The following is a 115,343-nucleotide window of genomic DNA, read 5'->3' on the forward strand; positions in this document are numbered from 1 at the left end:
CCAGCATTGTCGATGGCACCACCTGTGTATCTAACCGCATTCCATGCAAATAAACATTCAGTTAAATTCATACTACCATTATTGTAGATTGCTCCTCCATGATATGCTAAATTATTCTTAAATATACTTCCTTCAATAGAGGCCACTCCTTCATTAATGATTGCTCCTCCAGAAGCAGGGCCAGCTTTATGATTTATATGTGTACAGTTTTCCATGTATAACGAACCTTCATAAGAATTGTATATTGCACTTCCTTCATTACTAAATGTACTTCTTGTTATGTTTAGAATACAATGATTAGCAATTGCAGATCCAAGCCATCCACTATCAGACAACTCAACTACATTGCCCATAAACTCACTATTTGATATTTCCAGGTTGCCATTATTGTAGATTGCTCCTCCTTCTTCACTAGCATAATTATTCTTAAATTTACAGTTCTCAACCACTAAATATCCATTATTATTTATTGCACCACCTTCTGTTCCATTTCCATTGATCAATGTTAAATTTATCAACCTTACATCTGTATAGGCATCAATGTAGAATATAGGGCCTTCCCTCTGAGCATCAATTACAACTCCATCCTTATCTTTACCTGCAATAGTTAAATTCTTATCTATCACAATTCCTGAATCATAATATGTCCCATTATGCAGAAATATTGTTTCTCCAGGATTAACTTTTTCTATTACATCTTTAAGAGTGCCATTCCCAGGATAAACTTCTTTAACTCCATATGCTTGAGAAATTGCCAACAGAACTAGCAATGTTGAGAAGATCAATACAGCTTTAGACTTCATTTTAACACTTCCTCTTTAATTTTTTTAAATTTTTAAATATAAATTTAAATTGTGTAAATATAAAAATATATAATATTTTACGATTTTAACCCTAAAATAGTCTGATTTAAACCAAACTACATTTCCGATTGCGATTCATGAGCCCAATTTCAACCCTAAAATAGTCTGATTTGAATTAGCAGTTTTATAACTGCCTTTTTAAGCCTCTCATCATCTGCTTATTTCAACCCTAAAATAGTCTGATTTGAATTTTTATCATAAATCCGCAATGTTACAAAGCCAGCATAATTTCAACCCTAAAATAGTCTGATTTGAATTATCTACAGTTGTGACCCCTGAAGGATCATTGTGGAGAATATTTCAACCCTAAAATAGTCTGATTTGAATTGTGAAATCTACAGCAGGGAATTCCTGCTTAAGCCTATTTCAACCCTAAAATAGTCTGATTTGAATCAAAATGAACGATATTCATGAAATTGTTAATGTGATGTTATTTCAACCCTAAAATAGTCTGATTTGAATTTTTCTGCTTTTTCGCCCTGATATATCGCCTAACCACATTTCAACCCTAAAATAGTCTGATTTGAATAGCCAGTTTAAACAAAACTCTTTTAAGTGCTTTAAAATTTCAACCCTAAAATAGTCTGATTTGAATCAGCTTTTTGCACGACCTCAAACGCTCTTGACACAATTTCAACCCTAAAATAGTCTGATTTGAATTTTTGAGACCTCCAAAAAATAAATTATAAAATAAATCATTTCAACCCTAAAATAGTCTGATTTGAATTTCTCTCTAATATATTTTTTTATTCTTTACTTATGACAATTTCAACCCTAAAATAGTCTGATTTGAATATCAATAGCTTTTATGACAATTTCAAGAGATGCGTCATTTCAACCCTAAAATAGTCTGATTTGAATCAAGGCAGGTTGCGGATTTGTGAATTCTACGCTTTCCATATTTCAACCCTAAAATAGTCTGATTTGAATGCTTCACGTTCTATCACTGTCACAGAATATGCGACCATTTCAACCCTAAAATAGTCTGATTTGAATCATTCGTCGTCTCTCCATACTGCTAATTCATAAAGATATTTCAACCCTAAAATAGTCTGATTTGAATTGGGCGCATGGATGTTCAAGAATTTGAAGCAATTGTTGATTTCAACCCTAAAATAGTCTGATTTGAATTCTAAGAACACGTTGCGTCGAGAAGACGCGTCTTCGCCATTTCAACCCTAAAATAGTCTGATTTGAATCTGCTGAGATTGTTATTGCCCAAACTCTCTTTAATAATTTCAACCCTAAAATAGTCTGATTTGAATCTTCAAAAAAGCTGCTTTACGCGATGGACCTCAGACAAATTTCAACCCTAAAATAGTCTGATTTGAATTTCAATACATTAGGCACAGGTGAAGTGACTCTCACCGAATTTCAACCCTAAAATAGTCTGATTTGAATCTGCTGAGATTGTTATTGCCCAAACTCTCTTTAATAATTTCAACCCTAAAATAGTCTGATTTGAATCTTCAAAAAAGCTGCTTTACGCGATGGACCTCAGACAAATTTCAACCCTAAAATAGTCTGATTTGAATTTCAATACATTAGGCACAGGTGAAGTGACTCTCACCGAATTTCAACCCTAAAATAGTCTGATTTGAATACTCTTATGCCATCGCGATTCACTTTAAGCGTATGCGATTTCAACCCTAAAATAGTCTGATTTGAATCCTTGTTGGCGTAAATCTCAAAGATGAGCTCGTACGAGATTTCAACCCTAAAATAGTCTGATTTGAATTTTTGTAAAGCATTTGCTAAGAGGTCTTCAATTTCGTAATTTCAACCCTAAAATAGTCTGATTTGAATATACAATGCTACGTCTTGTTTTGTTTTGTCTTTCCCCTATTTCAACCCTAAAATAGTCTGATTTGAATATTAAAACGCTTTATAGTCATTCCGGACATGAAATTCATTTCAACCCTAAAATAGTCTGATTTGAATTCTCTCGCTGCTTGGACATAAAATCTGCTGTAATTAATTTCAACCCTAAAATAGTCTGATTTGAATAAAGAAGGCGTTAGCGTTGCTACTGCGAAATCCCTAGCTGAAATTTCAACCCTAAAATAGTCTGATTTGAATTCATAAAAAGAAGCATTATGTCGTCCTACCATTCAAAAAATTTCAACCCTAAAATAGTCTGATTTGAATAGGCATTAAGGCGAGAATCATTCAGTATGCTACGCGACATTTCAACCCTAAAATAGTCTGATTTGAATTGAATCTCACCATCTCACTCACCTCCAATTTTTCCTATTTCAACCCTAAAATAGTCTGATTTGAATTCATGCTCAGTGTGTTGATGTTGTAGCGAGAGATGCTGCTTTCAACCCTAAAATAGTCTGATTTGAATATTACGTATTTTGGACCATGTTGTCGCGGTTGCGTCACTTTCAACCCTAAAATAGTCTGATTTGAATAATGGTGATAGCTGCATTCCCTGCATGTTCTGCGTACTTTCAACCCTAAAATAGTCTGATTTGAATCATGCGCACAATGCATTACTGTATAAAATCTGTGTGCTTTCAACCCTAAAATAGTCTGATTTGAATTCACCAGCTCCCCTTAAGCCTTGTACAAAATTCTTGCTTTCAACCCTAAAATAGTCTGATTTGAATGCTGCACCATTCGTAGGCATATTACTTATTATCGCTTTCAACCCTAAAATAGTCTGATTTGAATTAAAAATAATTCAGGGGTTGTTAATCGAGATTTCTTTCAACCCTAAAATAGTCTGATTTGAATAAGTACCTGAAGCTTTGGCTATGAAGGATATAGAGCCCTTTCAACCCTAAAATAGTCTGATTTGAATAATGGACTTAAAAGACAAATTAGAAGCTGCTTTACACTTTCAACCCTAAAATAGTCTGATTTGAATGATGAATATTATCAGAAATATCCTGAAAAGCTAAGAAACTTTCAACCCTAAAATAGTCTGATTTGAATATGAAATTGATGAAATGCGAAAAGAATATGGCAGAATTACTTTCAACCCTAAAATAGTCTGATTTGAATTATGTCTAATAGCATCTTCTATTGTGCGTAAATACCTTTCAACCCTAAAATAGTCTGATTTGAATCATTACGAAGCATGTCAAGATAGTCTGTAGTACTTAACTTTCAACCCTAAAATAGTCTGATTTGAATAGGCAACTTTTTCCCGTTTTTCGCCTAGATTAACTTTCTAATCACCCCTATTTAATACTTTCCATCGGCAACTAACAAAAATATATTTTATTTATAAAGATTAACGACTCAAAATAACGAGGTAAAAATTGAGTTAAGTAGATGATTTAACAAAAAAGCAATTGAAATAAAAAAATAAGTGGGAGGTTAAGTAAAATTTTAAAAAAATAATTACTAAATTTTGAGAAAAAATAAAATAATAAAAAATTACAAAAAGTTTCTCTCCATTGAAATGATTAATAAACGACAAAATAAAAATTAGTTAAAGAAAAAATAATGATTAACTAGGATTTAAAAATGATAGATACAAATAATTATCATATTATTTCAGACATTTGTGATTTTTCAATGCCTAATATTTCTCTCTTCATTGATTTTTTTGTCCTGAAAGAATATATTATTACAGAATCTTCTGATTTATTACAAATAACATTAAGATCCTTTTTTATTCTTTCCAATTGACTTTTTGTAACTTCACCTTCAAAAACAGAATTTTGTACCCAAAAAAGGTATTTCCTTAAATATGCTCTGACTTTATTAACACGTTTTATGTTTACGTCATAAACTATTATTACATACATTGTATTATACCATTCATTTTAGTTGTTACCACCACATTATGAATGGTTTATATTTCTCTTTTCCCAACAAATGTTTTATTAACTTATAACATTCTAGACGTATCAAACGTCTATATGAGACTTTCCTCCCAATTTTCCTATGTTTAATAGTCTTTTTAAGTCTCTTGTCATATTCTGTTATAAATTTTCTTTTTCCATCCAAATTAAGTAAAGAATAATTTAAATCTTTTTCAAAATCTGTTTCCTTTATTATTTTCTTTTTTATTAAATACAATAATAAACGATCAACAACAATTGGCTTAAATAATTCACTTATATCTAATGCAAGTGAATAACGTCTTTCAAATGGTTCATGTAGGTATGATATAGTAGGGTTTAACTGTGTATTGTATATTTCACTTATAATAGTTGAGTATAATAAGGAATTACCAAAACTAAGTAATGCGTTTGCCATGTTCCGTGGCGGTCTACGAGTTCTTTCTCCTATTCTGAAATTTTCTGGCAGTATTTTATCTAATAATTTATAATATTCTGCCCTAGCCCTTCCTTCAACATTCATGATCTCAGTTATTTTACTACATAATTTAAGTTTTTGTATAAGGTCATCCATATTATTGTCTAGATCATAGTAAGATAAAACTCTCTTTATGTTAAGTATAGCACCTTCAACAAAATTTAAAGCGAGTTTTAACCTTTTCTTATAATCTATAAAATGTTCTGCCTGTTTTATTATCAGATCACCAGATAATAATGTTTCCCGTGGATAGAAACTTCCAATATAAAATCCATATTTATTAAAAAAATGTATAGGTATACCTTCCTTTGACAGTAAATTTATGACCTGAGAAGAAATAGAAAGGGCACTGTACGCATATATGGAATATATAGCATGAATGGGAAGAGGGCGCTTCCCATTTTTATTTATAAAATATATTGTGTCTTCTTTTCTTCTTAAAATACCGTCTGTAAGTATATAATAATTTTTTCTACCCATGCGATCATGCCCAACAAAATTCTAAATAAGCACAATTTTTACATATTTTCTTTTTTTGGGGCTGCGGCATGTCATGTTTTTTAATTATAAAATTTATATTTTTAAGGACCTCTCTTAATTTCTTTTCACTTTTTGAAGTTAAACATACTTCTTTTTGTTTTCGAAGTTTTGGATAATTTATAAAGCCCCTGGCAGTTATTCCTTTTTCATTTTTTAAATAATAAAGGTAATATAACAATTGAAATATATGGGCTTTCTCCATTTTGTTACTTTTTTTTATTTCATGTACTTCAAGGGTTTTCCCTTTTCTTACAAAATCTACACTTATAAGGTTATCAAATATTTGACCCTTTTTTTCTTGTCTGTATGTATCCTCATGTAATAATTTTCCAAGTTCAACAACATCTGATTCTTGTTCCATCCGTACCTGATGTGAAAAAAGCCAAAGTTTGGTTTTACACACAAAATAATAATTAATTTGAGTTCCACGTATTAGAAGCTTTTTCTCGGCCTCTGAGATCATCTCAAATCACGTCTATTTATAATATAAGAGTGGAGTTTGTGCCTTTGAATACGCTATCTAGGCCAAGTTCTTTTATTGAATTAAGATCATCCTCGTTTATATTGCCCCATACATAAAATCCTTTAAATTCACCTGTAGTTTTATTTAAAAAGTCACTTTTTTCCTCATAATAAACAGGCATGTTTATTGAATACTCATATAGTAATTTTTTAAGTGTCCAAATGTCCACCTTTTCACCTGTATTTCTTTCTATCCTTTCTATAATTTCTTTCCAAGTTTTGATACCTTCTTTTATACATTCTCCAAAAATTTTTTGAATTTCATTATCTGAATATCTAATCATGACATCTGGTATTACTATTTTTATTCCTGCGATCCTACGGAACAATAGTTGGGCCTGACTTTTTTTCTCTACACTGAAATATTTAAGATTCTCAAGTATTTCCTCTATTTTATTTTCATAATGTTCTTTTAATGTTAAATCTCCAATTTTCTTTTTGAATACTTCTGATATGAGATTTCTTTCAAAAGTATAATCAAATATTTTGCCCTCATGTTCTTTGAGCACTTCTATTGTTTTTTCTACGACTTTATGATCATATATACGTTTAGTTCCGCTGTCAAGTTTTAAATTGCCATTTTCTACTTCTCCAGTGAATATTATTATATTAGGTTCATCTCCCTGATAATCCATGTCTCTATTTCTGTAAATTCTTCCCCAACGTTGGATTTGGCTGTCAATCGTAGATATTTCTGTTATCATCATATCAAAGTCAAAGTCTATTGAAGCCTCTATTATTTGTGTTGATACCACTATTACTTGTTCTCCATTTCTTATTTTATTTTTTATTTCTTTCAGTCTTTTATCTTTTTCAACCTCAAAAATCCTTGAATGAAGGAGATATACATTAGAATAATTTTTATTCAATTTTTTATATAATTCAATGGCTTTTTTAACGTTGTTAACTACTATAAGGGTGTTTTTATTGTGATTTTCTAATATTTCCTTTATTTTGTCTTCACCTTCTTCTGAAATTTTCCATTCTTTATCTTCACTGACAAAAAGAGGATTATCTATCAATTTTATTTTATGTCTTTTTAGGTTTAGATTTTTTACCTGAGCTCCATAATTTTTAACATCTACAAAGTCAAAGTCTTTAAAGAATTTTTCAAAATATGGTGGAAAAGTAGCAGTCATTATTAGTACTTTACCACCTAATTCTCTGATAATATTAACTGTTTTGATGATGATAGCAGCCATTTCTTCATTATATGTTTGAATTTCATCTATAATGAATGATGAGAATGGATAAGCGGATATTACTTTATCCGATCCATAATAATTAAGTGATGTTAAAAAGACTTGATCTGGCGTTGTTAATAATACTGGCGATGCGAGGAGTCTTGCAGAAGTCAACATTTTATCAACATCAACAATTTCCTTTTTTTTGTTCATGTATTCTATAAAGGCTGTAGAATGAAGAATATCAACGTCAACGTCAAAATATCCATTTTCTTCGTTTTTAAATCGAATGAAAAGATCGTTCAATGCGACTCGCAATGGCAATGTGTATATTAATTTTCTGTTATTTTTTGCAGCCCAAAGTATGGCAAATTCTGTTTTACCAGAACCTGTCGGGGCCACAAGAATCAAAGAATTTTTTGTATCTATTTTATCTAAGACTTCTTTTTGCCACAATTTTTTTCGTGGGATATTTTTTTCAATTTTATCCTCAATATTGAAAAATGTCTTTTGGGTATATGATTCTATAGGTACGTCAGCACTTGCTGAATAATCTGATCTTCTTAAAAGTCCTAATAGAACTAAAAAATTGTAATCTTCCTTTTTTGGATTATAAAATTGTGCAAAATCTGAAATATCATCTTCATGTTTCTTAATTTTTTCTAATAAAATTTTAGCCTTATTGAAATCCATATTTTTTCTCATATAATCAAATGCAGATGAAACTATGCTATCTGGAAGTTCTTTTTCAATATATTTTAAGAGTTTGAGTAGAGAATTTTCTAATAAAGAACGTTTTTCTGTTATGAACTCAAGGTATGACTTTATCTGATCCTCATAATTATAGATTATTTCCATTAAGTCCCGCTCAATGGTAAAATATTCGTTGTAATGATGTAATAATATAGCAGTTCTAATTTTTTTGTCTAATTCGTCGTTACCTATTAAGAATGTGCTCCATATACTTGAGAGTATTTCATGACGTGTAGATCTTTGAAGGTTGGTTATAGGTTTGAAAAATTTTTTTAATTTAATCCATTCTTCTGTTTTCTTTTCTTCGGGTTTTAAAACTTTTTTCTGAAAATTATAGTCTATTTTCCCAAGATCATGAATTATTGAAGCCAATATGAGTTTTTCAAATAAAGTTTTATTTAAATGACACGTAAAATTCTCACTATTTTCTTTAAAAAATTTATACATATCAACAATTCTTTTTACAGTTTCTTTTAGATGGTCTTTTAAAAGATAATTTTCTTGATTACTTGATTTAGCTCTTAAAACTTCTATTAGTTCCATTATAGCCACCCAAATTCTTTAGGTATCTTGAAAACTAGATTATCGTTAATAGAATAGGTTTCAACGGTTATTTTATTTTTTATATATACTATTTGATCGATACCAGCGTAAAATACAGTTTTGAATTTAGGTATTCTATCAGTAGAATTCAATAATTCACCTTTGTTTGAGATTGTATGGCCGTTATTCTTGAATAAAACCTTTACAGGAATAGAATAAACAGGGAATTTCCTATTTTTCAATGGAAATGTTCTGCCATTACTTTTCAATTTGATATATGTGGAGTGTGTGAGCCATATGTTCCTTTTAACTATCTTTTCTTTGAAATCGAAATTTCTATATATTTTTTTTATGAATATGATGTCTTCGCTTCTTCCAAGATAGAGAATCTTAGAAGGCTTTGAAAGAGATTTTTCTATCTCTAGAAGTGTATTTTTATCACCTCTGAGAAAAATATAATAATGTCCATTGAAAAGCTCCTCTTGAAATGTTGGACTTCTTTGTGATTCCCTGTTTTCAGTATAAAGAAAGTATCCTACGTTTTTCTTTTTGTCCCATCTGTTCCAAATCTTTAAGCGTCCATTATATTTCTTTAATGAAAGATCTCCTTTTATTAAACTTTGATAATTCCAAAATTTAGTTTCAAATGAGCCATGTACACTTACTTTTAAATTATATAACTTCTCATCGTAGTATCTCCCAAGAGCATTCTGTAGCATGCCGATGATTGTTGATTTAGGTGGTAATGGGTAAGTTTGGGCGTAATCAAACGTAAAAGGATTCCTGTATTGTGCAAATGGTTGGAATATCTCTAATATCATCGTATCATGCATAAAAGAGCCTCAAAAATTAAATTTTCACTTCTATACTCTCATCCTTGAAAACTTTTAAATCTTGGTATTCGCCTTCTTTGTCGAATATATGTTCTATAAATGATAAAACTTCCTCTTCATTTAATGGAGTTACCTCTGCATTAATTCCTTCGATTTTGAATAAGGGTTTCTTTGTTTTGCTAGTTTTATGTTTTACTTTTAATATACGCCCATTTTCAGTTTTTGTTTCTTTTATTTCGTCATATTCTTCTTCTGTATATTCATCGACAAGTATTATTTTGTCTTTGTAAGTTTTATATGGGCAATCGTTATATATGCCAGCTACCAGAAGTTTAGGTGATAGATCTTCCTCTCTTCCTTTAATACTACGTTTTAAATTCATTATAGCTTTTATAAGATTTATTATTCTCTTTTTTATTTCTTCCTCATCTTTTAACCTATATTTAATTAAGTAGACATCGTCAAATTCTGTGAACTCAGATAATTCTACCATATCTGATTGTTTACATATTTCTTCTTTTTTCCCTTTCTTTTTCTTTAATTTTATTGATAATTTTTCTTCATTGCCTGAATCATTTATTTTTTCTATTTTTTCCACTTTAAATTCGTCTCGGATTTCCTTTTTAGGATTTATATAAACTTCTATTTCTCCAATATTTTCAACATCTATTACAACAGAGTATTGATAATATGTTTGATGTTCTTCCATTGTAAATGGATTGGGTTTCATTTCGCCGTGCATTTTTCGCATTCTATTTGCAAGGCCAATATTGGCATTGAAATGAGCATCATACATAAAGGGTGTCATTGAAACAGCATGTGAAATCTTAACAGGAGCTGTTCTGAAATTTTGTGGAGTAGTGTTTGTTATTAAATACCCAAAGAGATCAAATTCTGGATACTCCAGTATGCCTCCAGTTAGCAGAAATTCTGTTGCGGGCTGTATAACTGTATTTTCATCATTACCAGCGTTTATGAGGTTTTCTGCTTCAGTTAATTTAAATAGCTTTGCTTTTTCTGCGGTTTCAAGTAAACTATATCTCAGAGCATATCTACTCACAAGAGTATATTGTCTACCATCCCATTTTGTTATTTTCTTCAATTCTTGATAATTCCCACTACCTTGGTCATAATTCAAGGAACCTCCATGGAATACTATATCTAAAACAATATATTTTCCCATTTTTCATTCACCACCTACTGCCATTATACCCATTATAATTGAATATGCAACTTTCTCAAAATTAGCTGGTGAAAGTGGATATAGCCATTCAAGCTTTCTGGAAAGTCTTTTAACATTTTTATCATTCTTACGAGAATTTAAAGCCCTCAATAATGATGAAAAGAAATCACTTTGGTTATTTGTTTTAACTGTGTTGAGTAGTTTATAAATTAATCTTTGCCTATAATTTTCAGATCCTATGTTTTCAAATGCTTTTTTCGTATATATTTTTATTTCATTATAATCTTTCATTGAAATGGGTTTTTTTACGTGTTCCATTTTTTAACCCCCTACAAATCCAATATAGAGTCCTAGAGCATAATAAATCCATGTTTCATCATTTTGAACGATTTTATGGAAAATATAGTCATTTAAATGTCTGATTAGCCTTTTATCCTTCTCCTGGCTTGAAATCATAAGCTTTAAAAGAGAGTTTACAAATGAATATTTATTTTGTTGTTTTATGATGGAAAATAAATGTGATGCATTTTTTTCTCTTACGCTTTTGGATAACAATTTTTGGATATTCTTTCTAGCTACATTCATCTCTTTATAAGCTTTCTTTATTCTTGGAACTAATTCATCTAATTTATATTTTAATGACGTTGGATCTTCGAATAGACGAGTAAAATTACGTCTTGGGAATAATTCTGCTTCCAATGCGAGGGCATAAAGTAAAGGTCGGACTTTTCGTTGTTCTATTTTTTGATTTATTCTTAGAATTAGATGATCAAGTATAGTAGATATCAGCGATTTGTTTTTAATGAATTCTTCAAAGAGCCATTTGTGTTCATTTTTATCTACGCGCAGTCTTTGATTTAAGTTTCTTCTGAGATCTTCATCTAATAATACTGTAGCTTGTAACCTAGAGATACCCATATATTCAACATCAATGAAGCGTTGGGTGTCACTTTTCAAGTCGGCATACTTTATGAGGTAAAGGTTTTCAAGAACCCACCATGACTCCATTTCTATTATAGTGTCAATAACTGTTTGCCATGTACTCCTAAAAATACTGTTTGGATCATCTTCACTTTCAACCTTTGATTTCATGAGTCTTAAACGTTTATTAATTTCATATGTTACAAAAATGTCATTTGAATAAAATACAAGATGGCCGATATTTCTATACCTTTCGAATGCACGGTCAAAACATAGAAGATATATAAATAAATAAGGTGTGACGTCTAGAAGATGTTCAGTTTTTAGAGGCGTATAATAAATGTTTGGTGCTTTATTATAAGATGCTAAAAACTTGTTAATTGTTTTATCCATTCTACTAAGGACATCTTTTTTTTCTATTTTAGAATCTATGGCATAATAGAATTCTTCTTTTTGTTTTTTATGAGAATATCCTGGTTGAAAAAATAAGAAATTCTTGTAATATTTATTATCAATGGGAATTCTATAAAATACATTATCAGGGACATCTGTTTTACCTACAACTTTATTACTCCATTCTTCATCCAAATATTTATCAACTTTGGAAATTTCCTGTTTAAATTTCTTAACATCTTTTGTAAACTCTTTTCCATATTTTTTAAATTTCTCTATTGGAGTCTCCTGAAACTTTTTTATGTCTTCATATTCTAATTTTTGGAATCTTCCTTTTTTTAAAAAATCCTTTATTTTATCCCTATTCTTTTTAATAAACTCCTTTTCAAAATCTTTTATTTTTTTTATTAGTTCTTTAAAGGTTTTAGGAGTTCCAGAACCAAATCTGTTTTCATCTATCGCCCTTCTAAGAGTGTAATTTTTCCAATGAGCCAGAACTGCTTTAGTTATGTAATTCTCCCATGTAAAATCGAATATTTCTCTTTTTGATTTGAAATTTCTTTTAAAGATTTCATTTACAAAATCTTCGATAATTTGCTTAGGGATTTCTGAATTCTTCTTTTTTACCTCAGAACAAATATATGCAAATGGAAATAACCCATAATGTACCACCTTTTCATTTTCATTTATTCTTTTTTGTGTTTCTAGGATGTCCCATCCATAAATATCTTCTAAGAGATTGGCGAATCCTAACATTCCTAAATCTATAATCCAGTTGCCAGTAAATTCTAAAGTAGGAATAATTTCATTTTTCATGCTTTTCTCACCATTCCAAATCCCATACTATTTTTTTCTCCAAATCCACAATCATATCCAAACTTTATTAGTCTTATATCACCTTCAATAGAAAATTTCATATGATATGCACGATGATATGTTTTAGAATTTCTACTAGGAATCATAATTCGTTTCCGTTTGATGGAATTTAAGTATGGAATGATTTTAAGGTATTCATCGCCTCTATAATCTCCATAAAAGTTTTTGTATTTCTTTAAAAGATTATTTTGCATGTTTTCATAAAATTTAAGATCGTTAGGATTTAAGTCCCATTGTTTGAGTGTTCCTTTATTCTCTCTCATTGTTCTTACGATTATAGGAGAAAGTGTTTTGAACACCATCCTCTTCTTAATAATTGGTGGTTTTAAAAGCTTTACATGCTCTACATAAACATCTTTTCCTAAAAAATTCAATTTAGGGTGTTCTATAAATCCATCAATAAGATTCTTTATGAGATCCATGTTTGGTGATGATATATAAAAATAGAACTTACCATCTTTAGAGAGAATAAAATTTTTAAATATTTCTCTTTTTGGTATTTTTAATTCAGAAAACGTGAAAAATTTAAATCCATTACTGTTATGAAGTTTGCGTGCAAGCTCGATATCATTTATTTTTTTGTAAATAATTGCAGTTATAATATGATTATAGTTAAAAGGCACTTTTAATGGTTTTATATCTGATTTAACTTCTATTTTGAGCCTCATTAATTTACTCCTTAGTTTTTGAATGATGATCTATATTCTCTTATTACTTTATATTTATTATTATAACATGAATACGTAACATTTATCTATAACATCCTGATTGAAGAAACAGGATTTAGGCATGCCTAAAACAAACGGCGAATAAAAAAATAAAGAGGAGTTTATTATTTCAAACGGAAATGCTCTAGCATCGTCAAGATCTGTGCATTTTATATATGCAAGCGTTTCAAACCCTTAAAATAGTCTGATTTGAACCAGGGTTTGAAGTACCTGACGAGATTCCAAAGGAGGGTTTCAAACCCTTAAAATAGTCTGATTTGAACAAGCAACCTTTTCTCGTTTTTCGCCTAGATTAACTTTCCAATTACTATATTTAATACTTCCCATCAGCAACTAACAAAAATATATTTATTTATAAAGATTAACGACTCAAAATAAGGAGTAAAAATTTGAGTTAAGTAGATGATTTAACAAAAAAGCAATTAAAAGAATATCTAAATAAAATAAAAAAGGATCACCAAATATCAATAAATCCTTCTTTTTTCCCTGTATATCTAGCTATATAGTTAAATTCTCCTCCTGAAGCTATGTATTTACTTATTTCCCTTATCTGTGGGTTTAATCCTTCAATTTCATATTTTATTCTTAGATCCAACGGAAGTATATATCTTAATGGATTTTTAACAACCATTGTTGTAGACACTGCATACCCTATTGGATATTTACCTAACTCTATTGTTTTTGTTTCATATGGATTTAGAGTTATTGTTAATTCTCTATAACTGACTTTAGTTCCATTAACTGGATTTGTGTAAACTGTGATGTAATATTTTATGGTTATTGTCGATATTCCTAAATTTGTGAGGGTTATATTGTAATCTGATGTATTAAGGGTGTCAAAACCATCTGGATTAAATTTATTATTATAATTTGTCCAATTTGAAGCATTGTAAATGTGGTTTCCATTCTTTCCAGCTACATTGTACTCAAATGTAGAATTTGTAACTGTTAAATTGTTTGAAGAATAGATAGCACCGCCATAGTCGGTAGCATTATTGTTACTAAACGTACAGTTGTCTATTGTTAGAGTACCATCATTATAGATAGCACCACCTTCTCCGTTTGCAGTGTTTTTATTAAATATAGAATTTGTTATTTTTAAATTACCGGCATTGTAAATGGCACCACCCCAGTAACCAGCACTATTATTCTCAAACCCACATTTATCAATTGTTAAATTACCAGCATTGTCGATGGCACCACCTGTGTATCTAACCGCATTCCATGCAAATAAACATTCAGTTAAATTCATACTACCATTATTATAGATTGCTCCCCCATGATATGCTATATTATTCCAAAATACACTTCCTTTAATAGATGCGGTCCCTTCATTAATGATTGCCCCTCCAGGATGATTGCCAGCTTTATAATTTAGGATTCTACAGTTTTCCATGTATAACGAACCTTCATGAGAATTATATATCGCGTTCCCTCTGTTGCTACCATATGTACTTCTTAATGTACTGTTTGTTATGTTTAAATTGCCATAATTAGTAATTGCAGCTCCACGCCATCCAGTTATAGTTGAATTGCCTAATAATGCATAAATGTTCCTAAACTCACTGTTTACTATGGTCAAATTGCCATAATTGCAGATTGTCCCTCCTTTTTCACTAGTATAATTATCCTCAAAAATACAGTTATCAATTGTTAGAATGCCTGTATTGTTTATTACACCACCATAACTCTCATTTGTTAGATTACCTGTATTATTCATTGTGGTATTGTTCATCGCACCACTGGAACTCTCATTTGTTAAATTACTAGTGTTGTTTATTACACCACTATAACTCTTCAATGTTAAATTTATTAAATTTACAATTGCACTATTGTTAATTGTGAATATACGGCCTTTTCCTTGGGGGTCAGCAATTATTACAACTCCATCCCTGTCTTCACCCTTAATGGTTAAAGCCTTGTCTATTGTAATCCCTGAAACATAATACGTTCCTTTATGCAAAAATATTGTCTCTCCAGGATTAGAGTATTTTATTGCATATTCAAGTGTGCCATTCTCAGGATAAACATTTTTAACTCCATATGCTTGAGAGATTGCCAACAGAACTAGCAATGTTGAGAGGATCAATACAGCTTTAGACTTCATTTTTAGACACGTCCTCTTTAATTTTTTAATATAAATTTTTTATTATGTAATAATAAATGTAAATATATTTTACACCCGATTTCAACCCTAAAAATACTGATTTAATAGGCAAGTTTTTTTCGTTTTTCGTCAAGATTAACTTTCCAATTACTATGTTTGAGCTACTCCTCATAGAGTTTCTTGCTTCATAGAGAAAACTTGCCCAGAGACTATATCCCTACAGGGGATAGTCCTGAGTAGAGTATTCTCCTAAACATGTCTTACTAGCTCTTTCAGCTTTGTAATTGTATGGGAAGTCACCTTGCATGAAGAAAAGTAGCATGAGAGAGTATATATAGTTTTCTTTTTTTTAGGAATTATTGCGTTGGAGAGAAAGAAAGAGTAAGAGAGAGTTGTGTATATTTTTTAAAACAAGTGTTAGTTTTATACTTCATCTATATAAATACTTTTCCTATTTTTTTCATCCCTGATAGGGTGGAAACCTGTTTTTTGATTGCTATTTTTTTATTTCTAGAAAAATAAAAATTCTTAGAGATGGCTCAGACAAGGCTGAATTCATCACTTATCAGAATAGTTCCTCATCATTGCCAAAACATTAGACCCATTTAACTTCAGGAGTTATGAAGACAAAATTTTGAGAGAATGCTGGATCATAATATTCATATTTATCCCCAGTTCCAAACACTTCACATATGGATTTTCTAACATTGTAGTTTATCCTGTCTCCCAGCGATCGGAGAGAATGATTATTAAACAATCTATTTACATGCGCATAAACTTGTAGTTCAATTTCAAATTTCTTATATCTTTCATTATAACCTTTAAATTTATATTCTATTTTAATTATTTTGGTTGCAGACGGAGATAATAATTCTGGTTTAAATTCAGTATAATTATCAAATGAAATTGTAGGATATACTGCATAATTGTTCATTGTTGTTGCAAGGTTTGCACCAGATCTTGCGGCGCATAAAGCAACTGATAATTCATGTTCACGCTGCACCACAGAAAAAAGTGAATATGAGAAAATCAACAAAACTACGGCTATAAATGAATATTCAATAATCACAGAACTCATTGCATCACAACCCTAACTTTGTTATTCTCATTCTCAAAGAGATATTCTTTATTTGCATACAATTCTACATTATCTACAGGCACAAAAATAGTACTTTTACATTTTAAATTCCCGCAAACACAGTATACTCCATCTTCCTTTATGTAAATATTATATTGGCAATTGCAAATGGATTTTGGTAGTGAAAGATATACTTTATGTCCATTACCTCCACTATAGGACAAAATTATGGAATTAGATATGTTATCTGTTAAAGATCTCATTGCATATACTTTATTTTCGTTATTAGCATTGTCGATTTCATTATTTATTAATTGTACTAATAAAATCACTACAAATAGAAATAAAAGTGAAGTGATGAGTATATCAAATGCTAAGTAACCTTTTTCATTCGTTTTTGAGCTACCCCCTACGGAGCTTCCTACTTCATAGAGAAAACTTGCCCAGAGACTATATCCCTACAGGAGATAGTTCTGAGTAGAGGTTTTCTCTCAGGCAGGCTATCAGGGCTACCCCATCCCCTCAACAATATTCTACACGCTGATATATAATCTCTTAGTTTATTCTTATAGGTTAATCCTTTCGATGTTCCTCTTGGATTTACCTTCTTAACAATCTTACCGGCCCTTTCAGCCTTGTAAGATAGCATTTGAAGGAATTTACCCCAGGAAGCATCTAAAATACTTTTTGCAAGCTTATGATTCCTAACCATATTTCTTATCCTTAAATCTTCAACGCAGATCACGTCATAGTTGCTTACATAGAATCTGGATAATTTGTGTAGGAAATCATCCCTCTGGTTTCTTAACTTTTCATAACATCTTGCAAGCCTCTTTTTTTGCTTTTTATAATTCTTAGAACCTTTCTTTTTCCTTGATAGTTTTCTCTGTTCAATCTTTATTCTCTTTAAGGTCTTTTCATAGAATCTTGGATTTTCTATTTGTCTTCCTTCAATGTCTGTTAGGAAATGCTTTATTCCAACATCAATTCCTATTGCTTTACCTGTTTTATTATTTTGAATTTCTTCTTTTTCAACACAAACTAAAGCAAACCACTTGCCAGAATTGTAACGCTTTATTATGATTTGTTTTATCTTCCCCTCAATTTCTCTGTTTATCCTAATTGGAATTTCTCCAATCTTTGATAGATATAGCCTATCTAGTCTTTTTCCAGTTTTTATTATCTTGAAACCAGATTGATTATAAATAAAAGATTTAAACCACTTTCCTTTATACCGTAGTCTTCCGACCTTCTTACCATTTTTCTTAAGTTTGGCTAAAGCTTTTAAGTTGGAATGAAGCTGATAAAGCACAAGCTGTAAAACTTTTGCATATACTTTCTTTAATCTAGTCAGCTGTTTACACATGTCATAATATGATATATACTCCTCAGAATTATTAATTTCACTTAGAAAATAATTATAAACATGCCTACAAATCTCTAAAGTTTCCAATAGCTTATCTTCTTGTTCTTTACTTGGATAAAGTCTAAATTTATATGCATAGATATGTGACATGAAGAAAAGTAGCATGAGAGAGTATATATAGTTTTCTTTTTTTTAGGAATTATTGCATTGGAGAGAAAGAAGGAGTAAGAGAGAGTTGTGTATATTTTTTAGAACAAGTGCTAGTTTTATACTTCATCTATATAAATACTTTTTCTGTTTTCTCTCAATCCCTGATAGAGTGGAAATCTGGTTTTTCACAAAATCAATTTCAATCTTCTTTTTATTTTTTTTAAAAATTCTGTTTGTAAAAAATTCAAAAAAATATAAATTTTAATAATTTATGATCAGGATTTTTGTATATATATAATATAAACTTAGATAGAATAATAATAAAAACATGAGGAGGTATTATATTTTCAGGGAATAATACTTCAAGGGAAAAACCATGAAAACCATAAAAATAAGTCCAATAAGATGGAAAGTCATGGAAATTTATTATAAAGTAAGTTCAGGGTTGTCTGCAATCTTATGGTTATTGATATTTTTCATCCTCTGCGGTTTACGTGGTATAACTAGGAAAAAGCATATAACACCAGAAGATAAAGCTCTTGAACATTTTTTATTTAAAATAGTTTTTATTTTAGTAATCATTGTTTTCCTAATTATATTAGTAGGCTTTGTTATAGAAATAGACCCTAAAAGAAAGATTACTTATTCTGAGAACATTTTTTACACGGGGTTCTTAATAATGATATTTTCACTGGGAATGTTACTTATTTATAATTTCGTTTTACCTGCCTTGCTCTTCTCCATCTTTCTACTATTTTTACCACTCCTACACATCAAATTAGCCTCTGAACATTTAAAGAAGAAAAGATACGTTATGTATGAAAATGCAGAAGGTGAGATAACAGATAAATATGTTGATTATCCTCTTAAAGCATTTTTTGAGGATGTTGGAAAATCATTGAGGAAAGTGAGAGAAGGAGCAGATGAAGATAAAAAGAAATTAAATAAAGATGAAAAAGGACTCCCAGAAAATACAGAACTTGGAGATATTATTCATTCAGAATGCTTTATGTTCCCTCTTATTGGTTTCGGTATGATTATTGCCAGTTTATTTCCCATATTTGGCCCTGATAAATTAGAGAAATCGTTTATTTTTATAATTATAGGTAGTGTAGTGTTTGGGGAAATACTATACCGTTTCCTGATGCCTTATTATGAAAAGAAAGCTAAGGCATATCGTCATGATCTCAGGGAAGAATATCTAGTTATAAACAGAGATAAGAGAATCATAAAGATCTATGATAGCAAGGAGGAATTCTTAGGGGATGGATATAAGGTGAGAGAGTTGGAGGACACCTCCTCATGAAAACCATAAAAATAAGTCTAATTTTACATCTCCTTTGACTTTAACAAAAAAATTTTAATTTTTAATTTATATAATTTTTATTATGTTAGAAGAGTATCATAGAATTAGTAAGAATGAAAAATTAGCTAGATTCAAGGTTATTAAGAAAATTAGTGTTGATATTGAAGGAAATGAAACATTGTCTAAGTTATGGGAGATACATGAAAATGCATTGAAAAAATTAAAAACTGGCAGAACAGATGAGGAAGTAAAATTTTCATTGTTAGATCTGAAAATATTAATTGCGGAAAAATTGTTTAGGTCTTGCTGTTTTTGTGAAAGAAGGTGTAAGGTTGATCGTACAAAAGAAACAGGTTTTTGTGGAGTAAAAGAACCTAGAGTAGCATCGGAATTTATGCATATTGGAGAGGAACAGCCATTAATTCCAAGCCACACAATATTTTTCTCAGGTTGTACATTTAGATGTGTTTTCTGTCAAAATTGGGATATATCTCAATTTCCAGAAGCAGGCGTGGTTATATCTCCAAAAAAATTAGCAAAAATAATAGATAGAAAAAGACAGCTTGGTTCTAAAAATGTAAATTTTGTTGGTGGGGATCCAACTCCAAATCTTAATTACATACTAAAAGTCATGAAATATTGTAGAGAAAATATTCCTGTGATCTGGAATAGTAATATGTATTTAACTGTTGAATCTATGAAGCTTCTTGATGGATTTGTGGATTTGTATCTCACAGATTTTAAGTTTGGCAATGATGATTGTGCAAAAAAGTTAGCAAATGTTGATAATTATTGGGAAGTGATAACACGTAATCATTTATTGGCTGAGAAGTCTGGAGATGTAATCATAAGACATTTAGTACTTCCAGGACATGTTGAATGTTGTACAGAACCAATAATCGAATGGATAGCTGAGAATATGGAGAAGGCTGTAGTAAATATTATGGGACAATATAGGCCGGTTTATAAGGCAAATAAATATCCAGAGATAGCTAGATATCCTACTTCAGAGGAAATATATAAAGCTAGAAAACTGGCTGAAAAGGAAGGGCTTGAATTGCTCCCTTGAATTTTTCCACTTATAACTTATAAGTTATAACTTATAACTACTTTCCTAATTTTAGCTGTTACACTTGAAATTTACCTCTCTTTGTTAAATATTGGAGGCATTGTCATGGCTGAGAAAAAAGAAATTGAAAAATATTTTAAAAATTTAAGTAATAGGGAAAGAGCTATTTTTGAAGGTGCAATAAGCATGGGGGCACTTTTTCATCAATTTATCGGCGTGCCTATAAGTAAAAAGAATTTAGAATTGATTAAAGATGCAATAGAAAGCTCAATAAAATTACAGCCTGCAATAAAAGATGTTAAAGTAAAGATTAATGAAAAAAAAGTGGAAGAAATGGAAAGTAAATTCAATTATACAACACTTACAGAAGAAATGTTGGATGTTAAAATTATTTCTAGGGTAAAGGATGTTGAAGCTGTAATTAGGATGAAATACATAGACAAGTTAAAATATCCATTAATTTATGTTGAAAAAGTGAGAGGTGTGAATAATAAAATTTAAATAGAGGTAATAACAAAATATTGTTATATAATTATTAAAGGTGCTATCAATGCTCTTTGAAATAATATCAGACTCAATAAGATATCCATTTTCGAGATTTACAAGGACAATATTTCTTGGGATATTGGGTATATTATCAATACTTATAATTCCACTTTTTGTTGGACTAGGGTATTGCATTAGGGCCATTAAAGTTTCGATAGAAGGTGAAGAAACACTCCCACCTTTTGATAATTGGGGAGAATTACTATTAAATGGATTAAAATTGTTCATAATGGATTTATGTTATTTTATAATACCAATAATTTTAATAGTTTATGGATGTGTTTCAACAGTTATGACATTAATAAATCAAAATCCTTATTTAGCAACAATGCCTGGAGCACAGTTGTACATCCGTTCTTTAATACTTAAAAATCCTACTGTTATATTAGGAATGATGTTAATACCTATTTTTGGCATTTTTGAAAAAATGGGGCGCGCTAATCTAGCGTACTATGGCAGTCTTGGAGCTGCTTTTAATTTTAGTGAGATATTTAATATTATATCTGAAATTGGATGGGATAGTTATTTAGCCTGGTATGTTGTTGTTCTTATTGTACAGATTTTCTTGTATTTATTTTCATTATTTTTATTACAAATACCAGTTATTGGGTCTATAATTTCTTCTATTATTGTCATGCCTATACTACTATTATTTGATGCTCGTGCTATAGCCTTAAGATATGTTTACAGACATGTTGATGAAGAGTAATGTATATATAATAGTAGTGAAAATTAAGAATAATAATAAGACAAGAAGGGGTATTATGATTCCAAAGATTTTAAGAACCATAATACCTTTAATACTTTTTCTAATTTTGATTTCTCCTAGTTTTGCAAATTTAAATGTTTCTATAAACTTAACAGCTAACAAAAATTCGACTTATTTTAAAGATAACATCAAATACACTATTTATATTAAAAACAATGGTTCTGAAGTTATAAAAAATTTAACAGCTGATTTATCTGGTCTTGGAATAGATAGTAAAAGTTTTAATGCAACTATAACAAAAGGAAACATAGATATTCTTGATCAATACACTCCTGAATGGAAGATTGGTGATTTAAATCCAGGTGAAACTGTAGTTGCAAATATAGAAGGGATTGTTGATTTTATTGGAGAATATAATGCTACAGTAGCAGTTACAAATGATTATAATAATTATATAGAAAGTGAGCCTCTCTTAATAGTTTCAAAACCTGTTAATGTAGATTTATCAATTTCACTTATTCCAAATTCAACTTGTGTGCATTGGGGAGATTATATTAAAATATTAGTTAAGGTCAGAAATAATGGTCCTGATGATGCCGATAAAGTTTTAGCAATGTTAGTTACATATCCAGATTATGTGGGTTTAGGCATAAATGCAACCGCTGGAAACGCTGGAAAATTTTATGATGATTTTACGCTGCGATGGTATGTATATGTGTGGGATGTTGGTCGCGTAAAATCAAATGAAGAAAAAGTAGCAGAAGTTACTATTAAAGCTGTTAATTTCAATGAAGATCAAATTATAAGTAATTTCACTGTTATTGGCTATGTTTACATAGATGATTGGTGGTATTATATACCTTTCCCCTGGGAAAACTTATTGAATGATGAAGATGTAACTTCTATACTTCAGGAGGATTATGAGTCAGGATATTATAATGACTGTATGGATAGGAACTTGATTAACAATTATGATAAGTTTAAAGTTACAATTTTAGAACCTGAGAAAGTAATTCCATTAACAGAGGAAGAAAAGAATATTAAGAGAAGTTATGAATGGTCTCAAGGTTTTAGTTGTCCATCTTTCATTCTTGGTGGTTTGGCAACAGCTTATAGACCAGATTTACTTTGGTATCCTGTACCCACATATGGATCTAATAATACGACAGTATTGGTAGCAACAGAATTACCTACAGATATAGAAACAAGCACAGGATCACCTAATGAATTAATAGATAAATTATTAGAGAATGCTCCAGAGATTCCATATATTCCATTAAATACAGAAATAATAATTGTGAGTAATTTTTCAGTAGTTCCAACATCTGGAAATGCTCCTCTAAAAATAAATGTGTCATGTTGTGTAAGTAATCATGGAAATAAAGAGGGAATTTATAGGGCTGAACTAAAAATAAATAATAATGTTGTTGATGTAAAAGAAGTTAAAGTCGGAGCAGGCGAATGCAAAAATATAACCTTCATATATACTTTAGATAAGCCAGGAACATATAATGTAACCATTGGAAACTTTCCAGAAACTAAAGTTAAGGTTGAGATTCCTCAAAAGGGGCAATTGTCTGTACCAATACTTCCACAAATTCCAGAGAACACAATAATATTAAATCCTATTTCTATCCAGCCTTCTATTCAGGATAAGGAATTAGGAACCTACAACGTTACAATAGGAACAAATGTAACAGATGTCTTACCACCAGTTACAGTAACTGTAACAACACCAGCAAACTTCACACTAAGCAACTTGACAGTCACTCCAACATCTGGAGTTGCACCACTAACAATAACTGCAACAGCAAAAGTTACAAACACTGGAGGAACAGCTGGAAACTACACAGCAGTACTCTACATTAATGGTTCAGCAGTTGCAAATCAAACAGTAACACTAGGTCCAGGAAACTCAACAACTGTAAGCCTATCTTACACCTTAACACAAGCTGGAACCTACAACGTTACAATAGGAAACCTAACACCAGTTACAGTGAATGTAACAACACCAGTTGTACCAACACCAACTCCTGTAGTCCAGAATAAGACATTCTCAATAATATTAAAGAATACAGGAACATCAGCAATAACATTCAAATACTACATATCAGTTTACACAAATCCAGTTAATGGAACTAAAGTATACTACAAGGAATTAACAATAACTCTAAAGCCAAATGAAACAAAAACAATAGAGTTAGGTAAATATCCTGAAATATATGCTGTAAGTACAACGATACTTATTGATAATAAGAGAATAAAAAAATTGATTTTGGAGCTTAAATATTGTATTGAAGGATTAAATCCACAAACAATAATTTTAAATAAGAATGCCAAGTCAGGATTCAAATATGTTTCTAGATTTACAGGTAGAAATGGATATGTTGATTCTTGGTTTAATGAAATTTACTTTAGAAATATAAACCGCCAGATGGGTTACTATAATTATACAGTAGAAGAAATACCTACAGATAAAGCGTTGTTAGAGTTAATACCAATCATTGGAACAAATATTTGTAATAGTGTTGTGATTGCCCCAAAAACTATTATGTTTGACATTGTTAATCCATCTAATTATATTTTAAATTTAAGAATAAAAATTAAGCCAGAATCTGTTAATAGTAAAAATACACGTGGAATAAAAAGTAAAAATACAATAACAGGATCACTAGATACTTCTAAAACACTTTTATTTGATGATCTTACCTTAAATCCAGGACAGAGAATTGTTGGTAAGTTCTATGTTAAAGAGCCTGGAATTTATAAAATAATGTTAGAAAGACTTTGTTATAAGAACACAAAAACAAAAGAAAAGGTAAGTTATAATATACCAAATGCATACCAATGGGTCGGAACAATAATAGGAATTAAAAATCCAACTGACCAATTCGTTGTTCAATCAAACGCTGAAAAATATTTAAATATTTCATTATCATCTAATATTGAAGATATAATAAGAGGAAAATTATTAAATGATACATTTAAAGTCCCACTAGATTCTGATTATAAATATGTAGGAGTTACTGTAATCGCTCCTGTATTTATTAATTTATTTCCTAAATGCTGTTGGTTATGTGTGGGAGTAGTATCTTTTGTAATTAATGATAAATTAGTCCCTATAGCTGTGTTATTTAACAATGACACATTTTCACAACTTATTAATGAAAACACTGATATCAAAATTATAAAAAATATATTGTATAAAACATATTGTGCACTAATTGATCTGCTTCCAGACTATTTAAATAATTATTACATTGATTACGATAAAATAGATTACACTATTCATACTATCAGTACAAATGATAATGAGGAAAGGTTATTGAAATCTATAATTTATTCCATGCTAGACAAGTTTCTATTTATTACAATGGAAGTTGATGAACCTCTGAAGATTTATCATTTTACTGAATATGGACTTACTAATCCATTCAGCCAGTATGAGGAGAATCGTATAACTATTATACCAGCAATATTTTGTAATGGTTGTTACCGAAATCTTAATATTTCTTTCATAGGTCCAGCAGTTAGAAATCATATTTATTCAAATGAACAACAAAATATTACAATCATAACAGTTGAAAACTATGGATCTAAATTTATATTATCTTATAGTAAAGATCAAAAGTGTTATATTTATAAAACTAAAGATGGTAAGATATGTAAATTAAAAACAAATAAGTATTTAGGTGATAAAATAGAATTAACATTAAAAGAAGTACTTGAAGATTCAGAATATTGTGCTGCCATGACTTATACTATTGTTAAAGAAAAAGTTAAAGATGACATATTGAAAAAACATATAAAATACTATGAAAAAAATTATAAGTATAAGGGTTTATACGGTCCCCTCATGGCATGTTACGGACAATTTCTAGAGGGTTTGTGCTTTTTCTATTGTCATGATTATAGAGCAGAAGAAATTGCTAAAGATGTTAATGTCACTTGGACAAGAGTAAAACCAGCTGTAGTACTTTCCTGTGATATTCCTGGACACATCTCATCCTTTACTTTGGCATCAGATCATAATCTTGGCATTGAGGCCAAAGGAGATTTTGATAATATTAGAAGATTTAATGCTGCAAGAACCGGAATTATTAATTATCTTGAAGTGTTAATACATAGTTCCTTATTTGACATAAACATAACAGAACAAGAAGCACCTATCATTAATGTTGCAAGAGCAATTTTTGATAATTCCACTACTACTTACATTTATACTGATAATAATACGTTTGCAATTATAACTGACTTCTATGACTATAAAAGTTTTGTAGTGTTTGATAATCAAACAGGTATTATCAGAGACTTGTTGTTAAAACCATTACCTATAAGAGTCTGTGGGTTATATTGTTTCTATTTCCAACAAGCAATGTTAGCCTATGATCTTGCAAAAGAGCTTACAAATACAAGTTCAAAGATAAGAAAAATAATAGATGACGTAGGTCATAGAACGAAATTAATAACAATTTGTGAACCAAAGTTTTGGGCAGAAATCGCCTGTGGTATTTTAATTCAAATAGGCGCTGGCGTAATTTTTGCAAATCTTCCTGTAGGTGTAGGGTTAATAGTTGCAGGAGCATTTGCCGATGCTTTATTAAAGGAACCTTGGAAAGATCCAGAAAGTGCCACTTATTGGTTCTTAGATTTAATATTCTCAGGAATTCCGACAGGAAACCTTGGTCAAATCGCAAAGACTTTGACTTTATCAGGGGTTGTAGAAAGAACAACGTACTATACTTCTTATGGTCTTACTGTCGATGTTCTTAAGTATAAACTAGAGAATGAGGGAATCAAAGTCTATTTGGGAATAATTGATAGAAATTTAGAAGAAAAAGAAGTACCACAATTTATAAAAGATTTAAACTCAATGTTCAAATCAGAGGGAGTTGAAGTTATATCAGTTCTACATCTAAAATTTGAAAAAAAAGTAGGATTTATTGCCACAAGTTGGAAACCTTGGGCTGAAAATATAGGAATATCTGCTGTGGAGGCATATTGTGAACAATGGATTGAACCATATCCTGAACCAATCATTGGACCACCAGTTTGTAAGGTGTGGAGAATAATTTACAAAACTTTTAAGTCTTTTTGAGATTTATTAGGAGGAATTCTTAGGAGATGGATATAAGGTGAGAGAGTTGGAGGACACCTCCTCATGAAAACCATAAAAATAAGTCCAATAAGATGGAAAGTTATGAAATTTTATTCTAATAAACTTGGTAAAATAGTTTCAAAAATTTTGTTTGTATTGTTATTATTTATTATAGGTTCTTTACGTCCTAGCCATAGATATTTTATGCCCATGAAAGAAATAATTACAATATTAATTTTATTTATATTTGTAGGAATTATCCTAGTAATTTTTTTACTACCTGGTATTTTAGAGATAGATCCTAAAGAAAGGGCAAAGGATATACTTTTTACAATTTTGATCATACAATGGATGTTGGTCATTTTAGGATTAATATTTCAAATTACTGCGTTTATATTTATACTAATAGTATCTCCAATCTTAGTTCTCATCTATATATATCAAAAATGCAAAGAGAAAGTATATGTTGTTTATGAAGATTCAGAGGGAAAAGAGATAGATAGGTATATATTTAATCTATATACCTGTTATGATCGTGTAGACATTCCACTCTTTTCAAGTTATAGTATTTCAGATTTTATGGGGCGTGTTGTTGTGATACAATTTTTAATTTATTTTATGTTAGTGACTTTCCTCTGTTTTGCTATACTTCGTGTATTGGAGGCTAAATATGGTTTGGGAGCATGTGCAGCTCTATTGATTTTAATTGCAGTAGTTGTTTTTGCTCTTCCAGTTTATTTTTATGTCTCAGGTATAGAAAAAAATAGTGAGAGGGCCACAATAAAGAAATACTTAGTTATAAACATGGATAAAAGGACAATAAAAATTTATAATGATAAAGAAGAATTTTTAAGGGATAGATATGGAATGAAACGCCCTAAAAAAAGATATGAATTTATTTTTCCATTGGACTTTTTGAGCTACCTCCTATAGAGCTTCCAGCTTCATCAAAAAAGTATAATCCTAAGTAGAGCATTTTTCTAAATAGGCAGTCAGAGCTACTCCACTCTTCAACAATACTCTACATATAGACTTATTCTTTGGAAAATAATTATAAAAAAATAATTATAAACATGCCTACAAATCTCTAAACTTTCCAATAGCTTATTTTTTTGTTTTTTACTTGGATGAAGTCTGGATTTATATAAGTATATTCATGAAAAAAGTAATGGATTAATATATAGTTTTCCTTTAGGAATTATTGCGTTGGAGAAAGAAAGAGTAGAAAAGAGAGTTTGTATATTTTTTAGAACAAGTGTTAGTTTTGTACTTCATCTATATAAATACTTTTCCTATTTTTTCATGCCTGATAGAGTGGAAATCTCTTTCCCTTTATAAAGTAGAAATTCCGAATAATTTATCTATGTGCCAATCCAACCATTTCATCCACAGACTTAAAATTATTTTCTTTCATGAATTTTTTAAGCCCATAAACAATGTCTTGAAAAATATTCACCCCTTTATAGAGAATTCCTGTTCCTATTTGTACAGCTCTAGCCCCAGCATATAAAAATTCAATAACATCTTTGTATGTTGTAATTCCACCTACACCAATTATAGGCATGTCCATATTTTCATAAATTTCATATACACAACGTATAGCTATTGGTTTTATGGCAGGACCTGACAATCCTCCAAAACGATTGGATAAAACAGGTTTGGCAGTTTTAATATCAATTTTCATCCCAGGTCCTACAGAGTTTATCAATGTTAAGGCGTCACACCCGCCTTTTTTAGCATTAATAGCTATCTCAACAATATCAGCAACATTAGCAGTTAATTTTACACTTACAGGTAAATTAACAGCCTTTTTAACAGCTTTAACAACTTCATATGTAACTTTAGGATCCTGACCTATAAATGATCCATATCCTTCTCCTGCATGTGGACATGAAACATTTATTTCTATCATATCAACCAAATCAGATACTTCCTTTGAAACTTCAGCAAATTCTTTTGGAGATGACCCTGCAATAGATGCAATTATAGGTATTTCTTTTTTCACCTTCTTTAATTCTTCTTTAAAAATTTTAACTCCTGGATTAGACAATCCAATTGCATTTAATATTCCACAATCTACCTCAACTATAACTGGGTTTTTGTAACCTTTTTTTGGATTTTTTGTAAAAGATTTTGTTACAACCGCACCAGCTCCATGGTCATAAATTCTATTTAATGACGAGGCTGTCATTCCTAAAATTCCTGCTGCAAGCATTGTAGGATTTCTTAACTTCAATCCACAAATTTCTGTTTCTACATTCATGGGTTATTCCTCACAAACTTTTTACAAATAAATTTAACAAATTTTCTTTGAAAGAAAATTAAAATTAAGTTTTTAAGAATTATCCTTATACTAATATTAGAATATAAAAAATTTTGTACTCGGCACAAATAAATTTGATAGGGGGTTTCAACAATTGAGTAAGATGAAATGTTATCTTGTCACATGTATTGCAGGTTTTATAGCTTTAGATGAGAATTTCAATATTATTGATTTTGAACCATTTAGAGGAAATAATATCAAAAAAATATTGGAATATCAGGAAGGAGAATTTTTAAAAGAAGAATCAAATATAATAGAGAGATTATCTAAAAAAGCATCTGAAATTTTTGTTGAGAGGTATCATCCAAAATATGAAGATTTTGGAAATGTTGTAGTTGAATGTCCACATAAAGGTGGAGAATATGTAAGAGAAAATCTTCCAGAAATTTTAAAGGAAATAGGTAAAAAATATAAAAAAGACGTGCACGATGTTTTACTTAAATTAACACGGGAAAAAATTAAAAAGAGCGTAAAAAAAGATGTAACATTAGTACAGGCTGTCAATGCTTTGCAAGATGTTGAAGAAACATTGAATAAATTAATAGAAAGATTGAGAGAATGGTATAGCATACATTTTCCTGAAATGGATAAAATAAGGAATCATGAAGAATATGTGAGGCTAATAACAAAATTTAAGAAAAGAGAAAAAATAATGAAAAAACTTAAAATAAAAGATACTATAGGCGCTGACTTTAAAGGTAAAGATGTAAATATCATAGTAGATTTTGCAGAAAAGGTAGAACAACTACAAAATATCAGAAAAAAATTGAGAAGATACATAGATAAGAAGATGAAGGACATTGCACCAAATTTAAGAGATGTGGCTGGATCATTACTTGGTGCAAAATTAATTGCACATGTGGGAAGTTTAGAAAGATTAGCATCATTACCTTCCTCAACAGTGCAAGTACTAGGCGCTGAAAAAGCTTTATTTAGACATTTAAGAAGAGGAGATAAACCTCCAAAACACGGACTTATATATCAACATCCATATATATGGAGAGCTAGATACCATATTAGGGGAAAAATTGCTAGAACTTTAGCTTCTGCAATTTCCCTGGCAGCTAGGAAGGATTTATTTACAGGAAAACATGATCCAAACATTAAAGCAGAGCTTGATAGAAAAGTTAAAAAAATAATGAAAAAATATTCTAAATCCAAAAGAAGGAGACGAAAAAGATGATAGAGCTGCCAAATTTTCGTTTCTATAAGAAAAAACTTTTAACTTTAAATTTAACTCCTGGATTTAGAGTGTATGGTGAAAAATTGTTAAAAATTGGTGGGAAGGAATATAGGGTGTGGGATCCTTATAGATCTAAATTGGCTGCTGCAATACTAAATGGACTCAAAAAATTAACACTTACTCAAGATTCAAGAGTTTTATATTTAGGGGCATCTTCAGGAACTACTGCATCACATATCTCTGATATTTGCAGGGATGGAATGTTATATTGTGTTGAAATTTCAACAAGAATGGTCCGGGATTTAATTAAGGTTTGTGAAAAAAGAGAAAATATGGCACCATTACTTGAGGATGCAAGGAAACCAGAAAGATATTTACCTTTTATAGAGAAAGTTGATTTAGTTTATTGTGATGTTGCACAACCTGACCAAACAAATATTTTCATTGAAAATATGCGGCTATTCTTAAAAAATTCTGGACAAGGATTTATAGCAATAAAAGCTAGGAGTATTGACACTGCTAGAGATCCAAAAGAGATTTTCAAAGAAGAAAAACAAAAATTAAAAGAAGCAGGGTATAGAATCCTAGAGAGTATTAGACTAGAACCATATGAAAGAGACCACATTGCATTTTTAGTTGAACATAGGGAATAATGGGTTTTAAGTTGCTGATTTAGCGCCTTCAAATATAAGTTCCACATAATCGTATGGTGTCTTCCCTATAAATTTGTAAAGTTCTAATTCTGGCATTTTTTTAAGTTCTTCAGTCTTTATACCTTCCTTTTTACTTAATCCTTCTAAATAATATTTAAAGTCTGGGCCTAAGTTGTCTTGTAATCTATAACCTCGCCCAATAGCTGCTAATTCGCTTTTATCATATCCTTTAAGTAATTCATCTATTTTCTTCTTCAAAGATGGATTTAAATGCTTAAATGTACCACATTCAATTGCTGAGATAACATCCTTTGGAACTCCCAATTCTTCAGCTAGTTCTTCTTGTGTTTTTCCTTTAACTTTCCGATATCCAAGTATTATATCTTTAAGATCATCAACAATCATACTTCTACCTCCACACAAATCTCTATTTTTTCATGAATAAATAATTTTATGTAAGTATTACTAACTATCATTGGAAACATTAGAGTGCAAAGAAATTTGCTTTTATTGAAAAAAATATTATTCAAAAAAGAAAAATAGGGCTGTAGTGTGTAAGCAATGAAAAAGTTTGGATGGTGGAGATATTTGTGATAATCAAAGAAGCTATTAATGAAATTATCAACAGTGTCAAAAAAATTCAATCTGAGATAGATTATTCAGCTGCTGAAAAAATGGTGGAATTAATATTAAACTCAGAAAATGTTTTTGTAATTGGAGCAGGACGATCTGGATTGGTTGCTAAGGCATTTGCAATGAGGCTTATGCATTTAGGAATAAGTGTTTATGTTGTGGGTGAAACAATTACTCCAGCAATAAGGAAAGGAGACAGTTTAATAGCTATATCAGGGTCTGGAGAAACAATCTATGTTGTAAATGCAGCTAAGATTGCTAAAAAGAGAGGATCAAAAATTATATCAATTACATCTTACCCAAATTCAACTTTAGGAAAACTATCAGATTTAACAATTATTATTAAAGGCAGGACAAAAATAGATAAGGAAAAAGATTATCTAACTAGACAAATAAAAGGGCAACATATATCAATGGCACCATTAGGGACAATATTTGAGATTTCGTGCCTGGTGTTCCTTGATGGCGTTGTTGCAGAATTAATGACCAGGATGAGTAAAACTGAAGAAGATTTAAGAAAAAAACACAATGTTTTAGAGTGAAATACGGTGAGGACAGGTATAAACATTAAACCTTCTATCTCTAACAAAACCAACAATGGTTATGTTGTAGTCTTTAGCTAAAGACAGTGCAGAATACATAGGAGCTGCATTTGAAATTACTATAGGTATTCCTAATCTCGTAAGTTTTAAAATTAAGGAATCAGATACCCGACCACTATAAACAACAAAACTTTCAGAAAAATTTAAATTTTTTAATATACCATGGCCAAGTACTTTATCTATAGCTGCATGACGACTTATATCTTCCTCAAATATTTTATTTCCATCCGATATTAACCCAGCTATGTGCGTGCCTCCAGTTATTTTCCATATTTTAGCATTTTTTTCCAAGGATTTAAAAGATTCAAAAACATCCTCTGTTGAAATTTTAAGCTTAGATTTCACTGGAGATAAAGGTAAGGAATCTTTATCAACCTTAACTATTATAGTTTTTCCATCAATCTTCAATTCATGTATATTTTTTAGGGATTTAACAATCCCATTTCCAAAAAGGTAACCAATTGTGAATGCTTTCAAAGATTTTGGTGTTATACGATATTTTTTAATTTCTTCATTTATTTTTAATAAAAATTCTACATCATATGGAACAACTTCCTTTATTCTCTTCTTGGAATTATCTTTAAACCTTAATGCAGATACTTCTCTATACAACATATTTGTATTTTCCAAAGTATGGTGACCTCCTATGTATAGCTTCTATAAATAATTTTTTTAACATATAGTTAGATTTACACTTCAAAGCTGGTTTTAAATCAACTAAATTGTCATTTCTTAAAAGACATGGCTTTATTTTTGCATCAGGTGTTATTCTCAACCTAGTGCAATTTGCACAAAAAACAGAATTATCCATTGGTCTAACAATTTCAATTTCACTACCGTCAATAAAGTATTTCTTACGTCCATGCATAAATTTCCTTTTCATGACTTTTTCTGCTTTTTTACGTATCTCCTCTTCAATGGAATCTAAGCTTTTATAATATTTCTCAAAATAATCCGAATTATCATCTATCTTAACCAATTCTATTATTTGTAAAATTGCTCCATGCTCTTTACAAAATTCAAATAAATCCCAAACTTCATTTTCATTTATGTCTTTAAGAATTAGCATGTTGATCTTTACAGGGTGTAAACCTGCTTCAATTGCTTTTGATATCCCCTCTTTAACTTTGTCCAAAAAATCTTTTCCAGTTATAGATTTGTATATATGATTTTTCAATGAATCAAGACTTACATTTATTCTGTCAAGACCTGCTTTTTTTAACTTATATGCATAATTTTTAAGATATACTCCATTAGTTGTCATTGAAATATCTTTAAAATTAAGAGAGTTTAAGGCAGAAATAATTTCAACTATATCTTTTCTTATTAAAGGTTCTCCACCAGTAATCTTTACTTTATTTATATCAAATTCCTTAGCCACCTTACATATCCTATAAATTTCTTCTTTGGACATTTCATAATTGGTGGGCAAAGTACCTTCCTTATGACAATATATACAGTTAAGGTTACACCTACGTGTTACAGATATTCTTAAAGACTTTATAGGTCTTCCAAACCTATCTTTAATCATTTTAATCTCCTAATGAGCTAGTAAAATGTGTTTAAATTCTCAGTAAAAAAGTTCATCATGGCTTTAGCTCAGCTAACCCTCTTTTCATCACTCATAACAGAGGACTACCCTGCAGAATCTACTTGAGCTACTCCCTACGGAGCTTCCTGCTTCATAGAGAAAACTTGCCCAAACTATATCCCTACAGGAGATAGTTTTGAGTAGAGTATTCTTTTAAACAGGCTATCAAGGCTACCCCATACTCTCAACAGTATTCTATATATTCTACATGCTGATATATAATCCCTTAGTTTATTCTTACATGTTAGAAAATAATTATAAACATGCCTACAAATCTCTAAACTTTCCAATAGTTTATTTTTTTGTTTTTTACTTGGATAAAGTCTGGATTTATATAAGTATATTCATGAAAAAAGTAATGGATTAATATATAGTTTTCCTTTAGGAATTATTGCGTTGGAGAAAGAAAGAGTAGAAAAGAGAGTTGTGTATATTTCTTTAGAACAAGTATTAATTTTATATTTCATCTATATAAATACTTTTTCTTATTTTTTCATCCCTGATAGAAATAAGATCTCTTTTTATGAGGTTTTTGCCTTGAAAAAAATTAAGTGATATATAAAAAAAGAATCACCAAATATCAATAAATCCATGTTCACACCCTTGGTCTGTAAAATCCAATCCATATCTAGCTATATACCTAAATTCTCCCCTCGGAGCTATGTATTTACTTATCTCCCTCATCTGTGGATTAAAGCCCTCAATTTCATATTTTATTCTTAGATTTAATGGAATTCTATATCTTGATGGATTTTTAACAATCATTGTTCCGGATACTGCATATCCTCTCAGATATTTACCAAGATTTACTGTTTTTGTTTCATTTGGCTTTAGAGTTATTGTTAATTCCTTATAGCTAACTTTTTTCCCATCATCAGGATTTGTGTAGACTGTGATGTAATATTTTATGGTTATTTTTGATTTTCCTAAGTTTGTTAGGGTTATATTATAATCTAATGATTCATAGTGTATATTATCTGGTATATTATTAAAGAAAACATTTGAATTATCTACACTGATATTAGGGTATTCACGATATGCTGAAACATAAATAGCACCGCCTAATTTAGCTTCATTGTACTTAAATATAGTATTTGTAATTAAATCACCTTCATCTGTGATAATAGCACCACCCCTAGTAGCAACATTGCTATCAAATATACAATTGTCTATTATTATTGAACCACCGACATTGTCAATGGCACCTCCGCAGTAACCAGCACTATTATTCTCAAACTTACATTTATCAATTGTTAAACCACCAGCATTACCAATGGCACCGCCTTTATATTTAGCCCTGTTCTCTACAAATAAGCATTTAGTTAAATTTGTAGGGGAATCCATTCCATTATCAATTGCTCCTCCATAATCTGCTAAATTATTCCTAAATATACTGTTGTATACTGTAAGATTAACAGAATTAGAAATAGCACCGCCACATTTACTAGCATAGTTATTTTCAAAACTACAGTTCTCAACCTCTAGATATCCTTCCCTAGTGGGTGAATTTACATCACCATAATTGTAGATTGCTCCTCCATCTTCACTAGCATAATTATTCTTAAATTTACAGTTCTTAACCACTAAATATCCATTATTATCTATTGCACCACCTTCTGTTCCATTTCCATTGGTCAATGTTAAATTTATTAATCTTACATTTGCACCTGCATCAATGTAGAATATAGGGCCTTCCCTCTGAGCATCAATTACAACTCCATCCTTATATTCACCTACAATAGTTAAATTCTTATCTATCACAATTCCTGAAGCATAATATGTCCCATTATGCATAAATATTGTTTCTCCGGAATTAAATTTTTCTATTACATCTTTAAGAGTGCTATTCCCTGGATAAACTTCTTTAACTCCATATGCTTGAGAGATTGCCAACAGAACTAGCAATGTTGAGAAGATCAATACAGTTTTAGACTTCGTTTTAACACGTCCTCTTTATTTTTAGTTTGTATTCAAAACAAATATTATTTTTTACTTCGACTATATATATCTTTTTATTTAGTTTTCTCTCTCCTAAAACCTCATTGGGAAAATATTTGAAGCCTCTTCTGTCATGGTAACTTTCAAAATTCAGAACTTCTCTTTAAAAAAATGGGTAAATAAATCCCCCGAATTATGTGTAAGATTCTCACTCTATTATCAATACACTATATGACAGAAAAAGAACATGAATGATACGAAAATTATCTAAATCACAGAATAAATACATCAAGACATTTATATATGGTGAGAAACAAATGTAAAGGTCATTTAGTATTAAGAAATAAAGAGTTTTGGAGGTCTGTATATGAAAATAAGCGCACAGAATAGGCTTAAAGGCGTAGTAAAAAGGATAGAAAAAGGACAGGTCGTTGCTTTGGTACAAATTGAGATAACAACGCCAACGGTTATGACTGCTTTAATAACAAAAGATGCGCTAGACGAACTTGAACTCAAAATCGGCGATGAAGTCAAGGCGATAACAAAAGCAACTGAGATAATGGTATCAAAAGAGTGAACTTCGGTCGAGGTTCCGTCCACAGAACATCACACACTACACTCCGAGAATTCATCTTTGAGTGCGAAATACATGACCAGTAGGCTGCTGGACAATTCATTCTTGATATGAATACCTTCAGCACCTCATTTTTGTCTAATTACTGCTTAGATATCTCATAATCCCTGAATAGTATATATGTGCTACTCTTTTTTTCTTTCTTTTTCTCCTTCATAATCTATGGTAAGAGAGAACTTAATGTAAGGCATTATTCAAGTTATTATTGATTCAATTTTTATTAACGAAATCTATTTATAAACATTACGATAAAAAATAAAGTGAAAATACTTAATTAGAATGACTATCGTATAGGTTACTATGAACATCGAAATAGACACAAAACCTTTTCTCAAATATATACGCAAAATAGAAAAATTCACTGGATTTGCAAGCCCAGGAAGTATTATAGGCACCCAGATGTATATGATAGCTAAAAAACTCCTTAATTTTAAAGAAGATGAAGACATATATGTCACCTGTGAAACAAGCAATTGTTTACCCGATGCTTTCCAAGCTATTTGCAAATCTACGATAGGAAATGGAAAGTTATCTATATATGATACTGGAAAGATGGCTGTAACTATCAACAAGAAAGGTGCACCTGGTGAAACTGTTAAAGGTGTAAGAATAATCCTTGATCCAAATAAAACACGTGATTATCCAATTATTCATAAGTGGTATTTTAATACAGAAAAGGTGCCAGCAGAAAAAGTAATTCCTGAATTAATAAAAGCAGGTGCGAAAATATATTCTTGGGAATATAAAGATGTTAAAGTTCCTAAAAATACAAAAAAAGTTGTTAAAATATGTAAAATATGTAAAGAACCATATATAGCCAGAAATGAATATTATGTTTGTCCTCAATGTCATAATAAAAAGAAAGAGGGATAAAAATGGGATTTTTATTAAAACCAAAAAGATTTTTTCATATGCCTTTAGAAGCAGATGTTATACGCCCTGATTTATTCACTGAACTTAATTTAAAAGAAATTAAAAAACTTGAAGTTTATGAAGGAAATAGAAAAAGACCGTTAGGTGACTTATTTGAAATAAGCAAAAATTCTCTAGCAGATGATATAATTCAGATCGATGGCGATGTTAGTAGAGTTAAATACATTGGCGCGAAAATGAAAGAAGGACAAATAATTATTAATGGAAATGTAGGACTTCAGCTTGGAAGTGAAATGAAAGGAGGAAAAATAAAAGTAAATGGCAATGCGTCATCATGGATAGGTATGGAGATGCAGGGAGGTATTATAGAAATAAATGGAAATGCTGGAGATTATATTGGATGTGCATATCGTGGAAATTGGCGCGGCATGAAAGGCGGAAAGATAATAATAAACGGAAACGCTGGAAACAATGTTGGTGGAGGCATGGTGGACGGAATCATCCATATAAAAGGCAATGTAGGAAATTTCTGTGGCATTCAGATGAAAGGCGGAGAAATAATTGTAGATGGCAATGCTGGAAGGGCACCTGGCGCAGAAATGGTTGGTGGAAAAATTCAGATAAAAGGAAAAATAGATAGTTTACTCCCTGGATTTAAACATATAGAGACGTTAAAAATTGATAATTTACTTTTTATGGTGTTTGAAGGAGATTTATCAGAAAAAATACATAATGGTAAACTTATGATCAATAAAAATAAAAATATGCATATTGTAACAGGCAGTGTTCCTAGAAAACAAAAATTGACAGAAAAAGGTCTTGCAGTGATATATAACAGTGGTAGTACTATTAAACAAGGAGAAATCATCAAAGGGGGTAAAAAATTAACTTCTGATTATATAGAGGAATGTGCGCGTTGTTATATTAATCCTTCAGATCTTGCACTTATTGGGAATCCTAAAAAAGTAGTTGTAGAATGTGAAAATAGGAAAGTAGTGCTAAAAGCTGTTGCAGACCCTGATATTCGTGAGGGAACAATATTTATACCTAGAAGTATATGGGCAAACGTACTAACTCCTTCGTACACAGAATCAACAGGGTCACCTATGTATAAAGGTGTTTTAGTATATGTAAGAAAAGCTTCATCATCTGACAAAATATTAAGCGCTGAAGAAGTTATAGAGTCCATGGGGGGTAAATAATTGAAAGTATATAAAAATATAACATGTCCTGTTTGTGGTGGGGCCTGTGACGATATAGTTGTAATGTATGATGGTACTTCAATAAAAACTAGAAATGCCTGTAGAGAGGGAGCTGCAAAATTTAAAGAAATTGTAAGTCCGCATAGGATTAGATCTCCCCAATTAAAAACTTCTAATGGTAAATTCAAGACTGTTAAATGGAATGAAGCTATAAAAAAAGCCGCTGAAATTTTATCTGAAGCGAAAAGACCTGTTTTATTTTTAGGAAGTGAAATGTCTATAGAAGCTATGGCTGCTGGTCTTGAGCTTGGAGAATATATTAATGCAGTTGTAGATTCAAACGCAACTATCTGTCATGGTCCAACATTAATGGGAATACAGGAAGCAGGCATAAGCGCTGCCACTGCCGGAGAAATAAAAAATAGAGCAGATGTTATTATTTACTGGGGCGCTAATCCTATGGATTCAATGCCAAGGCATATGTCTCGTTATAGTACATTTATGAGAGGATTCTTTAGAGAAAGAGGGAGACATGATCGTACTATAATTACAGTAGATCCTCGTAGGACAGCTACAGCTAAAGCTTCAGATATACATTTACAGTTGAAACCAAATTCTGATTATGAACTGTTTTCTGCAATACTGACAGTAGTAAGAGGACATGAACCTCATCCCTTTGTTGAAGAAGTTACAGGGATACCAGTGGAAACCATCAAAAAAGTTGCAAATATAATGATGAATGCACAGTTTGGAGCTATTTATGGTGGTTTAGGGCTTGCATCATCTGAAGGTAAACACAGAAATCTTGAAATGGTTCTTAAGCTTGTAGCAGCGCTTAATGAACATACTAAATTTACTATTGGTGCTATTAGAGGACATTGTAATGTCGCTGGATTTAACCAATTAGCATCATGGGAATATGGTTTTCCATTTGGAGTTGATTTTACAAGAGGTTATCCCCGTTATAATCCAGGTGAAACAACAATAGTCGACTTATTACGAAGAAAAGAAGTTGATGCACTCTTTGTAATTTGTTCAGATCTCGCAGCTCATCTTCCATATGAGTGCGTTGAATATATGAAAGAAATTCCAGTAATATGTATAGATATATCTCCTTGTCCTACAACATTGGTAGCAGATGTTATAATTCCTGGTGTAATAGATGCGATGGAATCAAGTGGCACATTTTATAGATTTGACAATGTTCCAATCTATCATAGAGCATTCACATCATCACCCTTCCCTGAAACAAAAAGCAATGAACATACAATTAGACAAATACTTGAAACAATAAAAAAGATTCGTAAAGAGTAAGATAGACTTGACAATGCTTTCTCATACTATTTAGTCTATTTTAAGCTACTCCCTACGAGCTTCTGATTCATAGAAAAAACTTGCCCAAACTATATCCCTACAGAGATAGTCCTAAGTAGAGTATTCTTTTAAACAGGCTGTCAGGGCTGTCCCAACTCCTCAACAATATTCTACATGCTGATATATAATTTCTTAATTTATTTTTAATCCTTTTGATGTTTCTCTTGAATTTACTTTCTTAACTATCCATCTAGAACCTTCTTTCCAAGCTTATGATTTTTAACCATATTCTCTATTGTTAAATCTTCAACACATAAAGTATATTCATGAAAGTATGGATTGATATATATTTTCTTAATTTATAGAGTATTTTTGGGGAGAGAAAAATGAAGATAATATCAGTAATAGGTAAGAAAGATACTGGTAAAACAACGTTGGTAAGAAAAATAATTGAAGGGCTAAGGAGTAGAGGTTATAAAGTTGCAGGATTAAAACATGCGCATGTGTATTTTGATTTTCGTGATAAAGACACTGGCAAATATAGAGAAAGTGGTGCTGAAATTGTAGCTGGGTTAGGTAAGGAAACATTTATATTGTTGGATAAAGAATTAAAGCTAGAATATTTAATATATTTGATTTCATTTATTCAAAATCCAGATTTTTTGGTTATTGAGGGTTTTAAGACAGGAAAATTTGCAAATATTTCCACATCTCCAGAAGTTAAGAATAAATTTACAATAGCTACTGTTGATGAAAATTTTGAAATTGAAGAACTGTTGGATTTAATAGAGGAAAGAAGTTATGGATTGTTGCTTAACTTAAATTGTGGTAAGTGTGGATTTGACACATGTGAGGAGTTTGCTATTGCAAAAATTAAAGGTGAGGATGTAGAATGTAAAAGTCAGCCAAAAGATGCTATGTTAATTGTAGACGATGTTCCAGTTCCTTTAAATCCATTTGTACAGAAAATTATCGCCAGTACGATTACAGGGATGATAAAAAGTCTTAAAATGGAAAAAAGCAAAATAAACAATATAAAGCTTTTTATAAAAAATTTAGAATAAAAATTTTATTTCTTCTTCTTTTATTAATCTTTCACAATAATAACATCTAAGAGTTACTGGTTCTTTGTCAACAACGTAAAATTTTGTTTTTATTGGTTCATCAGCATTTGATATACAATTTGGGTTTGGACATTTAATTAGACCTTCTATTTCATCCCTCAATTGCACTTTTTCTTTTTTAACAACTTCATAATCTCTTATAATATTTATCGTTGCTTTTGGAGCTATCAATGCTATTTGATCAACTTCTTCAGAATGTAATTCGCGATTTTCAATTTTTACAATGTCTTTTATTCCCATCCGAGATGATTCCATGTTTATTCCAATGGTTACTTTGTTTTTACCTTCTGGTATTTTAAGTATTTTAAGTACTTGCAATGCTCTACCGGCAGGTATGTGATCAATTACAGTGCCATTCTTTATTGGTTTTACTTTTAATTCCCTGATTTTTCTCATATTAGATTCCTGCCTCTATTTTTTGAGAAATGCATACTCTATATATTTTGCAAATACAGGTCTAGTTATAAATACTCCTATTAACACTCCTATGACTGTTGTGAATGCAAATCCACTCAGCACTCCCACACCAGTATATCCTCTAGTAAGTCCTACATATGCTAGTGGAAACATTGCAGCTATAAAAGTTCCAGCTGAAGCAAATATTATGAAAAATGCATTTCTAATCCTATGTCTCAATCCATACACTGATTTTGCTCCTAATTTTCCAATAACTTCATCTGTAATTATTATTTGATCATCCACCCCAGTACCTATTACAGCAAGGATACCGGCAATTGCTGGTAAATCTATATTCCATCTTATCACAGAAGCTACTCCAAGAACTAATATGACTTCTGATAATGAAGTCAAAATTATTGGAAGTGCTAATTTAATGTTCCTATACCTTATAGTTATGAAAATTGAAACCGCTATTATTGCCAATGCTCCAGCTATTACAGCGCCTTTTGAAAATTCTTTACCAAGTTCGGGTGATATATTATCTATACCTACTATTTTTACTTTTACAGGTAGTGTACCTGCCTTCAATATTGTTTCAACTTCTTTAGCTTCAGCTTCGGCATATTCTTTATTTGGAGCATATCCACTAACTTCAACCTCTGTAACAGGTTTTCCAGCAGCCACATCAGGAGATATTTCTGGAGATGTAATTAATCTATCATCTAAATACATCTTAACTGGTTGTCCTGCTTTACCTTTAGCAATATCTGCAAATCTTTTGGCAGCATCTGGTGACAACCTGAATGGTACTTGCCATTTATTACCTGTTACAATAGGTGGCTGTACACTTACAATGTCTGCACCAGTGAAAACAACTTCATTTCCTATCTTAGCTTCAAATTTTCCAGGGGTTCCAATTATCTTAGTAACTTTTTCAGGTTGAACACCTGCAATTTCTACAAGTACATATTGATTCCCACTTGGCCGAACCTTAACATCCTTAATACCAAAAACATTCAACCTTTTATCAAGTATTGAAACAACAGTGTTCATAGTGTCCTTATCTACAGGCTTCTCTAGTTGTAATTGTACAAGAGATCCACCTTTGAGATCTAATCCCTGTTGGATTCCCAGGACTGTAATAGAAATTATACTTAATATTGTGAGGATTATCAAAAGTAAAACTCTTGGTTCTTTAATAAATTTTGTAAAATTCATCTTTTAGCCTCCAAATACCATCTAATTATTCCAAGATTCATAAACCAAGTACAAAGGATGTCAGCGAAAATTCCAATAATTAAAACAGCGGCTATATTGCTAAGTGTTTTAGCCTGTGGCATTATGACCATAGTCACTATGTAGAGGCATGCCATAGAAACTATTGCAGTTATGGACATAGTAATACCAGTCTTCATTGCATTTATAGCTCTTGATGTAATACTACCTCTTTTTCTTTTTAAAACTCTTGTAGTTAAAAGAATATCTGTATCTACACTATAACCAATTAACATCAAAATTGCACCTACAGAGGCAACAGAAAGTGGGATCCTAAGTATTGACATCCCACCCAGTGCTACTATAATGTCACAAACTGCAGCTAAAATAACTGCTATGGATGGGACCACATCTCTAAACGCTATAAATACAGCTATAGACATAAATAGAAATGCAAAAGCCAATGCCCAATATATTTGAGCCAATGCTTCTTTACTAAGTACTGGTCCTACTGACCTACATCCTATAATTGTAGCTTTTCCTTTCAAATCTTCTGACAATTTTCCAACATCTATTTCTTTTCCAACTTCTACTGTAACCTTTGTTGGAGATGTAAACAATACAGTCACATCTGAAGTGTTAAGACTCTTAATAAATAGCGATTTCAATTCCAACTCATTCATAGGTTTCTCTAATTTTAATTCAACCATTGATCCTCCTTTAATGTCTATGCCTTTCTCAATCCCATTTACAGCAATAATAAAAATTGAAAGTAATGTAATTGTAACAGGGATTAATATTAGGAGTTTGTAAGATTTCATTAATTTTTTAAACATTAATTTCACCCAATTTTTTTATTGTTTCTTCCTTAATCTCTTCTTTATTTTTATCTCTAGTTTTTATACTAAATGCTCCAATAACTTTCCCATTTTTTGAATATATTTTCTCTTTCATTGTTTTGATTGCATTGTCACCGCCATGAGCTGCCATAGTGACAAAAATTACAACATTTTTGTTTGAAAAATCAGAATTATCAATAAATGTTAAAATAGCAGGCGCAGGATTTCTTGCCCACACTGGAGAACCAATATATACTACATCATACTTATCTAAATCTATAGATCTTGGGGTTATATCTGTTTTTTTCTTTAGTAGTGCATCTACTATAGCTAAAAAAATTCCAAAGAATCCTCGCCTATTTTTAAGATCCTCAATTTTAACAAGTTCAGCTTTAGTTTCTTTAGCTATTGTTTTTGCTACAATTTCAGTATTTCCAGTTCTTGAATAATATATAACTATAGGATTTATTTTCATCCTCAAACTCTCCAATTATGGATGTAAACCAAGATTGTCAAGACCTTCAGTCTCATCAAATCCTAGCATTAGATTCATATTTTGTATCGCCTGACCTGAGGCACCTTTAACAAGATTATCTATTACAGAAATTACTACTAATCTATTATTTTTATCTATACCAAAGCCACCAATATGACAATAATTTGATCCTCTTACTGCACTAGGTTCGGGTGTCTCGTCTATAACTATCACAAATGGTTCATTGGAATAATATTCCTTATAAATTTTTTCAATTTTTTCAACATCAATATTTTCTTCTAAAAAAGCATGTACGGTAGTTAATATTCCACGTATGATAGGTATAAGATGTGGTGTAAAAGATACTTGTACATCTGAAATTTTCTTCAATTCTTGTTCTATTTCAGGTGTATGTCTATGTGTTGTAATTTGATATGGAATTATATTATCACTGCACTCTGGAAAATGTGTCATATGGCTTGGATTAATACCTGCGCCGCTTACACCTGTTTTAGAATCTATAACTATCATTTTGGTTAAATTTTTATGGACTAAAGGCAAACATGCAAGTATAGCTCCAGTAGGAAAACATCCTGGATTAGCAACCAAATCTGCCTTTTTTATTTCATCTCTATATAATTCAGGTAATCCATAGACAGCGTCCAGAGGGTGTTCATGTTTTATACCATACCATTTTTCATATACTTCAACATTGTCAAACCTATAATCTCCACTTAGATCTATTACCCTTATTCCTCTCTCTAATATCTTGGGAACAATTTTCATTGATGCACCATGAGGAGTTGCAGTGAAAACTAAGTCAGCGTCAATATCTTCAGGATCAATGTTTTTAAATTTTAATCCTGTGTTTTGTAAGTGTGGATGGATTTTGTGGATAGGAACTCCATCATGCTTTCTTGATGTAGCAGCAACTATTTCGATATTAGGATGTTTTATAAGAAATCTAAGTAATTCGCCACCAGTGTATCCACTAGCACCAACAATAGCTACTTCAGCCATTCAGATCACCATACTAACATTTTTCAATATCATCGAATTTCATCTGTTTAATCTTTTTAATAATTTTACAAGTGCTATCAAGTGGTGACTTCTTATATTCTTTAATTCTAACAATTTTACAATCAATATTCCTTTTTTTTAATTCTTTTTGGAGTTCTTTTTCATCAAAATCTTGATCAGGGCCCAAAGCAATTATATCAGGTTTTATTTTTTCTACGGTTTTGAAAATATCACCTTCACATCCTAAATATGCTTCATCTACAGGTTTTAACATTTTAACAACTTCTAATCTTTGTTTTTCATTTATTACAGGTTTTCTTTTTCTTGCTTTAACTGTTGAATCTCTTGCAACTATAACCACAAGTTTTGAATTTTTACCACCTAATTCTTTTGCTTTTTTTAAATAAAAACCATGCCCAGGATGTATTATATCAAAAGTGCCTGTGGCCATTACTATTTTTCGTATTCTAGAACCTCCTTTAAGTTTATTTTACCTTTATATAGTGCAGAACCAATTACAACGCCATAAACACCAATATTTTTTAATTTTTTAATATCTTCTATTGAGCTAACTCCTCCTGAATATACTATTGGAATATTTACAGATTTAACCAATTTTTTAACGATTTTTGTTTCTATACCACTCATCAAACCTTCTACATCTACATTTGTATATAGTATACTTCCAACACCTATTTTTTGGAATAATTTGGCAAGTTCTATTGGATTTTTGGTTGTGGTTTTGGTCCAACCTTCAACAACGACTTTAGAACTTTTACTGTCTAGAGCCACCATTATTCTTTCACTACCATAAATATTTACAAGTTTTTCCACAATTTTAGGTTTTTTAATGGCTATAGTTCCTAATATTATTCTTTTTATTCCCAAATTCAATAATTTTTCGGCATATTTTTTTGTTCTAATACCACCACCAAATTGAATTGGAATGGAAACTGTGTTCAATATTTTTTTCACAATTTTTAAATTATTTCCAGTTCCAAATGCTCCATCTAAATCTACAATATGTAACAATTTTGCACCTTTCTTTTCCCACATTTTAGATACATACACTGGATCGTCTATTACCACTTGTTCACTTCCAGGTTTCCCTTGTACCAACTGTACACACTTTCCTTCTTTAATATCTACTGCAGGGATTATTATCATTGAGTTACCTCCTGTGGAACTTCCAGCTTCATCAAAAAAGTATAGTCCTAAGTAGAGCATTCTCCTAAATAGGCAGTCAGAGCTACTCCACTCTTCAACAATACTCTACATAATATAGACTTTATGTTAGAAAATAATTATAAACACCTACAAATCTCTAAAGTTTCCAATAGCTTATCTTCTTGTTCTTCACTTGGATAAAGCCTGAACTTATAGGTATATTCATGAAAAAAGTAATGGATTAATATATAGTTTTATTAATTTATAGGGTATTTTTTTGAGAGAGAAAGAGGAAGTAAAAGAAGAGTTGTGTATATTTTTTTAGAACAAGTGTTAGTTTTGTACTTCATCTATATAAATACTTTTCCTATTTTTTCATCCCTGATAGAGTGGAAATCTGTTTTCTCCTATCAAGTTTTTTGGTTTCCACAAAAGCTCCATTAAAATTCAACCAAAATGCTTTAAGATCTTGATAACTTTTCACACACTTACGTATCTTCCATATATTATGAATGTTTAACATTATCTTACAAGAAATCTTTTTTGGAGGTAAGTTATGCATACACCTAAAGTATTGAAAATAGATGAAGTGATAAGGGAATCTAAAGACGTAAAAACCTTTATTTTTAAATGGAATGGAAAAATGCCACAACCTGGGCAGTTTATGATGGTATGGAATTTTAAAGATGAAAAACCTATGTCTGTTTCTTTCATAGATCATGTGGAGAGAAAAATAGGTATTTCAATAAAAAAAGTAGGAGAATTTACATCTGAAGTACATAAATTAACTCCAGGTGACATGCTTGGCTTGAGAGGACCATATGGCCGCAGTTTCAAAATAATCGGTGAAAAAATACTTGCAATCGGCGGCGGAATTGGAATGGCACCGATTGTACCTTTAATTGAAGAAGCAAGAAAAAGAGATGTCAAGGTAGATGCTGTTGTGGCTGCAAAAACTAAAGATGAATTATTATTTTTAAAAAGAATTAAAAAATCTGGTGCAAAAATATTTCCATGTACTGAAGATGGTAGTTATGGATTTAAAGGTTTAGTAACAGAATTTATTTCTAATAAACTCAATGAAAATCAATATGATATGGCTGTTGTATGTGGTCCTGAATTAATGATGAAAAAATTATTTGAAATATTAGATATTCCCACACAATTTTCATTGGAAAGATATATGAAGTGTGGCTGTGGAATTTGTGGCCAATGTTGTGTTGATAAAACTGGTTGGAGAGTATGTGTTGAAGGCCCTGTTTTTTGGGATTATGAGTTAAAAATGATAGAAGAGTTTGGAGTCTACAAAAGAAATTCTAAAGGAATTCCAAAAAAATTTTGATAAAAATGCGGAGGATTGATTGTGAAAGCTGATTTGGGTAAAGTAATGACATCGGTTCCATTTTTAACTATAATTCTAGTTATCTTATCATTCATTGTACTTTATCCTTTATTCACGACTTTAATTTTAAGCGCTGTTTTTGCTTATGGAACAAATTTGATTTCAAAAAAATTTGAGAAAAAGGTTAAATATAAATCACTCTCCATAACGATTGGAATGATAACTATAGTTTTGCCAATATTATTTGTTTTATTATTTCTTTTTTATTCGCTTCTAAATGCTTTACCTTCTCTTATTAAAGTTGTAAATGTTCACAGCATAATGAAATACATACCATTTAAAGTACCTACAGATATAATAACAGATTTAACCCATAGGGTTGTAGAATTTGTATTTGTTTATCTATTAGAGCTGGTACGTTCCCTACCAACTTTGTCAATACATCTACTTGTGTTTATTATGTCAACATTTTATTTGGCACGAGATGGAACAAAATTGATACAATATATACGTTCAATATTACCTAAAAATAAAGTAAAACTCTTCAATAAAATGCTTAGAGAAATTGAAGTTACCATAAGAGCAATATTTTATGGACATTTTCTTGCTGCATTAATAGTAGGTATATTTGCTACTATGGCATATTATATACTTGGATATCCATTTCCTGCTATTCTAGGCGTTATAACAATGTTTACAACAGTTATACCAGTTATAGGACCTTGGCCTGTCTATCTTTCTCTTGGAATATATGATATAATTCATGGCAATGTTATTAGAGGGGTTGCAATAATAGTTTTTGGGAAAAGTTTAGGATTTTTAGATGTTTATTTGAGGACAGAATTAGGAGGTAAGTATGCAGAGATTCATCCGATGTTATTTTTAGTAGGTTTTATTGGTGGCCCAATGATTTGGGGGATAGCAGGATTTATTTTAGGTCCATTAATTCTCTGTACAACTCACACTATCATAAAGACATATAAATCTATTGAAACATGAGAGGTTCTTTTAATCTCCAAAATCTACAAAATGCACATCTTTTGCCTTGTGAAGGCATTCCACATATTTCACATTCTCTTAATTCAAAGTCTTTTTTCTTAAAGATTTTTCTATTTCTTAAAAATCCACGAATAAAATTTAACTTTATTCCTGGATTATCTTTTTCCAAAATATCTAAAAATTTTTTGTATTTGATTGATGTAGCTCCTCTTGCATATTTACATTTTTTAGTTACATGCTCAATTTTAGCAAAAGATGCATATAATGATATTTCTTTATCACGTAACTCATACAGAGGCTTAATTTTTTTAACAAACTTATCTTCTGCTTCAAGTAATGGACCTTGTTTTGATAGATAATCAATATTCCAATGTAAAATATTTGAAAAAACAAAGGCACTTTCATCATCTAAGTTATGTCCAGTAGCTACAGCAGTAAATCCATTATCATATGCAAATTTATTCATAATATATCTCTTTGTTAGACCACAATATGAACAAACAGGTCTCCTTGTTTTTACTTCACCAATACCTCTTCCAAGCAATTTTTTTATTTTTACAATATGTAATGGTAAACCAATTTCACTAAATATTTTCTTGGAGGATTTTTTACACATTTCGGAATAATCCTCTATTCCTAAATCTATATGTAGACCTTCAAATTCATATCCCAGTTTGTTTAGTATGTATGCTAACACTAAGGAATCTTTACCACCACTAACTGCAACTAACAATTTTTCATCCTTTTCTATTAATCTATGTTTATCTATTACATTTTTAACTCTATTTTCACAATATTCTTTGAAATGATTTTCACAAAGATGCATACGTGGATATCTTATAGTTACTTCAGCTTCTTTGTTACAAAATTTACACTTCATTTAATTCCTTCCCAATTTTTTCAATGATAATTTTTGCTAATTTACTTTTTTCCATCAGTGGAAATTCCTCTATATCCTTATTTATTATTGTTGCTTCAATTTTCGATGATCCAAATCCATTTTTTGAAACATCATTGGCAACAACCATGTCTGCATTGGATTCTCTTTTTAATTTTTTCGCTGAATTTATCAATTCTTCTTTTGTAACATTGTATTCGGCTTTAAAACCAACAAGATAAATATTTGGATTTATTTTTTTTACTTCATTTATTACTTTGGGATTTGGTATGAGTTTTAATTCAATAGGTTTTGAAGATGAGATTTTCTTCTCATAATATTTATAAGGTTTAAAATCAGATATTGCTCCAACAGAGATAAATACATCGTAATCTCTTACAATATCCTTTATCTTATCTAACATCTCCTCTGTTGACAATGCTTTAATTTTATTTATAGATTTGGGTATTATTTCTTCAATTCTTCCAATCAATAAGGTTACATCTGCACCTTGTATAAAAGCTTCCTTAGCAAGCTCTACACCCATCTTTCCAGAGCTTAAATTAGATATACCACGTATGGGATCTATAGGTTCATAAGTACCTCCAGCTGTTATAAGTACTCTTTTACCCTCTAGAATTCTTGGAGATATTTTTCTAAATACATTCAAAACAATATCTTCAATATCTGGGAATTTTGCTTTCCCATCCTCAATTTTTGGATCTACAAAAGTTACATTTTCATATTTTTTATCAATTTCTTCTATTTTGTCTTTTATTGCCTTATACATATGTTCATTCATCGCTGGAACAAAAATTATAGGTGTATTAGCACCACAAGCAGCTAATAATAATGTATTAATGGGATTATCAGCTATCTTACATGCAAATTTAGATATAATATTTGCAGTAGCAGGGGCAACAACTATAGCCTCTGCTTCAGCATACTTAACATGTTCTACCTTACCTGTTAGCTCAAGTACAACCTTCTTTTTGGTTGCAAATTCCATTGCATAAGGATGTATAATTTTGCATGCATCGTCGCTCATAAAGCACTTAACATCAAAACCTTGCCTTTTCAGCTCCCTAGCTAATTTAACAGATTCTATTGCAGCTATACTTCCAGTAACACACAAAACTATCATGCTCATGCTTCATCAACAACTATTGTAGTTTTTTTACCAGTTAATTTTTGTATTATTTCATTTAAATTATTTAGATCTCCCGGAATCCTAGAGCTATCTTCTTTTGCAACCCTTATTTTAAATTTTTTCTTTCCATCAACAGTGTAAACAATATTTATGCCAGAAATTGTTGCAGGAGCTAAAACATCCTCTGCTACAGATCTTAAATCTTTATTTTCACCAACAACTCTAACCTTTTTTCCAATAGCTCTTGCTATTCTTTTAACGATTTTACCACCTTTACCAATTAATTTTCCAACTTCATCTTTTTTTGTAATTATGACTACTACATCTCCCATGTCTATTGCTTTTTTAAATCCAATTTTTCCTTTGCCGATCCTATAGAGAATCTTTGATATTTCATACTCTAGTTTGCTCACCTCTCCTTTCCTAAGTTTTTCTTCACAACCTTGACACAAAATCCCACTTTTCAAACATACATCACATATTGGTAATCCCATTATATAATCACCTCCTATAATTTTTCAAATTTAAGAAATCTAAGAGATTTTAAATGTACTAATAACAATGTCAAAATTTAGTTTTTCTTCTTTAAATTTATTTGGAGGGGCTGTACACAAAACTATATAAGCTTCGTCTCCATGAGGTATCCATACAGCTCTCTGGATTTTTTCTTGTCCGTCACTGACCAGGTATATGCATTCTATTGCCTGATAGCCGTTGAAAGTTACGTTACTCTCTGATATTTTTTGATACCTCGGATCACTGAAAAGTGCTGTGTAAGTCTCCTGATAAGTATCGTATAAACTCTTATTTAATTTCTTTTTTTGTATAACAACTGATACGGTTGCAAAGCCAGAACTATTCACAGATTTTGGATCTGCAACTGCACATATGACATCAGGATTTTTTGGTGTTGCAACTACCCAATCTTTTGGATATTCAAAAGATATATTATCTTTTGAAAAGACATTTCTATCTGTGTTTAATGTATATGCATAACCAAGTATAAAGACAATGGAAAGTAGTAATATGAATAATACAATTTTTCTCAACTGTTTCCCTCCTATCCACTAATATTTTGACTTGGAGTTGGATGGCTTTCAGATGGAGTAGGCTGTTGATAACTTGCAGGCTGGTAACTAATAGTTGGATGTTGATAGCTTACATATCCCTGGGTTTCATTGGCAGTGAAATTCTGTGTGACATTTGTTGCATTACTAATACTTTGTGGAAAGGCTGTTTCATTTACAAATACAACCGGTGTATGTGGTGAAAATTTTAAAACATATAAACCAAATGCACTTCCTATTGCAAATGCAAGTAAGATTGTAACTAATATTGAACTTTTTATTTTACTTCCTTTATCTTTGTAATCCAAGTAGCTTTCCTTAAGCTCTTTTTTTCTTTTTTCAACTTTTGGTTTTTCTTTCTTAGGACTTTTCATTTGTTCTAAACGATCTAGAATCTTTAAAGCCTTCAAATCACTAGTGTACTTATTTTTGAGATTCCTATAAACATCTTCAGAAATTTTACCTTCCTTAAAATCCTTTTCTAATTTTTCTAATTTTTTTTCTAAGTCCCTTTTGCTAATACCTACCATCCCCTTCGGGATTTTGAAATAATAATAAAATTAAATTTTTTATAAAAAATTGAGCCCTAAGGCTTCATAAATTATATTCAAAAAATTTTGTAGGTAGTATTGTAATGCAATATAATATTTTGTCTCAATAATATAAAATTTTATCATAACTTCACTAATAAAACAAAAAGTTTTTTAGAGAATAATTCACATAAAAATCTCAAATATTTTTGGAGGGCATACATTTAATGATTAAGATTGAATGTTATGATAAAAAAGGTGTTGAGGCATATGATCTCATTGTTAGACAGACAATTCAAGATTTACAATTAATTCATGCCATAAGAAATTTGAGGATATTCATGGATCCCAGAGAACCTGTTTTTATTATAATAGTAGAACCTGAGAAGACACCAGGACCTGTGTATCTTGATGATATATGTAGTTGGGAATACAAGGGCCCTAATCTTTACATAAATGTTGAAAATGAAACATACTTACCAGATTTATTAAGAAAATTACGAGAATTAGGCATGGATGAGAAAGTCAGTCAGCCAAGCAGATTTGAGATAATAATTGAAGATGCAGAAATTGATCCTAAAAAATTTATAGTCCGAGACCCTGCTGAAATATTGAGAATGAAAATTTATGATGCAATTTTTAGAATAATACCTGAAGGATTTAGAGTTATTGAAAATATATCTACTGACGAGTTAATAGGAATGGTTTGTAGTGATACAACGCTTAAAGAAGAATGGATAAAGAAAGGAAAAGCCATGATTGAGGAGATGAGGAGATAAACATGACACCGCGTCAAACTAGATTTGCTCATTTTACTAAAGTACATCCTTGTTTTAATGAAAAATTGCATGATAAGGTTGGGAGGATTCATCTCCCAATAGCTCCCAAATGTAACATCCATTGCAATTTTTGTGTAAGAGAAAAAAGTAAATGTAAGATTAGACCTGGTGTAACGTCTAGGATAATGACAGTTGATGAAGCCATAAAACATGTAGAAAAAGTTACTAAAAAAATGAAAATATCTGTAATAGGCGTTGCTGGTCCTGGAGATCCACTAGCAAATCCAGAAACCTTCGAATTTTTTAAAAAGGCTAAAAAAAAGTTTCCTAATCTTATAAAATGTTTGAGTACAAATGGATTGCTACTACCTGAAAAGAGTGAGGAATTAAAAAAATTAGGAATCAATACAATCACTGTAACTATAAATGCCATTGATCCCAAAATTGGAAAAAAGATATATTCATATGTTTTTTATCATGGGAAGAAATATACTGGAGAAAAAGCTTTTAAAATATTATTAAAAAATCAACTTGAAGGAATAGAGAAAGTATCTGATAAAATATGTGTGAAGGTCAATACTGTGCTTATTCCTGGGCTAAATGATAAAGAGATTGTCAAAATTGCTAAAACTGTTAAGAAAAAAGGAGCTTCAATGATGAATATAATTCCACTCATACCCTTAGGTAAAATGTCAAATTATAGAAGACCTACTTGTGAAGAGTTAGAAAAGGCTAGAAAAGAAGCTGAAAAAATAATACCTGTTTTTAGAGCATGTAGTCAATGTCGTGCAGATGCATATGGAATTCCAGGAGGTAAAGATAAACATTTAGGAATGACACCATGGAGTCATTATTAGCATGTTTGGAATTAAAGTGCATAAAAAAGACGCTCAAAAAGTGATAAAAAAATTACGTAAAAAATCATTGATATCTAAGGATTACAAAATAAAGAGAGATGACAATTTTGTATATATACCTATAAAAAAGATACCAGGAAATTTAAATTATGAAATAGTTGATATTGAGTTTGAGAAAATAAAAAAAGAGCCAAGATCTTTCATTGATTTATTAGAGGGTAAGCTCAAAAAAGAAGAAATTAAAAAAATAAAAAAATCTTTTGACATAATAGGTGATATTGTCATTATTGAGGTTCCTGAAGAATTAGAAAAATATAAAAAATTAATTGGTAAGGCAGTGTTAGAATTTACAAAAAGAAAAGCTGTTTACATGAAAAAAAGTAAAATAAAAGGAATTAAGAGAATAAGAGATCTTGAACATCTTGCCGGAGAAAAAATATCGGAAACCATACATCAAGAATATGGCACAAGAATAATGCTGGATGTAAAGAAAGTTTATTTTAGTCCGAGATTAGCAACAGAAAGGGAAAGAGTTGCTAGTCAAGTTAAAGATGGTGAAGTTGTAGTAGATGCTTTTGCAGGTGTCGGTCCTTTTTCTCTTGCTATTGCAAGAAAAAAGAAAGCAAAAAAAATATATGCAATAGATATAAATCCTGATGCAATCCATTATCTTAAGAAAAATATAAAATTAAACAAAGCTTATGAGATAATTCCAATTCAAGGAGATACTAGGGAAGTCCTTGAGGATTTGAAGATAAAATATGATCGTATAATTATGAATTTACCTGCTAAAGCTCACGAATTTTTAGATGTGGCATTGAAATTTTTAAAAAAAGGTGGAGTAATACATTATTATGAATTTTCAAAAAATTTTGATACTCCTATTAATAGGATTAAAGAATATGCACCGAACGTCAAAATTCTCAATAAAAGAAAGGTAAAATCAAAAAGCCCAGGAGTATGGCATATAGCAATAGATGCAAAGATATTATAGAGGGTCAACCAATCCTTTCTCTGTGATTATTTTGGTTATGAGATCACTGGGGACAATGTCAAAGGCAGGATTGATAACATCTACATTTTTTGGTGCAATCCTACATTTTCCATAATATAGAACTTCTTTAGGATCCCTTTCTTCAATTTCAATTTCATTTACATTTGATTCTTCATCAAAGGTACTTGTGGGTGCTGCAACATAAAATGGAACATTATATCTGTTGGCTGAAAGGGCAATCATTAAAGAACCAATTTTGTTGATTACCCCTCCTTTGGCAACTCTGTCTGCACCAATTATAACTTTATCTATATACTTCTTTTGCATTAAATATCCAGCTGCACTATCTACAATAAGTTTTACATTAATTCCCTCTTGCTGCATTTCCCAAGTACTTAATCTAGCTCCTTGACCTAGTGGGCGTGTCTCAGTACATATAACCTCAATATTTTTTCCTTCTTCTTTTGCAGCCCTAATAACCCCTAATGCTGTACCATAATCTACACATGCAAGTGCTCCAGCATTACAATGTGTTAAAATAACATCTCCATCTTCTATTAATTTAGAACCGTGTTTCCCAATTTTTTTGTTTGTCTCCACATCTTCTTTATAAATTTTCAGGGCTTCATCTATAGGAGAATCAGAATTTACAACCCTATCTACAGCCCAAAACAAATTTATAGCTGTTGGGCGAGTATTTTTTATTTCTTTGGCGGCCTTATTTATATCTTCTCCATTTATTTGTGCTAATGCAACTCCAAATGCAGCTGCAACACCAATAGCTGGAGCACCTCTAACAACCATATTTTTTATTGCATAAACGACATCTTTATGATTTTTACATTCAAAATAGGTAACCTCGTCAGGCAACTTTCTTTGATCTAAAAGTAGGAGTTTGTTATCTTCCCAAATGATTGTTTTCATGTTATCTTTCCTCTATTAGTAGTTAAGAATGCTTTAACAAGCATTCTCTTCTTAACTTTAATAATTCTTTTTTCTTCTTTTCAAAGTCTTCAGGTTTTTTAACAATTTTTCTAATCTTTTTATGGATACATTCAACAACTTCATCTTTGTGGATCCAGAAACAATTTTCACAACTCCATACTTTCTTTTTTTTAATCCAATATCCACCAGTTGATTGGTCACCACAGGGATAAAAAGGACAGAAACAAAACATACAATTTTGGTATGGGAAATGACATGGATAATATTCACATTCTAGATTAGGACCTTTCTGAATTTTTCCTTCAAGGTATCTTTTGTAGTAATCACGTGCCAATTCATTAATTGGTTGTTTAATAACATAGCCTCTAGGAGTTATCATGTAATTATTTTCTATGTATGTTAGTTTATTTCCAATAATTACAGTTGTTGACATGTCTATTTTTTCATTTTTTAAATTTTCAAGCTTAGTAATTTTCTTTTTTTCATTTCTAACAATTCCTACTGGTGTATCTGGTTTTAAATATTTGAGAAGCAAATCACAAACTTCAAAAAACAATTTTTTTCTTTTTTTGCTTGAAGGATTGTAAAGAACTATAATCATGTGGGATTTAGCTGCATGTTTAATTTTTTCTTTTATTTCATATACGGGTGTAAGTATGTCACTAAGACTTATTACAGCAAAATCATGTAGAGGTGCACCAACCTTAGATGCAGCATAAGTTGCAGCTGTAACACCTGGAATTACTTCTATTTCAAGGTCTGAATATTTTCCTATTAATTGAAAAAGGACGTTTGCCATTCCATATACACCAGGATCACCAGAACTAATAAGTGCTACATCTTTACCTTCATAATGTTTTTGTATTGCTAATTCAGCCCTCTCTATTTCATCACCCATTCCTTTAACTATCACTTCTTTACCTTTAACTAAATCCTTTATCATTTCAATATATTTTTTATATCCTATAACTACATCAGATTTTTTTAAAGCTTTCAAAGCACGCAAAGTTATATCTTCCCTACTAGGCCCTATACCAACAATTCTTATCAACAATATCACCTATCTATGACGATAATTTTGTTATGGAAATTATTTTAAGAGTGGCAACATCTATTCGAACTTTCTTGTCTTCAATAACCTTGCCTTTTGCAGAAGCTTTAATTAGGAATTTTTCACCAGGTTTAATTATTATTTCTCCACCTACATTAGTCATGTTTTCCTTAAAACCTGTGGCGGTAATATTTAAATCTACATTTTTTCCTATTTTGGCTCCATATCCTACAACAATCATTGTATTTGTATCTATTCCATCTACCTTTGCAGCACTTCGTAGTGCATTAATGAGTTCAATTTTGTTTTCTACAACATAATTTTCAGGAGGTCCACGTAATACATTGGCTATTTTTTCTTTTATTCCATGAAGAGGCTTTAGCATGTTCAGTTGCATATTTATTAAATTATTTATATCTGGAGTTTGGGAAGTAACAAAGGTGTAAGATACGATTATCCCTAATTCGAAAAAAATTATGAATATTATCGCTAAGAACACTGTCCTTAAAACTGACAAGCTTATCACCTTTAACACTTTTCAAAGATAATCTAGGCTATAATAATTTTTAAGCTAATAATTAATTAGCAAATATATTTTTGCTTTATGTTGCAGGAAGTTTTTCAACAGAAAGTACTTTAATTTTTGAGTTGTGTAAAACTGGCACTTGACCAGGAGTTGGTCTTATATTATGTATTTTCTGGAATTCTGTCTGTTCCTGAAAAGTACCTGAATTTATTAAATGTATACCTTTATATTTTTTATAGTCATTTATATGTACATGTCCAGCATGGAAAATATCTGGAATAGTATCAATCACAAGATGATCTTCTGGTTCTGGAGCTATTGGAGTTCTAAGTCCATATATTGGTGCCAAATGTCTTTTTTCAAGTAATTCTACCATTATTTCAGCAGGTTTATCATGTGAAAAATTAGCTGATATTGCCATATCGTCAAAACTTCTACCATGATATATCATAATTTTTAACCCATCAATACATATAATAGAAGGATTGCTAACAAATTCTGCATTTGGTAGATCATATAAGGCTTTAGCATATTCTTTTTCTAGGGGTTGTTGAGGTTCTGCAATTCTTGAGGCATCGTGGTTTCCAGGAGCTATTATTATTTTTATATCCTTCCTTATCTCTCCTAATAAGCGTGCAGCTTCCTCATATTGTCCTTCGATATCTTTTATTGCCAGTTCTTTTTCTTGCCCCGGATATATACCTACACCGTCAACAATGTCTCCAGCAATTATAATATATTCAATTTCTCCAGCTATATTTCCCCCTTCATTTATCCATGATATTAGTTTTTCAAAGGAATTTTCAAGAAATTTAGAACTACCTATGTGTAAATCCGAAAGAAAGAGTATTGTACAATTTGAATTTTTTTCTTCGATTCTGGGAATTCCTGGTTGTATAATCTCTGAAGCAGTGACAAATCTTCCATTTTTTTTGCCTATGACGCCTATTACTTCATCTTGCACTATATTTTCAGTTTTTTTAAACAAATCCCCATCTTTATTTACAAATACTATACATTTACCAGTTTTATCTTCCAGTTCAATAATTTTATGATTTTTTTTGGTTGTCCTAACTTCATTTACAATTCCAGCTATTTTTACTTCATTGTCACCAATATCTTTTATGTCTACAATTTTACCAAGTCTTTTTTCTAGTAACCCTCTCAACTTTTCATATCTATTGTGAAAATAATTAAGTAAATTTTTGATATCTCCATCAGAATTTAGACTTTCAATATTCTTTATTATCTCCAGTTTGCTTCTCTTTTTCTTAATTTTTATTTTAGGAACTTGAGGTTTTTTCTCTATAAATACCTCTTCTACAATTTCATTAGTTATCAATGGAAATTCTAAATTTCTTTCAACATAATCTTTCAGTTTAGAAATTATTTCTTTATCACTATTATCTAGATCTTTGAGTTTTTCATAAGCCTCTGGAGTAATCAATATATCATTCTTACTTAATTCTTCTAATAAATTAGATCCCATGTTTTCTAGAACTCCTCATGATAATTAAAATTAATTTTCAAAAAAAGTAATAGTCCCGGGCGGAGTCGAACCGCCGTCACCGGGTCCAAAGCCCGGCAGGATTACCACTACCCCACGGGACTATATGAAATATCAGTCAGTAAAATTATGATATAAATCTTATTAATAAATTTTACGGTGAGGTAGATTGTAAATTAAAGCCTTTACTACAAAAAATTTTTAGAAGATCTCTCAAAACTTTTATAAAAATGAGTTTCACTTATAACTTATAAGTTATAACTTATAACTCTCTAAGTTTGACTTAAATCAATGACTTTAAACTGTCAGATAAATAATTTTGGTTATGAAAAATTAACTCAACTAATTTTACAAAATTGTTTTCCCTAAATGTTGTGTGTTATCCAACAGAAATTTATAACCCAAAATTAATAAATTTATAGTTTGATAAAATAAAAAATTCATGGTGATCGTTTGTTAATAAAACAACGATTTGTATTAGATACTAGTGCATTTACAGATGTTGAATTGAGAAATAAACTTGGCGATGGTGATTTAACTAAAACAATAGAAAATATGGTAGATTTAATTGCTAAAGCTAGAACAAAGCTTAATATAAGTTGTCACATGCCTCCAGTTACATATAAAGAATTAATAGATTATATATCCCTATATGATTGTCCAGAAGAAATTAAAACAAGATTAGATACATGGATTGTCAAAAAAACGCCTAATCGTTATGAAACCAAAATACCTTCTCAAATATTCTATGAATATGTGAGAGACATGAGAGAAAGAATTAATAAAGGCATGAAAATTGCTGAGGAGATGATTTGGGAAGCTGCAACAGAATCTCTAGTCATGAAATCAAGAGGACATGAAAGACAAAAAATAGAGGTTAATACAATTGGAGAAGCAATAAGAGAATTTAGAAAAAAATATAGATCAGCGTTAAGAAAGGGGACACTTGATAGTGCTCCAGATTTGGATGTACTTTTATTGGCTAAAGAGTTAGATGCAGGTGTTGTAGCAGCTGATACAGGAATTAAATCATGGGGGGAAAGATTAGGGTTAAGATTTCTTGATGCTACATCTTTTCCAAAAATGATTCAAGAATATCTAAAGTATTATAGATGATGGGGGACATGCATGGAATTAAGAAAACCTAGAGGGACTAGGGACTTTCTATTTGAAGACATGGAATTAAGAAAAAATGTAGAAATGAAATTACGCAATGTGTTTGAAAGATATGGGTATCGTGAAATTAAGACACCAATTTTTGAGCATTTAAAACTTTTCACAATTAAATCTGGAGAAGAAATAAAAGAACAAATGTACCACTTTAAAGATAAAGGTGGTAGAAATTTAGCACTAAGGCCTGAATTAACAGCGCCTATAGCACGTCTTTATGTAAATAAATTACAAAGATTTCCAAAACCAATAAAAATGTATTATTTTGGTAGTTGTTTCCGTTATGAAAGACCTCAAGCAGGAAGATTTAGGCAGTTTTGGCAGTTTGGATGCGAATTGATAGGTGGAAAATCACCTGAAGCAGAGGCTGAAACGATTGCCTTGGCATATGATTGTCTTAAGGAACTTGGACTTAAGAATTTTAAAATACATATAGGACATATGGGCATAGTAAGAGGAATGCTTGAAGAAAATGGTGTTAAAGGTGAAAAGCAGGATCATATAATGACTTTGATTGATAAAGGAGATAAAGAGGAGTTATCTAGATATTTAAATGAGATATCATTTCCTAGTGAACTTCAAGAACTTTTATTTTCATTAATTGAAATGAGAGGGGATTCTAAAATATTAGATGAAATTTTAGATATTGTGGGGTACAGGAGATCTGTCGAGGCTATACAAGAATTAAAAAATTTAGAAAGTTTATTGGAAGTTTTTGGCGTGAAAAATTACCTTATGGATCCAGGCATTGCAAGAGGTCTTGACTATTATACAGGTATAGTATTTGAAATATATATTTCAAAAACTCAGATATGTGGTGGAGGAACATACAATCTAATTGAATTATTTGGCGGTGAAAAAGTAGAATCAACAGGTTTTGCATTTGGGTTTGATAGATTAGTTGAGGCAGTTGGAAATAAAACAGAAAAATTTTCTTTCGCAGATGTTTTCGTAGCTCCAGTATCAGATGAAACAAGAGAAGCAGCTTTCAAAATTGCACAAAAAATTAGAAAATCCGGAATATCAGCAGATGTAGACTTGTCCCGACGCAAATTAGGAAAATTACTTTCATATGCAGATCATTTGGGAGTTAAATACACAATAATTGTTGGTAAAAAAGAATTAAAACAAAAAAGAGTAACTGTTAAAGACATGGAAAGTGGTGAACAAAAAGAAGTTCAAATTGATGACTTATCTGATTATTTAAGAAGGGGGCTCAAAAAATTTTGAATTTTAGACATGAAATAAATGGTGAAAAATTAGTAATTGCAATAGCTCAGGATTTTAAAACAAATAAGGTTTTAATGACCGCATACATGAACAAAGAAGCATTTGAGAAAACACTGAAAACAAAAAAAGCTCATTACTGGAGTACCTCTAGAAAAAAAGTATGGATGAAGGGAGAAACATCTGGCAATATACAAAAAGTTAGAGAGATGTATGTAGATTGTGATAGAGATGCCGTGTTACTCAAAGTAGAACAGAAGGGAGGAGCATGTCATACAGGACATTACTCTTGTTTTTATCGTAAAATAGATATGAATAATATGAAAATGAAAAGTGTGGAGAAACAATTGTTCGATCCTAAAGAAGTCTATGGAGGTACAAAGAATGAGAATAGTGCCTGATACTAGTGTTATCGTTGATGGACGAATTACAGAAATAGTGCAAAAAAAGAAATTTAAAGGATCTAAAGTAATAGTTCCCGCAGCTGTAGTATCAGAACTAGAATACCAAGCAAATAGAGGTAGAGAAAGTGGATTTAATGGTCTCGAGGAACTTAAAAATCTTCAGAAATTACATAAAAAAGGTGAAATTTCTCTAACGTTTGCTGGAAAAAGACCATCATTAGAGGAAATTACTTTGTCAAGAGGTGGAGAAATAGATGCCATGATTCGTGATATAGCAAAAAAACACAATGGAATTCTTGTAACTAGTGACAGAGTTCAGGCAAAAGTTGCTGAAGCACAAGGTCTAGAAGTTATTTACATTAAACCACAGGTTCTAGATTATAAAAAGTTGGAGATAATGAAATATTTTGATGAAAACACAATGTCAGTTCATCTTAAAGAAAACGTTGTTCCTATGGCAAAAAAAGGTAAAATAGGTAATATAAAACTTGTTAAAATTGGGTCAAAACCTCTAAATAGGTCAGAATTATCTAAAATGGCTAGAGAGATAATTGAAGCTGCAAAAAGTGATTTAAAAAGCTTTATTGAAATTGAAAGAGAGGGGGCTACAGTTGTCCAGTTTAGAGAATATAGAATTTCTATAGCACGTCCTCCATTCTCTGAGGCTTATGAAATTACGGCTGTAAGACCTGTTGCAAAAGTTTCTTTAGAGGATTATAAGTTACCAAACAAACTTATAAAACGTTTAAAGGATGTTGCAAGGGGTATATTAATTGCAGGTCCACCTGGTGCGGGTAAGAGTACGTTTGCTCAAGCAATAGCAGAATTTTATAAAGAAGAAATGAATTCTGTTGTTAAAACGATGGAATCTCCACGTGATTTACAAGTTAGCGATGAAATTACTCAATATGCTCCACTAGAAAGAGACATGCAGAAAACTGCAGATATATTACTTTTAGTGAGACCAGACTTTACAATTTATGATGAGATGCGAAAAACCAAAGATTTTAAGATATTTGCAGATATGAGACTTGCAGGAGTAGGAATGATTGGAGTTGTACATGCTACAAGGCCTATTGATGCCATTCAGAGAGTTATTGGTCGTGTAGAACTTGGAATGATACCTTCAATTATTGACACCACGATATTCATAAAAGATGGAAAAGTAGAAACCGTTTATGATATTTCATTAACAGTTAAAGTTCCAACAGGCATGACTGAAGAAGATTTGGCAAGACCTGTAATAGAGGTAAGAGATTTTGAAACAAATGAATTGGTGTATGAGATATATACATATGGTGAACAAACTGTTGTTATGGATGTATCAAAAATTTCCGCACCTAAGAAAGCACCTGTTAGAACATTAGCTGAGAAAGAAATTGAAAGAGAGTTTAAAAAGCGTTTTCCTCATGTAGATGTTAAAGTAAAAATGGAATCTGATAACAGAGCTAAAGTTTGGGTCAATGAAAAATACATACCTCAAATAATTGGTAAAAAAGGAAGAACCATCGAAAAAATAGAGGAAAAGCTGGGTATAAGTATAAGCGTTGAACCACTGGTAGAGAAAAAGAAAGAAAAAGAAATTACAGTAGATGTCAATGATAATCATATAGTATTGAACTTTGGAACTGAAGATGTTGGCAAGTCTTATGATATATTTGTTGATAATGAGTACTTGTTTACAGCTACAGTGGGTAAAAGAGGTACAATAAAGGTTAGAAGAGATATAGATTTAGCAAAGGTTATAGAGAAGGCTATAGAAACTAATTTACCTATCACAGCAAAACCAAGAGATTAGGTGTTAATTATGAAATTTGGAGTTTCTACTTTAGCTTTGTATCCTTCTCCTATAGAAAAAATTTTGGATTTTGTTGAAAATTTAGGTATGGATTATTGTGAAATAATAAATGAATATCCTTTTGATGATTTAAATTATGAAATTTTTGAATCATATTTTTTAGATGTAGTGATACATGCACCAATATCTGATATAAATATAGCCTCACATAATCATGCCATGAGAAGAGCATCTATAGAAGAAATAAAATCTTCGATAACATTAGCATCAAAAATAAATTCTGAAAAAATAGTAATACATCCAGGAATTGTTCCTGTACTTGGAAAAAAATTCATAAATAAAATAGAGAAATACAATATAGATGCATTGAGAGAAATTAGGGACCATGCTGAAAATTTAGGTGTAAAGATATGTTTAGAAAACATGCCTAATCTTGAAGAATGTTTATGTAAGGATCTAAATGAAGTATATAAGATTGTTAATGATTTAGGAATCTATACAACTTTGGATGTTGGCCACGCTAATACTATGGGTTTAGATGTAGAAAAATTGAAAATTGATGACTCTGTTATCCATATACATATTTCAGATAATGATGGTTCTTATGATACGCATGATGCTTTGGGAGAGGGAAATATAAATTTCACAAAGTTGTTTAAAAAGAAATTGAAAAATTATTCTGATACAATTACAATAGAAATAAAAACAAAGGAAGAATTATTAAAAAGTATAGAATATTTGAAAGCAAAAAAGATTTTATAAGTGATAGAGATGAAAATTGCAATTATTGGTGGAACCGGTGATCAAGGTTTTGGACTGGCACTAAGGCTGGCAAAGGCTGGAGAAAAAATAATCATTGGGTCAAGAAGTCGAGAAAGGGCTAAAAAAGCTTGTTCAAAAATCCTTAATATTGTGGAGAATGCAGATATAGAAGGAATGGAAAATAAAGAAGCAGCAAAAGAAGCTGATATAGTGATATTAACAGTTCCACTTCATGCACAGCTAACAACTATAGAAAATATAAAAGATGTTCTTGATGGTAAAATACTTGTGGATGCTACAGTGCCATTAGAATCTTCAATAGGAGGGTCCGGTGGTAAATACGTTGAATTATGGGATGGTTCAGCAGCCGAAAGAACATCTAGAGTACTTAAAGATAAAAATGTTAAAATAGTAACAGCATTCAATAATATAAGTGCCCACAGTTTACAAGACATAGAGAATGATGTTGAATGCGATTGTTTAGTAGCTGGCGATGATGAAAATGCAAAAAAAATTGTTATGGAACTTGCTGAAAAAATACCTGGAGTAAGAGCAATAGATTGTGGCCCATTAGAAAATTCAAAAATAATTGAAAAAATAACACCTCTATTAATAACTCTTAACATCAGAAATAACATTAATAATGCAGGAATAAGAATAACAGGTTTGAAAAAATGGAAATAGTAATGAAAACTGTCAAAGAAATTGTAAAAAATGCCATAAACGCAATTGAAAAGATAAATGAAAAAGAAATTAAGAAGATGATCAAAGAAATAAGAAATTCAGATAGAATATTTGTTGTAGGTACTGGCAGATCAGAATTAGTTGGAAAAGCTTTTGCAATGAGATTAATGCATCTTGGATTTAATGTTCATGTGGTTGGTGAAGTTACAACACCGGCAATCAGAGATAAAGATTGTTTAATTGCAATTTCAGGTTCTGGTGAAACAAAAACAGTTACAATAGCAGCCGAAACTTCTAAAAAAATAGGAGCCTGTGTGATAGGTATTACTTCAACGCAAAATTCAACATTGTGGAGAATAGCAGATATTAAGGTAGTTATACCTACAAAAAGTAAAAAAGCTTGGAAAGATTACACATCTGAATCTCTAAAAGGAGAATATGGTGACTTAATGCCTTTAGGAACTCTATTTGAAGATACAGCACAGCTATTTTTAGATGGTGTTATTGCAGAACTTATGACAATTCTCGGTAAAAAGGAAGAAGATCTTAGAAAAAGACACGAAACCTTCTATTAACTAATAACTAACATTGTTACATTACATAACTTCCAGGTGTTATCATGCGATGTCAATTAATTAGAGACAGTGTTGTATCAGATGTGAATCCCCGTGCCCTCAGACTTCATAACAAAAGTCATTATGGAATTCTAGATGGAAATACTTTCAAATTATCATTAATAGAAGCTACTTATTTGTTAGAAAATAAAAGGATTAATGTGTATAGAGGTAATGAGAAGATTTCTCTAGAAGAAATGAAAAATATTTTGAGGAGACATAATTTATATCAGAAATATTTAGTGTTTAGAGATTTAAGGAATAGAGGATATATAGTCAAAACTGGACTTAAATATGGTTCTGAATTTCGTTTATATGAACGTGGTAAAGCACCTGGTAAAGGACATTCCAAATATCTTGTTAGAGTAGTGACAGAAGATGACATATTTAATGTTAAAGATATTGTAAGCCAAGTAAGAGTTGCACATAGTGTGAGAAAAAAATTAATTATGGCAGTAGTAGATGAAGAAGAAGATATCAGCTATTACAAAATTGAATGGATAAGACCTTGAGGTGTCTATTTGATTGACCCATGGAGCTCAGAAAGTCTAAATCATAAAATCATTGAAAAGTTTGGTGTAAGGCCTTTTAAAGAAGTTATAGGTGAAATAAAAGATCCTCATTGGTTAATGAGAAGAGGTGTAATTTTCGGGCAAAGAGATTATAATAAGATATTAAAAGCAATGAAAAATAAAGAAGATTTTGCAATCGTAACTGGGATGATGCCAAGTGGCAAAATGCATATAGGACATAAAATGATAATAGACCAATTAATATGGTACGAAAAAAAGGGTGCGGAAATATTTATACCTATAGCTGATATGGAAGCATATTCTACTAGAAATAAAAGTTTTGAAGAATCTAAAAAAATAGCAATAGAGGAATATTTGGCAAATTATCTTGCATTAGGATTAGATATAACCAAAGATTCAATAAATGTTTATTTACAATCTGAAAATTTGGTAGTTGAAGATCTAGCATATATATTGAGTAAAAAAGTTAATTTCAGCGAATTAAGGGCTATATATGGATTTGATGAGTCAACAAGTATCGCACAGACATATATACCGATTATTCAAGCTGCAGATATCCTTCATCCACAACTAGATGAATTTGGAGGTCCAAAACCAGTTTTGGTCCCTGTTGGACCTGATCAAGACCCTCACATAAGACTCTCCAGGGATTTAGCAAGTAGATTTAAAAAAGAATATTCATTTATCTTGCCTTCATCAACTTACCATAAATTTATGAGTGGTATAACAGGAGGCAAAATGTCAAGTAGTAAACCAAACGATGCTATATTTTTAACAGATCCTCCTAAAGTTGTTGAAAATAAAATTATGCAAGCAAAAACTGGAGGAAGAGAAACACTCGAAGATCAAAGAAAATACGGAGGATCTCCAAAAGATTGTGTTGTATATGAGATCTTAATTTATCATGTTGAAGATGATAAAAAAGTAAAAGATATTTATGAAAAATGTAAAAATGGTGAAATAATTTGTGGTGAATGTAAAAAAATAGTAGCTGAACATATGAAAAAATTGATTATTGATATTGGAAAAAAGAGAGAAAAAATGGTGGAAAAAGCTGCAAGAGTTTTGGAGGAGTCTAATGGTACGTAAGGAAGGTTATGAAAGCACTTTAGAAGCACTGTATAGAAATAATGAATCATTGTTAATTATTTCAGCATTATTATTTTTTATTCCTCTTTTCATCGGATATATTTTTTCAGGAACTTTAGATCCATATTTAGGATATGTGCTTAAAGAATTTAAGAAAGAAATAGTAAAAGGAGAATTAAAACTAACGGTTTTGTCTATATTTTTACATAATTTACAAATAGCGATAGTATTATATTTAGGTGGAATAATTGCTATAGTTACAGTGGTTTCTTTAATTTTTAATGGATTATTTATTGGATATACCGCTAGTAAATATCCATTAATGGATTTCATAATTTTAGTACTTCCTCATGGGGTATTTGAAGTACCTGCAATAATTATAGCAGGGGCAGCAGGGTTTAGACTAACTTCTTTTATTTTTAACTATATCTCTGATTTACTTTTTGGAGAATGGTATGGAAGTAAGATAGAAAAGATTAGTTATTATTTTAAATTAAATTATGAAGAATTTGAAGAGTCATTATTGCTTTTTGGAATCTCAGTTGTACTTTTATTTATTGCAGCCTTAATTGAGGCCAATGCAACGCTTTTAATTTACGAATATTTGAAGGGAATAATATGATTATGAGATGTGTAGTATGCGGAAAAGAATACCCTGCAGATGAAATCATATACACTTGTAATGAATGCGGGTCAGTACTAGAAGTCTTGATGGAAACAGAGGTATCAAAGAAAATATTTGAAGGCAGAAAGTGGAATATGTGGAGATACAAAGAATTTTTACCTGTAGATGAATCTAAAAAAGTATCACTTAATGAAGGAGGTACTCCATTTATAAAATGTAATAATTTGTCAAAAGATCTTAAAGTTGATTTATATGTTAAGGTAGAGGGTTCAAACCCAACAGGTAGTTTTAAAGATAGAGGTATGAGTGTAGGAGTTACAAAAGCTCTTGAATTTAATGTTGACACAGTTGGATGTGCCTCAACTGGTAATACTTCCGCATCTTTAGCTGCATATGCAGCAAGAGCTGGTCTTAGATGTATAGTATTTTTACCAGCAGGGAAAGTTGCTTTGGGAAAATTAGCTCAAGCCATGTTTCATGGAGCCCAGGTGTTATCAATTAAGGATAATTTTGATAAGGCATTAGAGATTGTCACAAAGTTTGCTCTTGGTGGATATTTATATCTACTAAATTCTGTAAATCCTTTTAGATTAGAAGGACAAAAGACAATCGCATTTGAAATATTGGAAGAACTGAATTGGGAATCTCCAGACCACATCATCTTACCTGTTGGAAATGCAGGAAACATTTCAGCGATATGGAAAGGAATAAAGGAATTTTATGAATCTGATTTCATAGATGAGAAACCATGCATGATTGGAATACAGGCTGAAGGAGCTTCACCAATAGTTGAAGCTGTAAAGAAACAAAAACTTGATATAAAGCCTGTAAAAAATCCTGAAACAGTTGCAACAGCTATAAGGATAGGTTCTCCAGTTAATTATCCTAAAGCTTTGAGAGCAATATATGAATCCAATGGAACTGCCCTAAGCGTCAGTGATGAAGAAATACTTAAGGCTCAAAGACTATTAGCAAAAAAAGAAGGTATAGGTGTTGAGCCAGCATCAGCTGCAAGTATTGCAGGACTAATCAAATTAATAGATGATGGCTATTTAGATCATGGAGAAAGAGTTGTATGCGTATTGACAGGGCATCTTCTAAAAGATCCAAAAATTGCTATAAATGCTTGTAAAAAGCCTTTAGAAGTAGAACCAGATTTTAATTTACTAAAAAAGATTATTGGATAAATAGAAAATTTTATTCTATAAAAAAACGCCTTTGATACAATATCTATATTATCCATTTATATGGCTATCAAAGCACAATATAAACTTTTTATGGTTAATAAGAATTTCACAACCACCATCAAAATAAAACATCGACGATGCAAACAATAAATTTATATAGGATAAATTTGATAATATTCTTTCGTAAGAATAAAGAGGTGGTAAGTATGGAATTACCAATAGCACCAATTGGTAGAATTATAAAAGATGCAGGTGCCGAAAGAGTCAGTGATGATGCAAGAATAACTCTAGCAAAAATTTTAGAAGAAATGGGTAGAGACATTGCTTCAGAAGCTATAAAACTAGCAAGACACGCCGGAAGGAAAACAATAAAAGCAGAGGACATTGAACTAGCAGTTCGAAGATTTAAGAAATAATATTTTTCTTTTTCCTTTTATATTTTTATTGCAAATAAAAAATCATACAAAATTTTTGCTGCATTCATCGCTGCGGGGTCGCCTATTCTATCTGTTGCAACTTCAACAATGTCAATGCCAATAATTTTTTTTCTAGCTATTTTTTCAATGAATTTTTCCATATGGTAGGGAGTGATACCTACAGGCGTTGGATTTCCAACACCTGGAGCATAACCAGGATCTAATACATCTATATCCACTGTTACATAGAATGGTCCATCTAATTTATTTATTTCATTTAAAACCATGTTAAATTTTTCAATTATGTCTCTTGATGTATAGTATTTGATATTTTCATTAAGAACAAATTCATGTTCTTCTTTTGTACAAGATCTTACACCAATTTGGACAATTTTCTTCGGATGTAATTCATATATTCGTCGCATGACTGTTGCATGCGAAAACTTTTTACCAGCATAAGTATTTGCCATATCCATATGTGCATCAAAGTGTAGAATAGTTACATCACTTAGATCAAATGTTTTCACAACACCATATGTTATGCTATGTTCTCCACCAAGGACAATAGGAATCATTCCTTTTTTTAAAACTTCTTGAACTTTTTCAGAAATATTACGACAAGTATTTTTAAAGTCACCTAGAATTACCTCAATATCACCTAAATCAATGATAGGAACATCTAGTTTTTTTCTATAGTGTAAACTATAGTTTTCAAAATTGTAGGATGCTTGACGAATCATCAATGGTCCAAATCTTGACCCTGGCTTATATGTGGATGTGCTATCAAAAGGTACTCCTAACAATCCAAAAACTTTTTTATTAGAAAGGTATTTAAGGGAGGAAGGGTCCTTAGAATATGCAAATTTTAGACCCATATTATTTAACTCTTAAAAGTTTTGTTTTACCCATTGCTTCTAAATATTCAACTTCTGCACCTTCAGTTAATTTATCTTTTAACTCCTCAGGTATAGGAACTTCAAATGTGTCATATGTTTCTAAGTCCATCAATTGTACAGTATCACCCATAATTGCTAAAACTTGGCCCACCTTCTTATTAATCACAGGTACTTCTATTTTACTATCCACAGGTTTTACAATACTTCTTTTTTGTCCATCAAAAATGCCAATTGCTTCTATACGCATCTTTGCAGATCCATGCTTACCTGGTGAAGAAGTTGTTACTCCTACAATCTTTGAAGGTTCACCATCTATTACCACATACTTACCTTTTTTCAATGTTCTAACTTCAACTACTTTTTTTGCCATGATTATCCCTCCTTATATTGAAACCTCATAAATCTTTACATACAAACAATATAAAAAATTTGTGAGGTGGTAACTTGAATATTGCTATAACTTCTGGTAAAAGTGAAGGCCCCACAAAGTTAAATGCATTTGATAATGCCTTATTAGATGCTGGTATTGGAAATGTAAATTTGATAGAAGTTTCTAGTATAGTTCCGCCAGGTGCAAAAATAATTCCATTACCTAAATTTGAAGTAGGATCAATGGTTAAATGTGTATTAGCGAAAAAGATTTCGGAAAGAAAAGATGATTTAATTTCTGCTAGTGTAGCTGTTGCAATGTCAAAAGATTTTGGATGTATAGCTGAACACAGTGGCGTAAATGTAAGTCCTGAAAAAGTTAGGGAAAGATGTGTATCAACTGTTAAAAACATGATGAAAAAAAGGAATAAAAAAATAGAAGAATTAATTGTGGAGGAGATAAATCATAGAGTTAAAAAATGTGGTGCAGTGGTTGCTGCGGTAGTTTATATAGAATAGAAAGGTGTCTGAATGGATGAATCAGAAATTAGAAAATGGAAAAAAGTATCATTGGAAATGGCTAGACGCGTAGAAAGAGCAATATCACCATTAATTGGTACTGAAGAAGCTGGAAAGATAGTTAAAATGGGTGCTGATGGTACTCCAACAAAATTGATAGATTTAATAGCTGAAGATGAAGTTATAAATGTGTTAAAAGAAGTTGGAGAACCTGTTGGATTAGTAACTGAAGAATCTGGAAGTTTTGATATAAATAAGAAAGTTGTAAGTAGAAACAAAAAAATAACTTTTGTTGTTGATCCTCTTGATGGAACAACTAATGCTATAAAAAACATTCCTTTTTATGGCATATCGATAGCTGTAGCTGAACATCCGCAAAATAGAGATCCTGTACTTAATGATGTTGTTATTGGAGTTGTAAGGAATTTTACAACAAGAGATACCTATACAGCCATAAAAGATGGAGGTGCATCTTTAAACGGAAATGAAATATCTCCATCATCAAATAAATTTTTGAATGAAGCATCTGTTGGTGCTTTTATTTATGGAACTAGATTTAAAGATCTGGATAATTTATGTAGCAAGATAAGAAGGATGAGAATATTGGGTGCAGTAGCTTTAGAATTAAGTTATGTTGCTAATGGCGTATATGATGCATTTATAGATATAAGAGGAAGGTTAAGAATTGTGGACATTGCTGCTGCAAAACTTATTGTAGACGAAGCTGGAGGGATAGTTACAGACCATCAAGGCAATGTTATAAATGGCCCATTGAATGTAAGAGAAAGGACATCTTTAGTTGCTGCAGGAAACAATGCTTTACATTCAAAAATTATAGAAGTTTTGGAGGAACTTTAATGCATATTGGACTTGTTGCAAGATTAGACATGCAAAAATCCATCAAACTAGCAAAAAAAATTGTAGAGTTTTTAGAAAAGAAAGGTATTCAAGTTTCAGTGGAATCATCACTAGCTGATATTATTAACAAAAAAGACATAAAATGTGACTTAGAAAAAATGGAAGCAGACATGATTGTTACTATAGGTGGCGATGGTACAATACTTAGAACGCAAGGGATTGCCAAAAACATACCTATTTTTGGTATAAATATGGGTACTATTGGATTTTTAACAGAAATAGATCATCAAAACGCATTTGAAGCTTTAGAAAAAGTGATTTCAGGTAAATATTTTATTGAGGAGAGAAGCAGATTGGAAGTTTGTGGAAAAAAATTACCTCCAGCACTTAATGAGGTTGTTGTAATAACTAGTAAGCCTGCAAAAATGCTTCATTTTGAAGTTTTAGTGGATGATGAAGTGGTTGAAAATTTAAGAGCAGATGGAATGATTGTTTCTACACCTAGTGGATCTACGGCATATTCAATGTCTGCTGGAGGTCCTATTGTAGATCCAAATGTGGATGCATTTATAATAGTCCCAATATGTCCATTTAAATTAAGTGCAAGACCTCTAGTAGTTCCAGATAATAGTAAAATAAAAATTAAGCTTTTAAAGAAAGGAAAAGATGCAATAGTGGTTGTTGATGGTCAAGCAGAAGATAAAATAACTTATATGGAAGAATTAACACTTAAAAAATATAAATCCCCTGCTTATTTTGTAAGATTAAAAAAAGGTTTTTACAGAAGAATCAGAGAAAAATTAACTGAAGGTGGCATTGCCTTTCTTTAATATTTTAATGGTGTTTTTATGGATGTCCTTGTTGTAGATCTCACGCATGGTGGTATTACCTTAGCCAAAGAATTAAAAAAATATTTTGACAATGTTTTTGTTTGGGACATCTACAATACTGTTCCTAAAGAAAAAAAGAAATTCTTAAGTAAGTATTTTAAATTTGTAGATGCTGTCCCTAAAAGAAAAAATATTAAAATAATTGCACCAGTTCATTGCCCTCTAAATATAACTCCTGATTTTACACATCATGAGGCTGTAAATTTTATTTTGCAGGATTGGAAAAATAAAAGAGACATACCAATAATTGAAGTTACTGGTGTTAAGGGCAAGACATCGGTAGTATGGATGTTAAAAGAAATTTTATCTCATAAAAACCCATTAATATTGAGCAGTATTGGTATTTTTTTAAAAGATAAAGTTTTAAAAAAAGACGTGAGCATAACTCCAGCAAATATAATCAAGGCTATTAAATTGGGAAAAGACAAATTTGGAGTTTGTATATTTGAAGTATCACTTGGAGGTACAGGATTAGCAGATGTTGGTGTATTAACAAATATAGTTGAGGATTATCCGATAGCTGGAGGAAAAAGAAAAGCTAGTGAAGCTAAAAAACAAATATTTAGGAGTAAAATAACTTGCTGTGATTACAAAACACTAAAAAAATTTTATAAGGAATACATAGGGGAAGCAAATACTTTCTCTATAAATTATCATGATGATGTAAATGTTTGGACTTCATCCATAAAATATGATTTTGAAAAAACCTCATTTAAAGTAAATGTAGATGGATTAAAAACTTTAAAGGGAGAATTTTGTGGAAATATACGTATAGAAACATTTGCACCAACATCTCATTATTTGTTAAATGTTTTAGCAGCTATATCTGCTGCATTGTCTTTAGGCGTTAAAACAAAATACATAAAAAAAGGATTGTATAATTTTAGAGGCTTAAAAGGAAGAAGTTCCATAAAAAGAAAAAATGGTTGTAGAATAATAGAGGAAATAAATCCAGGTATAAACACTAAAACTATTGAAAATTCACTGGAAATTGCCAAAAATCTAAAAAATTCTGTAGTGATCATCGGTGGTCAATATGGTGCCACCTGTGAAGAACTCAATGAGGAAAGAGTTGCTAAAATAATTGATAATAATAGAGATGTTAATGTAGCATTAGTAGATGAGGTTGGAAAAAGCTTATTAAAAAAAATAAAAAGGAAAGTGGAATATGCTGACAATCCTAATAAATTGCTAAAATCATTTATAGAAAGAGGTTTTAAAAATATTGTGTTTGTGTACAGGTCAAAATATTCAGATTTAAGCAAAAGATGAAGTGATAAAAAATGATAGTTGGTACCAGAGGTAGTCCATTAGCACTCAAACAAACATATTATGTTGTTAATCAACTTTCAAAATTGGTTAATGAGGAAGTAAAAATCAAAATTATAAAAACAACAGGGGATAAAATCAAGGATTCTCAGTTACATAAAATAGGTCAAAGAGGAGTTTTTACAAAAGAAATTGACAAGGCAGTGCTAAATGAAGAAGTTGATTTGGCAGTCCATAGTTTGAAAGATGTACCAACAGAATTACATGAGGATTTAGAGATAGTAGCTATCCCACATAGAGATTCACCAAACGAAGTTTTAGTTTCTAAATATAGTTGGGATGAATTATCTGAAGAATGTATTTTAGGTACAAGTAGTTTAAGAAGAAAAGCATTTTGTCGTTACCATGGAAAAAAATTTAAAATAAAACCTTTGAGAGGAAACATTGAGACTAGAATTAAAAAAGTCGAAGATGGAGAATACGATGCTACAATAATGGCTGAAGCCGCACTAAAGCGTTTAAATCTTGAAAAATATATTAAAAAAAGATTTTCTGTGAAATATTTTACTCCCTCTGCAGGACAAGGAGCAATAGCTATAGAAACGAGGTCTGATAGTAAATATATCTCTGTATTAAAAAAATTAAATAATCATAGAGCATTTTATGAAGTAACTGCTGAAAGAACAGTACTAAAAGAACTTGGCGTTGGATGCCAATGGCCTATAGGTGTTGTGGCCAGATCCAAAGGCAAAAATTTAAATCTTTATGCAATTTTACTGTCTAAGAAAGGCAAACTGCTTTCAAAAATTGAGCTAGATGGGAAACTTCATGAAGCTACAAAATTAGGAAAAAAAGCTGCAAAAAAAATGGAGGGTTACATCTGAAAAAATTAAATGTTGGAGTTATAGGAGTAGGAGCTATGGGTTACAATCATGCAAGAGTCTATTCCCAATTAAAAAATGCAAATCTTTTAGCAGTGGCAGATATATCAAAGACTGCTCTCAAAAGGGTCACAAAAAGATATAATACAAAAGGATTCACAGATTATATGAAAGTCCTCGAAATGCCTGAAATAGACGCTGTAAGTGTGTGTGTACCAACCACTTATCACTATAAAGTTACAATGGATGCTATAGAACATGGAAAACATGTTTTAGTTGAAAAACCAATTGCATTTACAGTTGAAGAAGCCAAAGAAATGATTAAATTTGCAAGAAAAAAGAATGTTAAGTTAAGTGTCGGACATGTAGAACGTTTTAATCCAGCTGTACAAAAAGCAAAAGAAGTTGTAGAAAGTGGAACCATTGGTGACATTGTTACAGCATCCACAAAAAGGGTTGGACCATTTCCGCCACGAATCAAAGACGTTGGGGTGACTATAGATCTCGCAATTCATGACATAGATATCATGCATTATCTTTTTGAAAAGAAAGTTGTGGAAGTATATGCATACATGGGAAGTATTTTAAATAAATGTGAATTTGAAGATCATGCTGAAATCATGGTAAAATTTCAGGAAAATATAGTTGGTTTACTAGAAGTTAATTGGCTAACTCCTTACAAAAAAAGAAAATTATCAATAACAGGTACAGATGGGATTATATCTGTTGATTATATTACTCAAAATCTTAAAGTACATGGTAAATTCGCACAAAACATAAGTATAAATAAAGAAGAACCTTTAAAAAATGAATTAAGATCATTTGTAAATTCTGTGTTGGAAGATAAAGAACCTCCTGTAAATGGTGAAAGTGGATTGTATGCACTTAAAGTTGTGTTAAATGCTATAAAATCTGCAAAAAAAGGATATCCTGTAAGATTAGAAGGTGGAAAAAATGAATAAAGAACTTATAAAAAAAGCTCAAGAACTTCGAGCTAGAGGATTTACAACTGGAGAAATAGCGGATGAATTAAATATCTCCAGAGACACAGCAAGATGGCTGATATTAAAGGCTGAAGAAAAAGTTAGTAGAAAAGCTCCAACAGACATTGCCATTGATTGGAGATGTTTGAGTGAAAGTGCATCAAGACTAAAATATGTATCAGCTATCATGGCAGATATAGCATCTAAGTATGATGTGGAAGGTATAGTGGGAATAGCTGTTAGTGGGGTACCAATAGCAACATTGATGGCAACATTAATGAATAAGGAATTATCATTTTCAGTTTTTCACCCTGCTAAATTAAGGAAAGAAAAGGATGTAGATGGTACAATCAGCAGTAATTTCGCAAGCATATATAATAAAAAGGTAATCATTGTGGACGATGTTATAACAAGTGGTAGGACTGTTAAGGAAGCTGTAAAAGTTGTAAAGGAGCAAGGGGCAAAACCAGTTGCAGTTGTAGTGTTAATTGACAAGAAAAATCTCAAAGAAGTTGATGGAGTGCCAGTTGAATCATTAATTAAAGTTACTAGGGTAGGATAAATGAAATGAGATTCCGATTAGCTATTATCTTAGGAAAAATTGTAAGATTTGGTTTAAGACTTTTAGGTAGAAGTGCTACAGCATTGCCTGGAAACATAGCATTAAAAATTTATCCAAATTTATTGAAGGTTATAGATAAAAGATGCAAAAAGAAAATAATCATAACAGGTACAAATGGTAAAACAACTACAAATAATTTGATTTCATATATTCTTAAAGGAAAATTTAAGAATGTGCTTTCAAATTTAAGAGGAGCAAATATGGCGCAGGGTGTTGCCAGTGCTTTTATAGCAGATTTTAAGGATAAATATGATTGGGGTGTGTTTGAAATAGATGAAGGGTCTTTGGATGATGTCTTAAATTATATAAACCCTGATTTTGTCGTTGTAACTAATTTTTTTAGGGACCAGCTAGATAGATATGGAGAAATTGAAAATACAGTGGCATTAGTAAAAAATGTTTTAAAAAAGAAAAAGAATCTTAAATTAGTGTTGAATGCTGACGATCCCTTAGTTGCTCAATTTAATGATTTAGAACATGAAAAAATTTTCTATGGTGTAAATAAAAACAAATTTAGTAGTGAGAAGGGAAAAGTTGTTGAAACATGGTATTGTCCAAAATGCGGTGCAAAAATGGATTATAAATTCTTTAATTATGGACATCTAGGCGAATATAAGTGTAATAACTGTGGATTTAAAAATCCAGAAAGAAAATACCTAGTTGACAATGTTAAATTTGATGGAAAATTTACATTTGATGTAAGATACAATGGTAAGATTACTAAAGACATCTCTTTCAGGTATGAAGGAATATATAATTTGTATAATTGTTGCGCTGCATTTGCAACTTGTTGTGAACTAGGACTAGATCCAAATATAATTAAGGAAAGAATCAGCAACTTTACATATAGATTAGGTAGAATGGAAGAAATTGCATATAAAAATAAAATTATTAAAATAGCACTTGCAAAAAATCCAATTGGATTAACTGAAGTAATAAGAACAATAAAACAAGATGAAAATAAAAAAACCTTGGTTTTCATTTTAAATGATAATCCAGCAGATGGTGAAGATGTATCATGGATCTGGGACGCTGATTTTAGTGAGCTTAAAAAAATAAAAAATATAAATTCAATAATATGTTCTGGAATAAGAGCAGAAGACATTGCACTTAGAATCAAGTATGCAAATGTCCCAACAGATCTTATAGAGATTGATGATAATATGAAAAGTGCTATTAAGAAAGGAATCATGACAAAAGTTAAGAGAGTCTATATAATACCAACATATACAGCAGTTTTTGAAAGTAGGGACATTGTATTAGAGTTGGTGAAAAAATGAAATTGAAATTATTACATATGTATCCAGATGTTTTGAATCTTTATGGAGATAGAGGAAATGTAATTACAATAAAAAGGAGGTGTGAATGGCGTAATATAGATATTGAGATCATTCCCTTCACAATTCATGATAAATACGATTTTGATGAAATAGATATATTTTTCATTGGTGGGGGATCAGACAGAGGACAAAGGATTGTATATAAAGATTTTCTAAATTACAGACAAGAATTTAAAAGAATTATAAAAGATGATGCTGTAATATTGGCGATATGTGGTGGATATCAGTTGTTAGGGAAAAAATACATAGATAGCGAAGGAAATGAGCTGCCAGGTCTTGGTATATTTAAATATGAAACTATAAGTGGGAAAGACAGACTAATTGGAAATATAATAATCGAAAATAATTTAGGATTAAAACCAAAGACCATTGTTGGTTTTGAAAATCATGGAGGCAGGACATATAGTGATTATGAACCATTTGGATTTGTAAGAGTTGGTTATGGTAACAATGGAGAAGATGGAAAAGAAGGAATGGTATATAGAAATTGCATAGGTACATATCTTCATGGACCATTACTACCAAAAAATCCTCATTTAACAGATTATTTAATTTTAAAAGCACTTGAGAGAAAATATAATATTTCTTCTTTAGAGGAATTAAATGACGAAATTGAATATGCGGCCCATAAAAAAGTTTTAAAATTATATGGTTAATCAATGAGTTATTAAAAGGGAAAAATATGAAGACAGAAATAATTGATAGGAATGCAGAGTATTTGGGAATTCCTCGACTTTTATTGATGGAAAATGCTGGAAGATGCTTGGCAGAAAAAATTGTTAGTATTGCTGAAACAGAAAATGAAAAAATATCTATATTTTGTGGTTCTGGAGGCAATGGTGGGGATGGATTAGTGGCAGCTAGACACTTAGTTAATAGAGGATTTAAAGTTGAAGTCTTTTTAATGACACATCCTCAAAGAATAAGGTCTAAAGAAACAATCAAAAATTGGGAAATAATAAATAATATGACGTATTCTGACAATTTGAATGTTAATGTTGTTTTAGATTCTTCTTATCTTCCTAGTAGTGTAGATGGCATAATTGTGGATGCAATGTTGGGAACAGGAATTAAAGGAAAAATTCGAGAACCTATAAGATCTGCTATAAAGCTAATAAATGATTCTAATGCTGTGGTGGTAGCGGTAGATGTTCCTAGTGGTTTAGATCCTACAACAGGAAAAATAAGTGATATAGCTGTTAAAGCTGATTATACAATAACTTTCCACAAAATAAAAAAAGGATTAGACACTAAAACTGCTGGAAAAATAATAGTATGTGACATAGGAATTCCAAAAGAAGCTGAAGTATTTGTAGGTCCTGGAGACTTAATTAGAATCAAAAGGAATCCTGAATCACATAAAGGAGAAAATGGTAAAGTTTTAATTATTGGTGGTAGTCCTGTATATAGTGGTGCTCCTGCATTGTCAGGGTTGGCAGCATTACAGGCAGGATGTGATCTTGTAACAATTTTATGCCCAAAGACTGCAGCTCCAGTTATAAAATCATATAGTCCTGATTTAATTGTTAAAGAGATAGATAGTGATTATGTAGATAAAATAGACATGGAACTCGTAGAAAAATCAGATAGTATTGTAATTGGCCCTGGTTTGGAAGAAAATCCTAAAACTCGTAAAGCATTTAAGTTTTTAATAAGAGAGATTGATGATACAACTCCTATAGTTATAGATGCTGATGCATTAAAACTTGTAGAAATAGAAGATATCAAAGATTTTGAAAACATTGTTTTGACACCGCATCTAGGAGAATTTAAGAGACTGTTCAAAATTAGTGGTAAAGATTTAAAGTCAAAGATAAAATATGTTACTTCGGCCTCTAAAAAAATAAATGGCGTGATATTGCTCAAAGGCAAAATAGATATTATAGCTCAAAATGGAAAAATACGGTTAAATAAAACTGGAAATCCCGGCATGACCGTTGGTGGAACGGGAGATGTTTTATCAGGCATTGTTGCTTCGCTTATATCGCAAAAATTAAGACCTTTTGATGCAGCATGTTTAGGAGCATTTATAAATGGAAAAGCAGGAGATCTAGCCAGTGAAACATATGGGTATAATTTTACAGCAACTAAGATGTTAAAATTTATTCCAAAGGCCATGAAATTAAAGTAGCCCAAGTATACGAAGTAGAATTAGCACTCCAACGCCGGTTATACCTCCAAATCCTGCAACTAATACTGTTAATATATTAATTGGGATATGTACAAAAGGTAGAAAATTAACTAAGTGAAGTAACACCAAACCTGTTAAAATTTGCAATGCTAATCTGAGGACTATTCTTCCAATACTTAATAAAAATTTTAGGAATGCTAAACCTATTGCTATCACTATAATAGCAAAAAGAATTGTTGTAATTGACAAAAAATCACCTAAACATCTTATTATATATTAGGGCCTGTATACCATAATTTTTTACCATACCTGCAATTTCTCTTTGATCTATGGCCTTTTCATCAAACGATACCATTTCTTTTCTATAGAGAGCATATGGAGAATCCCTAGCAACGACCCTAATACTTCCTTTATGAAGTTTTAATGTTACTGACCCTGTAACTCTTCTTTGCATATGGTCTATCATCTTATCTAAATCTTCTCTCAGAGGTTCATGCCATAAACCATTGTATATAAGCTCAGCATATTTTTCAGATATTATGTTACAAAATTTTAATTCCTCACGAGTTAAAGTAAGTTGCTCCAATGATTTATGTGCAGTAATAAGTAAAGATGCTGCAGGTGCTTCATATATTTCTCTACTTTTAATTCCAATTATTCTATCCTCTACAATGTCAATTCTACCTATTCCATGTCTACCTGCTATTTCATTAGCTTTTTTAACGATTTCTACAGGTTCCAAGTTTTTTTGATTTATAGAAACTGGAACTCCTGAATCAAATTCTATCTCCACATTTTCAGGTTCTTCAGGTGCATCGTGGATAGAATTCGTCCACATAAATACATCTTCAGGTGGCTCTACATCTGGATTTTCTAAAATATTTCCTTCAATTGATCTACCCCATATATTCTCGTCAATACTGTATTTTTTTCCTGAAGGTATTTCGATCCCATGTTCTTTAGCATATTTAATCTCTTCTTCTCTTGTTAAATTTAGATCACGTATTGGAGCAACTATTTTACAATCTGAAATTGCTCTTATTGTAGATTCGAATCTGAATTGGTCATTTCCTTTGCCTGTACATCCATGAGCAATTACATCAGCTTTTTCTTTTTCTGCTATTTCAACAACCTTTTTTGCTATTAATGGCCTAGCTAACGCTGTACTAAGTGGATAACCTTCATAAATAGCATTTGCCTTTATAGCTCTGTAAACATACTCTTCAACAAACTCATCTTTAGCATCTATAGTGTAGTGTTTGTAACTATATTTTTTTGCTATAGTTTCGGCCTGTTTAATATCTTCTTTATCTTGTCCCACATCTACGCACGCAGTTATAACATTCATATTATATTTCTCTTCTAACAATTTTATACATACTGTAGTATCAAGTCCTCCACTAAATGCAAGAACAGCTTTATTCAACTTTATCACCTATTTTTTCACTTACAAGTAATCATATATAATTTTTTGGAGAGGAAATAATGACTCCAAAAATACACATAATTTGTAAGGATAGTGGTGGTGATATAACAAGAAATCCATACATAAATAAGTTTCTCAAAAATGAGAAATTAGTATATTATGCCAAAAAAGGAACACCTGTTGTTAAATTAGGTAGTGGAAGTCCCAAAGTAATGGTAACTGCCGGAGTCCATGGAGATGAACTCCCTCCACAACTAGCAGCTGTTAGATTAATTGAATTCTTAAAAAATTGTAAATTGGATGGCACCGTTTATGTAATACCATTTGTAGCTCCAAAATCAACAATGGAAAATGTTAGAAATTTAAGAGGTAAGGATTTAAATAGACTTTCCCACTGTGAGGGTACAATAACAAATCATGTTCTCAATTTTGCACTTTCACATGCAGATGCTTTAGCAGACTTCCATTCAACCGAGATAGGAGGAAACCCTGGAGAAGAAAGCGTGTTCTGCTCTAAAAATCCTTGTATGGATAGTTTTATTTTAGGATCTTTTATAGCTCAAAAAATTTCAGCTAAATTAATATGTCATGAGAAAGCTGGAGAGAAATATCGTGGTGCATTAGAAGATGAATGTAATTTGCGTTATCTTCCAGCTGTAACATGTGAAGTTGTGAGTAAGAAAGGAAAGGCTGATGAAAAAAGTATAAGAAGGTCTTTCCTCCAAATGATAATTGTCCTCAGTTATTTTAATATAATTAAGGAGGATTTGGTTGCCATCATATAAAAAACATGTGATTTTCTCTTTTATAATGATATTGCCTTTTATAAATTCTCCCATAACTCCATTTTTCGCTATAATAGGTAGCATGTTACCTGACTTAGATCATGTCGTGAAAAAGAAAAAAACAATATCCATAATAATAGTAGGATTGTTGTTTTTGACATTATCTTATTTTTATAAAAAATTAATTTTTATTAGCTGTTCTTTATTATCTTTAGGTTTATTTTTCTATTTTTCTAAACATAGAGGCATTAGTCATTCCCTATTTGGTACAATCTTTATCCCTACACTTTTAACAATTTTTATTTTTTATGTCCAGAATTTTTTCCAACATAAAATTGCAAATATTTTAGTTTTATTATTTTTAGTAGCAATTGTCTTTAAATTAAGGTTTCTACCATTTTTTGCTTTGTACCTTTTTTTATTTGAAAAATCATGTTTAAATCTTACCTTTATGGATATATTCTTGCCATTAAGTATTGGTTACTTAAGCCACATAATTCTTGATGGATTTACGCCCCATGGCATTAAATTCTTATATCCTTTAAGTAAAAAAAGATTTAAAAAAGGATTATCTATAATATTGTTAATTTTGTGGATAGTTTATTCCTATAAGCTACTCCTTACGAAGTTTCCTGCTTCATAGGGAAAACTTACTTGAGGTATATCTCTATATGAAATAGTCTTGAGTAAAGTTTTTTTTCTCTCTTAGATAGAATATCAGGACTGTTCCTCCTATTTTAGAATCCTACACGCTGATATATAATCCTCTAACTTATTTCCATAGTTTAATCCTGACGTGGATTAACTTTCCCAAATACAGCTTTTTCAGCTTTTATTAGTAAGTGAAGAAATTTATTATAAATACTTTTCAACTCTCTTTACATAGATACTTCCCAGTAATAGAGTTAAAATTTCTTACCTTCAACTCTTTTAATATCAAAACTTGCTGTATCGGCTACTGCCATTACTGCCATCACGCCTGCCTGAATAGGATCTGTTACAACAAGATCGGCTTTTTTTGTAACGCTTCCTGGCATGCTAAGTGTTATAACAATTATTCCATGTTCTTTTTTAATCTTTTCAACAGCTTTAGTTATTTTACCACCCATCAATGACCCTGCTAAGACAAGCGCAGCTACGCGGGGAAGTCTACCTACAGCTAGAACTGCTTCAGCTAATTCCTCTTCACCAACCAAAGGTATTGTATCAACACTTATTCTTTCTCCACGGATATTATGTCTGTCAGCTTCACTGATTGCACCTGCTGCAACCTGAGCTACTTGAGCTCCACCACCAATTACTATAACTCTTTTTCCATAAATTTCATCCAACGAGCGATGCTTTGTAACATCTAAAACAACTTCAGATTCCTTAAGCTCATTTATAAGTTTATCAGGATCTGTAACGTTTTCCAATTCTAAATATATTTTCCCATGTTTGTTTTTTAATACATGAATGTTTGCATATGTGATATTTATACCATTTTTCACTAGTATTTCAGTTATTTTATTCAAGACTCCTGGCCGATCAACTGTTTTAACCGTAATTGCAAGATTCTTCATACTTATCACTTCTTCTATTTAACTTGGACAAGTTGTATCTGTACATGCACCTGCATATTCTGATTTTGCCACTATATATCGATCTGCATTTAATTTTAGCACCTGTTCTCGTTTACTACCGTATCTATAAACGGTTATACCTTTACATCCTAATTTGTAGGCAGTCAAGAAAACTCTTTCAACGTCTTTTGGCTTAGCATCTTTGGGGAGATTAACAGTCTTTGATACTGCATTATCCACATACTTTTGAAATGCTGCCTGCATTTTAACATGCCAAATTGGATCAATATCATGACTTGTAACAAATAAACGCCTAATATCCTCTGGTATTTCATCAAAATCCTGTATAGATCCTTTCTTTGCAATTTTTTTCATTAAATCCAATGAATAAAAGCCTCTTTCTTTTGCAATTTTTTCAAATAATGGATGAATTTCAAGAAGTACAGTGCCTTCCATGACTTCTCTTATAAATGCTATTGCAAATATTGGTTCTATACTACTACTAACGTTTGCTATTATACTTAAGGTTCCTGTAGGTGCAATTGTAGTTGTAGTTGCATTTCTCATGTGTTCATACCCTTCTTTTTCCCACTTACTACCTTTAAATGAGGGAAATGATCCTCTTTCTTCACCAAGTTCTACAGATTTTTTTCTAGCTTCCTTACTTATAAAATTCATGAGTTTTTCTGCAATTTGAAGAGCTTTTGGAGAATCGTATGGAATTCCTAATTTTATAAGCATGTCTGCAAATCCCATAACCCCTAAACCAACTTTACGTGTCTTTTTTGTCATTTTTTCAATTTCTTTAGTTGGATATTTATTTACATCAATTACATTGTCTAAAAAATGAATTGCAATCCTTGTAATTCTTCTAAGTTTTTTCCAATCTATTTTTTTATTTTTTACAATTTTAGTAAGATTTATAGATCCTAAATTACAGGATTCATATGGTAATAATGGTTGTTCGCCACAATTATGCACATAAAAACCATTTGCATCAAAAGCATTTATTCCAGGTATTTGCGTATCATACACAGTTTCAATTCCATCAAATTCTATTTTTTTAACAGTTGATGTAAATTCTATATTATCATCTTCTATAATTAATTTTTCTTTTTTAATTTTTGAAAACACTCCTAATCTAAGTAACATACGTTGTAATATCTTCAATTTTTCATAGTTGAGATCATCATAATCTAGCTTATTGATAAATTCTAAATAAGATTTTTTCGATGCTATTTCAGCTTCTTCATCTAAACATGAAATATTTTTTGATATTCCTTTCCAATTATAACCTCTGTGGTTGTTCATAACTAGTTTGTCACCAGGTTTTAATTCATGAACTCTTACCCATTCAAACCCATTTTTATTCTTTTTTAAAACCATATGATCCTCAGTTGCACGTAGTTCAAATCCTTCTTTTGTAATAATTTTATAAACAGGTTTAACACCTGTTGGGAAAAATCCAGTTTCAGATATATATTCTTTTCCATTTACAACAGCTATAAATTTGGTATTTATTAGATTTTTAACTTTTCTAGGGCCTTTTGATGTCATAACCCAAGTATCTGCAGTGACACAAGGGTTCGTAGCTTCTATTTTTCCCAAATGTGGTGTTGGATTATGTTTATTTATATGGTCCAGAAATATCATTCCAGGATCTCCATGGGACCAAGCCATTTTCACTATCTTCCTAAAAATATTTCTTGCTTTAACTTTTTTTACAACTTTTTTATTCCTTGGATTTATTAATTCGTATTCTTTGTTTTTTATTACAGCGTCCATGAATTTTTCATCTGCTGCCACGGAAATGTTAAAATTAGAAAATTTTCCTTCTACTTTTTTTGATTCTATAAACTCTTCAATATCAGGATGATCATATCGAAGTACACCCATGTTTGCCCCGCGTCTTCTACCACCTTGTTTTATAACATCTGTTGCTACATCAAATATTCTCATAAAAGATACAGGTCCTGAAGCTACTCCCCCAGTAGATGCAACTACATCTCCCTTTGGTCTTAATTTAGAAAAAGAAAATCCTACACCGCCTCCAGATTTATGAATTAATGCCATGTATTTCAATGCATCAAATATTTCTTCAATAGAATCTCCAACAGGCAATACAAAACAAGCAGATAATTGACCTATTGCCGTTCCAGCATTCATAAGCGTTGGTGAATTAGGTAAAAATTCAAAATTTTTCATTATATTATAAAATTTTTCTTCAGTTTCTGAAATATCTTTTTCACCATATATGGTGTCAGCTTTAGCTACATGGTGAGCTACTCTTCTAAACATTTCTTTAGGAGTCTCTATTACTTCCCCTTTTTCGTTCCGCCGTAAATATCTCCTTTTTAAAACTTCTAATGCATTTTTACTTAGTTTCATTTTTATCCATGCTAATCAGGTGTTTTATATCATTTATAATATCATTTAAAGCAATATTTAATAATTTTCTTCCAAGTTTAGGATTTATTTTTACTCCTTCTTTCTCTACAATTTTAGCTCCCTCATCTATTTTTTTATTTAATTTTCTAGCAGATTTTAAACCAACCATGCCAATTTCTGGATATTTTTTAAAATCAATTTCATTCATTCTTTCTACATCTGCTATTCCTATGACATAGCCTAGTGAAGTTTCTCCACTACCTGCATGAGGACCTTCTATCTCCACAATTTTATTGTTCATTACGATTTTCATACCTGTTTCTCTCTCTATTACATTTATATGTTTTTTGAGTGGTAAATTTCCTCCATGTGCATTTACAATGACAGATTTATCTATCCCAATATATTTGTTTGCTAATTTCATGATAGAAACAATATTTTCAATCAAATCTTTCACTGATACGTGTATACCATGCTTTACATATGGATATTCTGTTGCTGGATAAACAGTGCCAATAAATTTAGCTCCTGTTTTTATACTTGCATTTAAAGCTAAATATGAAGCTATTTTGATATCTGTATCTATTGGTAATACAGGGCCATGATTTTCAAGATATGAACCAAGTGCCAATACACCTACACTATGTACTTTAGGTGATATGATATTCCCTGCATCATAATTTAGCTTCAGCTTTGTATCCCTTTCAGCTTTTATAAATCTAGATTCCATACCTTATCTCCTACATAATGTATGTTTTTTACGGCCCTACCACGCTCCCTTTTTGTCATTTCATCGCCATCAATCAATGCAAACCCAATAGCTAGTGGTTTCCCATGTTTTTCATCTATTACTACTGTAATGTCTCCTTTTTTTATCTTAGAATCAGCTTTAACTATTCCGGGACACATTACGTCTGCACCATTTGATATATACTTTATAGCCCCCATATCAACAGTTACTTTCTTTTTAGGTTTGATATTTGTTTTAATTATTGCCTTAAGAGTAGGGATAATTTTTTTATTGTATAATATTGCAAAAGGCTCTTTATTCACCAAAATTAATGGAAATTCAGTGGTATATGCTATCTCGACATTTGAATCTTCTGAAATTATTTCTGAGTATTCATCTAGCTTATCTTTAATTTTTTTTATTTCCTTCTTCTTAAGAAAGTGTCTTTTTTTAACTTTCATTTAATTAATCAGTATTAACGAATTTAATTATAAAAATTTACGGATGGTGATGAAAAATGATAACAGGGAAAACTAAGGTCGTTGGTGTAATAGGTGATCCTGTGGAACACAGTCTTTCTCCAGTCATGCACAATGCAGCATTTGAATATTACGGTTTAGATTATGTATATGTACCATTTCATGTGAAAAAGGAAAATTTAAAAGATGCAATAAAAGGAAGTAAAGCATTAAATATAAAAGGTTTAAATGTAACGATACCTCACAAGAGAAATGTGATAAAATATCTAGATTGGATTGATGACGCTGCAAAACTTATTGGTGCGATAAATACAATAAAATTTGAAGATGATGGTATTAAAGGATTTAATACTGACGGTAAAGGTGCAGTAATGGCTCTAAAAGAAGTAACAGAAATAAAAAATAAAAAAATATTAATACTGGGTGCAGGAGGAGCTGCAAGAGCTGTAGCATTCCAATTAGCATTAGAAGGGGCTAAAAATATATGTATATTAAATAGGACTGTAGAAAAGGCTGAAGAGCTGGCAAAAGATATAAATAAAAAAACAGGTGTTAAAACAAACAGTGGCAGCCTTGAATTAATTGAAAAAGAAATCAAAGATACTGATATATTAATTGATGCAACACCAGTTGGGATGTATCCAAACGTTAATCAGGAACCATTAGTAAAAGCTGAAATGATGCATGAGAATTTAATTGTGAATGATCTTGTTTACAACCCAATTAAAACAACTTTACTAAAAGAAGCAGAAAAAGCAGGGGCAAAAACAATTTCTGGCGTTGAAATGTTGGTATACCAAGGTGCAGAGGCATTTAAAATATGGACTGGAATGGAAGCACCAATCGATGTTATGAGACAGTCAGTTTTAAAGGAATTAAAATGAAATTGAGGTGAATATATGAAAGTTTGTGAGTGGTGTATGTATTGTGGGGAATGTGCTGGTGTTTGTCCCAATAATGCCATAGAAGTTTGTGAGTCCTCTTTAAGATTTGACAAGAAAAAATGTAATGAATGTGAATTTTGCATAAAAGTATGTCCTATAAATGCATTGTCAAGGTGATCTCATGTTAAAAACTGATGTTTTAGTTGTAGGAGCTGGTCCAGCTGGATCTATAGCTGCAAGAAATGCTGCAGAGAATGGTGCTGAAGTTATTTTAATAGATAAAATGTCAGAGATAGGTACACCAAAAAGATGTGCAGAAGGAATTTCTGCTGAAGGTTTAAAAAGAGTGAATATAAAACCAAAAAAAGCTTGGATTACAAATGAAATAACAGGTGTAAGATTAGTATCCCCCAATAATACAAGTGTGTGGCTTACAGCTGACAAAGTTAAATTTCCAGAGGCAGGATATATATTAGAAAGGAAAATTTTTGATAAATATTTGGCAATGGAGGCTGCTAGATCCGGTGCTAAAATAAAAGTTAAAACAATTGCTAGAGGCATTGATAAAAAAAATGATGATATAATAGTTCATGCCTATTGCATGGATGAAAAAATAGATATAAAAACAAAAATAGTTATTGCAGCTGATGGTCCAGAATCTAGAGTTGCTAGATGGTTTGGTTTAAAAACTCACACAAAAGTCAAAGACATGATTTCAGCTGCTCAATTTGAAATGGTTAATGTAGATATAGATGACAGTAGTTGTATAGAATTTTATTTTGGTAATGTGGCACCTGGAGGCTATGCCTGGATATTTCCAAAATCTGATGACGTAGCAAATGTTGGGCTTGGAGTTTTAAATACAAAAACTAAGAAAAGTGCATATGAACATCTTTTAAGTTTTGTTAAGGAAAATTCTGCCACCAAAAATGCTCAACCTGTAGAATTTAATGTTGGTGGAGTTCCAGTTGCAGGAATGCATAAAAATTTGGTTGCTGATGGTTTAATGGTTGTTGGAGATGCTGCCGGACAGGTTAACCCCTTAACTGGGGGAGGTCTTGTAACAGGGATGGTAGGCGGAATGCTTGCAGGAAAAGTTGCTGCAGAAGCTATAGATAAAGATGATAATTCTGAAAAAATGTTAAAGAAGTATGAAGAGTTGTGTAAAAAAGAAATCGGAGAAGAAATAGATAAATATTTAAAAGTTAAAAATTATTTATTATCTTTAAGTGATGAGGAGTTAGATTCCATTGCTGAAGCATTTAAAGATATAGAATTTGATAAAGTAAGTACACGTGAACTTGTTAAAAAATTAATAAAGGTTTCTCCAAAGGCCTTAGTTAAACTTGGAAAACTAATTTAAAATTTGTATCCAATATCTCTAAGAAATTTCTTTCGCTTTTTTATATCTTTTTCTTTTTCAACTCCAACTGGAGTATATCCATCAACAACTCCTATTATACTACGACCTTGATCTGTCTCAACTATTAATACTTGTACAGGGTTTGCAGTAGCACATAAAATATTTACTACTTCAGGCACTGTTTTTAATCTTTGAAGTATATTTATGGGATAAGCGTTTTTTAAGTAAATAATGAAGGAATGTCCTGCACCAATTTTTTCCATGTTTTTTATTGCTATCTTTTCTAACTCTTCGTCATTTCCCACATGTCTTATTAATCTATCTCCAGAGGCCTCTGCAAATGCTATCCCAAATTTAGCCTGAGGAACTGTATTTACAATTGCTTCATATAAATCTTCCACAGTTTTTATAAAATGACTTTGCCCTATTATTACATTCGTTTCTTCAGGAACGTCAATATTAATTTTCTTTATCTCCATGCCCTCTCCCTCTTAAGTTAATAACATTTTTATTGAAAGAGCCATTAATATTGTTAATGTAAGTAGAATTATAAATGATGTTTTTCTTTTCTTAGATGATAAATATAATATAACAACTATTAATGATATAAAAGTGGGAAAAGGAAGTAAATCTTTTGTAATTCTCTCAACAATTACAAAAATTAGTCCTCCTATGAAAATAGTACTCCATTCAAACGATGAATCAGTTTTAAGATATATACCACAATATGGGCAATATTTAGCATTCCTACTTATTTTATTACCACAATTCGGACATTTCAATTTTCTCACCAAAAAATTACATGGTGTAATAATGAATGTCATTGATAAAATAAAAAACTTTAGGATACTTGAACTACTTGACAAAGCCAATGAAATTACATTGAAAAAACATGGAAATATAATAACTTTAGAAAGAGCAATTTTTCTTTCTTGGTGGTGTGAGAGAGGCGATTGTGCATTTTGTTATATGAGTACTCAAAAGAAAAGAATTAAAGATCCTAAAAAAGCTAGAAGAAATATATATTCAATATTAGCTGAAGCAGAAATATGTAAGAGAATAGGTTGGAATATTGAATTCCTGGCTGGAGGTTATGGCGCATTTACAACTGAAGAAATTAAAGAAATAGCTGAAAAAATATATGAAATTACTGGAAAACCTGTTTGGTTAAATATTGGAATTACAACTGATCTTGATAAATATGGTGAAGAAGTAGAAGGAATAACTGGTGCATTAGAGACTGCTAATCCAGAACTCCACAAAAAAGTATGTCCAAGCAAGCCACAAGAAAAAATTCTTCAAATGTTAGAAAAAGCTGATGAACTTGGATTTAAAAAAGGAATAACCATAATACTTGGCATAGGTGAAAAAGTTGAAGATTTGAAATATCTTTTTGAAATAATAGAAAATTATAAAATTGATAGAATTACATTTTATTCCCTAAATCCCCACAAAGGCACTATATTTGAGAATACTCCACAACCAGCATCCCTTTATTATGCAGGCACTGTAGCTGCAACAAGAATTACTTTTCCAAAATTAAAAATTATTTGTGGAACTTGGATTGATAACCTGGCTAACATAGGACCATTGATACTCGCAGGTGCTAATGGATTGACAAAGTTTCCATTATTTTCAATGTTTGGAAATAGATATGGGAAGAGAGTTGAAGAAGAAGTAAAGTGGTGCGGTAGAAAACTTAAAGGAACTTTCACAGATATAAGTCGTCTCACTAAAGGTAGTTGTGATAATAAAATTAAACCTTTTGTTGATAGATATATAATGAGATGTTTATCAAAAGCCAGGAGGAATTAACATTAAGATGAAATGTGGATTTGAAATACACATCCAACTAAAAACAAAATCAAAACTTTTTTGCAGTTGTCCAACAAATTATCAAGACGCAGATCCTAATACAAACGTTTGTCCAGTTTGTTTAAACCAACCAGGAGCAAAACCTTCCGCACCAAATGAAAAAGCTATAGAAAGTGCATTAAAGATAGCTTTAATGCTTGGATGCAAAATAAACAAGGGAACTATATATTTCATGCGTAAACATTATGATTATCCAGATTTACCTTCTGGATATCAGAGGACTTCAACACCTATTGGATATGATGGAGAACTAAATGGTATTAGAATTAGAGAAGTACATCTTGAAGAAGATCCTGGGCAATATAAGCCTGATTTAGGAGTAGTTGATTTTAATCGTTCTGGAATTCCTCTAATAGAGGTAGTTACAGAGCCTGATATAAATTCTCCAGAGGAAGCTAGGGAATTCCTTAAAGAACTTATGAGAGTTTTAGAATACAGTGGGGATGCCAGAGGAGAAGGAACTATGCGTGCAGATGTAAATGTTTCATTGGAAGGTGGTAGAAGAGTAGAGATAAAAAATATAAATTCAATAAAAGGTGCATACAAAGCTTTAAAATTTGAAATTATGAGACAAAAAAATCTTTTAGAGAGAGGCATGGAAGTTGCTAGAGAAACAAGAGCATTTTTAGAATCTCAAATGATAACAGTGCCTATGAGAATGAAAGAAGAAGCTGAAGATTACAGATATATACCAGATCCAGATTTACCCCCAATGAAATTTGATGAAAAGTATATTGAGAAAATAAAACAGAGTTTGCCTGAAACACCATCAATGAAAGTTAAAAGATTTGTAGAGCAATATAAAATATCAAAAGAGGATGCACACGTACTTACTTCAGAACTTGCGTTGGCAAATGCATTTGAAGAAGTTGCAAAGGAAATTAATCCAAAATTTGCAGCACAATGGATGAGAGAAGAGTTGAAGAGAGTTCTTTCATATAATAATATAACTTTTGCTGAGAGTGGTATCACACCAAAACAACTTATAGAATTGTTAAAAATGATACAGAACAAAGAAATAACTGTAAAAGCAGGCAAAAAAATAATTGAGCATCTACCATTTAATAAAAAATCTCCAAAAGAAATAGCAAAAGAATTAGGTCTTTTAGGCGTAATTGAAGATGAAGAAAAAATATTGAAAGCTGTTGAAAAAGCTATTAAAGACAATCCAAAAGCTGTAAATGATTATCATAATGGTAAAAAAGCAGCCTTAAATTTCTTACTTGGACAAGTCATGAAACTTACAAAAGGAAAGGTCGATCCTCAACGAACAATGCAAATATTAAAAAGTAAGGTTGAAGAGTCAAAATAAATATGGCACAAAATATTATTAACATGCTTAAGTGGCATCCAAAATATGATCTCTCTAATTGCAAAATTACTTATATACATAGAGGTTCCCCAGGAAATTTAAAGACAATAAAAGGTTCAGAAATAAAAAACATCGATAGAGGATTTATAATATTGAAGAATGATGTTGCTATTCCATATCATCGTATAGTTAAAGTTCAATGCAAAAATTTTGTATGGGAAAGGAAGTGAGTCAATGGCTGATAAAGCATTAGTTAAAGATTATATGACTCGGAAAGTTATATGTGTAACTCCTGAAACACCCACGTCTGAGTTGGTAGAATTAATGAAAAAAACCCAGCACGATGGTTTTCCTGTTACAGATGACGGCAAACTTGTAGGAATGGTTACATCTTTTGATTTAATTACTAATCCTTCAGCAAAAAAAGTTAAAGAAATAATGTCCACCGATGTTGTGGTAACTCGAGAGAACATGACAATTCATGATGCAGCAAGAGTAATGTTTAGAGAGGGTGTATCACGTTTACCTGTTGTAAATGGAGAAGGAAAGGTTGTGGGTATAATAACCAACACAGATATAATAAGATCACATATTGAAAGATCCACCCCAACAAAAGTTAGCTATTTTAGAAATACATTAAAACAAATTTACAATGTCAAAACTGAAGTTAAAAGAAAAAGAATACCTTTAAAAAAATTGAGGCCTACACAAGGTAAAATATATGCAGATGAATTAAAAGGAAGAACTTATGAACTTAAAAGAGGTCTTGCTGAACCTATAATAGCTGTTAAAACTGGCGATCATTACGTAATTGTAGATGGTCACCATAGAGTAGTTGCAGCTCATAGGTTAGGATATAAAGAGATAGATGCATATGTAATACACCTAGATAAGGATATAAAGCTTGGCATTGAAAAAAGCGCTGATAAAAATAAAATTTATTCAATAGACGACATAGAAGTAATTGATGAAGTACAACATCCTTTAACAACGATAACTACTGTTAAGAGGCGAAAAGATGAAGATACTAAATGAAGTATATAAAGTGCTTGAAGATAGGCGTGATAACCCTATTGATTCTTATAGTTCACGCTTAATGCAAGATAATGGTAAGGCTGCTGAAGATAAAATATTAGAGAAAATTGGTGAAGAATGTGCAGAATTAATAATAGCATCTAAAAACAATGAAAACATTGTGGAAGAAGCTGCTGATTTGATTTTTCATGTGTTAGTATTACTTGTGTATAAAGGTATAAAACTTGAAGAACTTTCTAAAGAATTTTTAAGGAGAAGAAGGTGAATTTATTTGTTTTAATATTTTTAATGCAAAAGCCGCAGCTCCAAAACCATTATCAATATTAACAACAACTACGCCAGGTACACAAGATTGGAGCATAGAAAGCAGAGCTGCAATGCCTTTTCCACCTGCACCATATCCAACAGATGTTGGGACAGCGATCACAGGTAAATCAACTAAACCTGCGACAACAGATGGTAATGCGCCTTCCATACCAGCTACGACTATTAAAAGTTGTACATTTTTCTTTATTAATTTTCTCAAATATCTAAATAATCTATGTATGCCTGCTATCCCTACATCATACACCATAGACACTTTACAACCCATCTCTTCAAGTATTATTTTTGCTTCTTCAGCAACAGGTATATCGGCAGTGCCACCAGTAATTATACCTACATGACCTTCTACCACTTTTTCATGTTTTCCAACTATCATAACTCTTCCTTCTTTATAATACCTTACTTCACAATTTTTAGGTAATTTTGTAACGATTTTTTTGTATTTTGATTCATTGAGTCGTGTTATGATCAATCCTTTATTTCCACATGCTTTTATTATTTTGGCAATTTTTTCAGGACTTTTCCCAATTGACAATACCACTTCTGGAATACCTGTTCTTACCTCCCTACCTAAATCAAATTTAGCTAAATCTTCTATTTCTTTTATTTGGAACGATTTTATAAGTTTTTCTGCTTCTTTTATAGATATTTTGCCGTCTGCTAATTTTTTAAGTATTTCTCTCATAGTAAATCACTTAAATCATTTTTATGTATATAAAGTTTCAGAGGGGTCACAATGCAACATGCTCAAATCATTGTTGAAGGAATTGTTCAGGGTGTTGGATTTAGACCAACTATATATAGGCTTGCAAAACATCATAAATTAAAAGGTTATGTAAAAAATTTAGGAAATGTTGTTGAAATAGTGGTGGCTGGAAAAAAATCAAATATAAAAAATTTTTTAAAATCTATTGAAGAAGAGAAACCTCCTTTATGCAAAATATTTAATATAGATGTCAAATATTATGATGCACCTCTTAAGTTCGATGATTTCAAAATTGTTAAAAGCTCTAAAAAATTTTATGGTTCATCTATAATTCCCGCAGACATTGCAACTTGTAAAGATTGTTTGGAAGAAATAGATAATCCAAAGGATAGAAGGTACAACTATCCTTTTACAAGTTGCACAAATTGTGGCCCAAGATTTACAATAATAAAATCATTACCATATGATAGAGAAAGAACAAGCATGGATGAATTTCCCTTATGTGATAAATGTTTGAAGGAATATGAAGATCCTGAAGATAGAAGATATCATGCAGAAACTACTTGTTGTCCAACCTGTGGTCCCAAAGTTTTTTTATGGGGATTAGACGTCGATGATCCAATTAAAGAAACTGCCAAACTCCTAGATGAAGGTTATATTGTTGCAATTAAAGGTATTGGTGGAGCCCATATAGCCTGTGATGCTACAGATGAAGATGTGGTAAAAAAATTAAGGAAGAGATTAAATAGACCATCACAACCGTTTGCATGCATGAGTAAAGACATAGATACAATAAAAAAATTTGCAATAGTAAATGAGAATGAAAAGGAAACCTTATTGTCAAAAAGTAGACCAATTGTGGTGTTAAAGAAAAAAGAAGATTGTGCAATTGCAAATTCTGTGTCTCCAGGTCTTCATACTATTGGGGTTATGTTACCTTACTCTGGTCTCCACCATATTTTATTCAAATATCTTAAAAAAGAAGCTTATGTAATGACTTCAGCAAATAAACCAGGCATGCCAATGTTAATAAAAAACAGAGATATTATTAAAAAACTCAATGGAATAGCAGATTATTTCTTACTTCATGATCGTAAAATAATTAATCGTTGTGATGATTCGGTGATAAGGTTTAGAGGTGGTAAGAAAGCATTCTTAAGACGTTCTAGAGGATATGCACCAGAACCATATGATTTTTCAAAATATTGTGAAAATAAAAATATTTTGGCACTTGGACCAGAACTTGACGTAACTTTCGCATTAGTTAAAAATGGAAAATGTTATGTTTCCCAACATATTGGAAATGTCAACAATTATGATGTTTTAAAATTTCTTAAGAGTGCAATAAATAGATTCCTATCTATGATCAAAATAGATTCTTTAGATGTTGTGGCTTGTGATTTACATCCACAATTCCTTACAACTAAACTAGCTCAAGAATTGTCCCAAAAATATTCTTGTAAATTGTTAAAAGTTCAGCATCATCATGCCCATGCTGCTTCTCTTGCCTTTGATGCAAATGTGGATGAATATATATGTATAACTGCAGATGGAGTAGGTTATGGTAGCGATGGTACTGTTTGGGGTGGCGAAATATTACATTTCAAAGGCAAGAATTTTAAGAGGATGGCAAGTTTAATTCCTCAAAAGATGCCTGGTGGAGACCTCTGTACTTATTATCCAGCAAGAATGCTACTTTCAATACTTAAAAACGTTTATGATGACGAGGAACTAGTAGATATTATGGATGATTATAAAAAATATTTCCCACATGGAAAGAAAGAAATTGAGATAGTTATTAAACAATTAAACAAAGACTTTAATGTAAATATAACAACCAGTACTGGACGAATTTTGGATTCGATTGCTGTAGCACTCCATATTTGTAGTCGAAGGACATATGAAGGAGAATGTGCAATGAAACTGGAATCTGCAGCTTACTATGGAAATGATGGATTAGAAATTACAAAAGAAATATATAAAACTAATAATAGATATGTTTTGGATACTTCTTTGATGTTAAGAGATGTTATAGAGTTGCTTAAAAAAGGTGAAAAGCGTCGTGATATTGCATTTGCAGCTCAAAAAGCTTTAGCTGAAGGATTGGCAGAATTATCTGTTTTATCTGCAGAAAAAGCAAAAGTGGATATAATAGGCGGTTCCGGAGGAGTCTTTATAAATGAGGCTATAACAAAAACTGTGAAAGAATATGTAGAAAATCAAGGATATAAATTTGTTCAACATGAAAATTCTTGTCCTGGTGATGGATCAATATCTTTAGGTCAGGCCTTTATTTCCTGTTTATAATGTCGTTAAGGATTCTCAAAGCTTCAGTTCTCAAAGTTTCATATCTTTCTAATAATTGTTTAATTTCATTTATTGCTTCTATATTTCCATTTTTTGCTTTTTTTTCTAAGTATTTTAACCTCATCATCTCTTCATCTTCTGTATCACTACTTACTTCCACCCGAAAATCTTCTTTACTTATTACAACCTTTATAGCTATGTTGTCACGTATCTTGTAATATTTTCTAGGTCTTCCTCTCTGAACTCTCTTAAATGTAGATTCTACAATGCCAGCTTCTTCTAATACCTTCAGGTGTTCTATTATAGCTTTCTGTCCTACATTTAACTCCTGCGAGATTTGACTGACAAAACAAGGTTCCTTACCTATTAACTCTATAATTTTACGTCTAGTTTTATTTCCTATTAACTCCAATATTTTTTCAGCATCTATAATTTTCATCACATTAAAAAGTTTTGTTAGAATTAGTAGATAAATTTTATCAGATGTGTGGGAGTGGCATGCCGGGAGTAACCCCCCTTCTGTTTAGGCAGCATTCATCTAAGCGGGCAATCTCTGCCTCATATCATTGGCAGATTTTCACCCTTGCATCCCCCGGATTGGCCGTTTCACCGATCCTCCCGATGTCAATCAACCCCTTTAATTGGGGCCTCATTATCATCCATCGGGAGACGTGTCGTTTCTGCGCCAGGGTCCGGCCTCTCGGCCGATGCCTTGCGGCACCGGGGTTTAGGGTGATGGGGGGAGTTTCCTCAGCCATAAAAGGCCGTAGCTGCCCTCCGGCTTACCACTCCCACACATCAATAAGAAGAAGAAGTAATAGCGGGGCCTGGATTTGAACCAGGGATCTCGGGGTTATGAGCCCCGCGGGTTCACCAGGCTACCCCACCCCGCTATTTTTTATTTAGTTAATAACTCCTATATAAAATTTACGGTTAAGCAAAATAAAAATTTTGATTAAGAATATTAACGAAAAATATTTATAAAGACATTTTTTAAATTAAAAATTTTGGAGGGAGAATATTATGAAAAAATTGGTAGCAATTCTTAGTATATTTTTAGCGTTATTTATTGGAATAAATGCTAGTGCTGCAGCTACAATGTTCTATACAACGAAAGGTATACCTACAGAGAACAGCACACAATATACAGAACCTATAATATTGAATAAATCAATGCAGATAAAATATATGATTGTTGACAATGCAACAAATAAAACAAAATATGGTATAATTAAGCATGAGATAACTAAAAAAGCAAAAAATCAAACTATATTCCCAGCAATCTCATTTGACGGTGATAATATAACTTTAACATTTCCAGCAAATGTAACTGTTTATTACACATTGAATGGTAAAAACCCAACAAACAAAAGTGCAATATATACAGCTCCAATAATTCTAAACAAAAATATGATAATAAAGTATATGATAGTCAGTGGAAATGCAACATACAAAGGCGTTGTCAAACATACACCTTGCAAACTAGTTAAAAAAACAAAATTCAAAAAAATAAAAAAGAACAAGCGAATAAAAATTGTAAAAGAGGTTATACCAGAATTAGAACCAACTTCAAGCTAGAATTTTAAATTACCTTTTTTATTTTTTTCACAATGAACTGCTGTTGGTAATATTGAAATCTAAAAATCTTCCACGTAAAGAATTTGCAAACATCATATCGCTTTGCCCATTTTCCTTAATATAGATATTTATAATGTGGCCATTCCAATAAATTGTATAATTGGCTGGTGCATTGCCATCGAAATAAATTGTATCAACTTTTATCCCATTTACATATACTGAGTAATATCCTTCTTTCATAATTCCAGAAGTAGAAACTAGGAATTTATTGTCAAAATATATATTTACTGACTTAGATTCATTACTTTGGGTTTGGATTAAAACTCCTTCTTTTACAGTTAATCCTTCACTAGTATATATATTTCTCAAAACATATACGTTTTTAAAGATTTTTCTTAAATTATTGTCTTGAATAACATCGCCAATATTTACATTTAAAACAGATCTGATTTCTTGAGGCATTCTAATTACATTGTTTTCACCAGGTAATGGTTCTCTAACTTCATAAGAAAGATTGTAAATATAAATTTTGTCTCCATAATTTATTCCAAGCGTATCTATAGCATCAGCAGGCATTCTAATGATGTTACTCTCATTTTCTAACGCACTGTCAATTGTATATGGTCCTTTTATAGCTATAGTACGATTTTCATGTGCCTTTTTCCATATGACTAAATTACCTGAAACAGGCTGAATTGATATTTTATCTTTTTCCACATGTATGGATCCAAAAAGAGCAGAAAGAATGGCAAACAAAATTAATGCCGAAACTAAAACTGGGAAATGCATATATATGAAAGATTTAATAGTACTGATAGGGTTCTTTGATGTAAGAATTATTTTACAAGATTTCATCAAAAGAATTACTAAATAATACATTGCAACAATAAATCCAAGAATACTAAGAGCTATACCTACATATAAAGGTATAATCCTTGTAAAGAAAATACTAAAAATTCCAAATGATGTTAATGAAAGTCCAAGTACACACATCCTTATTGAATTACCTATGGTGTCCATCATTGCAACTCTTCCATACTCTACAGCCCTATTTACTATTGTTCTAACTACTTCATTAGCCATTAAATTGAGATCTGACAAATCAGACATTTTATGGTTTAGAGTTCCAATATCAACCTCTTTTATTCTGAATCCATGTGCATCTGCATCTAATATTATACCTATGTCAACACCATAATCTTCCTCAAATTTTACTTTTTCAAGCACTGATCTTTTAGCTGCAAATTGGCCACTTAACGGCTGTTTAAAATTTAATTCTGGGAAGAAAAAATTTAATAATGGTTTAGCTGTGAGTTCGGTAACCCTTCCAGCTTTGCGCTTAAATTTACTCTTAGTTATATCTGCTTCTCCCCTAATTATTGGTTCTACAATCCTATCAACTTTTTTTGGATTTATATTTTTTAGGTCAGCATCTAAAAATAAAATTATGTCCCCTGATGACTCTTTAAACCCTGTTTTCAATGCTGCACCTTTACCCTTATTTTTCTCATGTTTTATTACTTTTGCACCTGCATTTAAAGCTTTTTCATAAGTTTTGTCTGTAGAACCATCATCCACAACTATAATTTCATCTACATATTTTGATTTTTTTACAGCATTGACAACATCTGCAACAGTCTCCTCTTCATTATAAGCAGGTATAACTGCCGACACCCTTGGCTTGTATCTTTTTACAACCAAAAACAAAAATATAATAAAGATTAGTATCATTGAATACATTGCGACACCATGTTATTTCTTCTCATTCTTGCCCTCAATTACTATTTACAAGAAAGTAAAAAATATGCTTAACTATTTAAAATACTTTTCTTAAAAACCATGTGACGGAGAGATACAATGAAGTTCCTCATAACTACACCAAGAGGCTTAGAAGGTACTGCAGCCAATTACATCAAAGAAAAAATAAAAGATGCTGATGTATGGATAACACCTATGGGATATGCAGGGTTAGTGTTAGTTAAAACTAAAGAAAATTGTGAAAAGCAATTAAAAGAAATTCCAGAGGTTGAAAGAGTTATCCCTGTAATGTTTGAAGTCCCTGCAAAATTAGATGAGATATTATCAACAGCAAAAAATATTTCTAAACATATAAATGAGACTGAAACCTTTTCTGTTGAAACTACAAGAAGAGGAAAACATGAATTTACAAGTATGGATGTCAACATAAAACTTGGCAGAAAAATAGAAGAATTAACAGGTGCAGATGTAAATCTTACTTTACCTGACAAAAAAGTGTTGGTAGAAATTATAGGTGATAAGGCTTATATCTCTGTTATTGAAAGAGAAAAGTGGAAGAAATATACACCTGAAAAACCAGATGCAAGATCTCTTTTAAAAAAAATTACTATAGTGCAACTTCCATATTGGGGTGATTACAAAGTATGCAGGAAGATGGGTGAAAAAATTGGAAGGGCAGCTCAGGCTTTTGAAATTAAGGAACTCATAATATCTCCAAAAGAAAAAATGGATGCTTATGAACTTATGGAATTTATTCGTGGTGTTAAAAAAGGTCAAAGATCTAGATACTTAATACAGAAGGATGCATATCCGTGGGATGTTAGGAAGATTCCTGTAAGTCTGTGGGATTTATACCAAGTGATAAGAGATAAAAGAAGGAAAAATAGAACAATAATAATAACAGATCCTCTAGGAGATATAGTTTCCAATGTAAAAAATAAATTAAAAAAAGATTTAAAATTTTCAAAAGAAATTATTGTATTTATAGGTTCTAGGGAAGGTATCCCAAGAGGTTTGTTTGATTTAGCTGATTATGTATTGGATCTGACACCTCATATGACATTTGCAACCGAACAAGGCATTCCTGCAATACTAATATTACTTTGGCATCTTTATGAGTCCTCTTAATTTTTACAGTTTTTTAGCAATGGCAACTGCAAAATCTTGAGCAGCAGTAGGATCACTTGCAGTAATTATATTCCCTTCCACAACAACTGCAGACTTTGTATAGTTAACACCATTTTCTTTTAATATTCTTATTAAATCATCGCTTGGATATACTGTAGCTTTTTTGTTTTTAAGTATTCCTGCCTTAGCTAAAATAGCAGGAGATGCACAAATAGCACCAATTATTTTACCTTTAGAATTAGCAATTTTAACGAATTTTATGACCATCTCCATGTTTGGGTCTTGTATTTTACCTGTTACTCTTTGATATACTCCTGGTCCACCGACTAAAACTATAGCCTTATATTTTGAAATAAATTTATCCATGTCTTTTATATCACCAATATACACATCATATTTCGTTCCTATATCTTTGTCAGCTGCAACAATAGTGACATTGTTACTTATCTTTTTCACTGCATCATACTCTTGACTATTAAATCCCTGAAATAGAACAATTGCAACTGCAGCAGGTCTTTTTTCCATTGTAGCTGTCTGCTTTTCTTCTAAGATTTTCTGACCTGCCAGAAACAAAATTACTATTCCTACAACTAATGCTATTAAATACCATTTTTTTGTCATACAAATAATTATTTCTATTTCTAAAATAAAAAATTTAAAAGAATGATGATGGCCATCACTTCTGATATTAGGATGATGAACGGTCAGGACTCTGAGTAATAGAACCCAGATTTCTTAAGTCTTTCAGATTTACAATATATTTCCCATTGTAATAAGGTACATTATTGCTGATGTTCCTTTTTAAGCAAAATTCAACATCTTTATACAAACCTAACTTTTTCAATTTTTTAGCTGACAATGAATCTTTTACAGCTTTATCTACTTCATCTTTATTCATGCTTGCCAATAATGCAGATTTTGCATATTCACTTAACTCAACATTTTTCATATATTTTATTATCTCTCCAGCACCTAAAAAGTCTTCTAATGCAAAATTACCTTTTACACCAGCCATTACGATATCTATATGTTCGTTAGCAAGTTTCAAAGCAACATTTGCTACAGATTTAGCATTTATAAATGACCCTATTAATGTCCTACATTTTATCTGATTTAATACTCTTGTGCCATTTGTTGTTGTTAAAATTAATATTTCACCACTTTTTTTCTGTATATCAATTGGTGAGTTACCAATATCAAATTCTCTGATTTTTTTCCCATTACGTTCTCCAGCTATCAAGCAATTCATTTTTTTGGATAATTTTAAAGCCAAATTTTTATCTGAAACAGGTAATATTTTTTTAAAATTATCCAATGCTGCTACAATTGTAGTGCTAGCCCTTAGTACATCTACCATTATTGCCAGGTCGTTACTTTTTGATTTTTCTAAGCTCAACGTAACTTTCAAAAATACCAACCTCATAAATTTTTTAGGGGATTGAAATGAAGATTGTTACAACGCCCATGTGTGAAAAAATTTTAAAATTAGCAGGTATAAAAAATTATATAGTTTCAAAAAATCCTGATGAAACTGATGCAGATATTGCAGTGGTGTTGTATGAGACAAATACAAAGAAAAAGGCTATAAAATTAAAATTAAATACATTTGACCAAATTGAAAAAAGTATTTCAAAGGTTAGGGATTTGCTTGGTGGTAAAAATAAAAAAATAAAAATAAATTTTCGTTGGGCAGATGAAAATTATCGTAAGGTTCAAAGAAGGAAAAATCGAAAAATAAAAGTAAAAGTTTATTCTAACTTTTTAAAAGACATTGTCAAAGACATGGGATATAAAATTGTTAATAAGAATCCTGACTTTATTATTTACCCTGATTATATGGAAGATAAAATTAAAGAAGAGAATGTGAGTAAAGTTAAGGTTCCATCCCATGAGAATGTACCAAAAGATCCGATAGAAAGAGCTAAAGTTAGGTATAATCTCTTGGAGAAGAAATTATGTATGAAACATTGATCTATAAAGGTGGAGTACATAAAAGTGAAGAAATCAAAGAATTAGTAGAAGATTTGGGAGGTTTTGTTCTACAAGAAAATGTTATTCAGATGGATTTGATTCTTACATTAGCTGTGCCTATAAAAGATGTAAAAAAAGTTGAAGAGAAAGCTAAAGAGTTATTAGGAAAAATTAGACCGGCACCAATGGTTGGTTCAGAGATAGCTGTGGTATCACCAACGCTTGCAAGACATCATTTACCACATTCTGCATGTGATATTGCAGAATATTTGCGTAGACATGGTGCAAAAACAAATATGATAGGCTTAGCACGCGGTGCTGGAAAAACAATATCACGCATATCAGAAGATGAAAAAGCTCTTATAAATGAGCATGATTTGGCAATATTTGCAATGGGTAGTTTTAAAGAATGTATAGAGAATAAAACACATTTATTTTCAGATATAGATGTCCCTGTGGTTGTTACTGGGGCTCCTAAAATCGAAAATCTTCCAGGCGCAGATGCATATGTATCTGGTTTTGGAAGAATACCTAGGAGGTTAAAAAGAGGTGAAAACATAAGAGCATTAAGGAAATTAGTAAAAGTCGTTGAAAATTTATTAGATAAAAAAAGGGAAGAAATATCATTGGATCCTCCCTTAGTTCCACCAATAGTCGTTAAAAAAGAAATTGAGTATCAAGTACCAGAAGTTAAGGAAGTATATTCACCCACTCCGGTAACTCTACAACTTGATGGTGTTAGAGTTAAACTTGATTATGATGAATATCATGAAAAAATTGGTTATGTAGAGGTTGATAAATATATACTCCATGAAATTTCAGAAATTATACCATCAAAAATGTATAATTATACACTTGTCAAATTGTTACCAGAAAGTTCCCTGTGGTAAACCATGAATATTAAGATAATAGGTACGGCACATGTTTCAGAGAGAAGTGTGGAAGACGTAAAAAATACAATAATTGAGGAAAATCCTGAGGTCGTTGCAGTTGAATTAGATTATCGTAGGTATATGCGCCTAACAAGAGATGAAAATCAAAACACTTCTATTTTAGATATAATAAAAAATGGATTAAAAACTGGTAGTTTAAGTGTTATTATTGCTGGAGTGATCTTAACATATCTACAAAACAAAGCTGGCGAAGATATAGGTATAAAACCAGGATCTGATATGATAGCTGCAATAAAAACTGCTGAAAAAATCGGTGCCAAAGTTGTTTTGATAGATAGAGATATTGAGATAACATTGAGTAGGGCTATGAATGCAATGTCTTTGTTTGAAAAATTAAAGCTTATTTTTAATATTTTTTTATCTTCTTTTAAAATGAAGGATATTGATATTGAGGATCTCAAAAAGAAAGATGTTTTAAAGAAAATAATGAAAGAATTTAAGCGAATAGCACCTAATGCATATAAAGTAATTGTGGATGAAAGGGATGCATATATGGCCTATAGACTATTAAATATTGATAGTGAGAAAATAGTGGCAGTAGTTGGCGCTGGACATAAAAAAGGAATTGAAGATTATCTTAAAAATCCAGAAAAAATACCTCCTATATATAAGCTGTTAAATACTAAAATTAAAGATAGAAATCCAATCAATAAGATATTCCTACTATCACTACTGTTCATAACATTTCTTTTACTAAAAATTTTAGTGGTGAAAGGATGTATCTGATTTTTAGATGTGATTGTGGTAGAGCTCTTTATGTTCATGAGAGTAACAGTGTGAAGAGATGTGTATGTGGAAGACTCATAAAGGTTAAAAGTAGAAGGATACTCGGAAAAGTTAACTCATTTGAAGAAGCATCTGAAATTGTTAGAAAATTACAAGAAGAAAAATATGGTAAAGCAGTTTTAATGACTGCTGATAAATATGGGGAAAATGAATAGAGATTTGATATCGTTTATAAAAAAAGGTGAGAGAAAAAATATAGAATTTAAAGAAATACTTATGCCCAATTATCATCTCATAGGTGAACGAAAGAATAAATTAGTTTCACAGATGAAGTACAGGATAGAGAAAGGAAATGGAAAAGCAACTTATTTCTTAGGAGTCAGTGACGATGGAGAATTAGTAGGATTATCTCAGTCAGATTTAAAAAATAGTTTATATGTGCTTAAAAACCTTGCAAAAGAAATTGATGCTAGTATAGATAAAGTTGAAAAATATAAGGGAAAGAATGGTAAAATAGCAAAAGTAATGATATCTAAAAAATCAAATTTTAAAAAAGAACATCTTTTAGTTGGAGTAGCAGGTCATGTAGACCATGGTAAAAGTACACTTCTTGGTACTTTAACAAGTGGCACTCTAGATGATGGATCTGGAAAAACAAGAATTTTTTTAGATGTACAAAAACATGAGATAGAAAGAGGATTATCAGCTGATTTATCATTTGCAGTTTATGGATTTAAAGATAATAAGCCAGTTAGAGTTAATAATCCTCTCAATAAAAAAGAAAAATCAAGAATAATTGAAGAATGTGATAGAATTGTTTCTTTTGTGGATACTGTAGGGCATGAACCATGGCTTAGGACAACTATTAGAGGAATTGTCGGTCAAAAATTAAATTATGGCATGATAACAGTTTCAGCTGATGAAGGACCAACACATATAACTAAAGAACATTTAGGTATAATTTTGGCAATGGATTTACCTGTAATTATAGTGATAACAAAAACAGACTTAGTTGATAAAAATAAAGTTGAGGAAGTAAGAGAAAGAATTGGTGAACTACTTAAATTAGTTGGAAGAATTCCATTTCAGATTAGAAACCGTTCAGATATTTATTCTATAGTAGATAAGATGAATGAGCATATAGTACCTATTCTTGCTGTTTCTTCAGTCACTGGAGAAGGTCTAGATTTATTAGATGAATTATTTATGAATTTAAAAATTCCTAAAAAACCTGTAGATGACAAAAAACCATTTTTAATGTATATTGACAAAATATATACAATAAAAGGTGTGGGAACCGTTGTAAGTGGTACTGTACGTCAAGGAAAAGTCAAAAAAGGTGATAATTTAGTTTTAGGTCCTACAATTGATGGAGAATTTAAAAAAGTAAATGTTAAATCAATAGAGATGCATCATTATCAACTAGGATGTGCAGAAACCGGACATGTTGTAGGTATTGCACTCAGAAATATATCTTCCAATGAAATTGAAAGAGGCATGATACTTGCAGATCCTAAATATAAAGTTAGGGCAGTTAGAGAATTTGAAGCAGAAGTTTCTGTGTTAGTACATCCAACAACTATTAAATCTGGTTATGAGAGTGTTACACACATAGAAACAATAGCAGAAACAACTAAGTTGAAACCTCTAGATAAAGAATATTTATCAGCAGGTGACAAAGGTAAAGTCCGTATGAGGTTTAAATATAGACCTTATCATGTGGAAAGAGGTCAAAAACTAGTATTTAGAGAAGGAAGAACTAAAGGTATAGGTTCAATAACTAAAATTGTTGAGTAATATTTCTCAAATATTTTTTTAATTCACAAACTTTACATAATTCATTGGATGAAGGCCAAAAACATTCTTTACATTCCACAACTTTGACATCTTTTTTCTTTAGGCTTAAAAATGTTTTTTTAAATGATTTCATTATATTTTCTTTAGTTCCTGGTTCAATTTTTTCTATTTCATTTAAAAAATTCATAAGTTTAAATCTAAAAGAATATTTTGAGTATGGACATCTTTCCATTTGAACTTCAATATCGTTTTTAACTACCCAATCAATAACCTCTTTCTCTGAAACTTCCCAAAGAGGTTTTATTCTAGGTATAAGTTTTGGATGTATTCTATCTAGCTTAGGTCCAAATTTGTAAAATCTGAAAGTATCACCTCTAACTAAACTCATTAAAAATGATTGTATTTCATCGTCAAGATTATGGCCAGTTGCAAGTTTTGATGCACCAACCTCATATGCAGTTTTATTTAACAAATATCTTCTAAAGATGCCACATGGAATGCATGGAGTATCAAAATAATCTTTAATTTCATCAACTTTAAATCCAAACTCTTCTTTAAAACTTTTTTTTATCAATTCAACTTCTAGTTTTTTCACATGTTTTCTTAAATATTTTAAAGCATTTTTCCTATAGTTTTTTATTCCTTCATCAATAAAAATTGCGTTTAATTTGAAGTTAATTTCATTTTGTAAATTTTTTAAAGCATAGAGAGTGAGTAAGCTGTCTTTTCCTCCAGATAATGCAACAGATATTACATCGCCATTTTCAATTAATTTATAATTTTTTACAACTCTCCTGATCTTTTTCATTAATTCATTATTAAATATTTTTTCAGCCCCCTTAATAGTAAAATTTTTAAGATCTTTTATATAAGTCAAAATTATGATAATTGCTGAGATTAGTGTGGTCCCAGTAGGAACAAATTCAACTAGTTTGAGTGAGTATATAGCTGCTGCAGTATCAAAGATTAAAGAAAAAAATATTAAATATAAAGTATCATCGATGGGAACACAAGTTGAAGTTAAAGATTTGGAAGAATTATTTGAGGTTGTTAAGGCTGCTCATGAAGCAGTAATTAATAAAGGGGCTGACAGAGTATATACTACAGTGACAATAGATGATAGGAGAGATGTTGATAAAAGTTTAGAAGAGAGAGTAGATGCAGTGAAAGAAAAACTAAAGTAAAATCAATTTTAATTTTATTGGTGATATTATGGTACAAATTTCTGATGCTATTAGGGAGATTGGTAAAGCTGAAAACGATGCAGAAAAATTAATCAACGATTCAAAGAAAAAGGCAGAGGAAATTATAAACAATGCTAAATTGGAAGTTTCAGAAATTATAGATAAAGCTAAGATGGAAGGAGAAGAAGAAGGTAAAAGATTAATTATTGAGATGGAAAACAAGGCAAAAAGGGAAGCATTAAAAATACGCAATAAATCTAAAGAAAAAATTGAAGAAATAAAACGCCAGGCAAATAAAAAAATTGAAGATGCTGCAAACCTTATTATAGAGAGAATATTAGCGATGTGAGGATTATGTTATTACCAGCAAGAATGAGGAAATTGTACATCATCACTCTTAAAGAATATGCAAAACCAATGATTCGTGCCTTACACGAAGAAGGGATAGTTCAAATAGAAGATGTTTCAGAGAGAATTGAGCGTGATGTACAATGGAGAAGAATTATGAAAGCTGGTGAAGCAACTCCAGAAGCATCTAAAGTATCTTCCTTATTAATGAGAGTTTCTGGAATTCTTGATTTTTTCAAAATTGCAGAACCAAAAAGAGGAATGATGGATACATTAAAAAACATAATAAATCCACCTATACCAAAAAAAAGAGAGGTAAAAGATTTAAGTACAAGGGAAATTATTAGTAAAGCTGAAAAAGTTCTAAATGAAGTTGAATCAAAAACAAAAAACATTGAAAAAAAGTTAGATGAATTAGATTCTGAAGAAGACGAACTTAAAGATGTTTTATCATTGTCAAAGATGTTAATAGATTTTGACGTTGACTTTTCAGAGATTAGTAGATTCAAACATGTGTCTGTCATTGTTGGAAAATTACCTGCAGAGAATTTTGAAAAATTCAAAAAAGAAATAAAAGATATAACTGAAGAAGTTGTATTTTCTGCTACAGGAAATGAGAAAGAAAAAATAATTTTTGTAATTGTGAATAAGAATTATCATAATGACGTGTTTAGGCTTTTAAGAAAATTAGAATTTGAAAAATTTGATATAGAAAAATTGGAAGGGAAACCAAAAGAAATTGTAAAAGAAGTTAATGAGAGGTTAAAAGAAATAAAAAAAGAGAAAAAAGAATTAATTTCAAAAATTAGAGAAATAAAAAGAGAATGGGAAAATGATTTATTAGTTTTAAGAGAATTATTAGAGATTGAAAAAGAAAGAAATGAAATATTCAGTAATTTTGGGGAAACATCAAATACAGTATTGATGGAAGCATGGGTACCCAAAAAGAAACTAAATAAAGCCATGAAGATAATTCAGGATGCTACAGACAATCACTGTGTTATTGAACATTCTAAGGGAAGTAAAGATGCACCAATATTACTTGATAATCCTTCTTTTGCAAAACCATTTGAACCATTGTTAAAAATATATTCTCCACCAAATTATCATGAATATGACCCTACAATTTTCATGGCGATCATATTTCCATTTTTCTATGGGTTCTGTGCTTCTGGAGTTTTTACAGGTGCATTGGTTTTACTGACAGGGCATATACTTTATAGAGGTTTAGGGAAAGTTAATAAAACCATGAAAGATTTTGGTATAATTTTAATAGTTTGTGGAGTATGGGCACTTGTTTGGGGATTGTTGACAGGAGAATTTTTTGGAGACTTTCTACCAAGATTTTTACATATGGAATTACCAACTGTAATGCATAACCTTGAACCACTTAAAAATCCTCAAAATCTTCTCATTTTAGCGCTTGGAGTAGGACTTGCTCAATTAATTTTGGGATTGGTTACAGGAGCTGTTAATAACATAAAGAGAGGTAAATGGAAGATTGCTCTTTTTGATCAAATATCATGGCTCTTGTTAATCATAGCTGCTGGTATAGTATATCTAGGAATTAGCATGAAATTTAGTTTAGCTATGTACTCAGGAATTGGATTGTTTGTTATTGCATTAGGGCTTATAGTGTATGAAGTAGGATTGATTGGTCTCATGGAAACATTTACATTTTTAGGAAGATGGCTTTCATATTCAAGATTGACAGCTTTGTGTATTGCAGGTAGTAGTTGTGGAATGGCAGTGAATATTTTAGTTCAGATGTCACAAGGGCCAACTATATTCAACTACATAATAATGGCATTGATATTTGTTTCAGGACATCTAGCATTTGCAATGCTTCATGCTCTAGTATCATTTATACATTCCCTTCGTTTGCACTATGTGGAATTCTTCGAACAATTTTATGAAGGTGAAGGTAGAGAATTTATACCATTTAGTGCAAAGAGGATATTTACAAAATTAAAGAAATAATTGGAGGTGTATATTCATGCCCGCACTAACATTAGGTACTGCACTTACTGCGGTAGGTGCTGGTCTGGCAATAGGTTTTGCAGGTTTAGGAGCTGGAGTAGGACAGGGAGTAGTTGGATCATCCTCAGTTGGAGCAATAGTTGAGGATCCTGGATCATTTGGTAAAAGCCTCCTATTTACAGCTCTACCAGAAACTCACACAATCTTTGGATTCATTATTGCTATAATGTTGATAATGTTTTCAGGAATGATGGGCGGAGGAAAAACAGTTGACGTTGCGACAGGACTAATATCTGTAGGTGCTGGTCTGGCAATAGGTTTTGCAGGTTTAGGAGCTGGAGTAGGACAGGGAGTAGTTGGATCATCCTCAGTTGGAGCAATAGTTGAGGATCCTGGATCATTTGGTAAAAGCCTCCTATTTACAGCTCTACCAGAAACTCACACAATCTTTGGATTCATTATTGCTATAATGTTGATAATGTTTTCAGGAATGATGGGCGGATGACACAATGGCAGCTGGGGTTAAAAAAATAGTTTCAACAATATTATCAGAAGCTGAAAGCAGAGCAGAAGAGATAATAAAAGATGCAGAGAAGAAAAAAGATAAAATAATAAAAGAAGGAAAAGAAAAAGCCAAAAAAGTAAAGGAGGAAACATTAAGAAGGCTTAAAAAAGAAGGTAGAATGAAATACAGACAGATAATTTCCAATGCCAAAATAAAAGCTAGAAGATCAGAGCTAAAAACAAGAGAAAAATTAATAGAGAAGTCATTTAAAATTGCTGAAAATAAATTAAAAGAAATGGCATCCAAACATTCAGAAAAATATAAACAGGCTCTAATCAATTTAATAGAAAGATCAATAACAGAAATTGGCGGTGGAGAATTACAACTACATTTAAACAGCAGAGATACAGAATTTATAAAAGATCAAATAGAAGATATTAGTAATAAAGTTTCAGAAAAGATTGGCAAGAATGTGAAACTAGAATTAGGTGAAGAAATAAACACTATTGGGGGAGTAATAGTAAGAACTAAGGATGGAAGCATAGAAGTTAATAATACATTAGAAGCCAGATTATCAAGATTAAAGAAAGTATTACGTCCTGAAGTAGCAGATATTTTATTTAAATAGGAGCAGATATAATGGCAGAAGCGATAGGAGATCCAATAATTTTTTATTTATTTATTGGAATAGCAGTTGCTGGGACAGTAGCAATGATAATAACATTTAGACCTGTATCAACAATGATTCCATATGCCTATCCAGTTGCGAGAGTAAGAGCAAGAATAGGTCGCTTAATTACACCTAGACAGTTAGATGAAATTACAGAATTAAAAAATATTGAAGACATGAGGAATTATCTTAGAGGAATACCTGATTATTCTAAATATGTGGAGAGATATCCTATTGAAAAAGCCATAGATGTTCATTTAGCAGAAGTTTATGAATTTGTAGCTAAAATTGTTCCTGAAGATGTTAAAGAAGTGTTTAAAGCATTGTTAAAGAGATGGGACATTGAGAACATAAAATCATTGTTAATAGCCAAAGATGCTGGATTAGAAGTTGAGGAAATTGTTGATATGTTGATACCTGTTGGAGAATTATTTGATGAATTAGAAAAATTAGTTGAAGTAGAAAATGTTGAAGAAGTTGTGTATGGTCTTGAAGGAACTGAATATTCAGATATTTTAGAAGATGCTTTAACAGCATATAAAGAAAAAGGAATATTATTGCCATTCGAAGCAGCGTTAGATAATTACTATTTAAGAAATATTATTAAAGCAATAAAATCTGTAAAGACTAAAAATAGAGAAATACTTGAACATTATTTCGGTAGCTATGTGGATATCAGCAATATAATGTTAGTATTGCGAGCAAAAGTAGATAAACTAAAATATGAGGATATAGAACCATATTTACTACCAGCAGGTAGACAAATTAGTGAATGGAAGCTAAGGGATTTAATGGAAGCAGAAAACATAAGAGAAGTTATTGCTAGCTTGCGTGGATTTGATTATGAACCTATATTATCTGACGCTTTGCCTAAATATGAAAAAACAAAGTCCATATCTGTATTTGAGGAAGCATTAGAAAATTATCTTTACAAAATGGGTCGTAAATTTTTGACAAGAGAGTCATTGACTGTTGCTCCTATCTTAGCATACTTAATTTTGAAAGAAAAGGAAATTAAAAATTTAAAAATAATAGCACGTGCTAAGCGAGAAGGAATACCTGAATCAAGGATTAAAAAAATGTTAATAAATTGAGGGGTAAAGATGGCATCTAAAATTGCAGTAATGGGTGACGAAGACACTGTTGTTGGATTTAAATTTGGAGGTATAAAGGATGGTTACATTATAACAAACAAAGAAGAAGCAAAAAAAACATTTGAAAATTTGATAAAGGAAAAGGATATAATCATAATAACAGAAAACATTGCTGATAAATTGAGATCTGAAATAAATAAAATCTCAGAAGAACCTCTACCAATAATAATAGAGATACCTGACAAAACTGGTCCTTCTAAGAAAACTGTTGATCCGATGAGAGAACTTGTAAAAAAAGTAATTGGGGTTGAGATGATAAAATGACAGGCGAAAAGAGAATCATCAGAGTATCTGGTCCTGTAGTCGTTGCTGAAGGAATGAAAGGATCACAAATGTATGAGATGGTTAGAGTTGGAGAAGAAAAACTAATAGGCGAAATTATAGAGTTAGAAGGAGATAAAGCAACAATACAAGTTTATGAAGATACAACAGGGTTAAAACCTGGCGAAAAAGTTGAAACTACTGGAGGACCTTTATCTGTTGAATTAGGTCCTGGAGTTCTTGGAGAAATTTTTGATGGAATTCAGCGCCCATTGGATAAAATAAAAGCGATGACCGGTGAATTTATAAGAAGAGGTGTCGATGTACCTTCATTGCCCAGAGAGAAGAAATGGAAGTTTAAACCAACTGTCGATGTTGGCGATGAAGTGGTAGGTGGAGACATAATAGGTGAAGTACAGGAAACAAAGTCCATTGTTCATAAAATAATGGTTCCTCCAAATATTTCAGGATCTATTGAAAATATAGAGGAAGGTAAGTTTAAAGTTGATGAAAAAATTGCAGAAATAAAAACTGATGACAGTGTAGAAGAATTAAAGATGATGCAAAAATGGCCTGTAAGGAAGAGCAGGCCATATAAAAAGAAATTAGATCCTGATGTTCCATTAATAACAGGACAAAGGGTACAAGATACGTTTTTCCCAATTGCTAAAGGAGGTACAGCAGCAATACCAGGCCCATTTGGTAGTGGAAAATGTGTGTCTGGTGATACTCCAATTTTATTAGGAGACGGTTCATTAATTACAATGGAAGAATTATATAAAAAATCATTAGAAAATGGAAAAGTAATAGAAGAGAATGAGCACGAAGAAATAATAAAATTAGATAAACCCATAACTGTTTATTCATTTGATGGATCAAAGATAATTAAGACTAAAACTGACATATTCTACAAAGGAAAAAGCGATTCATTAATTCATATAAAAACAAAAAGTGGAAGAGAAGTGAAAGTTACACCTATCCATAGATTATTCAAAATAAATGAAAATGGTGAAATTGTTGAAACAATGGCAAAAGATTTAAATGAAGGCGATTACATCGTTGCTGCAAGAAAAATTGACATAAATAATGAAGATGAGAAAATTGATTTATCAAAATTCAATGAAAAGGAAATTAAAAAACTACCAGATAAGATGTCACCAGAATTAGCAGAATTCTTAGGATTATTATTTGCGGCAGGACAATTAGATGAAAACAAGTTAATACTTAAGATTGAAAATGGAAATAAGGATATTTTAGAGAGATTTTCTGAATTATCACTCAAATTATTCGGAGTTGAATGTAAGATATTAGAAAATAAAGCTATAATTGAAAATAAATTAATAGTAAAGTTTGTTAAAACACTTGAAATTCTAGAATCTAAAATACCAAAAATTATTTTAAAATCTAAAAATAAATGCATTGCCAGATTCATTGATGGTTATATAAATGCATCTGCATCCAATAATGTATTATCAATTGAAGATAAAGATTTGAAGGTTCAACTTTCATATCTTTTAACAAGAGCTGGTATTTATCACGAAATTTCTCATGATGGCATATTCTTACATCTGGATAATTCATTGTTAACATCTGTAGAGTATGGTGATGAAGTAGTAAGTGTGGCAATTAGTTCTTGTGGAGAAACAAACTATCCAAACGAAATATTTGCTGATCAAATAGTTGAAATAAGGGAGATTACAGGCCCATTTGATGTCTATGATATTTCTATTCCAGGAATAGAAAACTTCTTTGGAGGATTTGGTGCAATACTTCTACATAATACCGTTACACAACAACAATTAGCAAAATGGGCAGATGCTGACATAGTGATATATGTTGGGTGTGGAGAAAGAGGAAATGAAATGACTGAAGTTCTAGAGGAGTTTCCAAAGTTAGAGGACCCAAGAACAGGAAGACCATTAATGGAAAGAACTGTTCTTATAGCAAATACATCTAACATGCCAGTAGCAGCTAGGGAAGCTTGTGTTTACACAGGTATAACTATTGCAGAATACTTCAGAGATATGGGATA

Annotated in this window: 121 protein-coding genes, 2 tRNA genes, 1 other RNA gene and 1 CRISPR repeat array (2 of these 125 only partly in view); of the genes, 67 read left to right on the forward strand and 57 right to left on the reverse strand. The window is 31.0% G+C overall.

What is annotated here, in order from left to right; genetic code table 11:
• The 14 genes from ACZ5LY_RS04420 to ACZ5LY_RS04485 form a co-directional block, all read right to left on the reverse strand.
• Positions 1-803, reverse strand: the 5' portion of a protein-coding gene (locus tag ACZ5LY_RS04420) for a right-handed parallel beta-helix repeat-containing protein (RefSeq protein ID WP_464577075.1). It extends 772 nt beyond the left edge of the window; only the first 803 of its 1,575 coding nucleotides appear in the window; it begins with the start codon at positions 801-803; its stop codon lies off the left edge, out of view.
• Positions 804-885: 82 nt separating this feature from the next.
• Positions 886-4,007: a CRISPR direct-repeat array (repeat unit 30 nt; unit sequence ATTTCAACCCTAAAATAGTCTGATTTGAAT).
• Between the two features lie 356 nt (positions 4,008-4,363).
• Positions 4,364-4,627 (reverse strand): CRISPR-associated endonuclease Cas2, encoded by a 264-nt coding sequence (cas2, locus tag ACZ5LY_RS04425; protein ID WP_464577077.1) that lies wholly within the window; start codon positions 4,625-4,627, stop codon positions 4,364-4,366.
• Between the two features lie 25 nt (positions 4,628-4,652).
• On the reverse strand, positions 4,653-5,621 hold the full coding sequence (gene cas1b / locus ACZ5LY_RS04430) for a type I-B CRISPR-associated endonuclease Cas1b (RefSeq protein WP_464577079.1): 969 nt from the start codon (positions 5,619-5,621) through the stop codon (positions 4,653-4,655).
• A gap of 4 nt (positions 5,622-5,625) precedes the next feature.
• Entirely contained in the window at positions 5,626-6,144 is a 519-nt protein-coding gene (gene cas4 / locus ACZ5LY_RS04435) for a CRISPR-associated protein Cas4 (protein ID WP_464577081.1), read from the reverse strand.
• A 16-nt stretch (positions 6,145-6,160) separates the two neighbouring features.
• Complete coding sequence (cas3, locus tag ACZ5LY_RS04440; RefSeq protein WP_464577083.1) at positions 6,161-8,683, reverse strand: CRISPR-associated helicase Cas3'; 2,523 nt, start codon at positions 8,681-8,683, stop codon at positions 6,161-6,163.
• Positions 8,683-9,516 (reverse strand): CRISPR-associated protein Cas5, encoded by an 834-nt coding sequence (gene cas5, locus ACZ5LY_RS04445; protein WP_464577085.1) that lies wholly within the window; start codon positions 9,514-9,516, stop codon positions 8,683-8,685. Before cas5 ends, cas3 begins: the two co-directional genes overlap by 1 nt.
• Positions 9,517-9,532: 16 nt before the next feature.
• Positions 9,533-10,699: a type I-B CRISPR-associated protein Cas7/Cst2/DevR gene (cas7i, locus tag ACZ5LY_RS04450; RefSeq protein ID WP_464577087.1), complete on the reverse strand. Its 1,167-nt coding sequence runs from the start codon at positions 10,697-10,699 to the stop codon at positions 9,533-9,535.
• Between the two features lie 3 nt (positions 10,700-10,702).
• Positions 10,703-11,017: a hypothetical protein gene (locus ACZ5LY_RS04455; protein ID WP_464577089.1), complete on the reverse strand. Its 315-nt coding sequence runs from the start codon at positions 11,015-11,017 to the stop codon at positions 10,703-10,705.
• Positions 11,018-11,020: 3 nt separating this feature from the next.
• Positions 11,021-12,829 carry a hypothetical protein gene (locus ACZ5LY_RS04460; protein ID WP_464577091.1) on the reverse strand — a complete coding sequence of 603 codons (1,809 nt, stop codon included), beginning with the start codon at positions 12,827-12,829 and terminating at the stop codon, positions 11,021-11,023.
• Positions 12,826-13,557 carry a CRISPR-associated endoribonuclease Cas6 gene (cas6, locus tag ACZ5LY_RS04465; protein WP_464577093.1) on the reverse strand — a complete coding sequence of 244 codons (732 nt, stop codon included), beginning with the start codon at positions 13,555-13,557 and terminating at the stop codon, positions 12,826-12,828. The genes ACZ5LY_RS04460 and cas6 overlap by 4 nt, the downstream gene beginning before the upstream one ends.
• A 514-nt stretch (positions 13,558-14,071) precedes the next feature.
• Positions 14,072-15,724, reverse strand: a complete 1,653-nt coding sequence (locus ACZ5LY_RS04470) for a right-handed parallel beta-helix repeat-containing protein (RefSeq protein ID WP_464577095.1) — start codon at positions 15,722-15,724, stop codon at positions 14,072-14,074.
• Between the two features lie 595 nt (positions 15,725-16,319).
• Positions 16,320-16,802 (reverse strand): hypothetical protein, encoded by a 483-nt coding sequence (locus tag ACZ5LY_RS04475; RefSeq protein ID WP_013414207.1) that lies wholly within the window; start codon positions 16,800-16,802, stop codon positions 16,320-16,322.
• Complete coding sequence (locus tag ACZ5LY_RS04480; RefSeq protein ID WP_464577097.1) at positions 16,799-17,065, reverse strand: hypothetical protein; 267 nt, start codon at positions 17,063-17,065, stop codon at positions 16,799-16,801. Before ACZ5LY_RS04480 ends, ACZ5LY_RS04475 begins: the two co-directional genes overlap by 4 nt.
• Positions 17,066-17,223: 158 nt before the next feature.
• A complete protein-coding gene (locus tag ACZ5LY_RS04485) occupies positions 17,224-18,255 on the reverse strand; it encodes an RNA-guided endonuclease InsQ/TnpB family protein (protein ID WP_464577099.1) in 1,032 nt (343 codons plus the stop codon).
• Between the two features lie 439 nt (positions 18,256-18,694).
• On the opposite strand from ACZ5LY_RS04485, the gene ACZ5LY_RS04490 reads away from it, so the two are divergent.
• From ACZ5LY_RS04490 to ACZ5LY_RS04515, 6 genes are all read left to right on the forward strand, one after another.
• Complete coding sequence (locus ACZ5LY_RS04490) at positions 18,695-19,624, forward strand: hypothetical protein (RefSeq protein ID WP_464577101.1); 930 nt, start codon at positions 18,695-18,697, stop codon at positions 19,622-19,624.
• Positions 19,625-19,706: 82 nt separating this feature from the next.
• Complete coding sequence (locus ACZ5LY_RS04495) at positions 19,707-20,693, forward strand: radical SAM protein (RefSeq protein ID WP_013414211.1); 987 nt, start codon at positions 19,707-19,709, stop codon at positions 20,691-20,693.
• A gap of 105 nt (positions 20,694-20,798) precedes the next feature.
• Complete coding sequence (locus ACZ5LY_RS04500) at positions 20,799-21,194, forward strand: dihydroneopterin aldolase family protein (protein ID WP_464577103.1); 396 nt, start codon at positions 20,799-20,801, stop codon at positions 21,192-21,194.
• A 49-nt stretch (positions 21,195-21,243) separates the two neighbouring features.
• Positions 21,244-21,948: a DUF4013 domain-containing protein gene (locus ACZ5LY_RS04505; protein WP_464577105.1), complete on the forward strand. Its 705-nt coding sequence runs from the start codon at positions 21,244-21,246 to the stop codon at positions 21,946-21,948.
• Between the two features lie 55 nt (positions 21,949-22,003).
• Positions 22,004-27,046, forward strand: a complete 5,043-nt coding sequence (locus tag ACZ5LY_RS04510) for a CARDB domain-containing protein (protein ID WP_464577107.1) — start codon at positions 22,004-22,006, stop codon at positions 27,044-27,046.
• 63 nt (positions 27,047-27,109) lie between these two features.
• Positions 27,110-27,979 (forward strand): hypothetical protein, encoded by an 870-nt coding sequence (locus ACZ5LY_RS04515; RefSeq protein WP_464577109.1) that lies wholly within the window; start codon positions 27,110-27,112, stop codon positions 27,977-27,979.
• A gap of 77 nt (positions 27,980-28,056) precedes the next feature.
• Here the strand turns inward: ACZ5LY_RS04515 and ACZ5LY_RS04520 are convergent, their stop codons facing one another.
• Both ACZ5LY_RS04520 and ACZ5LY_RS04525 read right to left on the reverse strand, forming a co-directional pair.
• The gene (locus ACZ5LY_RS04520) at positions 28,057-28,200 is read right to left on the reverse strand and encodes a helix-turn-helix domain-containing protein (RefSeq protein ID WP_464577993.1); all 144 of its coding nucleotides are present in this window, start codon (positions 28,198-28,200) and stop codon (positions 28,057-28,059) included.
• A gap of 203 nt (positions 28,201-28,403) precedes the next feature.
• Positions 28,404-29,309, reverse strand: coding sequence for a dihydroorotate dehydrogenase (locus ACZ5LY_RS04525; RefSeq protein WP_464577111.1), 906 nt, complete (start codon positions 29,307-29,309; stop codon positions 28,404-28,406).
• A 163-nt stretch (positions 29,310-29,472) separates the two neighbouring features.
• Here ACZ5LY_RS04525 and ACZ5LY_RS04530 point away from each other — a divergent pair, with 163 nt between their 5' ends.
• Together ACZ5LY_RS04530 and ACZ5LY_RS04535 are read left to right on the forward strand one after the other, a co-directional pair.
• On the forward strand, positions 29,473-30,552 hold the full coding sequence (locus tag ACZ5LY_RS04530) for an NOP5/NOP56 family protein (RefSeq protein ID WP_048060604.1): 1,080 nt from the start codon (positions 29,473-29,475) through the stop codon (positions 30,550-30,552).
• Positions 30,549-31,205: a fibrillarin-like rRNA/tRNA 2'-O-methyltransferase gene (locus ACZ5LY_RS04535; protein WP_013414220.1), complete on the forward strand. Its 657-nt coding sequence runs from the start codon at positions 30,549-30,551 to the stop codon at positions 31,203-31,205. The genes ACZ5LY_RS04530 and ACZ5LY_RS04535 overlap by 4 nt, the downstream gene beginning before the upstream one ends.
• Positions 31,206-31,211: 6 nt before the next feature.
• Here the strand turns inward: ACZ5LY_RS04535 and ACZ5LY_RS04540 are convergent, their stop codons facing one another.
• On the reverse strand, positions 31,212-31,610 hold the full coding sequence (locus tag ACZ5LY_RS04540) for a helix-turn-helix domain-containing protein (RefSeq protein WP_013414221.1): 399 nt from the start codon (positions 31,608-31,610) through the stop codon (positions 31,212-31,214).
• A gap of 185 nt (positions 31,611-31,795) precedes the next feature.
• On the opposite strand from ACZ5LY_RS04540, the gene hxlB (ACZ5LY_RS04545) reads away from it, so the two are divergent.
• Positions 31,796-32,380, forward strand: a complete 585-nt coding sequence (gene hxlB / locus ACZ5LY_RS04545; RefSeq protein ID WP_464577114.1) for a 6-phospho-3-hexuloisomerase — start codon at positions 31,796-31,798, stop codon at positions 32,378-32,380.
• On the opposite strand, the gene fdhD is transcribed toward hxlB (ACZ5LY_RS04545), so the two are convergent.
• The 4 genes from fdhD to ACZ5LY_RS04565 form a co-directional block, all read right to left on the reverse strand.
• Entirely contained in the window at positions 32,372-33,070 is a 699-nt protein-coding gene (fdhD, locus tag ACZ5LY_RS04550; RefSeq protein ID WP_464577116.1) for a formate dehydrogenase accessory sulfurtransferase FdhD, read from the reverse strand. The genes hxlB (ACZ5LY_RS04545) and fdhD overlap by 9 nt on opposite strands.
• Positions 33,045-33,971, reverse strand: a complete 927-nt coding sequence (gene moaA, locus ACZ5LY_RS04555) for a GTP 3',8-cyclase MoaA (protein WP_464577118.1) — start codon at positions 33,969-33,971, stop codon at positions 33,045-33,047. Before moaA ends, fdhD begins: the two co-directional genes overlap by 26 nt.
• Positions 33,972-34,144: 173 nt before the next feature.
• Positions 34,145-34,375 carry a helix-turn-helix domain-containing protein gene (locus ACZ5LY_RS04560; protein WP_464577995.1) on the reverse strand — a complete coding sequence of 77 codons (231 nt, stop codon included), beginning with the start codon at positions 34,373-34,375 and terminating at the stop codon, positions 34,145-34,147.
• Positions 34,376-34,601: 226 nt separating this feature from the next.
• Positions 34,602-35,924, reverse strand: coding sequence for a right-handed parallel beta-helix repeat-containing protein (locus ACZ5LY_RS04565; protein WP_464577120.1), 1,323 nt, complete (start codon positions 35,922-35,924; stop codon positions 34,602-34,604).
• Between the two features lie 412 nt (positions 35,925-36,336).
• Here ACZ5LY_RS04565 and ACZ5LY_RS04570 point away from each other — a divergent pair, with 412 nt between their 5' ends.
• From ACZ5LY_RS04570 to mobB, 5 genes are all read left to right on the forward strand, one after another.
• Positions 36,337-36,546, forward strand: coding sequence for a TOBE domain-containing protein (locus ACZ5LY_RS04570; protein ID WP_013414226.1), 210 nt, complete (start codon positions 36,337-36,339; stop codon positions 36,544-36,546).
• Between the two features lie 357 nt (positions 36,547-36,903).
• Positions 36,904-37,476 (forward strand): FmdE family protein, encoded by a 573-nt coding sequence (locus ACZ5LY_RS04575; RefSeq protein ID WP_464577123.1) that lies wholly within the window; start codon positions 36,904-36,906, stop codon positions 37,474-37,476.
• Between the two features lie 2 nt (positions 37,477-37,478).
• On the forward strand, positions 37,479-38,678 hold the full coding sequence (locus tag ACZ5LY_RS04580) for a formylmethanofuran dehydrogenase subunit C (RefSeq protein WP_013414228.1): 1,200 nt from the start codon (positions 37,479-37,481) through the stop codon (positions 38,676-38,678).
• Positions 38,679-39,992, forward strand: coding sequence for a formylmethanofuran dehydrogenase subunit B (locus ACZ5LY_RS04585; protein WP_464577126.1), 1,314 nt, complete (start codon positions 38,679-38,681; stop codon positions 39,990-39,992).
• 386 nt (positions 39,993-40,378) lie between these two features.
• Positions 40,379-41,056 carry a molybdopterin-guanine dinucleotide biosynthesis protein B gene (gene mobB / locus ACZ5LY_RS04590; RefSeq protein WP_464577128.1) on the forward strand — a complete coding sequence of 226 codons (678 nt, stop codon included), beginning with the start codon at positions 40,379-40,381 and terminating at the stop codon, positions 41,054-41,056.
• On the opposite strand, the gene pyrI is transcribed toward mobB, so the two are convergent.
• From pyrI to ACZ5LY_RS04630, 8 genes are all read right to left on the reverse strand, one after another.
• Positions 41,048-41,512, reverse strand: a complete 465-nt coding sequence (gene pyrI, locus ACZ5LY_RS04595) for an aspartate carbamoyltransferase regulatory subunit (protein ID WP_013414231.1) — start codon at positions 41,510-41,512, stop codon at positions 41,048-41,050. The two genes, mobB and pyrI, sit on opposite strands and share 9 nt — an antisense overlap.
• A gap of 15 nt (positions 41,513-41,527) precedes the next feature.
• Complete coding sequence (locus ACZ5LY_RS04600) at positions 41,528-42,733, reverse strand: preprotein translocase subunit SecD (RefSeq protein ID WP_013414232.1); 1,206 nt, start codon at positions 42,731-42,733, stop codon at positions 41,528-41,530.
• Complete coding sequence (locus ACZ5LY_RS04605; protein WP_013414233.1) at positions 42,730-43,566, reverse strand: protein translocase subunit SecF; 837 nt, start codon at positions 43,564-43,566, stop codon at positions 42,730-42,732. Before ACZ5LY_RS04605 ends, ACZ5LY_RS04600 begins: the two co-directional genes overlap by 4 nt.
• Positions 43,559-44,044 (reverse strand): flavodoxin family protein, encoded by a 486-nt coding sequence (locus tag ACZ5LY_RS04610; RefSeq protein WP_464577131.1) that lies wholly within the window; start codon positions 44,042-44,044, stop codon positions 43,559-43,561. The genes ACZ5LY_RS04605 and ACZ5LY_RS04610 overlap by 8 nt, the downstream gene beginning before the upstream one ends.
• 15 nt (positions 44,045-44,059) lie before the next feature.
• The gene (gene argC / locus ACZ5LY_RS04615) at positions 44,060-45,064 is read right to left on the reverse strand and encodes an N-acetyl-gamma-glutamyl-phosphate reductase (RefSeq protein WP_464577133.1); all 1,005 of its coding nucleotides are present in this window, start codon (positions 45,062-45,064) and stop codon (positions 44,060-44,062) included.
• A 13-nt stretch (positions 45,065-45,077) separates the two neighbouring features.
• A complete protein-coding gene (locus tag ACZ5LY_RS04620) occupies positions 45,078-45,515 on the reverse strand; it encodes an FAD synthase family protein (RefSeq protein ID WP_464577135.1) in 438 nt (145 codons plus the stop codon).
• A gap of 2 nt (positions 45,516-45,517) precedes the next feature.
• Positions 45,518-46,231, reverse strand: coding sequence for a 1-(5-phosphoribosyl)-5-[(5-phosphoribosylamino)methylideneamino]imidazole-4-carboxamide isomerase (hisA, locus tag ACZ5LY_RS04625; RefSeq protein WP_464577137.1), 714 nt, complete (start codon positions 46,229-46,231; stop codon positions 45,518-45,520).
• A gap of 137 nt (positions 46,232-46,368) precedes the next feature.
• Positions 46,369-46,479, reverse strand: a complete 111-nt coding sequence (locus ACZ5LY_RS04630) for a helix-turn-helix domain-containing protein (protein ID WP_464577997.1) — start codon at positions 46,477-46,479, stop codon at positions 46,369-46,371.
• Between the two features lie 308 nt (positions 46,480-46,787).
• Here ACZ5LY_RS04630 and ACZ5LY_RS04635 point away from each other — a divergent pair, with 308 nt between their 5' ends.
• Together ACZ5LY_RS04635 and ACZ5LY_RS04640 are read left to right on the forward strand one after the other, a co-directional pair.
• Entirely contained in the window at positions 46,788-47,573 is a 786-nt protein-coding gene (locus ACZ5LY_RS04635) for a dihydroorotate dehydrogenase electron transfer subunit (RefSeq protein ID WP_013414238.1), read from the forward strand.
• Positions 47,574-47,594: 21 nt separating this feature from the next.
• Entirely contained in the window at positions 47,595-48,572 is a 978-nt protein-coding gene (locus tag ACZ5LY_RS04640; protein WP_013414239.1) for an AI-2E family transporter, read from the forward strand.
• On the opposite strand, the gene ACZ5LY_RS04645 is transcribed toward ACZ5LY_RS04640, so the two are convergent.
• Genes ACZ5LY_RS04645 through ACZ5LY_RS04665 form a run of 5 tightly spaced genes read right to left on the reverse strand, consistent with a single transcriptional unit; the run spans position 48,559 to position 52,196 of the window.
• Positions 48,559-49,452, reverse strand: coding sequence for a TIGR00269 family protein (locus ACZ5LY_RS04645; RefSeq protein ID WP_464577140.1), 894 nt, complete (start codon positions 49,450-49,452; stop codon positions 48,559-48,561). The two genes, ACZ5LY_RS04640 and ACZ5LY_RS04645, sit on opposite strands and share 14 nt — an antisense overlap.
• Positions 49,442-50,599: a bifunctional phosphopantothenoylcysteine decarboxylase/phosphopantothenate--cysteine ligase CoaBC gene (gene coaBC / locus ACZ5LY_RS04650; protein WP_464577142.1), complete on the reverse strand. Its 1,158-nt coding sequence runs from the start codon at positions 50,597-50,599 to the stop codon at positions 49,442-49,444. The genes ACZ5LY_RS04645 and coaBC overlap by 11 nt, the downstream gene beginning before the upstream one ends.
• Positions 50,596-51,093, reverse strand: a complete 498-nt coding sequence (locus ACZ5LY_RS04655; protein WP_013414242.1) for a transcription elongation factor NusA — start codon at positions 51,091-51,093, stop codon at positions 50,596-50,598. Before ACZ5LY_RS04655 ends, coaBC begins: the two co-directional genes overlap by 4 nt.
• 39 nt (positions 51,094-51,132) lie before the next feature.
• Positions 51,133-51,648 (reverse strand): PsbP-related protein, encoded by a 516-nt coding sequence (locus ACZ5LY_RS04660; RefSeq protein ID WP_013414243.1) that lies wholly within the window; start codon positions 51,646-51,648, stop codon positions 51,133-51,135.
• An 11-nt stretch (positions 51,649-51,659) separates the two neighbouring features.
• Positions 51,660-52,196, reverse strand: coding sequence for a hypothetical protein (locus tag ACZ5LY_RS04665; RefSeq protein ID WP_464577145.1), 537 nt, complete (start codon positions 52,194-52,196; stop codon positions 51,660-51,662).
• 227 nt (positions 52,197-52,423) lie between these two features.
• Between ACZ5LY_RS04665 and ACZ5LY_RS04670 the strand changes: the two genes are divergently transcribed.
• From ACZ5LY_RS04670 to ACZ5LY_RS04680, 3 genes are read left to right on the forward strand one after another with little or no spacing between them, the layout of a single operon-like run.
• Positions 52,424-52,975, forward strand: a complete 552-nt coding sequence (locus tag ACZ5LY_RS04670) for a methanogenesis marker 17 protein (RefSeq protein WP_013414245.1) — start codon at positions 52,424-52,426, stop codon at positions 52,973-52,975.
• Between the two features lie 2 nt (positions 52,976-52,977).
• The gene (locus ACZ5LY_RS04675; RefSeq protein ID WP_013414246.1) at positions 52,978-53,832 is read left to right on the forward strand and encodes a radical SAM protein; all 855 of its coding nucleotides are present in this window, start codon (positions 52,978-52,980) and stop codon (positions 53,830-53,832) included.
• Between the two features lies 1 nt (position 53,833).
• Positions 53,834-54,826, forward strand: a complete 993-nt coding sequence (locus ACZ5LY_RS04680) for a class I SAM-dependent methyltransferase (protein WP_464577148.1) — start codon at positions 53,834-53,836, stop codon at positions 54,824-54,826.
• Here ACZ5LY_RS04680 and mtnA read toward each other — a convergent pair.
• The 5 genes from mtnA to ACZ5LY_RS04705 form a co-directional block, all read right to left on the reverse strand.
• Complete coding sequence (mtnA, locus tag ACZ5LY_RS04685; protein WP_464577150.1) at positions 54,821-55,750, reverse strand: S-methyl-5-thioribose-1-phosphate isomerase; 930 nt, start codon at positions 55,748-55,750, stop codon at positions 54,821-54,823. The genes ACZ5LY_RS04680 and mtnA overlap by 6 nt on opposite strands.
• Positions 55,751-55,772: 22 nt before the next feature.
• Positions 55,773-56,822 (reverse strand): precorrin-3B C(17)-methyltransferase, encoded by a 1,050-nt coding sequence (cobJ, locus tag ACZ5LY_RS04690; RefSeq protein WP_013414249.1) that lies wholly within the window; start codon positions 56,820-56,822, stop codon positions 55,773-55,775.
• Between the two features lie 13 nt (positions 56,823-56,835).
• Positions 56,836-57,339, reverse strand: coding sequence for a hypothetical protein (locus ACZ5LY_RS04695; RefSeq protein WP_013414250.1), 504 nt, complete (start codon positions 57,337-57,339; stop codon positions 56,836-56,838).
• Positions 57,340-57,424: 85 nt separating this feature from the next.
• The gene (locus ACZ5LY_RS04700) at positions 57,425-58,837 is read right to left on the reverse strand and encodes a DNA-directed DNA polymerase II small subunit (RefSeq protein WP_464577153.1); all 1,413 of its coding nucleotides are present in this window, start codon (positions 58,835-58,837) and stop codon (positions 57,425-57,427) included.
• Between the two features lie 50 nt (positions 58,838-58,887).
• Positions 58,888-58,959 (reverse strand) — tRNA-Gln (locus ACZ5LY_RS04705).
• 349 nt (positions 58,960-59,308) lie between these two features.
• On the opposite strand from ACZ5LY_RS04705, the gene ACZ5LY_RS04710 reads away from it, so the two are divergent.
• The 12 genes from ACZ5LY_RS04710 (at position 59,309) to hmfB (ending at position 69,364) form a co-directional block, all read left to right on the forward strand.
• Positions 59,309-59,971 carry an RNA ligase partner protein gene (locus ACZ5LY_RS04710; RefSeq protein ID WP_013414252.1) on the forward strand — a complete coding sequence of 221 codons (663 nt, stop codon included), beginning with the start codon at positions 59,309-59,311 and terminating at the stop codon, positions 59,969-59,971.
• A 12-nt stretch (positions 59,972-59,983) separates the two neighbouring features.
• A complete protein-coding gene (gene hisS, locus ACZ5LY_RS04715) occupies positions 59,984-61,255 on the forward strand; it encodes a histidine--tRNA ligase (protein ID WP_464577155.1) in 1,272 nt (423 codons plus the stop codon).
• Positions 61,252-61,653, forward strand: coding sequence for a phosphoribosyl-AMP cyclohydrolase (gene hisI, locus ACZ5LY_RS04720; protein WP_013414254.1), 402 nt, complete (start codon positions 61,252-61,254; stop codon positions 61,651-61,653). The genes hisS and hisI overlap by 4 nt, the downstream gene beginning before the upstream one ends.
• A complete protein-coding gene (locus ACZ5LY_RS04725) occupies positions 61,637-63,454 on the forward strand; it encodes a PINc/VapC family ATPase (RefSeq protein ID WP_013414255.1) in 1,818 nt (605 codons plus the stop codon). The genes hisI and ACZ5LY_RS04725 overlap by 17 nt, the downstream gene beginning before the upstream one ends.
• Positions 63,455-63,463: 9 nt before the next feature.
• Complete coding sequence (locus ACZ5LY_RS04730; protein ID WP_464577158.1) at positions 63,464-64,216, forward strand: sugar phosphate isomerase/epimerase family protein; 753 nt, start codon at positions 63,464-63,466, stop codon at positions 64,214-64,216.
• 9 nt (positions 64,217-64,225) lie between these two features.
• Complete coding sequence (npdG, locus tag ACZ5LY_RS04735) at positions 64,226-64,900, forward strand: NADPH-dependent F420 reductase (RefSeq protein WP_013414257.1); 675 nt, start codon at positions 64,226-64,228, stop codon at positions 64,898-64,900.
• Positions 64,891-65,475 (forward strand): 6-phospho-3-hexuloisomerase, encoded by a 585-nt coding sequence (gene hxlB, locus ACZ5LY_RS04740; RefSeq protein ID WP_464577160.1) that lies wholly within the window; start codon positions 64,891-64,893, stop codon positions 65,473-65,475. Before npdG ends, hxlB (ACZ5LY_RS04740) begins: the two co-directional genes overlap by 10 nt.
• A 44-nt stretch (positions 65,476-65,519) precedes the next feature.
• Positions 65,520-66,026, forward strand: a complete 507-nt coding sequence (gene endA, locus ACZ5LY_RS04745; protein ID WP_013414259.1) for a tRNA-intron lyase — start codon at positions 65,520-65,522, stop codon at positions 66,024-66,026.
• Between the two features lie 9 nt (positions 66,027-66,035).
• The gene (locus ACZ5LY_RS04750) at positions 66,036-67,136 is read left to right on the forward strand and encodes a tryptophan--tRNA ligase (protein ID WP_013414260.1); all 1,101 of its coding nucleotides are present in this window, start codon (positions 66,036-66,038) and stop codon (positions 67,134-67,136) included.
• A complete protein-coding gene (locus ACZ5LY_RS04755) occupies positions 67,126-67,758 on the forward strand; it encodes a stage II sporulation protein M (protein WP_464577163.1) in 633 nt (210 codons plus the stop codon). Before ACZ5LY_RS04750 ends, ACZ5LY_RS04755 begins: the two co-directional genes overlap by 11 nt.
• Positions 67,758-68,948, forward strand: coding sequence for a threonine synthase (gene thrC / locus ACZ5LY_RS04760; protein WP_048060721.1), 1,191 nt, complete (start codon positions 67,758-67,760; stop codon positions 68,946-68,948). The genes ACZ5LY_RS04755 and thrC overlap by 1 nt, the downstream gene beginning before the upstream one ends.
• Positions 68,949-69,145: 197 nt before the next feature.
• On the forward strand, positions 69,146-69,364 hold the full coding sequence (hmfB, locus tag ACZ5LY_RS04765) for a histone HmfB (RefSeq protein WP_281034192.1): 219 nt from the start codon (positions 69,146-69,148) through the stop codon (positions 69,362-69,364).
• A gap of 17 nt (positions 69,365-69,381) precedes the next feature.
• On the opposite strand, the gene speB is transcribed toward hmfB, so the two are convergent.
• Both speB and ACZ5LY_RS04775 read right to left on the reverse strand, forming a co-directional pair.
• Positions 69,382-70,239 (reverse strand): agmatinase, encoded by an 858-nt coding sequence (gene speB, locus ACZ5LY_RS04770; protein ID WP_013414264.1) that lies wholly within the window; start codon positions 70,237-70,239, stop codon positions 69,382-69,384.
• Between the two features lies 1 nt (position 70,240).
• On the reverse strand, positions 70,241-70,630 hold the full coding sequence (locus ACZ5LY_RS04775; RefSeq protein WP_013414265.1) for a translation initiation factor IF-5A: 390 nt from the start codon (positions 70,628-70,630) through the stop codon (positions 70,241-70,243).
• 74 nt (positions 70,631-70,704) lie between these two features.
• Between ACZ5LY_RS04775 and ACZ5LY_RS04780 the strand changes: the two genes are divergently transcribed.
• Genes ACZ5LY_RS04780 through ACZ5LY_RS04825 form a run of 10 tightly spaced genes read left to right on the forward strand, consistent with a single transcriptional unit; the run spans position 70,705 to position 80,122 of the window.
• A complete protein-coding gene (locus ACZ5LY_RS04780; RefSeq protein WP_013414266.1) occupies positions 70,705-71,148 on the forward strand; it encodes a pyruvoyl-dependent arginine decarboxylase in 444 nt (147 codons plus the stop codon).
• Positions 71,149-71,160: 12 nt separating this feature from the next.
• A complete protein-coding gene (locus ACZ5LY_RS04785; RefSeq protein ID WP_464577166.1) occupies positions 71,161-72,006 on the forward strand; it encodes a bifunctional fructose-bisphosphatase/inositol-phosphate phosphatase in 846 nt (281 codons plus the stop codon).
• The gene (locus tag ACZ5LY_RS04790; RefSeq protein ID WP_013414268.1) at positions 72,006-72,836 is read left to right on the forward strand and encodes an NAD(+) kinase; all 831 of its coding nucleotides are present in this window, start codon (positions 72,006-72,008) and stop codon (positions 72,834-72,836) included. Before ACZ5LY_RS04785 ends, ACZ5LY_RS04790 begins: the two co-directional genes overlap by 1 nt.
• A gap of 18 nt (positions 72,837-72,854) precedes the next feature.
• Positions 72,855-74,168 carry a coenzyme F430 synthase gene (gene cfbE / locus ACZ5LY_RS04795; protein WP_464577169.1) on the forward strand — a complete coding sequence of 438 codons (1,314 nt, stop codon included), beginning with the start codon at positions 72,855-72,857 and terminating at the stop codon, positions 74,166-74,168.
• 11 nt (positions 74,169-74,179) lie between these two features.
• On the forward strand, positions 74,180-75,049 hold the full coding sequence (gene hemC / locus ACZ5LY_RS04800; RefSeq protein WP_464577171.1) for a hydroxymethylbilane synthase: 870 nt from the start codon (positions 74,180-74,182) through the stop codon (positions 75,047-75,049).
• Positions 75,046-76,008 (forward strand): UDP-N-acetylglucosamine 3-dehydrogenase, encoded by a 963-nt coding sequence (locus ACZ5LY_RS04805; protein WP_013414271.1) that lies wholly within the window; start codon positions 75,046-75,048, stop codon positions 76,006-76,008. The genes hemC and ACZ5LY_RS04805 overlap by 4 nt, the downstream gene beginning before the upstream one ends.
• The gene (locus ACZ5LY_RS04810) at positions 76,001-76,591 is read left to right on the forward strand and encodes an orotate phosphoribosyltransferase-like protein (protein WP_013414272.1); all 591 of its coding nucleotides are present in this window, start codon (positions 76,001-76,003) and stop codon (positions 76,589-76,591) included. Before ACZ5LY_RS04805 ends, ACZ5LY_RS04810 begins: the two co-directional genes overlap by 8 nt.
• Before the next feature lie 5 nt (positions 76,592-76,596).
• Positions 76,597-77,931, forward strand: a complete 1,335-nt coding sequence (locus ACZ5LY_RS04815; RefSeq protein WP_464577173.1) for a MurT ligase domain-containing protein — start codon at positions 76,597-76,599, stop codon at positions 77,929-77,931.
• On the forward strand, positions 77,928-78,647 hold the full coding sequence (locus ACZ5LY_RS04820; RefSeq protein WP_464577175.1) for a type 1 glutamine amidotransferase: 720 nt from the start codon (positions 77,928-77,930) through the stop codon (positions 78,645-78,647). Before ACZ5LY_RS04815 ends, ACZ5LY_RS04820 begins: the two co-directional genes overlap by 4 nt.
• Positions 78,648-78,673: 26 nt before the next feature.
• Complete coding sequence (locus ACZ5LY_RS04825) at positions 78,674-80,122, forward strand: NAD(P)H-hydrate dehydratase (RefSeq protein WP_464577177.1); 1,449 nt, start codon at positions 78,674-78,676, stop codon at positions 80,120-80,122.
• Here ACZ5LY_RS04825 and ACZ5LY_RS04830 read toward each other — a convergent pair.
• Together ACZ5LY_RS04830 and ACZ5LY_RS04835 are read right to left on the reverse strand one after the other, a co-directional pair.
• The gene (locus ACZ5LY_RS04830; RefSeq protein WP_013414276.1) at positions 80,114-80,371 is read right to left on the reverse strand and encodes a pro-sigmaK processing inhibitor BofA family protein; all 258 of its coding nucleotides are present in this window, start codon (positions 80,369-80,371) and stop codon (positions 80,114-80,116) included. The genes ACZ5LY_RS04825 and ACZ5LY_RS04830 overlap by 9 nt on opposite strands.
• 4 nt (positions 80,372-80,375) lie before the next feature.
• Entirely contained in the window at positions 80,376-81,548 is a 1,173-nt protein-coding gene (locus tag ACZ5LY_RS04835; protein WP_013414277.1) for an argininosuccinate synthase, read from the reverse strand.
• 59 nt (positions 81,549-81,607) lie between these two features.
• On the opposite strand from ACZ5LY_RS04835, the gene ACZ5LY_RS04840 reads away from it, so the two are divergent.
• Positions 81,608-82,333 carry a succinylglutamate desuccinylase/aspartoacylase domain-containing protein gene (locus ACZ5LY_RS04840; protein ID WP_013414278.1) on the forward strand — a complete coding sequence of 242 codons (726 nt, stop codon included), beginning with the start codon at positions 81,608-81,610 and terminating at the stop codon, positions 82,331-82,333.
• Positions 82,334-82,358: 25 nt separating this feature from the next.
• Positions 82,359-82,976 (forward strand): metal-dependent hydrolase, encoded by a 618-nt coding sequence (locus tag ACZ5LY_RS04845; protein WP_464577999.1) that lies wholly within the window; start codon positions 82,359-82,361, stop codon positions 82,974-82,976.
• Positions 82,977-83,238: 262 nt separating this feature from the next.
• Here the strand turns inward: ACZ5LY_RS04845 and ACZ5LY_RS04850 are convergent, their stop codons facing one another.
• From ACZ5LY_RS04850 to ACZ5LY_RS04865, 4 genes are read right to left on the reverse strand one after another with little or no spacing between them, the layout of a single operon-like run.
• A complete protein-coding gene (locus ACZ5LY_RS04850; RefSeq protein ID WP_013414280.1) occupies positions 83,239-83,895 on the reverse strand; it encodes a DUF5612 domain-containing protein in 657 nt (218 codons plus the stop codon).
• A gap of 18 nt (positions 83,896-83,913) precedes the next feature.
• A complete protein-coding gene (locus ACZ5LY_RS04855; RefSeq protein WP_464577180.1) occupies positions 83,914-86,283 on the reverse strand; it encodes a ribonucleotide reductase N-terminal alpha domain-containing protein in 2,370 nt (789 codons plus the stop codon).
• Positions 86,270-87,013 carry a 2-amino-5-formylamino-6-ribosylaminopyrimidin-4(3H)-one 5'-monophosphate deformylase gene (gene arfB / locus ACZ5LY_RS04860; protein ID WP_464577182.1) on the reverse strand — a complete coding sequence of 248 codons (744 nt, stop codon included), beginning with the start codon at positions 87,011-87,013 and terminating at the stop codon, positions 86,270-86,272. Before arfB ends, ACZ5LY_RS04855 begins: the two co-directional genes overlap by 14 nt.
• Positions 86,995-87,474 carry a DUF1947 domain-containing protein gene (locus ACZ5LY_RS04865; protein WP_464577184.1) on the reverse strand — a complete coding sequence of 160 codons (480 nt, stop codon included), beginning with the start codon at positions 87,472-87,474 and terminating at the stop codon, positions 86,995-86,997. The genes arfB and ACZ5LY_RS04865 overlap by 19 nt, the downstream gene beginning before the upstream one ends.
• Positions 87,475-87,530: 56 nt before the next feature.
• On the opposite strand from ACZ5LY_RS04865, the gene aroE reads away from it, so the two are divergent.
• The 3 genes from aroE to ACZ5LY_RS04880 are packed head-to-tail and all read left to right on the forward strand — an operon-like array spanning position 87,531 to position 89,739.
• Entirely contained in the window at positions 87,531-88,376 is an 846-nt protein-coding gene (gene aroE, locus ACZ5LY_RS04870) for a shikimate dehydrogenase (protein WP_013414284.1), read from the forward strand.
• Positions 88,377-88,391: 15 nt separating this feature from the next.
• Positions 88,392-88,553, forward strand: a complete 162-nt coding sequence (locus ACZ5LY_RS04875; protein WP_013414285.1) for a 4Fe-4S binding protein — start codon at positions 88,392-88,394, stop codon at positions 88,551-88,553.
• A 4-nt stretch (positions 88,554-88,557) separates the two neighbouring features.
• A complete protein-coding gene (locus tag ACZ5LY_RS04880; RefSeq protein WP_464577186.1) occupies positions 88,558-89,739 on the forward strand; it encodes an NAD(P)/FAD-dependent oxidoreductase in 1,182 nt (393 codons plus the stop codon).
• Here ACZ5LY_RS04880 and ACZ5LY_RS04885 read toward each other — a convergent pair.
• Together ACZ5LY_RS04885 and ACZ5LY_RS04890 are read right to left on the reverse strand one after the other, a co-directional pair.
• The gene (locus tag ACZ5LY_RS04885; RefSeq protein WP_013414287.1) at positions 89,736-90,218 is read right to left on the reverse strand and encodes an adenosine-specific kinase; all 483 of its coding nucleotides are present in this window, start codon (positions 90,216-90,218) and stop codon (positions 89,736-89,738) included. The two genes, ACZ5LY_RS04880 and ACZ5LY_RS04885, sit on opposite strands and share 4 nt — an antisense overlap.
• A gap of 12 nt (positions 90,219-90,230) precedes the next feature.
• On the reverse strand, positions 90,231-90,521 hold the full coding sequence (locus ACZ5LY_RS04890; protein ID WP_048060606.1) for a zinc ribbon domain-containing protein: 291 nt from the start codon (positions 90,519-90,521) through the stop codon (positions 90,231-90,233).
• Between the two features lie 31 nt (positions 90,522-90,552).
• Between ACZ5LY_RS04890 and ACZ5LY_RS04895 the strand changes: the two genes are divergently transcribed.
• The 5 genes from ACZ5LY_RS04895 to hisE are packed head-to-tail and all read left to right on the forward strand — an operon-like array spanning position 90,553 to position 94,226.
• Positions 90,553-91,554, forward strand: a complete 1,002-nt coding sequence (locus ACZ5LY_RS04895) for a radical SAM protein (protein ID WP_464577189.1) — start codon at positions 90,553-90,555, stop codon at positions 91,552-91,554.
• 7 nt (positions 91,555-91,561) lie between these two features.
• Positions 91,562-92,926, forward strand: coding sequence for an Asp-tRNA(Asn)/Glu-tRNA(Gln) amidotransferase subunit GatB (gene gatB / locus ACZ5LY_RS04900; RefSeq protein WP_464577191.1), 1,365 nt, complete (start codon positions 91,562-91,564; stop codon positions 92,924-92,926).
• A gap of 2 nt (positions 92,927-92,928) precedes the next feature.
• Complete coding sequence (locus tag ACZ5LY_RS04905; RefSeq protein ID WP_013414290.1) at positions 92,929-93,156, forward strand: DUF504 domain-containing protein; 228 nt, start codon at positions 92,929-92,931, stop codon at positions 93,154-93,156.
• Positions 93,157-93,160: 4 nt separating this feature from the next.
• Positions 93,161-93,961 carry a CBS domain-containing ParB/RepB/Spo0J family partition protein gene (locus tag ACZ5LY_RS04910; protein ID WP_464577193.1) on the forward strand — a complete coding sequence of 267 codons (801 nt, stop codon included), beginning with the start codon at positions 93,161-93,163 and terminating at the stop codon, positions 93,959-93,961.
• Positions 93,945-94,226 (forward strand): phosphoribosyl-ATP diphosphatase, encoded by a 282-nt coding sequence (hisE, locus tag ACZ5LY_RS04915; protein ID WP_013414292.1) that lies wholly within the window; start codon positions 93,945-93,947, stop codon positions 94,224-94,226. The genes ACZ5LY_RS04910 and hisE overlap by 17 nt, the downstream gene beginning before the upstream one ends.
• On the opposite strand, the gene larB is transcribed toward hisE, so the two are convergent.
• On the reverse strand, positions 94,209-94,970 hold the full coding sequence (larB, locus tag ACZ5LY_RS04920) for a nickel pincer cofactor biosynthesis protein LarB (RefSeq protein WP_013414293.1): 762 nt from the start codon (positions 94,968-94,970) through the stop codon (positions 94,209-94,211). The two genes, hisE and larB, sit on opposite strands and share 18 nt — an antisense overlap.
• 51 nt (positions 94,971-95,021) lie before the next feature.
• Here larB and hypF point away from each other — a divergent pair, with 51 nt between their 5' ends.
• On the forward strand, positions 95,022-97,298 hold the full coding sequence (hypF, locus tag ACZ5LY_RS04925) for a carbamoyltransferase HypF (RefSeq protein WP_464577196.1): 2,277 nt from the start codon (positions 95,022-95,024) through the stop codon (positions 97,296-97,298).
• On the opposite strand, the gene ACZ5LY_RS04930 is transcribed toward hypF, so the two are convergent.
• The 3 genes from ACZ5LY_RS04930 to ACZ5LY_RS04940 form a co-directional block, all read right to left on the reverse strand.
• Positions 97,282-97,737: an ArsR/SmtB family transcription factor gene (locus ACZ5LY_RS04930; RefSeq protein WP_464577198.1), complete on the reverse strand. Its 456-nt coding sequence runs from the start codon at positions 97,735-97,737 to the stop codon at positions 97,282-97,284. The two genes, hypF and ACZ5LY_RS04930, sit on opposite strands and share 17 nt — an antisense overlap.
• 57 nt (positions 97,738-97,794) lie before the next feature.
• Positions 97,795-98,084: RNase P RNA component (gene rnpB / locus ACZ5LY_RS04935), an RNA gene on the reverse strand.
• 32 nt (positions 98,085-98,116) lie between these two features.
• Positions 98,117-98,191, reverse strand: a tRNA-Met gene (locus tag ACZ5LY_RS04940).
• 130 nt (positions 98,192-98,321) lie between these two features.
• Between ACZ5LY_RS04940 and ACZ5LY_RS04945 the strand changes: the two genes are divergently transcribed.
• Positions 98,322-98,876, forward strand: a complete 555-nt coding sequence (locus tag ACZ5LY_RS04945) for a chitobiase/beta-hexosaminidase C-terminal domain-containing protein (RefSeq protein ID WP_013414296.1) — start codon at positions 98,322-98,324, stop codon at positions 98,874-98,876.
• Positions 98,877-98,903: 27 nt separating this feature from the next.
• Here the strand turns inward: ACZ5LY_RS04945 and ACZ5LY_RS04950 are convergent, their stop codons facing one another.
• Positions 98,904-100,616: a glycosyltransferase gene (locus ACZ5LY_RS04950; protein WP_013414297.1), complete on the reverse strand. Its 1,713-nt coding sequence runs from the start codon at positions 100,614-100,616 to the stop codon at positions 98,904-98,906.
• A 117-nt stretch (positions 100,617-100,733) separates the two neighbouring features.
• Here ACZ5LY_RS04950 and ACZ5LY_RS04955 point away from each other — a divergent pair, with 117 nt between their 5' ends.
• On the forward strand, positions 100,734-101,762 hold the full coding sequence (locus ACZ5LY_RS04955) for an SPOUT family RNA methylase (RefSeq protein ID WP_464577200.1): 1,029 nt from the start codon (positions 100,734-100,736) through the stop codon (positions 101,760-101,762).
• 3 nt (positions 101,763-101,765) lie between these two features.
• Here ACZ5LY_RS04955 and ACZ5LY_RS04960 read toward each other — a convergent pair whose 3' ends face one another.
• Positions 101,766-102,383, reverse strand: a complete 618-nt coding sequence (locus tag ACZ5LY_RS04960) for a DJ-1/PfpI family protein (protein WP_013414299.1) — start codon at positions 102,381-102,383, stop codon at positions 101,766-101,768.
• A gap of 67 nt (positions 102,384-102,450) precedes the next feature.
• Positions 102,451-103,170: a 2-phosphosulfolactate phosphatase gene (gene comB / locus ACZ5LY_RS04965; protein ID WP_013414300.1), complete on the reverse strand. Its 720-nt coding sequence runs from the start codon at positions 103,168-103,170 to the stop codon at positions 102,451-102,453.
• Positions 103,171-103,205: 35 nt separating this feature from the next.
• On the opposite strand from comB, the gene ACZ5LY_RS04970 reads away from it, so the two are divergent.
• The 5 genes from ACZ5LY_RS04970 to ACZ5LY_RS04990 are packed head-to-tail and all read left to right on the forward strand — an operon-like array spanning position 103,206 to position 107,209.
• Positions 103,206-103,733, forward strand: coding sequence for a hypothetical protein (locus ACZ5LY_RS04970; protein WP_013414301.1), 528 nt, complete (start codon positions 103,206-103,208; stop codon positions 103,731-103,733).
• Positions 103,718-104,623, forward strand: coding sequence for a methanogenesis marker 7 protein (locus ACZ5LY_RS04975; protein ID WP_013414302.1), 906 nt, complete (start codon positions 103,718-103,720; stop codon positions 104,621-104,623). The genes ACZ5LY_RS04970 and ACZ5LY_RS04975 overlap by 16 nt, the downstream gene beginning before the upstream one ends.
• Positions 104,624-104,626: 3 nt before the next feature.
• Positions 104,627-105,412, forward strand: coding sequence for a TraB family protein (locus ACZ5LY_RS04980; RefSeq protein ID WP_464577204.1), 786 nt, complete (start codon positions 104,627-104,629; stop codon positions 105,410-105,412).
• Positions 105,403-105,627 carry a DUF1922 domain-containing protein gene (locus ACZ5LY_RS04985; RefSeq protein WP_013414304.1) on the forward strand — a complete coding sequence of 75 codons (225 nt, stop codon included), beginning with the start codon at positions 105,403-105,405 and terminating at the stop codon, positions 105,625-105,627. Before ACZ5LY_RS04980 ends, ACZ5LY_RS04985 begins: the two co-directional genes overlap by 10 nt.
• Positions 105,620-107,209 carry a GTPBP1 family GTP-binding protein gene (locus tag ACZ5LY_RS04990; RefSeq protein ID WP_048060609.1) on the forward strand — a complete coding sequence of 530 codons (1,590 nt, stop codon included), beginning with the start codon at positions 105,620-105,622 and terminating at the stop codon, positions 107,207-107,209. The genes ACZ5LY_RS04985 and ACZ5LY_RS04990 overlap by 8 nt, the downstream gene beginning before the upstream one ends.
• Here the strand turns inward: ACZ5LY_RS04990 and ACZ5LY_RS04995 are convergent.
• Positions 107,193-108,017 carry a TIGR00269 family protein gene (locus ACZ5LY_RS04995; protein WP_048060610.1) on the reverse strand — a complete coding sequence of 275 codons (825 nt, stop codon included), beginning with the start codon at positions 108,015-108,017 and terminating at the stop codon, positions 107,193-107,195. The genes ACZ5LY_RS04990 and ACZ5LY_RS04995 overlap by 17 nt on opposite strands.
• Before the next feature lie 73 nt (positions 108,018-108,090).
• Between ACZ5LY_RS04995 and ACZ5LY_RS05000 the strand changes: the two genes are divergently transcribed.
• The 8 genes in view from ACZ5LY_RS05000 to ACZ5LY_RS05035 are tightly spaced (at most 28 nt apart) and all read left to right on the forward strand, a layout consistent with a single transcriptional unit that may run on beyond the window.
• Entirely contained in the window at positions 108,091-108,393 is a 303-nt protein-coding gene (locus tag ACZ5LY_RS05000; RefSeq protein WP_013414307.1) for an MTH1187 family thiamine-binding protein, read from the forward strand.
• A 28-nt stretch (positions 108,394-108,421) separates the two neighbouring features.
• The gene (locus ACZ5LY_RS05005) at positions 108,422-108,742 is read left to right on the forward strand and encodes a hypothetical protein (RefSeq protein ID WP_013414308.1); all 321 of its coding nucleotides are present in this window, start codon (positions 108,422-108,424) and stop codon (positions 108,740-108,742) included.
• Between the two features lie 5 nt (positions 108,743-108,747).
• The gene (locus ACZ5LY_RS05010; protein ID WP_464577207.1) at positions 108,748-110,721 is read left to right on the forward strand and encodes a V-type ATP synthase subunit I; all 1,974 of its coding nucleotides are present in this window, start codon (positions 108,748-108,750) and stop codon (positions 110,719-110,721) included.
• A 16-nt stretch (positions 110,722-110,737) separates the two neighbouring features.
• Positions 110,738-111,226, forward strand: coding sequence for a V-type ATP synthase subunit K (locus tag ACZ5LY_RS05015; RefSeq protein ID WP_464577209.1), 489 nt, complete (start codon positions 110,738-110,740; stop codon positions 111,224-111,226).
• A 4-nt stretch (positions 111,227-111,230) separates the two neighbouring features.
• Entirely contained in the window at positions 111,231-111,854 is a 624-nt protein-coding gene (locus tag ACZ5LY_RS05020; RefSeq protein WP_464577211.1) for a V-type ATP synthase subunit E family protein, read from the forward strand.
• A gap of 11 nt (positions 111,855-111,865) precedes the next feature.
• On the forward strand, positions 111,866-112,990 hold the full coding sequence (gene ahaC, locus ACZ5LY_RS05025) for an ATP synthase A1 subunit C (protein WP_464577213.1): 1,125 nt from the start codon (positions 111,866-111,868) through the stop codon (positions 112,988-112,990).
• A gap of 9 nt (positions 112,991-112,999) precedes the next feature.
• Positions 113,000-113,314, forward strand: a complete 315-nt coding sequence (locus ACZ5LY_RS05030; protein WP_013414313.1) for a V-type ATP synthase subunit F — start codon at positions 113,000-113,002, stop codon at positions 113,312-113,314.
• Positions 113,311-115,343 carry the 5' portion of a V-type ATP synthase subunit A gene (locus tag ACZ5LY_RS05035; protein ID WP_464577216.1) on the forward strand. It continues 793 nt past the right edge of the window, so the window shows 2,033 of its 2,826 coding nt (coding positions 1-2,033); the start codon lies at positions 113,311-113,313; its stop codon lies beyond the right edge, outside the window. Before ACZ5LY_RS05030 ends, ACZ5LY_RS05035 begins: the two co-directional genes overlap by 4 nt.

This window comes from Methanothermus sociabilis (genome assembly GCF_055392295.1).

Coding starts and splice junctions, on each gene's coding strand:
- ACZ5LY_RS04495 (WP_013414211.1), top strand. CDS start 19,707: ATGTTAGAAGAGTATCATAGAATTAGTAAGAATGAAAAATTAGCTAGA.
- aroE (WP_013414284.1), top strand. CDS start 87,531: ATGATAACAGGGAAAACTAAGGTCGTTGGTGTAATAGGTGATCCTGTG.
- endA (WP_013414259.1), top strand. CDS start 65,520: ATGCGATGTCAATTAATTAGAGACAGTGTTGTATCAGATGTGAATCCC.
- ACZ5LY_RS04775 (WP_013414265.1), bottom strand. CDS start 70,630: ATGGCAAAAAAAGTAGTTGAAGTTAGAACATTGAAAAAAGGTAAGTAT.
- ACZ5LY_RS04635 (WP_013414238.1), top strand. CDS start 46,788: ATGCATACACCTAAAGTATTGAAAATAGATGAAGTGATAAGGGAATCT.
- ACZ5LY_RS04525 (WP_464577111.1), bottom strand. CDS start 29,309: ATGAATGTAGAAACAGAAATTTGTGGATTGAAGTTAAGAAATCCTACA.
- ACZ5LY_RS04645 (WP_464577140.1), bottom strand. CDS start 49,452: ATGAAGTGTAAATTTTGTAACAAAGAAGCTGAAGTAACTATAAGATAT.
- ACZ5LY_RS04700 (WP_464577153.1), bottom strand. CDS start 58,837: ATGGGATCTAATTTATTAGAAGAATTAAGTAAGAATGATATATTGATT.
- ACZ5LY_RS04820 (WP_464577175.1), top strand. CDS start 77,928: ATGAAATTGAAATTATTACATATGTATCCAGATGTTTTGAATCTTTAT.
- ACZ5LY_RS04455 (WP_464577089.1), bottom strand. CDS start 11,017: ATGGAACACGTAAAAAAACCCATTTCAATGAAAGATTATAATGAAATA.
- ACZ5LY_RS04845 (WP_464577999.1), top strand. CDS start 82,359: ATGATATTGCCTTTTATAAATTCTCCCATAACTCCATTTTTCGCTATA.
- ACZ5LY_RS05030 (WP_013414313.1), top strand. CDS start 113,000: ATGGCATCTAAAATTGCAGTAATGGGTGACGAAGACACTGTTGTTGGA.
- hisS (WP_464577155.1), top strand. CDS start 59,984: ATGGAATTAAGAAAACCTAGAGGGACTAGGGACTTTCTATTTGAAGAC.
- ACZ5LY_RS04725 (WP_013414255.1), top strand. CDS start 61,637: ATGAGAATAGTGCCTGATACTAGTGTTATCGTTGATGGACGAATTACA.
- ACZ5LY_RS04480 (WP_464577097.1), bottom strand. CDS start 17,065: ATGAGATCTTTAACAGATAACATATCTAATTCCATAATTTTGTCCTAT.
- ACZ5LY_RS04755 (WP_464577163.1), top strand. CDS start 67,126: ATGGTACGTAAGGAAGGTTATGAAAGCACTTTAGAAGCACTGTATAGA.
- ACZ5LY_RS04905 (WP_013414290.1), top strand. CDS start 92,929: ATGGCACAAAATATTATTAACATGCTTAAGTGGCATCCAAAATATGAT.
- ACZ5LY_RS04995 (WP_048060610.1), bottom strand. CDS start 108,017: ATGAAAAAGATCAGGAGAGTTGTAAAAAATTATAAATTAATTGAAAAT.
- ACZ5LY_RS04675 (WP_013414246.1), top strand. CDS start 52,978: ATGACACCGCGTCAAACTAGATTTGCTCATTTTACTAAAGTACATCCT.
- ACZ5LY_RS04610 (WP_464577131.1), bottom strand. CDS start 44,044: ATGAAAATAAATCCTATAGTTATATATTATTCAAGAACTGGAAATACT.
- ACZ5LY_RS04810 (WP_013414272.1), top strand. CDS start 76,001: ATGAATAAAGAACTTATAAAAAAAGCTCAAGAACTTCGAGCTAGAGGA.
- ACZ5LY_RS04475 (WP_013414207.1), bottom strand. CDS start 16,802: ATGAGTTCTGTGATTATTGAATATTCATTTATAGCCGTAGTTTTGTTG.
- argC (WP_464577133.1), bottom strand. CDS start 45,064: ATGGCTGAAGTAGCTATTGTTGGTGCTAGTGGATACACTGGTGGCGAA.
- hypF (WP_464577196.1), top strand. CDS start 95,022: ATGCAACATGCTCAAATCATTGTTGAAGGAATTGTTCAGGGTGTTGGA.
- ACZ5LY_RS04895 (WP_464577189.1), top strand. CDS start 90,553: ATGAATGTCATTGATAAAATAAAAAACTTTAGGATACTTGAACTACTT.
- mobB (WP_464577128.1), top strand. CDS start 40,379: ATGAAGATAATATCAGTAATAGGTAAGAAAGATACTGGTAAAACAACG.
- ACZ5LY_RS05000 (WP_013414307.1), top strand. CDS start 108,091: ATGATAATTGCTGAGATTAGTGTGGTCCCAGTAGGAACAAATTCAACT.
- ACZ5LY_RS04575 (WP_464577123.1), top strand. CDS start 36,904: ATGAACATCGAAATAGACACAAAACCTTTTCTCAAATATATACGCAAA.
- hxlB (WP_464577160.1), top strand. CDS start 64,891: ATGGAAATAGTAATGAAAACTGTCAAAGAAATTGTAAAAAATGCCATA.
- ACZ5LY_RS04680 (WP_464577148.1), top strand. CDS start 53,834: ATGTTTGGAATTAAAGTGCATAAAAAAGACGCTCAAAAAGTGATAAAA.
- ACZ5LY_RS04910 (WP_464577193.1), top strand. CDS start 93,161: ATGGCTGATAAAGCATTAGTTAAAGATTATATGACTCGGAAAGTTATA.
- moaA (WP_464577118.1), bottom strand. CDS start 33,971: ATGATTAAAGATAGGTTTGGAAGACCTATAAAGTCTTTAAGAATATCT.
- hemC (WP_464577171.1), top strand. CDS start 74,180: ATGATAGTTGGTACCAGAGGTAGTCCATTAGCACTCAAACAAACATAT.
- hisE (WP_013414292.1), top strand. CDS start 93,945: ATGAAGATACTAAATGAAGTATATAAAGTGCTTGAAGATAGGCGTGAT.
- ACZ5LY_RS04670 (WP_013414245.1), top strand. CDS start 52,424: ATGATTAAGATTGAATGTTATGATAAAAAAGGTGTTGAGGCATATGAT.
- ahaC (WP_464577213.1), top strand. CDS start 111,866: ATGGCAGAAGCGATAGGAGATCCAATAATTTTTTATTTATTTATTGGA.
- ACZ5LY_RS04985 (WP_013414304.1), top strand. CDS start 105,403: ATGTATCTGATTTTTAGATGTGATTGTGGTAGAGCTCTTTATGTTCAT.
- ACZ5LY_RS04840 (WP_013414278.1), top strand. CDS start 81,608: ATGACTCCAAAAATACACATAATTTGTAAGGATAGTGGTGGTGATATA.
- cas4 (WP_464577081.1), bottom strand. CDS start 6,144: ATGATCTCAGAGGCCGAGAAAAAGCTTCTAATACGTGGAACTCAAATT.
- ACZ5LY_RS04950 (WP_013414297.1), bottom strand. CDS start 100,616: ATGTATTCAATGATACTAATCTTTATTATATTTTTGTTTTTGGTTGTA.
- ACZ5LY_RS04865 (WP_464577184.1), bottom strand. CDS start 87,474: ATGAAAGTTAAAAAAAGACACTTTCTTAAGAAGAAGGAAATAAAAAAA.
- hisA (WP_464577137.1), bottom strand. CDS start 46,231: ATGATAATAATCCCTGCAGTAGATATTAAAGAAGGAAAGTGTGTACAG.
- ACZ5LY_RS04855 (WP_464577180.1), bottom strand. CDS start 86,283: ATGAAACTAAGTAAAAATGCATTAGAAGTTTTAAAAAGGAGATATTTA.
- ACZ5LY_RS04535 (WP_013414220.1), top strand. CDS start 30,549: ATGATAGAGCTGCCAAATTTTCGTTTCTATAAGAAAAAACTTTTAACT.
- cas5 (WP_464577085.1), bottom strand. CDS start 9,516: ATGCATGATACGATGATATTAGAGATATTCCAACCATTTGCACAATAC.
- ACZ5LY_RS04490 (WP_464577101.1), top strand. CDS start 18,695: ATGAAAACCATAAAAATAAGTCCAATAAGATGGAAAGTCATGGAAATT.
- ACZ5LY_RS04500 (WP_464577103.1), top strand. CDS start 20,799: ATGGCTGAGAAAAAAGAAATTGAAAAATATTTTAAAAATTTAAGTAAT.
- ACZ5LY_RS04960 (WP_013414299.1), bottom strand. CDS start 102,383: ATGACAAAAAAATGGTATTTAATAGCATTAGTTGTAGGAATAGTAATT.
- ACZ5LY_RS04945 (WP_013414296.1), top strand. CDS start 98,322: ATGAAAAAATTGGTAGCAATTCTTAGTATATTTTTAGCGTTATTTATT.
- ACZ5LY_RS04885 (WP_013414287.1), bottom strand. CDS start 90,218: ATGGAGATAAAGAAAATTAATATTGACGTTCCTGAAGAAACGAATGTA.
- pyrI (WP_013414231.1), bottom strand. CDS start 41,512: ATGAGAAAAATCAGGGAATTAAAAGTAAAACCAATAAAGAATGGCACT.
- ACZ5LY_RS04970 (WP_013414301.1), top strand. CDS start 103,206: ATGAAGATTGTTACAACGCCCATGTGTGAAAAAATTTTAAAATTAGCA.
- ACZ5LY_RS04850 (WP_013414280.1), bottom strand. CDS start 83,895: ATGAAGAATCTTGCAATTACGGTTAAAACAGTTGATCGGCCAGGAGTC.
- ACZ5LY_RS05005 (WP_013414308.1), top strand. CDS start 108,422: ATGGTACAAATTTCTGATGCTATTAGGGAGATTGGTAAAGCTGAAAAC.
- ACZ5LY_RS04600 (WP_013414232.1), bottom strand. CDS start 42,733: ATGAATTTTACAAAATTTATTAAAGAACCAAGAGTTTTACTTTTGATA.
- ACZ5LY_RS04955 (WP_464577200.1), top strand. CDS start 100,734: ATGAAGTTCCTCATAACTACACCAAGAGGCTTAGAAGGTACTGCAGCC.
- ACZ5LY_RS04620 (WP_464577135.1), bottom strand. CDS start 45,515: ATGGCCACAGGCACTTTTGATATAATACATCCTGGGCATGGTTTTTAT.
- gatB (WP_464577191.1), top strand. CDS start 91,562: ATGAAATGTGGATTTGAAATACACATCCAACTAAAAACAAAATCAAAA.
- arfB (WP_464577182.1), bottom strand. CDS start 87,013: ATGGAATCTAGATTTATAAAAGCTGAAAGGGATACAAAGCTGAAGCTA.
- cas3 (WP_464577083.1), bottom strand. CDS start 8,683: ATGGAACTAATAGAAGTTTTAAGAGCTAAATCAAGTAATCAAGAAAAT.
- ACZ5LY_RS04460 (WP_464577091.1), bottom strand. CDS start 12,829: ATGAAAAATGAAATTATTCCTACTTTAGAATTTACTGGCAACTGGATT.
- mtnA (WP_464577150.1), bottom strand. CDS start 55,750: ATGAAAACAATCATTTGGGAAGATAACAAACTCCTACTTTTAGATCAA.
- ACZ5LY_RS04605 (WP_013414233.1), bottom strand. CDS start 43,566: ATGTTTAAAAAATTAATGAAATCTTACAAACTCCTAATATTAATCCCT.
- ACZ5LY_RS04815 (WP_464577173.1), top strand. CDS start 76,597: ATGAGATTCCGATTAGCTATTATCTTAGGAAAAATTGTAAGATTTGGT.
- ACZ5LY_RS04515 (WP_464577109.1), top strand. CDS start 27,110: ATGAAAACCATAAAAATAAGTCCAATAAGATGGAAAGTTATGAAATTT.
- ACZ5LY_RS04540 (WP_013414221.1), bottom strand. CDS start 31,610: ATGATTGTTGATGATCTTAAAGATATAATACTTGGATATCGGAAAGTT.
- cas7i (WP_464577087.1), bottom strand. CDS start 10,699: ATGGGAAAATATATTGTTTTAGATATAGTATTCCATGGAGGTTCCTTG.
- ACZ5LY_RS05020 (WP_464577211.1), top strand. CDS start 111,231: ATGGCAGCTGGGGTTAAAAAAATAGTTTCAACAATATTATCAGAAGCT.
- cas2 (WP_464577077.1), bottom strand. CDS start 4,627: ATGTATGTAATAATAGTTTATGACGTAAACATAAAACGTGTTAATAAA.
- ACZ5LY_RS04665 (WP_464577145.1), bottom strand. CDS start 52,196: ATGGTAGGTATTAGCAAAAGGGACTTAGAAAAAAAATTAGAAAAATTA.
- npdG (WP_013414257.1), top strand. CDS start 64,226: ATGAAAATTGCAATTATTGGTGGAACCGGTGATCAAGGTTTTGGACTG.
- ACZ5LY_RS04980 (WP_464577204.1), top strand. CDS start 104,627: ATGAATATTAAGATAATAGGTACGGCACATGTTTCAGAGAGAAGTGTG.
- speB (WP_013414264.1), bottom strand. CDS start 70,239: ATGGGTCTAAAATTTGCATATTCTAAGGACCCTTCCTCCCTTAAATAC.
- cas1b (WP_464577079.1), bottom strand. CDS start 5,621: ATGGGTAGAAAAAATTATTATATACTTACAGACGGTATTTTAAGAAGA.
- ACZ5LY_RS04930 (WP_464577198.1), bottom strand. CDS start 97,737: ATGAAAATTATAGATGCTGAAAAAATATTGGAGTTAATAGGAAATAAA.
- ACZ5LY_RS04880 (WP_464577186.1), top strand. CDS start 88,558: ATGTTAAAAACTGATGTTTTAGTTGTAGGAGCTGGTCCAGCTGGATCT.
- coaBC (WP_464577142.1), bottom strand. CDS start 50,599: ATGAGCATGATAGTTTTGTGTGTTACTGGAAGTATAGCTGCAATAGAA.
- ACZ5LY_RS04990 (WP_048060609.1), top strand. CDS start 105,620: ATGAATAGAGATTTGATATCGTTTATAAAAAAAGGTGAGAGAAAAAAT.
- larB (WP_013414293.1), bottom strand. CDS start 94,970: ATGAGAGAAATACTTAAAAAATTAGCAGACGGCAAAATATCTATAAAA.
- ACZ5LY_RS04790 (WP_013414268.1), top strand. CDS start 72,006: ATGCATATTGGACTTGTTGCAAGATTAGACATGCAAAAATCCATCAAA.
- ACZ5LY_RS04510 (WP_464577107.1), top strand. CDS start 22,004: ATGATTCCAAAGATTTTAAGAACCATAATACCTTTAATACTTTTTCTA.
- ACZ5LY_RS04655 (WP_013414242.1), bottom strand. CDS start 51,093: ATGGGATTACCAATATGTGATGTATGTTTGAAAAGTGGGATTTTGTGT.
- ACZ5LY_RS04530 (WP_048060604.1), top strand. CDS start 29,473: ATGAAATGTTATCTTGTCACATGTATTGCAGGTTTTATAGCTTTAGAT.
- ACZ5LY_RS04975 (WP_013414302.1), top strand. CDS start 103,718: ATGTATGAAACATTGATCTATAAAGGTGGAGTACATAAAAGTGAAGAA.
- ACZ5LY_RS04785 (WP_464577166.1), top strand. CDS start 71,161: ATGGATGAATCAGAAATTAGAAAATGGAAAAAAGTATCATTGGAAATG.
- ACZ5LY_RS04730 (WP_464577158.1), top strand. CDS start 63,464: ATGAAATTTGGAGTTTCTACTTTAGCTTTGTATCCTTCTCCTATAGAA.
- ACZ5LY_RS04875 (WP_013414285.1), top strand. CDS start 88,392: ATGAAAGTTTGTGAGTGGTGTATGTATTGTGGGGAATGTGCTGGTGTT.
- ACZ5LY_RS04580 (WP_013414228.1), top strand. CDS start 37,479: ATGGGATTTTTATTAAAACCAAAAAGATTTTTTCATATGCCTTTAGAA.
- ACZ5LY_RS05015 (WP_464577209.1), top strand. CDS start 110,738: ATGCCCGCACTAACATTAGGTACTGCACTTACTGCGGTAGGTGCTGGT.
- cfbE (WP_464577169.1), top strand. CDS start 72,855: ATGGATGTCCTTGTTGTAGATCTCACGCATGGTGGTATTACCTTAGCC.
- ACZ5LY_RS05010 (WP_464577207.1), top strand. CDS start 108,748: ATGTTATTACCAGCAAGAATGAGGAAATTGTACATCATCACTCTTAAA.
- ACZ5LY_RS04470 (WP_464577095.1), bottom strand. CDS start 15,724: ATGAAGTCTAAAGCTGTATTGATCCTCTCAACATTGCTAGTTCTGTTG.
- ACZ5LY_RS04505 (WP_464577105.1), top strand. CDS start 21,244: ATGCTCTTTGAAATAATATCAGACTCAATAAGATATCCATTTTCGAGA.
- cas6 (WP_464577093.1), bottom strand. CDS start 13,557: ATGAGGCTCAAAATAGAAGTTAAATCAGATATAAAACCATTAAAAGTG.
- ACZ5LY_RS04825 (WP_464577177.1), top strand. CDS start 78,674: ATGAAGACAGAAATAATTGATAGGAATGCAGAGTATTTGGGAATTCCT.
- ACZ5LY_RS04570 (WP_013414226.1), top strand. CDS start 36,337: ATGAAAATAAGCGCACAGAATAGGCTTAAAGGCGTAGTAAAAAGGATA.